Below are 86,293 nucleotides of genomic sequence, written 5' to 3'. Positions count from 1 at the left end.
TGGCGGGCCGGTCGCCGGGCTCGGTCGCCGCCGCCCGCTCGAGGAGCGCGCGCAGCGCCGTCGCCGGGCCCGGCGGCGCGGGAGCCTCCGCGAGGACGCCCTGCTCGCCGGTGGGCCGCCGGCCGGTCAGCATCTCCAGGCCCACGCGGCCCACCGCGTAGAGGTCCTGGCGGGGGTCGGGATCGGCGCCCTGCCACTGCTCGGGCGCCATGTAGCCGGGTGACCCGATGGCCATCGGACCCCGGGTGAGGCGGGGCTCGTCGACCGGCACGGCGACGCCGAAGTCGGTCAGGCGCAGGTGGGGGCGCCCGGCGCCCGTCGCCTCGAGCAGGAGGTTGGCGGGCTTCACGTCGCGGTGCACGACCCCGGCGGCGTGCACGGCCTCCAGCGCCGCCAGCAGCTGGTCGAGGAGGGTGCCGACGAAGGGGAGGGGCAGGGCGCCGCGCTCCCGCAGCAGGTCGGCCAGGGAGCCCCCGGCCACCAGGGGCATAGTGAAGAGGACGCGGTCGTCCATCCCGGCCCACGACTGCGGCGTCACCACGTGGTCGTGCGCGATGCGCACCGACTGCTCGCGCACGAAGCGCAGCAGCGAGGCGGCGTCGGACTGGCGCAGGATCTTGGCGGCCTTCACCCGGCCGTCCGCGCGGTCGAGCACGGTCCACACGGCCCCCATGCCCCCCATGCCGATCGGCTCGAGCAGCTCGTAGCGCCCCGCGAAGACCTCACCCACCCGGCCACCCTAGGGCGTGGCGGACCCGCGACCCCGCCGTGCCGCCGGATCCGCCACAATGACGGGCATGACGCAGCGACCGTTCTCCCGTCCCGGTGCCATCGACCTGTCGGTGCTGAAGCGGCCCGCCGGCGCTCCCGCCCCGGGCGGGCCGGGCGCCCCCGGAGCGCCCGGTGCCGCCGCTGCCCCCGGCGGTGGGGCCGGTGGTGCGGCTGGTGCTGCGGCCGGTGGCGGTACGGCGGGCGGCCCCGCCGGCGCGCCCTCGCCGTACGCGACGCTCGTGGACGAGCAGAGCTTCCAGGCGGTGCTCGAGGCGTCGCGCACCGCGGCCGTCCTCCTCGTCTTCTTCTCGCGCTCGCGGATGCCGGAGAGCGGCCAGCTCGCCGACGACGTGGCGGCCCTGTCGGCCGAGTTCGAGGGCCGGTTCCTCGTGGGCCTCGTCGACATCGACGCGACGCCGCAGATCGCCCAGGCCATGCAGATCCCCTCGATCCCGCTCGTGGTCGCCGTGCTGGACGGCCGGCCCATGCCCCTGTTCCAGGACGTGCTGCCGCTCGAGGAGCTGCGCGCCGCGCTCACCCAGGTCGTGCAGCAGCTCGCCGCCCAGGGCATCACGCAGCGCCACCAGCCGCTGGCCGCCGCGCCCGGCGCGGGCGCCGAGGACGAGGACGGTGGCGAGCCTGCCATCGACCCGCGCTACCTGCCCGCCCAGGAGGCCCTGGAGGCCGGCGACAACGACCGGGCGATCGCCGAGTACGAGAAGCTCCTGGCCGCGAACCCCGCCGACGCCGAGGCGGCGACCGGTCGGGCCCGCGCCCAGCTGCTGCGCCGCACCGCGACCGCCGACCTGCAGGCCGCCCGCGCCGCGGCGGCCGAGCGGGCCGACGACGTCGACGCGCAGATCCTCGTGGCCGACCTCGACGTGCTCGGCGGGCACGTCGACGACGCCTTCGCCCGTCTCGTCGAGGTCGTGCGCCGCGCCGCGGGCGACGACAAGGAGCGGGTGCGCCGACACCTCGTCGAGCTGTTCGGCGTGGTCGGCAACGCCGACCCGCGGGTCGCCCGCGCCCGCCAGCAGCTGGCCTCCGCGCTGTTCTGACCCCGGCTCCCGCTCACGCAGCGGTGCTCGGCGGCCTCAGCGCGCCGCCCACGCCGCGTCGAGCGCGGCGAGGGTCGCGGCGACGGCCGGCGACGACCCCTGGGTACGCCGGTGCAGCGCGAGCACGCTGCGCGTCGGCTCCGGGTCGCTCACCTCGAGGGTGGTGAGCCCGGGGCCGAGCGCCGCCCGGCCGAGCCGCGGGACCAGCGCGATGCCGAGCCCGGCGGCCACGAGGGCGAGGTGCGAGTCGAACTCGCGGGACTGGTGCGCGATGCGGGGCCGCGCCCCGGTGCCGTCGTGCATGCGCTCGAGCCACTCGCGGCAGATGGTGCCCGGCGGGGTCGCGATCCACGGCTCGCCGACCAGCGCGGCGGCCGTGACGGTCCCGCGGCCGGCCAGCGGGTGGTCGACCGGCAGCACGACGTCGGCGACGTCGCGCCCGACCTCGTGCGTGGCGACGTGCTCGGGCACCGCGAGCGGCACGTCGCCCCACGAGTGGGCGACGCCCACGTCCACCTGGCCCCGGGCCACGAGGTCGACGGTGTCCCACGGCTCCTCCTCGGTCAACGCCAGGACGAGGCCCGGGTGGGCGTCGAGCAGCGCCCGGGCCGCCGGCGCCACGATGCCCCGCACCGCGGTCGAGAACGCCGTGACCCGCAGCCGTCCGACCACCGCGCCCGAGCCGGCGTGCAGGTCGGCCTCGATGCGCTCCAGCTCGGCGAGCAGGGCCGCCCCGTCGGCCACGAGCTGGCGACCGGCGCGGGTGAGCACCACGCCCCGCCCGACGCGCTCCAGCAGGTCGAGGCCCGCCTGCCGCTCGAGCCGCTTGACCTGCTGGGACACCGCACTGGGGGTGTAGCCCAGGGCGTCGGCGGCCGCGACCACCGAGCCGTGGTGGTCCACGGCGCGCAGCGACGCCAGGGCGGCGAGATCGATCATGCAGCGACGCTACATGGTCGAGCCGTCGATCGTTCGCTGGTGCTTCACGGTCCTACGGCGGCAGGCTGGGGCCCGTGAGCCGCCGTGACACCCTCCTCGCCCTCGTCGTCGCCCTGGTGTGGGGCCTCAACTTCGTCGTCATCGAGTGGGGCATGGCCGGCGTGCCGCCCCTGGTGTTCCTCGCCGTGCGCTTCGTGGTGGTCGCGCTCCCCGCCGTCTTCCTCGTGCCGCGACCGGCGGCACCGTGGCGGACCGTCGCCCTCATCGGGGCGCTCATGTCGCTCGGCCAGTTCGGCCTCCTCTACGCCTCGCTGCACGCGGGGATGCCGCCCGGTCTCGCGGCCCTCGTGCTGCAGGCGCAGGTGCTGCTGACCATCGTCATCGCGGCGGGCGTGCTCGGCGAGCGGCCCGGGGTGCGGCAGCTCGGGGGCGTCCTGCTGGGGTGCGCCGGCCTGGGCGTGGTGGCGGTGGGCCGGGAGGCGACGACGCCGCTGCTCGCGCTCCTGCTGTGCCTCGGCGGCGCCCTGTCCTGGGCGCTGGGCAACGTGGCGGCCCGTGCCTCGGGGATCACCGGGGGCCTGGGCCTCACCGTGTGGTCGGGGCTCGTCGTACCGGTCCCGGCGCTCGGCCTGGCCCTCGTGCTCGACGGGCCCGGCGTCGTCGGCGCCGCGCTGACCGGGCTCGGCTGGGAGGCGGTCGTCTCCACGCTCTACACCGCGGGCCTGGCCTCGCTGGTCGGCTACGGCATCTTCAACTCGCTGCTCGGCCGGTACGCCGCCGCGCAGGTCGTGCCGTGGATCCTGCTGGTGCCGGTCGTCGCGATGGCGTCCGCGTGGGTCCTGCTGGGGGAGCGGCCCAACGGTGCGGAGGCGCTCGGGGGCCTCGTGCTGCTCGTCGGGGCCGGGATCGCGCTGGCCCCGCGGCGTCAGCGGCCGGACTCGGTGTACGCCGGCCCGTCGCCCGCGACGTTGACGAGCGCGGCTCGCACGCGGCGGGCCGTGAAGTCGGCACAGCGCTCCGCGACCTCCTCGGGGGTGCAGAAGGCCAGGCCGCGGATCTCCTTCTCCTGGCGCACGACCCGGGACACCAGTGCGTCGGCGTCGTGCACGCCGCCGTCGAACACGAGCGTCACGGCGTCGTCCCAGCCGCTCCACGGCGGCAGCCAGTCGGTCAGCAGCAGCCGGCCCGCGGGGATGTCGAGCGCCAGCTCCTCGAGCACCTCGCGCGACGTGGCCACCTGCGGCGACTCGTTGACCTCCACGACCCCGCCGGGCAGGTCCCAGTCGCGCTTGTAGGTCAGCTGGCACAGCAGCACCCGCCCGGCCGTGTCCCGCACCAGCATCTGGCCGATCGCGCGCTTGCGGGGCAGGAACGAGTTGAGCAGCGCCCGGAAGCCCTCGGGCTGGTCGGTCGGGGCGTCGGTGGCGAGGCGGGCGTAGAGCACGTGGTCCACCGGCCCCTCCGGCGACGGCAGGCCGCGCAGCACGCCCTCGCGGCGCATCCCCGACCAGGTGGCGACCCGCTGGCCCAGCGCGTCGTCGGCGCGCACCCGCGCCTCGACCCGGGCGTGGGTGGCGAGCGCCTCCTCGACCCCGGCACGGACGGTGGCGACGGCGTCGGCCCAGCCCTCGGTCACCGCCTCCGTGCCCCAGGTCACGTGGGCCACCCCGGGCGACAGCGTCGCGACGTGCACGGGTCCCCGGTCCTCACTCACGCTGTTCACCCTACCGACAGGTGCGGACCGTAGGCTCTCGCGCCGTGACCACGACGCGCCTGCTCCGCACGACCGTCCTCGCGGCGGTCCTCACCCTGTCCGCGACCGCCTGCTCCGGGGACGGGGGTGGTTCCGACGACACCGGCGACACCGGGGGCTCGGGGGAGGGCCGGCCCGACGCCCTGTCGAGTGCCACGGACAACGCCGCGTTCGAGGCGTCGGTCTGCGACGAGCCGCCCGCCGTGCTGGAGGAGCTGGTGGGCCCCTACGAGGTGCTGCCCCCGGAGCAGCTCACCCTGGGCGACCCCGACTCCGACCAGACGCAGTACGTCGCGTGCGGCTGGACCGACCAGGCCAGCGGCCTGACGTCCTTCGCCGTCGAGCTCTACCCGTCCGACCCGCCGACCGCGTTCTTCACCGAGGCGGTGCCCGGCGAGACGTGCACCGAGCTGAGCGTCGCGGGCTACGACCACGGCCACTCCTGCGTCCCGGCGGACGCGACCGCCCCGCCGCTGGCGAAGCTCGAGGTCCTCGCGGTCGACGGCGAGCAGTCGCTGCTGTGCCGCCTGCACGCGGGCTTCGACCGCACGACGACGCCGAGCGTCGACCTGGGCGAGCAGGTCGGCACGTTCACCGAGGCCTGCGAGGAGATGCTCTCCTCCGCCGGCGCCTGACGCGCCCCTGACGCGCCCCCGACGCGCCCTGAGGCGCCGGTCCCGCCGGGCCCTCAGGCCCGGCGGAACCAGACCGCGCCCAGCGGCGGCACGACGATGTCGGCGTGCGCCGGCTGGCCGAGGTGCTCGCCCTCGACGGCCTCGATCGAGCCGAGGTTGCCGACGCCGGAGCCCGTGTAGGCCTCCGCGTCGGTGTTGAGCACCTCGTCCCAGCGGCCGGCCGCGGGCAGGCCGAGGCGGTAGTCCTCGTGGGGCGTGGCGGCGAAGTTGACGACGCAGACCACGTCCGGGGCGCCGGGGGCGCGCCGTACGAAGGAGAGGGTGTTGCGGGTCGCGTCGTTGGCGTCGACCCACGCGAAGCCGGCGGGGTCGCCGTCGGCGCCGTGCAGGGCGGGGCTGTCGACGTACACCCGGTTGAGGTCGCGCACCAGCGCGTGGACCCCGCGGTGCTCGGGGTGGTCCAGCAGCCACCAGTCGAGCTCGCGGGACTCGGCCCACTCCGACTCCTGGCCGAACTCGCAGCCCATGAACAGCAGCTGCTTGCCGGGGTGCGCCCACATGTAGGCCAGGTAGGCGCGCAGGTTCGCGAGCTGACGCCAGCGGTCGCCCGGCATCTTGCGCAGCAGGGAGCCCTTGCCGTGCACGACCTCGTCGTGGCTGATCGGCAGCACGTAGTTCTCCGAGAACGCGTACACGAGCGAGAAGGTGAGCTCGCCGTGGTGGTACGCGCGGTGCACCGGGTCGTGCGCGACGTAGCCCAGCGAGTCGTGCATCCAGCCCATGTTCCACTTGAAGCCGAACCCGAGGCCGTCGACGTCGGTGGGGCGGGTGACGCCGGGCCACGACGTCGACTCCTCGGCGATCGTGACGATGCCGGGCACCCGCTTGTAGACGGTCGCGTTCATCTCCTGCAGGAAGTTGACCGCCTCGAGGTTCTCCCGGCCGCCGTGGACGTTCGGCGTCCACTCACCCTCCTCGCGGGAGTAGTCGAGGTAGAGCATCGACGCGACGCCGTCGACGCGCAGCCCGTCGGCGTGGAACTCCTCCAGCCAGAACAGCGCGTTGGCGACCAGGAAGTTGCGCACCTCCCGCCGGCCGAAGTCGAAGATGTGGCTGCCCCACTCCTTGTGCCAGCCGCGCTGGGGGTTGGGGTCCTCGTAGAGCGCGGTGCCGTCGAAGCTCACCAGCGCCCACTCGTCGGTCGCGAAGTGGCCGGGCACCCAGTCGAGGATGACGCCGATGCCGGCCTGGTGGAGCCGGTCGACGAGCCGCTTGAAGCCGTCGGGGTCGCCGAAGCGTGAGTCCGTCGCGTAGTACGACGTCACGTGGTAGCCCCACGAGCCGCCGAACGGGTGCTGCATGACCGGCATCAGCTCGACGTGGGTGAACCCGAGGTCGGCGAGGTAGGGCACCAGCTCGTCGGCCAGCTCGTCGTACGACCGGCCGCGGCGCCACGAGGCGAGGTGCAGCTCGTAGATGCTCATGGCCTCGGCGACGGGCTGCTTCGTCGCGCGCTCGGCCATCCACGCGTCGTCGCCCCACTGGTGGGCCGACTCGTGGACGACGGACGCGGTGAGCGGCGCGACCTCGGTGTGGAAGGCCAGCGGGTCGGCCTTCTCGCGCCACGTGCCGTCGGCGCCGAGCACGTCGTACTTGTAGTGCGCGCCCGCCCCGACGCCGGGCAGGAAGATCTCCCACACGCCGGAGACGCCGAGCTGGCGCATCGGCAGCTCGCGGCCGTCCCAGGAGCTGAAGTCGCCCTTGACCCGCACGCCGCGGGCGCGGGGCGCCCAGACGGCGAACGAGGTGCCGCTGACGGGGCTGTCGGCGCCGGCGTAGTGCCGCACGTGGGCGCCGAGCACGGTCCACAGCTGCTCGTGGCGGCCCTCGTTGACCAGGTGCAGGTCGGTCTCGCCGAGGGTCGGCAGGTAGCGGTACGGGTCGTCGACCAGCACCGGCTCGCCCTCGCCGTAGCGCACCTGGACCCGGTAGTCGGGCACCTCGGCGACCGGCAGGACGCCCACCCACACGCCGGAGCGCTCGTGGGTCAGCGGCGTGCGGCGGCCGCCGTGCACCACCTCGACGGAGGAGGCCAGGTGGCGCAGGACGCGCACCGTGACGCCGCCGTCGTGGGGGTGGGGGCCGAGCACCGCGTGCGGCTGGCCGTGGCGGCCGTCGACGAGCAGGTCGAGCTCGGCGGGGTCGACCGGCCTCGGCTGCGGCGAGGCGGACGGGCCGGGGGAGCCGGGAGCGGGCGTGGCGGGGGTGTCGGCGGGGGTCATCGGGCTCCGATCCTGGCGATCGCGGCCAGGGGGATGCCCACCCAGCCGGGCCGGTTGCGGGTCTCGTAGACGGTCTCGTAGACGGCCTTGTCGGCCACGTAGGCGGTGAGCAGGGCGTCCTCCTCGGGGGTCAGGTCGCGGCCGGCGTACGCCGACAGGAAGGCCCGTCGGTTGTGCGCCGCCCATTCCTCGGCCCGGTACCCACGCTGCTCGGCGATCGCCTCGTCGGGGGCCTCGAGCGTGCGGGCGACGACCCGCGGGGCGTAGTCGAAGGAGCGCAGCATGCCGGCGACGTCGCGCCACACCGTGTCGGGCACGAGCCGCTCGTGCAGCGGCTTGGCCGGCTCGCCCTCGAAGTCGACGATCTTCCAGCCGCGCGTCGTGCGCAGGGTCTGGCCCAGGTGCAGGTCGCCGTGGACCCGCTGCACGGGCACCTCGTCGAGCTCGGCGACGCGGTCGAAGCGGGCGCGCAGCCCGTCCGCGTACGGCGCGAGGTCGGCCACGACCTCGAGGGCGGCGTCGAGGCGGCGGTGCATGGAGTCGGCGAGCGCGCGCACGTCGTCGCCGCGGCGCAGCTCGACCGGGAAGTGGTCGGCGAGCACGGCGTGGGTCTCGGCGAGCGCGACGCCCAGGCGGGCGGACTCGCCGGCGAAGTCGCCGCCGACCTCGTCCGCGTGCAGGTCGGCCTCCGCGAAGAGGTTGCGCACCGACGCCTGGGCGAGGTCCCACCCGTCGCTGGCGGTGCGGAGGAACTGCTGCAGCATCGCGAGCTGGATGACGGCGTCGGAGGTCTCGTCGACCACGTCGAGCCAGCCGTACAGGGCGGCGACGTGGTCGGAGCCCGCGCGGGTGAGGACGTCGTGCACCTGCACGTCCGGGTTCACGCCCGGCGTCACCTTGCGGAAGATCTTCATGAGGGCGTCCTCGCCGAACATCACCGACGAGTTCGACTGCTCGCCGCTGAACAGGCTGCCCTTGGCCGTCACGTCGAGCTCGTGGCCCGGCAGGCGGTGGAAGACCAGGCTGCTCGAGGCGTCCACGGCGTTGTCCCGGGCGCGCTCGAAGGCGGCCAGCCAGGCACGCATCGCGACGCGGTCGTGCGCCGCGTCGTACACGTGCGCCCAGCCGTGCTCGGTGCTCTCGGGGTCGTCCGCCGCCGGCGGCAGGCCCGGCACCTCCCACCAGCCGACGAACGCGTGGTCGAGGCGTTCCTGGCGGTCGCGGTAGCAGGCCACCGGCACCTGGTAGAGCTCGGTGGCGCCCTCCCCGTCCGCCGCCGCGTCCGCCTCCGCGTCCGCCTCCGCGTCGGTGTAGGTGACCTCGACGAGCTCGATCGCGACGAAGGGGTCGTCGTCGCTCCCGGTGCCGCGCAGGTCGCCGGCGCGGCGCACGCCGCTCACGTGGAAGGGACGGCCCTTGCCGCCGAACCACCGGGCGTGCGCCAGGTGCTCGGTGAGGCGCTCGGCCGGGGTGTGCTCGCTGTTGTCGGTCACGACGGACCTCCCTGGGCGGACTGCGTGGAGGACTCGACGGCGGTGTCGGAGCCCGTGTCGTCGGCGGGGGCGGTGATGCGGAACCAGTAGAAGCCGTAGCCCCCGAGGGTCAGCAGGTAGGGCAGCTCGCCGATCGCGGGGAACGGCACGCCGCCCAGCAGCTCGACCATCCCGTGTCCCTCGAAGCGGCGCAGGTCCAGCTCGACCGGCTGCGGGAAGCGCGAGAGGTTGTTGACGCAGAGGATCACGTCCCGCTTGCCGTTCTCGTCCGTGTGCTCGCGCACGTAGGACAGCACGCTCGGGTTCGAGCCGCCGAGGTCGTGGAACGTGCCGAGCCCGAAGGCGTGGTGGCCGCGGCGCACCTGCAGCAGGCGCCGGGTCCAGTGCAGCAGCGAGGAGGAGTTCTCCAGCTGCGACTCCACGTTGACGCTCTGGTAGCCGTAGACCGGGTCCTGCACGAGCGGCAGGTAGAGCTTGCCGGGGTTGGCCACCGAGAACCCGGCGTTGCGGTCGGGCGTCCACTGCATCGGGGTGCGGACGCCGTCGCGGTCGCCGAGCCAGATGTTGTCGCCCATCCCGATCTCGTCGCCGTAGTAGAGCACCGGCGAGCCCGGCAGGGAGAGCAGCAGCGCGTTGAACAGCTCGAGGCGGTTGATGTCGTTGTCGAGCAGGGGCGCCAGCCGGCGGCGGATGCCGATGTTGGCCTTCATCCGCGGGTCCTGGGCGTACTCCGACCACATGTAGTCGCGGTCCTCGTCCGTCACCATCTCGAGCGTCAGCTCGTCGTGGTTGCGCAGGAAGATGCCCCACTGGCAGTTCGACGGGATCTCGGGGGTCTGCTCGAGGATCTCCGAGATCGGGAAGCGCGACTCGCGGCGCACCGCCATGAAGATGCGCGGCATCACCGGGAAGTGGAACGCCATGTGGCACTCGTCGCCGCCCGACTCGAAGTCGCCGAAGTACTCCACCACGTCGGCGGGCCACTGGTTGGCCTCGCACAGCAGGACGCGGCCCGGGTAGTTGTCGTCGACGAACTTGCGGACCCGCTTGAGCATCTCGTGGGTCTCGGGCAGGTTCTCGCCGTTGGTGCCCGGGCGCTCGTAGAGGTAGGGGACGGCGTCGAGGCGGAAGCCGTCCATGCCCATGTCGAGCCAGAACGCCATCGCCTCGAGCATCGCCTCCTGGACCTTCGGGTTGTCGAAGTTCAGGTCCGGCTGGTGGCTGAAGAACCGGTGCCAGAAGTACTGCTGGCGCACCGGGTCCCACGTCCAGTTGGACGGCTCGGTGTCGACGAAGATGATGCGGGCGTCCTCGTAGAGGTCGTCGTTGTCCGACCACACGTAGAAGTCGCCGTACGGGCCCTCGGGGTCGGACCGGCTCGCCTGGAACCACGGGTGCGCGTCGCTCGTGTGGTTCATGACGAAGTCGATGATCACGCGGATGCCGCGCTTGTGGGCCTCGTCGAGGAAGAGCCGGAAGTCGTCGATCGTGCCGATCTCCGGGTGCACGCCGGTGTAGTCGGCGACGTCGTACCCGCCGTCGCGCAGCGGAGAGGGGAAGAACGGCGGGATCCACAGGCAGTCGACGCCGAGCCACTGCAGGTAGTCGAGCTTCTCGACCAGGCCGCGGAAGTCGCCGGTGCCGTCCCCGTTGGAGTCGCGGAACGAGCGGACCAGCACCTCGTAGAACACCGCGGTCTTGAACCACTCCGGCTCGATCTTCGCGATCGGCTCGGCCGGCTCGACCTCGGGCGTCGGGGGCACCTCGGGCACGCCGGGCCCTCCGTCGACCAGGGGTCCGTGGGCCACGGGGTCGGTGGCGGTCATCGCAGGCTCCTGACGGTCAGCACGTGCGCAGGCTCGTGCGAGGGGTCCAGACGGACGTAGTCGTGCTCGCGCCACGTCCACGTCTCGCCGGTGAAGGCGTCGGTGACCTCGAAGGCCTCGGCCCAGTCCAGGCCCAGGGAGGGCATGTCGAGGTGGACGGTGGTCTCGCGGGTGGCGTGCGGGTCCAGGTTGATGACCACGATGACGACGTCGTCGGTGCCGTCCGGGCCCGCGCCGGGCGCCCGCTTGGAGTACACGATGACGTTCTCGTCGTCGCTGTGGTGGATCGTGATGTTGCGCAGCAGCTGCAGCGCGCGGTGGTCGCGACGCAGCTCGTTGAGCCGCGTCAGGTACGGCGTGAGCGTGCGCCCCTCGGCCTCCGCGCGGTCCCAGTCGCGGATGCGGACCTGGTACTTCTCCGAGTCCAGGTACTCCTCGCTGCCCGGCTTCACCGCGACGTGCTCGAAGAGCTCGTAGCCGGCGTACACCCCCCAGGTCGGCGAGCTGGTCGCCGCCAGCGCCGCGCGGATCTTGAAGGCCGCGGGTCCGCCGTACTGCAGGAAGGCGTGGAGGATGTCGGGGGTGTTGACGAAGAAGTTGGGCCGCATCACGTGGTCGGTCTCGGTGGAGAGCTCGCGCAGGTAGTCCTCGATCTCCCACTTCGCCGTGCGCCACGTGAAGTACGTGTACGACTGGTGGAAGCCCACGGCGCCGAGCCCGCGCATCATGGCCGGCTTGGTGAACGCCTCCGCCAGGAAGAGCACGTCGGGATCGGTGCGGCGCACCTCGGCCAGCAGCCACTCCCAGAACGCCACCGGCTTCGTGTGCGGGTTGTCGACGCGGAAGATCCGCACGCCGTGGCGCATCCAGTGCTTGACGACGCGGAGCACCTCGCGGCAGATGCCCGTCGGGTCGTTGTCGAAGTTGATCGGGTAGATGTCCTGGTACTTCTTCGGCGGGTTCTCGGCGTACGCGATCGTGCCGTCGGCGCGCGTGGTGAAGAACTCCGGGTTGGTCGTCACCCAGGGGTGGTCGGGCGCCGCCTGCAGGGCGAGGTCGAGCGCGACCTCCAGGCCCAGCTCGCGGGCCCGGGCGACGAACGCGTCGAGGTCCTCGACCGTCCCGAGGTCGGGGTGCACCGCGTCGTGGCCGCCGTGGCGCGAGCCGATGGCCCACGGCGAGCCCGGGTCGTCCGGACCGGGGGTGAGCGTGTTGTTCGGGCCCTTGCGGTTGACCTCGCCGATCGGGTGGATCGGCGGCAGGTAGATCACGTCGAACCCGGCCGCGGCGACGGCGTCGAGCCGCTGCGCGGCGGTGCGCAGCGTCCCGCTCACGACCTTGCCGTCGTCGTCGACGTACGCGCCCTCGGAGCGCGGGAAGAACTCGTACCAGCTGCCGAACAGCGCGCGGGTGCGGTCGGCGAAGAACGGGAACGGCCCCTCGAGGGTGACGAGCTCGCGCAGCGGGTGCGCGGCCAGCACGGCCCGCACCTCGGGCGCCTCGAGCTGGGAGAGGCGCTGGGTGGCGGGGGAGGAGTCGTCGGTGGTGACGGCGAGGGCGCCCTGCAGCACCTCGGTCTCCGCGGCCGTGAGCCCGCCCTCGGCCAGCACCCGCTCGAGGAGCAGCCGCCCCTCGGTGAACATCAGGTCGACGTCCACCTCGGCGGGGATCTTCACCCCCGCGGCGTGCTGCCACGTCGCGATCGGGTGCGACCACGCCTGGATCGTGAACGTCCAGGGTCCCTCGGTGTCGGGGGTGACCCACGCGGCGTACTCGTTGGGCTCGACGGGGTGGGGCTCGAGCGGGACCGGGGGCCTGCGCACGCCCGCGGGGTCGGTGAGGACCACCTCGGCGCCGAGGCGGTCGTGCCCCTCGCGGAACACGGTGGCGGTCACGGGGAAGGGTTCGCCGACGGTCGCCTTGGCCGGTTGACGGCCGAGGTCGACGACGGGCGCGACGTTCATGACGGGGATGCGTCCGACCATGGGCCCGACCCTAGGGGGTGGCGGGAAGTGCGCGCGAGCGGCTCAGAGCTCGGGGCCCCGGCCGAGCTCGCGGCGGGCCTCCCGGGCGCTGAGCAGCGCCATCACCCGGGCGATCACCAGCGCGATGTAGAGCATCCCGGCGATCTGCTCGATCATCACGACCGAGCGGGCGTGGGGCAGCACGGGCACGACGTCGGACAGGCCCGTGCTCGTCAGCGTGGTGACCGACAGGAAGAGCAGCTCGACCCAGGTGCGGTCGGCCTCGGGGTCCACCGCGGCGGTGAACGAGCCGGGCCACACGACCTGGACCGCGGCGTACAGGTAGGCGAAGCCCCACGCCACGACGGTGAAGGTGGCTCCCGTCGCCCAGATCTCGTCGGTGGTCACGTGGTCGTCGTGGAACATGTAGCGGATCAGCGCGTACGCCGTGTAGAGGTAGAACGCGGCGTGCAGCACCGAGGACGCCACGACGATGCCGTCCTCGGGGCGCACCGCCTCGAGCACGGTCAGCACCACCACCGGCACGCCCAGCACCACGGACACCCACGTCAGGGCCTGCGTGGCCCGCACCGCGAAGACCGCGAGCACGAGCACGAGCAGGCCGATGGTGCTGAACAGCCCGCGCCCCGTCGGGGAGTCGCCGAGGAACGGGTAGGCGAGGATCCCGCCCAGCTGGACGAGCATGAGGACCGCGGAGGGCCGCGCCCGCAGCCAGGCCCAGGTGCGGGAGAGCGAGGGATCGTCCGTGGTCGACACGCGACGATGCTGCCACGCCCCGCCGTCAGGTGGCGCGGATGACGACGACCGAGCGGCTGCGCACGTCGATCCCGTCGCCGGCCTTCAGCGGCGTCCCGACCCCGATCTCGTCGCTGGTGGACAGCACCACCTCGCCGGACTGCACCCAGTCGTTCTCCGGCAGCAGCACCTTCACGGACTCGTGCGCGGCGTTGAACCACAGCACGAACGACGAGTCGACCTGCTGCTCGCCCCGCGGGCCGGGGGAGCGCAGCGGGGCGCCCGAGACGAACATGCCGACCGCACGCTGCGCCCCGTCGTGCCAGTCCTCGGCCCGCATCTCGCGACCGCTGGGGTGCAGCCAGGCGAGGTCGCGCGGACCGCCGCGGATGGTGGGCCGGCCCTCGAACCAGTGCCGCTGCCGCAGCGCCGGGTGCTCGCGCCGCAGCCGCAGCGCGGTCTTGACCACGTCGTACACGTCGAGCCACGCGTCGTCGGGGCGCCAGTCGATCCACGAGGTGGGGTTGTCCTGGCAGTAGGCGTTGTTGTTGCCGCCCTGGGTGCGGCCCCGCTCGTCGCCCGCGGTGATCATCGGGACCCCGTTCGACAGGCACAGGGTCGCCATCAGGTTCGCGGCCTGGCGCCGCCGCCGGGCGAGGATCCGCTCGTCGTCGGTCTCGCCCTCCACGCCGTGGTTCCAGGAGCGGTTGCCGTCGGTGCCGTCCCGGTTGTCCTCGCCGTTGGCCTCGTTGTGCTTGCGGTCGTAGGAGACGAGGTCGCGCACCGTGAACCCGTCGTGGGCGGTGACGAAGTTGACCGAGTTGTACGCCGAGCGGCCGTCGTCGGCGTACAGGTCGCTGCTGCCGGCCAGGCGGGTGGCGACGGCGTGCAGGCCCGGGGTCTGGCCGCGCCAGAAGTCGCGGACCGTGTCGCGGTACTGGTCGTTCCACTCCACCCACGGCGGCGGCATGGCGCCGACGAGGTAGCCGTCCATCGAGGCGTCCCACGGCTCGGCGATCAGCTTCACGTGGCGCAGCACCGGGTCCTGGCCGATGGCGACGAGCAGGTCGCTCGTCATGTCGACGCGGTGGCCGGTGCGGGTCAGCGCCGACATGAGGTCGAAGCGGAACCCGTCCACGTGCATCTCGGTGACCCAGTAGCGCAGCGAGTCCAGGATCATCCGCAGGGCCAGGGGGTCCTCGCTGTTGACCGTGTTGCCGCAGCCGGTGACGTCCCAGTAGGTGTCGTCGAAGGGACCGAGGGGGCCGGGCGCCGCGTCGCTCGTGGGGGCGGAGGGCGCCACCCGCCGGTAGAAGCCGCGGTCGTCGAGGCCGCGGAAGGACAGCGTCGGGCCCATCGGCCCGGCCTCGGCGGTGTGGTTGTAGACGACGTCGAGGATGACCTCGATGCCGGCCCGGTGCAGGTCCTTGACCATCTGCTTGAACTCGGTGACCTGCTCGCCGCGGTCGCCGGACGCGCTGTAGGCGTTGTGCGGGGCGAAGTAGCCGATGGAGTTGTAGCCCCAGTAGTTCGCTGCCCCGCGCGCCGTCAGCCCCGGCTCGGAGAAGAACTGGTGCACGGGCAGGAGCTCGACGGCCGTCACCCCGAGGTCGTTCAGGTAGTCGGTCACGGCCGGCGTGCCGAGCCCGGCGTAGGTGCCGCGCAGCTCCTCGGGCACGCGGTCGTGGAGCTGGGTGAAGCCCTTGACGTGCAGCTCGTAGACGACCGTGTCGCGCCAGCGGCGCTGCATCGGCCGCTCGCCCTCCCAGTCGAAGGAGGGATCGACCACGACGCTGCGGGCCGTGCACGGCGCCGAGTCGTCGTCGTTGCGCCGCGTGGGGTCGTCGAACCGGTAGCCGAAGAGCGGCTGGCCCGGGTCGATCGTGCCGCTCACCGCCTGGCCGTAGGGGTCGAGCAGCAGCTTGGCGGGGTTGAACCGCATCCCCTGGGCGGGGTCCCACGGGCCGTCGACCCGGTAGCCGTAGCGGGTGCCGGGGGGCAGGTCGGGCAGCGCCCCGTGCCAGATGCCCAGCGAGCGCTCCGTGAGGGCGTGGCGCACCTCGGCGCCGTCCTCGTCGAAGACGCAGACCCAGCAGGCGGTCGCGTGGGGGGAGTAGACGGCGAAGTTGGTGGACTCGGGCGACCACGTCGCGCCGAGCGGCCAGTTGCGTCCCGGCCACACCGGCGCGACCTGTCCCGCATAGCTCCACAGGCCCGGACTCATGCCTCCCATCATGGGCGACGCGAGCCGCCCGCGTCCGCCGACCCGGCCGACCGGCCGGGATCCCTCGCCGTGGTCCGGGTCACGCCCGCCCGCGCCGCGCACGGCATGATGCGCGGGGCAGCACGCACACGACCGCACGCACACGACGAGGTGGGAACCGATGGGTGAGTTCGTACGACTGGAGGTGGCCGACGGCGTCGCCACGCTGCGCCTGGACCGGCCGAAGATGAACGCGATCAGCTTCGCCGTGCAGGCCGAGCTGCGCGCGGCCGCGGCCGAGGCCACCGAGCGCGCCGACGTGCGCGCCGTCGTGATCTGGGGCGGGGAGCGCGTCTTCGCCGCGGGCAACGACGTCAAGGAGATGGCCGAGGTCTCCTACGCCGAGATGGTCGAGCTGTCCCACTCGGTGCAGTCGGCCGTGACGGCCGTCGCGGCCATCCCCAAGCCCGTCGTGGCGGCGGTGAACGGCTACGCCCTGGGCGGCGGGTGCGAGCTCGCGCTCGCGGCCGACGTGCGGTTCGCCGCCGAGGACGCGGTGCTGGGCCAGCCCGAGGTGCTCCTCGGCATCATCCCCGGCGCCGGCGGGACCCAGCGCCTCGCGCGCCTCGTGGGCCCGTCGCGGGCGAAGGACATCATGTTCACGGGCCGCTTCGTGAAGGCCGACGAGGCGCTGCGCATCGGCCTCGTCGACCGGGTGGTCCCGGCCGGCGACGTGTACGACGAGGCCCTGGCGTGGGCGCGGCAGCTCGCCACCGCCGCGCCGTACGCCCTGCGGGCGGTCAAGGAGTCGGTCGACCAGGGCCTGGAGGTCGACCTCCCGACGGGACTGGCGATCGAGCGGGCTCAGTTCGCCGGCCTGTTCGCGACCGAGGACGCCCGGGTCGGTCTGCGCTCGTTCGTCGAGAACGGTCCCGGCAAGGCGCGGTTCACCGGTCGCTGACCCCCGGGGGAGGCGCGGGGGAAGGCGCGGGGGAGGCGTGGGGGAGGCGTGGGGGACGACGGCCCGTGGGACGGCGGCCCGCGCAGGTGGGACGCCGTCCGGGGTCCTGGAGACCTGTGCCACACTGACCCCCGTCCCGTAGGCGAGGTCGAGGATGGAGCCCGTGGTCGGTCCTGAGAAGCCAGCAGCTGGAGAGACGTCGACCGCGACGACCGGGTCGTCGGCGGCGGAGGGGTCGAGCGCGTCGAAGCCGCGCCGTCGGCCGTCGTTCTCCGTCGGCCGGGCGCGCACCGTGGTGGCCCAGGTGGTCTGGATCGTGTGCCTCGTCGCCGCGACCTCGCTCGCCGTCGCCGCGCTCTGCATCGCCGTCGACGCCAACCAGGGCAACGGGCTCGTGGGCCTGGTGCTCGACCTGGCCGGGTTCTTCGACCTCGGCGTCTTCACCCTGGACGACGGGATCATGGCCTTCACCGGCGACAACGCCGACACGAAGAACGCGCTGGTGAACTACGGCCTCGGTGCTGCCTTCTGGCTCGTGCTGGGACGCGTGCTCGAGCGCCTGATCCGCCCGTGACGCACGCCACGTCGCAAGCTCGTTACCTGCTAGTAGCCTCAGCTACACACCCGAGTGCACAGGAGGGGCCGCGAGGCCACACACCATGAACATCATCGTCTGTGTGAAGCACGTCCCGGACGCCACGGCGGACCGGAAGTTCGAGTCCGACAACACGGTCGACCGCGAGGGCGTCGACGGCCTGCTCTCCGAGCTGGACGAGTACGCCGTGGAGCAGGCCCTGCAGCTGCGCGAGAAGCGCGACGGTGAGGACATCACCATCACCGCGCTGACCGTCGGCCCCGCCAAGGCGGTCGACGCGGTCCGCAAGGCGCTGCAGATGGGTGCCGACAAGGGTGTCCACGTGAGCGACGACGCCATCGCCGGCTCCGACTACGTCGGCACCTCGCTGGTGCTGGCCAAGGCCGTCGAGAAGCTGGGCGCCGAGTCGAAGGTCGACCTCGTCGTCTTCGGCATGGCCTCCACCGACGGCTCCGGCGGCGTCGTGCCGGCCATGGTCGCCGAGCGCCTGGGCCTGCCCCAGGTCACGCTGGCGTCCGTCGTCGAGACGCAGGGCGACCAGGTGCGCATCAAGCGCGACGGCGACACCGCGACCGAGGTCGTCGGCGCCACGCTGCCCATCGTGCTCAGCGTGACCGACCAGTCGGGCGAGGCGCGCTACCCCTCCTTCAAGGGGATCATGGCCGCGAAGAAGAAGCCGCTCGAGACGCTCACGCTGGCCGACATCGGCGTGGAGTCCTCCGAGGTCGGCGCCGCTGCGGCGTGGACCGCGGTGGAGGACACCACCGCCCGGCCGCCGCGCACCGCCGGCGAGATCGTCACCGACGAGGACGGGTCCGGCGCCGAGGCGCTCGCCGGGTTCCTCGCCTCGAAGAAGTTCATCTGAGAAGGGGCTGCAGCTGATGTCCGAGGTTCTGGTTCTGGTCGACCACGTCGACGGTGCGGTGCGCAAGCCCACCAACGAGCTGCTCGCGATCGCGAAGAAGCTGGGCTCGCCCTCCGCGGTCTTCATCGGCAGCGCGGACGCCGCGTCCGGCGTCGTGGAGACGGTGAAGAAGTACGGCGCGGAGAAGGTCTACGTCGTCGACGACGCCGAGGTGCGGGGCTACCTGGTCGCGCCCAAGGCCGAGGTGCTCGCGCAGCTCGTGGAGAAGACGTCCCCGGCCGCGGTGCTCCTGGTGTCGGGCTCGGAGGGCAAGGAGGTGGCCGCGCGCCTGGCCATCAAGACGTCGTCGGGGATCATCACCGACGCCGTCGACGTGGCCGAGGACGGCACGGCGACCCAGTCGGTCTTCGCCGGCAACTACACGCTGACCGGCAAGGTCACCCACGGCACGCCGATCATCACGGTCAAGCCGAACTCCGCCACGCCGGAGGACGCCGCGGGCGCCGGTGAGGTCGAGCAGTTCTCCCCGACCATCTCCGACGCCGCGAAGGGCGCGCAGGTCGTGGCCTCGCAGCCGCGTCAGTCGACCGGTCGCCCCGAGCTCACCGAGGCCGCGATCGTGGTCTCCGGTGGCCGTGGCACCGGCGGCGACTTCGCCCCCGTCGAGAAGCTGGCGGACGCCCTGGGTGCGGCCGTCGGCGCGTCCCGCGCGGCCGTCGACTCCGGCTGGATCCCCCACACCTTCCAGGTGGGCCAGACGGGCAAGACGGTCTCCCCGCAGCTGTACGTCGCGAACGGCATCTCCGGCGCCATCCAGCACCGGGCCGGCATGCAGACGTCCAAGACGATCGTCGCGGTCAACAAGGACGAGGAGGCGCCGATCTTCGAGCTCGTCGACTTCGGCGTCGTGGGCGACCTGCACTCGGTCCTGCCCGCCCTGGCCGACGCGGTCGAGGCCCGCAAGAACTGAGCGTGGCGGCCTCCGCGCCGCCACCGCACGCACGGCCCGGGTCCCTCGTGGACCCGGGCCGTTCGTGCGTCCGGGCGTGCGTCCGGGCGCGCGTCCGGACCCACGCGGGCGGGGCCCCGGGGACCTTCCCGACCCGTGGGAACGGGTGCGCGGGGGCGGGGCACCCGCCGTACCCTCGGCGCATGAGCACCGAGGACGTCCACGCCGCGGCCGCGCGTGCGAAGGAGGCGGGCTACGAGCTCGCCACGGCGACGCGGGCGGTCAAGGACGCCGCGCTCGAGGCGATGGCAGCGGCGCTGGGGGCCCACGAGGCGGCGATCCTGGCGGCCAACGCCGAGGACGTGGAGCGGGCCGAGGCCGGTGGCACGCCGCCGAACATCGTCGACCGGCTGCGGCTGACCCCTGAGCGGCTCGCCGCGATGGCCGCCGGGCTGCGTGACGTGGCGGCGCTGCCCGACCCGGTGGGCGAGGTCGTGCGCGGCGGCACCCTGCCGAACGGGCTGGAGCTGCGCCAGGTGCGCGTGCCCTTCGGCGTGGTCGGGATGATCTACGAGGCCCGCCCGAACGTCACGGCCGACGCCGCCGGGATCTGCCTCAAGTCGGGCAACGCGGTGCTGCTGCGCGGCAGCTCGAGCGCCCGGTCGAGCAACGCCGCGATCGTGACCGCGCTGCGCGAGGCCGTCGTCACCGCGGGCCTGCCCGCCGACGTCGTCCAGCTCGTGCCGGGGGACACCCACGAGAGCGTCAAGGCGCTGATGCGCGCCCGCGGCCTCGTCGACGTGCTCATCCCGCGCGGCGGGGCGGGGCTCATCCGCTCGGTCGTCGAGGAGTCGACCGTGCCCGTCATCGAGACGGGCGTGGGCAACTGCCACGTGTACGTCGACGCCTCCGCCGACCTCGACAAGGCGCTCGCCATCGTGGTCAACGCGAAGACCCACCGCACCTCGGTGTGCAACGCCGCGGAGTCGGTGCTGGTGCACGCGGACGTCGCCGACGACTTCCTGCCGCTCCTCATCGACGCGCTGGCCGAGCGGGGCGTGACGGTGCACGGCGACGACCGCTTCGGCGAGTACGACGGGGTCGTCGCCGCCACCGACGACGACTGGGGCCAGGAGTACCTCTCGCTCGACATCGCGGCCGCCGTCGTCGACGACCTCGAGGGCGCGATCGCGCACGTGCGCCGCTGGTCGAGCGGGCACTCCGACGCGATCGTCACCGAGTCGCAGGCCGCCGCGCGCCGCTTCGTCGCGGCCGTCGACTCGGCCGCGGTGCTCGTCAACGCCTCCACCCGCTTCACCGACGGCGGCGAGTTCGGCTTCGGCGCGGAGATCGGCATCAGCACGCAGAAGCTGCACGCCCGGGGCCCGATGGGCCTGCCGGAGATGACGTCGACCAAGTACGTCGTCACCGGTGACGGGCACGTGCGCTGAGGTCGAGCGCCGCCCGGTAGGATCCCCGCCATGTCGATGAGCGAGTTCGCTGTCCTGGCGTCCGAGGCGGGCGGCGAGGAGCACACCATCTGGCCCTACGTCATCGGTGGCGTGGTGCTGCTGATCTTCCTGCTCCTCATGGCGGGCCTCCTCGCGTTCGCCGGCGGTCGCGAGCACAGCTGAGGTGACCACCCCCGGGCGGCGCATCGGCGTGATGGGCGGGACGTTCGACCCGATCCACCACGGGCACCTCGTCGCCGCCTCGGAGGTCCAGTCCTCCTTCGACCTCGACGAGGTCGTCTTCGTGCCCACGGGCGACCCCTGGCAGAAGTCCGCGCGCCAGGTCTCCCCGGCGGAGCACCGCTACCTCATGACCGTCGTCGCGACGGCCTCGAACCCGCGCTTCCGGGTGTCCCGGGTCGACATCGACCGCGCGGGTCCGACGTACACGGTCGACACCCTGCGCGACCTGCGGGCCCAGCTGCCCGGGGCGGAGCTGTTCTTCATCACCGGCGCCGACGCCCTCGCCAACATCTTCACGTGGCGCGACACGGGGGAGATGTTCGACCTCGCCCACTTCGTCGGCGTGACCCGCCCCGGCTACGCGATGGACCCCGCCGTGCTCGAGACCATCCCGAGCGACCGCGTGACGGTGCTCGAGATCCCCGCCCTGGCCATCTCGTCGACCGACTGCCGCGAGCGCACCGGGCGGGGCGAGCCGGTCTGGTACCTCGTGCCGGACGGCGTCGTGCAGTACATCGGCAAGCACCACCTCTACGAGAGCACCAGCTCCTCCAGCAGTCCCTCCAGCAGCCCCGTGAAAGGCCCTGCATGACCGCCACCGACCACGCCGTGGAGCTGGTGCACGCCGCCGCCCGCGCCGCCTCCGACAAGCTCGCGACCGACATCCTGGCCTTCGACGTGAGCGAGCAGCTCGCGATCACCGACGCCTTCGTGCTGGCCAGCGCGAGCAACGACCGCCAGGTCAAGGCCATCGTCGACGAGGTCGAGGACAAGCTGCGCGAGATCGGCGCCAAGCCGATCCGCCGCGAGGGCGAGCGCGACGGGCGCTGGGTGCTCATCGACTACGGCGAGATCGTCGTGCACGTGCAGCACGAGGAGGAGCGCCGCTTCTACGCCCTCGAGCGGCTCTGGCGCGACTGCCCCGTGCTGCCGCTCCCGGCGGAGGTCACCCCCGGCGGTGAGTGAGTCCCGCACCGAGCCGCCCGGCGCCGCGCGCACCCTCGTGCTGCTGCGCCACGGCGAGACCACCTGGAACGCGGCGCACCGCATCCAGGGCCAGGTCGACTCCGAGCTGAGCCCGACGGGGCTGGCCCAGGCCGCCGCGGTGGCCCCCGGGCTCGCCGCGCTGCGCCCCGTCGCCGTGTGGACCTCGGACCTGCAGCGTGCGGCGGTCACGGCGAGGCACGTCGCCGGTGCGGCGGGGCTCGAGGTCCGCACCGACCCCCGCCTGCGCGAGTTCGGGCTGGGGGAGCGCGAGGGGGTCACGCACGAGGACTACGCCGAGCGGTGGCCCCAGGAGTACGTCGACTTTGTGACCGGCCGCTGGAGCTCGGTGCCGGGCGCCGAGACGCTCCAGGAGGTCCGCGCCCGCGTCGAGGCGTGCCTGACCGAGCTGGCCGACACGCTCCCGGCCGACGGGCTGGCGGTCGCCGTCGCCCACGGGGCCGCCCTGCGGGTCGCCGTCGAGGCCCTCGTCGCGGGCACGGCGAGCGAGCCCTCGGCGTACTCGGGCATGACGAACTGCGGGTACGCCGTGCTCCGCGAGCGCCCCCTGCGCCGCTCCGGCGAGCCCCGCTGGCGGCTCGTGGCCTACAACCGGACGGCCGACGCCGGCGCCTGAGGCGCACCCCGACCCCCGATTCGCGTCCGTCCGGGGGAGGCGCTAATGTTCTCCGAGTCGATCGGCGGGTGACCGCCGCGAGACGGATGGGGCTGTGGCGCAGCTGGTAGCGCATCTGCATGGCATGCAGAGGGTCAGGGGTTCGAGTCCCCTCAGCTCCACCATCCATGAAGACCCCTCCACCGACCGCGGTGGAGGGGTCTTCTGCGTCGTGGGCGGCGGCCGCGACGTGGCGTCCCCGACACCGCCTTTTCTTGACTCCTTCAAGAAAAGGCGCCAAGGTTGTCCCCGTGACCACCGAAGCCGCCGACCTCGACGCCCCGGGCGTCCCCGGCGCCGCGGGCACGGCCGGCGTCGACCTCCCGCAGCTGCTGCGGGCCGCGACGCTGCGGGTGACCCGCCCCCGGGTCGCGGTGCTGGGCGCCGTGCACGCGCACCCGCACGCCGACACCGAGACCATCATCGGCGCGGTCCGCACCGAGCTGCCGGCCGTGTCCCACCAGGCCGTCTACGACTCCCTCCACGCCCTCACCGGCGCGGGCCTGCTGCGGCGCATCCAGCCCGCCGGCTCGGTGGCCCGCTACGAGACCCGCATCGCCGACAACCACCACCACCTGGTGTGCCGCTCCTGCGGCGCGGTCGTCGACGTCGACTGCGCGATCGGCCAGGCACCGTGCCTGACCGCCTCCGACGACCACGGCTTCGTCATCGACGAGGCCGAGGTGACCTACTGGGGCACCTGCCCCGCCTGCACGGCCGCGGCGCACGGCGCCTGACGCGCGCCGTACCCCTCCTCGCTGCTCCTGCTCCGCCCCTCATCCGCCCCCACGGAAGGAACCCGATGTCCACCGAGCCCACTCCCGGCAACGAGCACGGCCAGATCACCACGGACGACCCGGTACCGGCACCCGGCGAGGCGTCCGGCTGCCCGGTCGCCCACGGCAGCACGCTGCCGCACCCCACGCAGGGCGAGCCCAACCGCGTGTGGTGGCCGAACAAGCTCAACGTCGACATCCTGGCCAAGCACGCCCCGGCCAAGGACCCGATGGACCCCGACTTCGACTACGCCGCGGAGTTCTCCTCGCTCGACCTCGCCGCGGTGAAGCGCGACATCGCCGAGGTGCTCACCACCTCGCAGCCGTGGTGGCCGGCCGACTTCGGCAACTACGCCCCCTTCATGATCCGCATGGCGTGGCACAGCGCCGGCACCTACCGCGTGTTCGACGGCCGCGGCGGCGCGGGCGCCGGCATGCAGCGCTTCGCGCCGCTCAACAGCTGGCCCGACAACGTCAACCTCGACAAGGCCCGCCGCCTGATCTGGCCGATCAAGAAGAAGTACGGCAAGAAGATCTCGTGGGCCGACCTCATGATCCTCACGGGCAACGTGGCGCTCGAGTCCATGGGCTTCGAGACCTTCGGCTTCGCCGGCGGCCGCGCCGACGTGTGGGAGCCGGACGACGACGTCTACTGGGGCCCCGAGACCGAGTGGCTCGGCACCGACAAGCGCTTCTCGGGCGACCGCGAGCTGGAGAAGCCGCTGGGCGCCACGACCATGGGCCTCATCTACGTCAACCCCGAGGGCCCCGAGGGCGTGCCGGACCCGGTCGCCGCGGCCCGCGACATCCGCGAGACCTTCGGCCGGATGGCCATGAACGACGAGGAGACCGTCGCGCTCATCGCCGGCGGCCACACCTTCGGCAAGACCCACGGCGCCCACCAGGACGACCGCCTCGGGCCCGACCCCGAGGCCGCGCCGCTGGAGAACCAGGGCTTCGGCTGGAAGAACGGGTACGGCGAGGGCCACGGCGCCGACACCGTCACCAGCGGTCTCGAGGTCACCTGGACCTACCACCCGACCCGCTGGGACAACGAGTTCTTCCACATCCTCTTCGCCTACGAGTGGGAGCTGATGGAGTCGGCCGCGGGCGCGAAGCAGTGGCGCCCGAAGAACGGCTCGGGCGCCGACATGGTGCCGGACGCCCACGGCGACGGCCGTCGCGAGCCCCGCATGCTCACCACCGACCTGGCGCTGCGCTTCGACCCGGTCTACGAGCAGATCTCGCGCCGCTTCCGCGACGAGCCCGAGGCGTTCGCCGACGCGTTCGCCCGCGCCTGGTTCAAGCTCGCGCACCGCGACATGGGCCCGATCCAGCGCTACCTCGGTCCCGAGGTGCCCTCCGAGGTGCTGATCTGGCAGGACCCGGTGCCGGCGGCGACGTACGAGGCCATCGACGGCGAGGACATCGCCGTGCTCAAGAGCCAGGTGCTCAGCTCCGGCCTCACCACCGCCCAGCTCGTCACCACCGCGTGGGCGTCGGCCTCGACGTACCGCAGCAGCGACAAGCGCGGCGGCGCCAACGGTGCCCGCATCCGCCTCGAGCCGCAGAGCGGCTGGGAGGTCAACAACCCCGACGAGCTGGCGCGGGTCCTGCAGGTGCTCGAAGGCATCCAGGAGAACTTCAACGCCAACGCGGGCGCCAAGCAGGTGTCGCTGGCCGACCTCATCGTGCTGGCCGGCTCCGCGGCCGTCGAGCACGCGGCGAAGGAGGGCGGCGTCGACGTCGAGGTGCCCTTCACGCCCGGCCGCACCGACGCGAGCGCCGAGCAGACGGACGTCGAGTCCTTCAGCTACCTCGAGCCCGCCGCCGACGGCTTCCGCAACTGGGTGGGCAAGGGCAACCGCCTCCCGGCGGAGTTCCTGCTCGTCGACCGCGCCAACCTGCTGGGGCTGACCGCGCCCGAGATGACCGTCCTCGTGGGCGGCATGCGGGTGCTCGGCGCCAACCAGGACGGCTCCGCCACCGGCGTCCTCACCGACCGCCCGGGCGTGCTGACGAACGACTTCTTCGTCAACCTGCTCGAGCTCGGCACCACGTGGACGGCGACCGACGACACCAAGGAGACCTACACGGGCGTCACGGCCACCGGCGAGACGGTCGTCGGCAGCCGGGTCGACCTGCTGTTCGGTGCGAACTCCGAGCTGCGCGCCATCGCCGAGGTCTACGCCAGCGACGACGCGGGCGAGAAGTTCGTGCGCGACTTCGTCGCCGCGTGGACGAAGGTCATGGAGGCCGACCGCTTCGACCTGGTCTGAGCACGACCCGGCGCACGCGCCGGGAGCACGACGTACGACGAGGCCCGCGGCACCCGCCGCGGGCCTCGTCCCGTCTGCGGGTCCCGTCCGCCCCTCCGCGAGCCGCCCGCTCAGAGGGTGAGGGGCTGGCGGTGCGGGCCCGGCGCGGCGCCGCGGGCGGTGCGGCGCAGGTGGGTGACGTCGCGGTGCAGGTCGTCCCACACCTCCCGCAGCACCGCGACGCCCGCGGCGATGACCTCGGGCGCGGCCGTGAACGGCACGCGCAGGAACCGCTCGTGGGTGCCGTCGATGCAGAACTTCGGCCCGGCGGTCACCCGCAGCCCGCGGGCCTGGGCCGCCGAGGCGAGAGCCGAGCTGACCGGCACCCCGAGGTCGACCCACAGGCACAGCCCGCCCGCGACGTCGGGCACCTGCCAGGCCGGCAGGTCGCGACGCAGCAGCCCGACGAGCAGGTCGCGCCGCTCCCGCAGCTCCTCGCTGCGGGCGCGCACCATGGCGTCGTACCGGTCGAGCACGACGCCCGCCACCCGCTGCTCGAACGCCGGGGTGCCGAGGTCGCCCGCCGGGCGGCGGTGGGCCAGCTGGTGCACGGTCCGGGCGTCCGCGCGGACCCAGCCGATCCGCAGCCCGCCCCACGCGACCTTGCCGAGCGAGCCCAGCGTGACGGCGCTCGCGAGGCGGTCGGTGCACAGGGCCGCGAACGGCTCCCCGGCGGGCCGGCCGTCCAGGTCGAGGTCCACGGTCGTCTCGTCCACCACGAGCACCGTGCCGCTGCGCCGGGCGGCGGCCGCCACCCGCCGGCGGTCCTCGGCGCCGAGGGTCGCGCCCGTCGGGTTGTGGAAGTCGGGCAGGAGGTACGCCAGGGCCGGGCGCACCCGGTCGAGCACGTCGACGAGGTGGTCGACGTCCCAGCCGTCGGACCCGACCGGCGTCGGCACCAGGCGGGCGCCGGCCTCGCGCAGCGCCTCGTAGCCGTGGGGGTACGTCGGGGACTCCACCACCACGCGGTCACCGGGCCGCAGCAGCGTGCGGGCCACCAGCGCCAGCCCGTGCTGGGCGCCGAGGGTCACCATGACCTCCTCGGGCGTGGTGGGCAGGCCGCGGCGGGTGTAGCGGTCGGCGATGCGGGCCCGCAGGGCCGGGTCGCCCAGCACGTCGAAGCCGCCGAGCGCTAGCACGCCCTCGGCGTCGGCGGCCACCTCGCGCAGGACGTCCGCCAGGCCGACGACGGGGCCGGGCACGGCGTGGGCGAAGTCGACGGCCGCCCGCTCGCCGTCCCGCGGCGCCGGGAGCACCGTCACGCTGCCGGAGCCCCGCACGCTCACGAGGTGGCCGGTCTCGCGGAGCCGCGCGTAGGCCGAGACGATCGTCGTGCGGCTGCGGCCCAGCTCCTCGGCCAGCTCACGCTCCGCGGGCAGGCGGGTCTGCGGGGCGAGGCGTCCGTCCTCGACGAGGAGTCGCACGCGGTCGGCGAGGGCGACGTACGCCGCGCCGCGCCCGGCGTCCCAGTCCGGCCCCAGGAGGGTGGCGAGGCGCCGTGCCCCCACGTGCGCCCGCACGGCCGGGCGCGCGACGAGGGGCAGGGGAGCGGGGGCGGCGGTGGTGTCGGGGACAGGACGAGACGGGGGCACGGGGCCATTCCACCAGTCCGCCCGGCCCCGGCGCAGGTCCAACCGCGCGCGGGTGGACCTCGAACCGCCCGCAGCGGACCAGTCCGCGTGCACTGGACCGCGCGCGCACCACGCCGCGACCGGTCCACTCGCACCGTGGCCCCACCCGGGGCCGGACGAGGAGAAGGGCCATGACGGTGGAGCTGACGGAGCTGGTGGGTGCGGTGGCGGCCGGGGGAGCGCTGCTGGCGCTGGGCGCCCGGACCCTGTGGGTGGTCGGCGCGGACCGTGCGCGACCGCAGCGGACGGACGCGGCGTACGACACCCGCCGACCCCGGCCCTAGGGCGTCGGGAGCGGCGGGTGCCGGGAGGTGCGGGTGCGTCAGGCGGCGACGACCTCGAGGCGCTGGCGGGGCAGGGCCTCGGGGTTGTGCTCCTGCACCCAGGCGACGAGGCGCTCGCGCACGAGGCACCGCAGGTCGAACAGGGTGCCGGGGTCGTCGGCGGTGACGCTGGCGCGCACCTGCACGAAGCCCTGCGTGGCCCCGGTGACCACGAGACCGCTGTCCCGGCCGTTGAACAGCTCGGTGTCGGCGAGCACCCTCTCGAACTCGCTGCGCAGGCCGTCGAGGTCGATGTGCCAGTCGAGGTCGAGCTCGACGGTGCCCATCATCTCGGAGTCCTTGCGCGTCCAGTTCTCGAACGGGTTGCTCGTGAAGTAGGTGCAGGGGAGCACGAGGCGGCGGTCGTCCCAGATCTTCACGACGACGTAGGAGAGCGTGATCTCCTCGATGGTCCCGTACTCCTCCTCGACGATCACCACGTCGTCGATGCGGATGGCGTCGCTGAAGGCGAGCTGCAGACCGGCGAAGAGGTTGCCGAGGGTGGACTGGGCGGCGAGGGCGGCCACGACGGAGACGAGGCCCGCGGAGGCCAGGAGGCTGGCGCCGACGGCGCGCACGCCGGGGAACGACAGCAGGATGGCACCGAGCGCGACGACCACGATGCCGACCACGACGAGCCGGCGCGCGACCTGCACCTGGGTGCGCACGCGCTTCGCGTTGCGGGGGTCCAGCTCGAGGTCCGCGCGGCGCAGCGCGGCGTCGACGACGAAGAGCACGACGACCGCGAGCAGCCACGCCCCGTTGACGATGCCGAGGATGCGCAGGCCCAGCGCCACCGTGTCCCACAGCTCCGCCCCGTCGCCGCGGGGTCTGTTGGCGGCGACCACGGCGTTGAGGCCGATGACCAGCACGAGCACGCGGAACGGGAAGCGGGCCGTGCGGACGAGGTCCTCGGCGGGCGGCCAGCGGTGACCGACCCGTCGTACGGCGGCGGGGACGACCGCGCCGATCGCGACGGAGACGGCCACCACGACGCCCGTGGACCAGAGCAGCTGCAGGAGCTCGGGAGGCATCACTCCACCATGGGGGAACGGCGCCGCTGCCTCAAGTCGCTGCGCCGGAGGTGCGCGTGAGGCGCGCCACGGCCCGGTCAGCGTCGCGTCAAGACGGGCCCGCGGGGCGTCAGGGAACCGTCAAGGACGTCGGTGCGGCGCGGCGGGCGGCGCCACGATCCCGGGCGTGACTGATCTCCTCCTCGTGGCGCTGACGCTCGTCGTGTTCGCGCTCCTCACGCTGCTGGTCGGCCGGCTCGACCGGGACCGACCGGGTACGGCGGCTCGCGACGCGGGTGCCGACCGGTGAGCGCCGTCGTCCCCGCCGTCGGCCAGGTGCTGGTCCTCGTGGCCGTCCTCGCCCTCGCCGTGCCCCTGCTGGGCCGCCACCTGGCCCGCACCTACACCTCCGCGGACCACCTCGGGATCGAGCGGGTGGCCTACCGCGCGCTGCGCCTGGACCCCGACGCCGACCAGCACTGGCGCACGTACGCCCTGTCGGTGCTCGGCTTCTCGCTCGTCGGCATCCTCGCGCTGCAGGCGCTCGGCCGGCTGCAGCAGCACCTGCCGTTCTCGCTCGGGTTCGGGGCGCTGCCCGCGGACGGCGCCTGGAACACCGCGGTCAGCTTCGTGACCAACACGAACTGGCAGTGGTACTCCGGCGAGGCGGCGCTGGGCCACCTCGCGCAGGCCTCCGGTCTCACGGTGCAGAACTTCGTCTCGGCGGCCTCCGGCATGGCGGTGGCGGCCGCCTTCGCCCGCGCGCTGGCGCGCAGCGAGGCCGGTGGGCGGATCGGCAACTTCTGGACCGACCTGGTGCGCGGCGTCGTCCGCGTGCTGCTGCCCGTCGCCCTCGTCTCCGCCGTGCTGCTCGTGCTGCTCGGCGTCGTGCAGAACCTGCACGCCCCGCGCGTCGTCTCGACGCTCACGGGCGGCGAGCAGAGCGTCACCGGCGGTCCGGTGGCCAGCCAGGAGGCGATCAAGGAGCTCGGCACGAACGGCGGCGGCTTCTACAACGCGAACTCGGCGCACCCGTTCGAGAACCCGACGCCGCTGTCGAACCTCCTCGAGATCGGCCTGATGTTGCTGGTGCCCCTCGCGATGGCGTGGGCGTTCGGCCTCATCGTCGGCGACCGGCGCCAGGGCGCGGCCGTCCTCGGCGCGATGGGCGGGCTGTTCCTCGTCGGCGTGACCCTGCTGACCTGGGCCGAGATGGCAGGGCCCGGCACGGTGCCCGAGGCGGCCGGCGGGGCGCTGGAGGGCAAGGAGCTGCGGTTCGGCACGGCCGGTTCGGCGCTCTTCGCGGCGGCCACGACCGGCACGTCGACCGGGGCGGTCAACGCGATGCACGACTCCCTGACGGCGCCCGGTGGCGGCGTGGCGATGTTCGGCATGCTGCTCGGCGAGGTGTCGCCCGGCGGCGTCGGGTCCGGGCTCTACGGCATGCTCGTGCTCGCGGTGGTCACGGTGTTCGTCGCCGGGCTGATGGTCGGCCGCACGCCGGAGTACCTCGGCAAGAAGATCGGCCAGCGCGAGATCGTGCTCGTCGCCGGCTACGTGCTGACTACGCCGTTCCTCGTGCTCGTCGGCACCGCGGTCGCCCTGTCGGTCCCCGCCGGTCTGGCCGGGCTGCAGGAGGACGGGCCGCACGGCCTCTCCGAGGCGCTCTACGCGGTGGCCTCGGCCTCCAACAACAACGGCAGCGCCTTCGGCGGCCTGACCTCGGGCACCCCGTTCTGGAACACGCTGCTCGGCGTCTGCATGCTGCTCGGCCGGTTCCTGCCGATGGTGCTCGTCCTCGCCCTCGCGGGGCGCTTCGCCACCGCCAAGCGGCTGCCTGCCGGCGCCGGCACCCTGCCGACCCACCGCCCCCTGTTCGTGGTCCTCCTCGTCGGCGTCGCGCTCGTCGTGGTCGGCCTGACCTTCGTCCCCGTGCTCGTCCTCGGCCCGATCGTGGAGTCCCTCTCGTGAACCGCACCGCACTGCTCGACCCCGCCCAGCTCGCCACCGCCCTGCCCGGCGCCCTCGCGAAGCTCGACCCCCGGGCGCTCGTCGCCACCCCCGTGATGCTCGTCGTCGAGGTGGGGGCCGTGCTGACCACGGTGCTCGCCGTCCTCGACCCGAGCTTCTTCGCCTGGTCCGTCACCGTCTGGCTCTGGCTGACCGTGCTGTTCGGCAACCTCGCCGAGTCGGTCGCGGAGGGGCGCGGCAAGGCCCAGGCGGCCAGCCTGCGGGCGCTGCAGACCGAGACGACGGCGCGGCGTCGTACCCCCGCGGGCACGCTCGAGGACGTGCCGAGCACCGCGCTGCGGGCCGGCGACCTCGTCGTCGTCGAGGCGGGGGAGCGCATCCCCGGCGACGGCGACGTCGTCGAGGGCGTGGCGTCGGTCGACGAGTCGGCCGTGACGGGCGAGTCGGCCCCGGTCATCCGCGAGTCGGGCGGCGACCGCTGCGCCGTCACCGGTGGTACGACGGTGCTGTCGGACCGCATCGTCGTGCGGATCACCTCCGACCCGGGCCGCTCGTTCGTCGACCGGATGATCGGTCTCGTCGAGGGCTCGGAGCGCCAGCGCACGCCCAACGAGATCGCGCTCGACGTGCTGCTCGGGGCGCTGACCGCCGTCTTCGTCGTGGTCTGCGCGACCCTGTGGGTCGTCGCCGACCACAGCGGCGCCCGCGTGCCCGTCCTCGTGCTCGCCGCGCTGCTGGTGTGCCTCATCCCCACGACGATCGGCGCGCTGCTCTCGGCGATCGGCATCGCGGGCATGGACCGCCTGGTGCGCCGCAACGTGCTCGCCATGTCGGGCCGCGCCGTCGAGGCCGCGGGCGACGTCGACGTGCTGCTGCTCGACAAGACCGGCACCATCACGCACGGCAACCGTCGGGCGCACGAGGTGCTGACCACGCCGGGCGTGCCCCGCGAGGAGCTCGTCGAGGCGGCCCTGCTGTCCTCGCTCGCCGACGAGACCCCGGAGGGGCGCAGCATCGTGGAGCTGCTCGCCGGGCCGGGCGAGCACGCCGTACCGGCCGGGGCGGTGCTCGTGCCCTTCTCGGCCACGACCCGCACCAGCGGCGTGGACCTGGCGGACCGCTCGGTGCGCAAGGGGGCCGCGTCCGCGGTGTGCGCCTGGGCCCGGGAGACCGGGGGAGCGGAGCCCGCCGAGGTGCTCGCGGCCGTCGAGCAGGTGAGCGCCGCGGGCGGCACGCCCCTGGTGGTCGCCGAGCGGCGCGGCCAGGAGCCGGTGCGGCTGCTCGGCGTCGTGCACCTCAAGGACGTCGTCAAGGACGGCATGCGGGAGCGCTTCGCCGAGCTGCGGGCCATGGGCATCCGCACGGTGATGATCACCGGCGACAACGCGATCACCGCCGCCGCCATCGCCCACGAGGCCGGCGTGGACGACTTCCTCGCCGAGGCCACGCCCGAGGACAAGCTGGACCTCATCCGCGAGGAGCAGGCGGGCGGGCGCATGGTCGCGATGTGCGGCGACGGCACCAACGACGCGCCGGCGCTGGCCCAGGCCGACGTGGGGGTCGCGATGAACACGGGCACGACCGCGGCCAAGGAGGCCGGCAACATGGTCGACCTCGACTCCGACCCGACGAAGCTCATCGACGTCGTGGAGATCGGCAAGCAGCTGCTCATCACCCGCGGGGCGCTGACGACCTTCTCGGTGGCGAACGACGTGGCGAAGTACTTCGCGATCCTGCCGGCGATGTTCGTCGTGGCCTTCCCGCAGCTCGACGTCCTCAACGTCATGCGGCTCTCCAGCCCGGAGTCGGCCATCCTCTCCGCGGTCGTCTTCAACGCGCTCGTCATCGTCGCGCTGATCCCGCTCGCCCTGCGCGGCGTGCGCTACCGGCCCGACTCCGCGGACCGGCTGCTGCGCCGCAACCTCCTGGTCTACGGCGTCGGCGGCCTCGTGACCCCGTTCGTCGGGATCAAGCTCATCGACCTCGTCGTCTCCCTCCTGCCCGGTCTGTGACCCGGCCGTCCCCCGAGAGGAACCACCCGTGAGAGACCTCCTCACCCTGCTGCGCCAGTCCCTGGCCGGGCTGCGCGTCCTGCTCGCCGCCACGCTGCTCGTCGGCGTCGCCTACCCGCTCGCCGTCACCGGCATCGCCCAGGCCGTCTCCCCGTGGCGCGCGAACGGCTCGCTCGTCACCGCGGACGGGGACCGCACCACCGACCCCGGCGAGGCCGTCGGCTCGGCCCTGCTGGGCCAGGGAGTCGACGACGCCGGGCTCTTCCAGCCCCGCCCCTCGGCGGCCGGTGACGGCTGGGACCCGCTGGCGACGGCCGGCTCCAACCTCGGCCCCGAGAGCCCGGAGCTGCTCGCGCTGGTCGAGGAGCGCCGTACCGAGGTCGCGGCCCGCGAGGGCGTCGACCCCGCCGACGTCCCCCCGGACGCGCTGACCGCGTCGGCCTCGGGCCTGGACCCGCACGTCTCGCAGGAGTACGCCGCGCTGCAGGTCCCGCGGGTCGCGGCCGCCCAGGGCCTGGCCGAGGACGAGGTGCGCGCGCTCGTCGCCGAGCACACGTCCGGTCGCACGCTCGGCGTCCTCGGCGAGCCGCACGTCGACGTGCTGGGGCTCAACATCGCGGTGCTCGGGGCCGCGGGCGAGGGCGACTAGATTGGCGCGCATGACGCCGTCGGACCAGGGGAGGCGCGGTCGGCTGACCGTGTACCTCGGGGCCGCCCCGGGGGTGGGCAAGACCTACGCGATGCTCGGTGAGGCCCACCGCCGGGCGGCGCGGGGCACCGACGTCGTCGTCGGGTACGTCGAGACCCACGACCGCGTCCACACCGTCGGGCAGGTGGAGGGCCTGGAGGTCGTGCCGCGGCGCACCGTGACCTACCGCGGCGCCACCTTCACCGAGATGGACACCGAGGCGGTCATCGCCCGGCGCCCGGCGGTGGTGCTGGTCGACGAGCTCGCGCACACCAACGTGCCGGGCTCGCGCCACGAGAAGCGCGCGCAGGACGTGGAGGAGATCCGCGCGGCCGGCATCGACGTCATCACCACGGTCAACATCCAGCACCTGGAGTCGCTCAACGACGAGGTGGAGCGCATCACGGGCGTCCGGCAGCGCGAGACGGTGCCCGACGAGGTGGTGCGCACCGCCGAGCAGATCCAGCTCGTCGACATGTCCCCGGACGCGCTGCGGCGCCGGATGGCCCACGGCAACATCTACCGGGCGGAGAACGTCGACGCGTCGCTCGCGTCGTACTTCCGGGTGGGCAACCTGACCGCGCTGCGGGAGCTGGCGCTGCTGTGGCTGGCCGACCGGGTGGACGCGGCGCTGGGGGACTACCGCCGCGCCCACCGCATCGCCGAGCCGTGGCCCGCCAAGGAGCGGATCGTCGTCGCCGTCACCGGCGGACCCGAGAGCGAGACGCTGCTGCGCCGCGGCGCCCGCCTCGCGCAGCGGGCGGCGGGGGCGGAGCTGCTCGCGGTGCACGTCATCGCCACCGACGGCCTGCGCGGCACCGACGAGCGCCGCCTGGCCCGGTCGCAGCAGCTCGTCGCCACCCTGGGCGGCACCTTCCACGCCGTGGCCGCCGACGACGTGCCCGCCGCGGTGGTCGACTTCGCGACGGGCGTCAACGCGACGATGGTCGTGGTCGGCGTCTCGCGCCACGGCCGGGTACGCCGGCTCTTCGCCGGCACGACCGGTGACCGCATCGCCTCGCTCGCCGGCGCGATCGACGTGCACCTCGTGACCCACGACCACGTGGCGCGGCTGACGCGCACCCGCTCGACGCTGAGCCCCCTGAGCCCGCTGCGGCAGGGGATCGGGTGGGCCCTGGCCGTGCTGCTCCCGGTGGCGCTCGGGGCGGCGCTGCACGAGGTGGCTGCCACCGACGACCTGCCGCTGGCGACCCTCCTGCTGCTCGCCGCGACCGTGCTGGTGGCGCTCGTCGGCGGGCTGATGCCGGCGCTGCTGGCGGCGCTGGTGGCGTTCGTGACGCTCAACGTCTGGTTCACGCCGCCCTTCGACAGCCTCACCATCGCCGAGCCGCGCAACGCGGTGACGCTGGCGGTGTTCCTCGCCGTGGCGGCGGCCGTCGCGACGGTCGTCGACCGGGCCTCGCGACGGGCCGCGGAGTCGGTGCGGACCCGCACGGAGGCCGCGACCATGGGGGCGCTGTCGCGCTCGGTGCTGACCGGGCAGGACACCGCGGAGGCCATCGTCGCCAAGGTGCGGGAGGTGTTCGGGCAGGACGCCGTCGCCCTGCTGGAGCGCTCGGGCGCCGGGTGGGCGACGGTCGCGCGCTCCGGCGAGGGCGACGCGGGGTCGCCCGAGGCCGGCCGCACGCGCGCCGAGGTCGACGCCGACCACGTGCTCGTGCTCTGCGGCGAGCCCCTGCGGGCCAGCGACCGGCGGGTGCTCGAGGCGTTCGCCGTGCAGACGAGCCTGGTGCTGGAGTACCGCCGCCTGCGCGCCCGCGAGGAGCGCGCCGCCGCCCTCGAGAGCGCCGAGTCGACGACGACCGCGATCCTGCGGGCCGTCTCGCACGACCTCCGCACCCCGCTCGCCACGATGCGCGCCAGCGTCGACGGGCTGCTGGTCGGCGGGCTCGACGCCGAGGACCGGGCCGCGCTCGTCGAGTCGGTCGACGACGCGACCGACCAGCTGGAGCGTCTCATCAACAACCTGCTCGACCTGTCCCGGTTGCAGACCGGCGTGCTGCGCCCGGTGCTGCGCGACCTCAGCCTCGTCGAGGTGCTGCCGCTGGCGGTGGCGGGGCACCCGCCGGGCGCGGTGCGGCTGGAGCTGGACGAGGCGACGCCGCTGGTGCGCACCGATCCCGGGCTCGTCGAGCGCGTGGTGGCGAACGTGCTGGGCAACGCCGTGCGCGTCTCGCGCGGCGCCCCGGTGCGGGTGCTCGTGCACGCCGGCCCGACCAACGTCGACGTGCTCGTCGTCGACCAGGGGCCTGGCGTGCCCGCCGCCGAGCGGGAGCGCATGTTCGAGCCGTTCCAGCGGCTCTCCGACACCGGTGGTGGCGGCCTCGGGCTCGGCCTCGCCGTCGCCCGCGGGCTGACCGAGGCCGTCGGCGGGGCGCTGTCCGCCGAGGACACGCCCGGCGGGGGACTGACCCTCGTGCTGACCCTGCCGCGCGCCGTACCGGGCGGTGCGGAGGCGGGTGCGGAGGCGGAGGCGGGCGCCGGTCTTGCGTCCCCGACGGCGGCCGAGGTCGCGCGGTGAGCCCGAGGGTGCTGGTCGTCGACGACGAGCCGGCCCTCGCGCGGGCGCTGGCGATCAACCTGCGGGCGCACGGCTGGGAGGTCGTGACCGCCGCGGACGGGCGCGGGGCGCTCGAGGCCGCGGCCTCGACCCGGCTGGACGTCGTGCTGCTCGACCTCGGCCTGCCCGACATGGACGGCACGGAGGTGCTGGCCGGCCTGCGCGGCTGGACGAGCGTGCCCGTGGTCGTGCTCTCCGCGCGCCAGCACGGCGAGGACAAGGTCGAGGCCCTCGACCTCGGGGCCGACGACTACGTGACGAAGCCCTTCGCGATGAACGAGCTGATGGCGCGCCTGCGCGCGGCCGTACGGCGCGGCGCCACCGCCGCCCCCTCCGTCGACCCCGTCGTGGAGGTCGGTGACCTGATGATCGACCTGGCCCGCAAGAAGGTCGCCCGGGGAGGTGTGGACGTGCGGCTCACCCCCACGGAGTGGGGGTTCCTCGAGCTGCTGGCGCGCAACGTCGGCCGGCTCGTGACCCGCGAGCAGGTGCTGCGCGAGGTGTGGGGCCCGGGCTACGAGCACGAGATGCACTACCTGCGCGTCTACGCCGCCCAGCTGCGCGGCAAGCTCGAGGCCGACCCGGCCCACCCCCGCCACCTCGTCACCTCCGCCGGGCTCGGGTACACGCTCGAGCCGTAGGCCCGGCGGCCGCCTGGCCCGCGCGGTGCCCCGTCCGGTGGTTGAGGTGGCCGCCCCGGCGGCCCTCGAAACCAGGTCGGGCATGCCGGTGGCCCCGTCCGGTGGTTGAGGTGTGGCCGCCCCGGCGGCGCTCGAAACCAGGTCGGGCATGCCGGTGGCCCCGTCCCGTGGTTGAGGTGGCCGCCCTGGCGGCGCTCGAAACCACGCCTGGACATGCCGGTGGCCCCGCCACGGTGGTGCTCGGTGGCGGGGTCGGCGGTGCGCTGCTGCCTGGCTCAGTCGAACGGCGTCGTGCCGGTGGAGTCGACGGCGTAGCGGAGCCCGTGCGGGCTGGTCCAGATGTAGGTGCCGAGTGGATCGCGGTAGTAGTGCCATCGCCGGTCAGGCGGCGGGTGCACGTCGGGTGGGTCGCTGCTGGGTGGACCGAAGTCGAGTGGGCTGGCCCCGGTCGGGGAGGGGTGTGTCTTGATCCGGTGTTCGCCCCGACACAGTGGCGCCAGGTTGCTGGTCGAGGTCTGCCCGGCGCCGGGTGCTGCTTCTCGCCGGTAGGCCTCGGTGTGGTCGAGGTCGAGGTCTCGTGCTGGTCGTCCGCAGTAGGGGAACGCGCAGGTGGGTCGGTCGAGCCGGACCCTCTCGGCGATGCGGTCGGGGATCTCGTAGGCGTCGACGGCGACGTGCTCGGCGAGGTCGATGACGGGCATGACGGTGACCTTGGTGCCGGGCGTGCGGCACCAGTCGCGGACCTGGTCGGCGGTGACGAGGCCGCGGGTGTTCTCGAGGCGGGCCAGGTCGATTCCGACGCTGCCGGTGGCGGGGTCGATGCTGGGTCCTGCGTCCATTCCGTCGCCGCTGCGGTGCGAGGCAGTCGCGGCGTCGCTGAGGTGGACGTAGAGCACGACCTGCCGCGCAGGTGTCCGGGTCGAGCCGACCGGCGTGTCCCGGTCTGGGTCGGCGCCGTCCAGGTCGAGCGCGGTCTGTCGCCGGGCGAGCTCGCCCACCGCCATGGAGCGGCGGACGTCGAGGTCGGCGTCCCATCCGGCGGCGGCGAGGTCGGCCGCCACTCGCTGCACGGCGTTGTTCAGGTCGAGGGCGTCGGCGACGTCGAGGGATCCGTGCACGGCGACAACTCCGGTCCACGGCGACGCGCTGTCGGCGGGGGTCGTCTCGATCGCGAAGTACCGACCCGCGTCGGCGTCCGCCCGGTCCAGCTCGGCGTTCTCGGGGTCGAACCGGGCTACCGCTTCGGCGACGAGGCGCTCGACGGTCGGCATCGTGGCGCGGTGCGCGAGGGGGGCGAGGTTGCGGTCGACGAAGTCCGCGGCCTCGGGGGTGAGGGTGCGGGTGAGGGCGGCGATCTTCCTCGCGCGCCACACTGGCAGCGCCTGCTTCTGCGTCAGGGGGTCGGCCCCGGCGAGGACACGGTCCCAGAGGCGGGGGAGGCGGTGGCGCAGCTCGATCGCGTCACCGACGAGCGGTCGGCCGGAGGCGACGGAGCGGCCGAGGGCTGCGGAGATCTCGTACAAGCAGAACTCTGAGACCAGCGGCGCGCCCGGACCGCCGAGCTCGAGGAACCGATCCCCGCCGGGGACCGAGGTGGGGTCTTCCGACCAGAGCCCGAGCGGGCCGATCGGGTCGCCCACGGTGCCGTCGGTGTGGGCGTCGGCCCAGTCCGCGACCGCGACGAACGCCGCCACCTCCGCCGCGCGCTGAGCCGCTGCAGCGGCTCGGGCGGCTGCGAGCAGCGCCGTCGAGTCGATGGCCGGAGGGGCCTCGACGACGGCGGTGCTCGGGTGGTTCATACGGACAACGCTAGGGGCGACCACCGACAGTTCCGGGTCCGAGAGCGGGGGCTGGGGAAAGAAGATCTAGGAGTCTGAGCGTCGCCAGAGCCCCTCGGCCGGCGACCGTTCTCGAGGTGGTTTCGAGGGCCGCTGGGGCGGCCGCCTCAACCACCGGTTCGGCCGCTGGGGCGGCCACCTCAACCACCGGGTCGAGCGCGGCCGCCACAACCACCGGGAAGGGCACAGCCGCGTCGAACCCCGTGGTTTCGAGGGCCGCTGGGGCGGCCACCTCAACCACCGACCGGAGCCACCTCGACCACCGGACCGAGGACCGCCCCCGACCCCGGACCGCCCCCCGTCACCCGCCGACGCGGTCGCCGCCGGCGTACACGGTGAGGCGATCGCCGCGGGAGAACCCCACGACGGTCAGGCCGGTGCGCTGGGCGAGCTCGACGGCGAGCGACGAGGGCGCGCCGACGGCGGCGAGGACGGGGATGCCGGCCATGACCGCCTTCTGCGCCAGCTCGAAGGACGCCCGTCCGCTCACCTGCAGCACGGTGCCGCGGAGGGGGAGGCGCTGCTCGCGGTGCGCCCAGCCGACCACCTTGTCGACGGCGTTGTGGCGTCCGACGTCCTCCCGCACGACGAGCCGGTCGCCGGCGGCGGTGAACAGGCCGGCGGCGTGCACCCCGCCGGTGCGCTCGAAGTCGCCCTGCTGCTCCCGCAGGCCGTCGGGCAGGGCGGCCAGCACGGACGCGTCGACGACGGTGGGGTCGTCGCCCAGGTCGTGGCTCGAGGTGGTGGCGACCGCGTCGATCGACTCCAGCCCGCAGACGCCGCAGGCGCTGGTGCCCTCCACCCGCCGCCCGCGGGTCGCGGCGACGGCGGCCGCGACGGGGGACACGGCGGCGTCCACCACGTTGTAGGTCTGCAGCCCGTCGGGGCCCACGCCCGCGCAGTAGCGCAGCTCCACCAGGTCGGTCGGCGCGCGCAGCACGCCGTCGCCGACCAGGAACCCGGCGACGAGGTCGAAGTCGTCGCCGGGGGTGCGCATGGTGACGGCGTACGGCGCGCCCGCGACGCGCACCTCCAGCGGTTCCTCGACCGCCAGGTGCTCCTCGCGGGTACGGCGGGCCAGCACGGCCGTACCTCCCGGCCCGCCCGAGCCGCCCGGCGCTCCCGGCCCGGTCGCCTCGGGCAGGCGCAGCACGGTGGCGCGCACGCGTCGTACCCGCTTGCCGGCCACGCAGGGCCCCCTTCACGAGGAGTAGGTTGGCCGCCAGCCTAGCCAGCAGGGGAGGACGTCGTGGTGCGTCGCAGCTCGGTCGACCGCGCGGTCGAGAACATCGACGAGTCGGCGCTGGAGGTGGGCCCGCCGAAGGAGCGCGCCGTCGGCGTGCCGGCCGTCGCCCGCGCCACGCAGATGGCGGTCGAGCAGATGGGCGCGGCCCGCACCGCGCGCACGCTCGCCCTGGTCAACCAGACCCACGGGTTCGACTGCCCCGGCTGCGCGTGGCCGGAGGCGAAGCACCGCAGCCGCGCCGAGTTCTGCGAGAACGGCGCCAAGGCGGTGGCCGAGGAGGCGACGAAGCGGCGGGTGCCGCCGGAGTTCTTCGCCGCCCACCCAGTGGCCGAGCTGGCCACCTGGGACGACTACTCGCTGGGCCAGCAGGGCCGACTCACCCAGCCGATGCTGCTCGACGAGGGCGCGACGCACTACCGGCCCGTCAGCTGGGAGGAGGCGTACGACGTGGTGGCGCAGGAGGTCGCGCGCCTGTCGAGCCCCGACGAGCTGGTGTTCTACACGTCGGGCCGCACGTCGAACGAGGCCGCGTTCTGCTGGCAGCTGCTGGCGCGCGGCCTCGGCACGAACAACCTCCCGGACTGCTCCAACATGTGCCACGAGTCCAGCGGCTCGGCGCTCACCGAGACCATCGGCATCGGCAAGGGCAGCGTCTCGCTGCTCGACGTCGAGACCGCCGAGCTCGTCGTCGTGGCGGGCCAGAACCCCGGCACCAACCACCCCCGCATGCTCTCCGCCCTGGAGAAGACGAAGCGGGCGGGCGGGCGCATCGTGGCGATCAACCCGCTGCGCGAGGCCGGGCTCCTGCGCTTCGACAACCCGCAGAAGGTCCGCGGGGTCGTGGGCAGCGGGACCGACCTCGCCGACGTCTACCTCCAGGTGCGCCTCGGCGGCGACCAGGCGCTCTTCCAGGCCCTCGGGGCCCTGCTGCTCGAGGCCGAGGACGCCGCCCCCGGCACGGTGCTCGACCACGAGTTCCTCGCCGACCACACCCACGGCTTCGAGGAGTACGCCGCCCACCTGCGGGCCCTGGACTGGTCCGAGGTCGAGACCGCCACGGGCCTGCCCCGCGCGCAGATCGCGGAGGTCGCGGACCTGCTGCGCGAGTCCCGCTCGACCGTCCTGTGCTGGGCCATGGGCCTCACCCAGCACAAGCACTCGGTGCCCACGCTGCGCGACGCCGTCAACCTGCTGCTGCTCCAGGGGAACATCGGCAAGCCCGGTGCGGGTGTGTGCCCGGTGCGGGGCCACTCCAACGTCCAGGGCGACCGCACGATGGGCATCTTCGAGCGGATGCCGGACGAGTTCCACGACGCGCTCGACGCCGAGTTCTCCTTCGCGTCCCCCCGCGCCCACGGCCACGACACGGTCGCCGCCATCGAGGCCATGCGCGACGGCACGGCGAAGGTCTTCCTCGGGATGGGCGGCAACTTCGCCCGGGCGACCCCCGACACCGCGGTGACCGAGGCGGCGCTGGCCTCGCTCGAGCTGACCGTGCAGGTCTCCACGAAGCTCAACCGCTCCCACGTCGTGCACGGGCGCCGCGCCCTCATCCTGCCGACGCTGGGCCGCACCGACCGCGACGTGCAGGCGACCGGCCCCCAGCGCGTCACGGTCGAGGACTCGATGAGCGCGGTGCACGCCTCCGAGGGTCGGCTCGAGCCCCCGAGCGAGCACCTGCGCAGCGAGGTCGCGATCATCACCGAGCTCGCGGAGCGGCTGCTCGCCGGCCGCCCGGGTGCCCCCGTCGCCGACTGGCGGGCCTTCCGGGAGGACTACGCCACCATCCGCGCGGCGGTGGAGCGCGTCGTACCCGGGTTCGAGGACTTCGAGCGGCGCATCGACTCCCCGGGTGGCTTCGTGCTGCCGAACAAGCCACGCGACGAGCGGGGCTTCGCGACGGCGTCGGGCCGGGCCGAGCTCACGGTGAACGCCCTGGAGTACCCCCGCGTGCCGCCCGGGCGCCTGCTCCTGCAGACGATCCGCTCGCACGACCAGTACAACACCACGATCTACGGCCGCGACGACCGCTACCGGGGCATCAGCGGCGGGCGTCGGGTGGTGTTCGTGCACCCCGAGGACGTGCGCGCGCTGGGCCTGGCCGACGGCGACCTCGTCGACCTCGTCTCGGAGTGGGCGGACGGCGATCGCCGCGCACCGGACTTCCGCGTGGTCCCGTACGCGACCCCGCGGGGCTGCGTGGCGGCGTACTACCCGGAGACGAACGTGCTCGTCCCCCTGGGCTCCTACGCCGACACGAGCCGCACGCCCACGTCGAAGTCGGTCGTCGTGCGGCTCGAGCCCGTCACGGGCGGTGACCGGTGAGCGCCGAGCACGCCCGCACGCACGCCGCCGCGGTCGCGAACCTCTCCGCGATCGTCGACGGCGTCACCGACTGGGCCGCGCCCACGCCCGTCGCCGAGTGGCGCGCGCGGGACGTCGTCGGACACCTCGTCGAGTGGCTGCCGGGGTTCCTCGGCGGGTCCGGCGTCGAGCTGCCCGGCGGGCCCGGGGCCGCCACCGACCCGGTCGCCGCCTGGCGTCACCACGCCGTCGCCGTGCAGGAGCTGCTCGACGACCCGGCCACCGACGGGCTCGTCCTCGCGAACCCGCACGTCGGCGAGCTGCCGGTGCCGGACGCCGTCGACCGCTTCTACACGACCGACGTGTTCCTGCACGCCTGGGACCTCGCCCGGTCCTCCGGCCAGCCCCACGGCCTCGACCCGCAGTGGTGCGCGGCCGTGCTCGCCGGCATGGAGCCGGCCGAGGCGGTGCTGCGGGCCAGCGGGCAGTTCGGCGAGCGGGTCGCCGTACCCGACGACGCCCCGGCGCCGGACCGGCTCATGGCCTTCCTGGGCCGCGACCCCGCCTGGCGTCCCTGAGGCCGCGGACCGACCTCAGGCGCCGAAGCGCATCGCGAACCCGTCGACCCGCACGCTGGCCAGGGGACGGGCACCGGTCAGCCACGCGAGCGGCCCGTCGGCCGGTGACTCCCAGGTGGCGCGGGCGAGCCGCACGGACCGCGCGCTCGCCCGCACCGGCGTCCACACGGTCGCGGCGCCGGGCGCGTCCGGCGGCCCCACGGGCAGGGTCTGCGCGATGTGGGCGGTGGCCGGGAACGGCAGGGGTACGCCGGGCAGGCGGCCCGGCCGGAAGGTCGCGCGGGCCAGCGGGGTGCCGTCCCGGCGCGCCTCCAGCGCGCCGTCGCCGAGGGCGGGGAACGACGCCAGGTTCTTCGGCACCCCCCACAGCGCGCGCCCGCCGTCGCGGGAGGCGGGGGAGTCGACCCAGATGTCGGTGATCGCCAGCCCCACCCGGGCGCCCGAGCGCACGAGGACGCCGGCGAGGAGCTCGCCGTACGTCATCTGCCCGGGCGGGCGGTAGTCGACGAACATCGTGAGCGCCACCCGGCCGACCGGCCGCACCCCCGCGGGCAGCGGCGGCAGCGACCCGCGCACGCGCCACGCGCTGATCCAGCCGCGGCCCGTCAGGTCCCACGGCTGCGGCGGGTACCCGCTCATGCCGGCTCCCTCGTGACGGTCGGGCCCAGCCGCAGGGCGGCGGGGGCGGACGTCGGCACCACCGGGTGCCGGGGTGCGACCGGCGCGATCCGCTGGTACGGCGTACCCAGCGGCGGGCGGGGGTCCGCCTCGCCCTTGTTCGGCCACAGCGAGACCGCGCGCTCGGACAGCGCGGTGATCGACAACGACGGGTTGACCCCGAGGTTGGCGCACAGCGCGGAGCCGTCGACGACGTGGAGCCCGGGGTGGCCGTGGACGCGGTGGTAGGGGTCGATGACGCCCTCCTCGGCGCTGGCCCCCATCCGGCAGCCGCCGGTGAAGTGGCCGGTGGTCGGCACGTCGACCAGGTCGTTCCAGGCGCCGGCGGGCTCGCCGTCCACCTGCTCGGCGATGCGGCGGGCGAGGGCGTGGCCGGCGGGGATCCACACGGGGTTCGGCTCGCCCTCGCCCGGACGGGCCGTCAGGCGGCGCCCCGGACGACCGGTGAGCCGCCGCTTGCGCAGGCCCGTCGTCAGCGAGTTGTCGAGCGACTGCATGACGAGCAGCACGATGGTGCGCTCCGACCAGTCCCGCGGGTCGTGGAACGCCAGCAGCGAGCGCCGCTTGCGCCACATCTCGCGCAGGCCGACGCGCCAGCGCAGCACGCCCTCCTCGGGGTCGGCGAGCGTCGCCATCAGCAGCGCCATCGCGTTCGACCCGGGGCCGTAGCGCACCGGCTCCACGTGCGTCGACTCGTCGAGGTGGATCGAGGAGGTGATCGCCACGCCCTCGCTGAAGTCGGTCGTGCCGTGCCGGCCCGAGCGCTTCGCGCGCACCCCGAGGATCGCCTCGGAGTTGGTGCGCGACAGCTCGCCGAGCCGCGGCGAGATGCCCGGCAGCGAGCCCGAGGCGCGCAGCCGGTGCAGCAGCCGCTGCGTGCCGAGCGCGGCCGCCGAGAACACGACCTGCTCCGCGGTGAACGTGCGGCCCGTCCGGAGCGAGCCCGACGGGCGGGTCGTGACGGCGTACCCGCCCCCGGGGAGCGGTCGGACGTCGGTGACGGTGGTCATCGGGTGGACCTCCGCGCCGGCCTGCTCGGCGAGGTGGAGGTAGTTCTTCACCAGCGTGTTCTTGGCCCCGACCCGGCACCCGGTCATGCACGAGCCGCAGTCGGTGCAGGCCGTGCGCTCCGGACCGACCCCGCCGAAGTAGGGGTCGGCCACGCGCTCGCCGGGCGCGACGCCGTGGTCCTCGGGCCGCAGCACGCCGACGGGCGTCGGCACGAACGAGTCGGCGACCCCGAGGTCCTCGGCCGCCCGCCGCATCACGTCGTCCGAGGGGGTGCGGCGGGGGTACGTCGTGACGCCCAGCATCCGCTTGGCCTGGTCGTACGGGCCGCGCAGCTCGTCGCGCCAGTCGGTGAACCGCGCCCACGAGGGGTCGCGGTAGAAGGTCTCGCCCGGCTCGTAGAGCGTGTTGGCGTAGACGAGCGAGCCGCCGCCGACGCCCGCCCCCGACAGCACGAGCACGTCGCCGAGCAGCGTCATCCGCTGGATGCCGGACAGGCCCATGCGGGGCGCGAAGACGTAGTCGCGCAGGCGCCACGAGGACGTCGCGAACTCGTCGTCGGCGAAGCGGCGCCCCGCCTCGAGCACGCCGACCCGGTAGCCCTTCTCGACCAGGCGCAGCGCCGTGACGCTGCCGCCGAAGCCGGAGCCGATCACGAGGACGTCGTGGTCGTGTGCGGGGTCGTGCGGCATGCCCTCACCTCCTCGTAGTCGTCGAGCGCGAGCTCGGCGGTGCGGCGCTGGTACTCCGCCACCGTGCCCGGCCAGTTCGTCGTGATGCGGCCGGTGACGGTGCGGTACCAGCTCGCGCACCCCGCCCACACGCTGCGCGAGAGCCGCTCCTGCACCTCGCGGTCGTAGGCCTCGAACGCCTCCCGCCGCACCTCGAGACCCACCGCCCCGCGGGCGCGGGCCGCAGCCGTGGCGCGGGCCAGCTGCGCGACGTACGCCGCCTGGGGCTCGATCATCCCGAGGATGCTGGAGCCGCCGAGGTTCGTGTTGGGGCCGTACATGAGCGCCAGTCCCGGGAAGCCGGGGACCGTGACGCCGAGGTGGGCGCTCGCGCCGTGGCGCCACGTCTCGTGCAGCCGCTCGCCGTCGCGGCCGGTGACCTCGAGGTGGCGCAGGAAGTCGGTGGCGGCGAAGCCGGTGCCCCAGACGACCACGTCCACCTCGTGGCGTCGGCCGTCCGCGTCGACGACGGCGTCGGGCTCGACGCGGGCGACGGGCGCGGTGACGACGTCGACGTGCGGGCGGTCGAGGGTGCGGTACCAGTCGTTGGAGAAGAGCAGCCGCTTGCAGCCCAGCGGGTCGCTCGGCACGAGACGGGCGCGGAGGGCGGGGTCGCGCACCTGTCGACGCAGGTGCAGCCGCCACGCGCGGTGCAGCACGCGGGGGAGCGCCGAGCGGGGCAGTGCGCCGGTGAGCGCGCCGTTGAGCCACTCCGACAGGTGCCACACCGCTCGCCGCTCGAGACGGCGCAGCACCGCCGAGCGGGCCAGCAGGCGGCGCAGCCACCCGGGGTAGGCGCCGTCGGGCTTCATCACGACGTAGGGCGCCGAACGCTGGAAGACCGTGATGGAGCCCGCCCGGTCCGCGATGCCCGGCACGAGCTGGATCGCGCTCGCGCCGGTGCCGACGACCGCCACGCGCCTCCCGGCGAGGTCGACGTCGTGGCGCCAGGTGGCGGAGTGGAAGACGGGCCCGGCGAAGGACTCGAGCCCCGGCAGGGCCGGTACGACGGGCTCGCTCAGCTGCCCCACCGCACTGACGACCAGGTCGGTCTCGAGCGTCTCGCCCGAGGCGAGCGTGACCGTCCAGCGGCCGGTCGTGTCGTCGTACGTCGCGGCCACGGCCCGCACGCCGGTGCGCACGAGGGGGCGCAGGCCACGCCGGTCGGCGACCCGCTCGAGGTAGGCCAGGATGTCCGGCTGCTCGGAGTAGACCCGCCGCCAGCCGGGGTTGGAGTCGAACGAGAACGAGTAGAGCGAGGACGGGACGTCGCACGCGGCGCCGGGGTAGGTGTTGTCGCGCCAGACCCCACCGACGCCGTCGGCGCGCTCGAGGACGACGACGTCGACGCCCTCTGCGCGCAGGGTGTCCGCCGCGGCGAGGCCGGCGAAGCCGGCGCCGATGACGACGGCCGAGAGCCGGACGGGGGCCTCCGGGAGGGGGCGGGTGGTCGACATGGTGGTGACGCTAGGAGGAGCGGGGTGTGAGCCACGAGACATTCGCGGCCAGGTGATCCATGATTCCGGCCATGGTTGGTCTCCCCGTCGACGCCGCGTCCCCGGCGTCGTTCCCCGACCCGGTGCCGCGGGACTGGCACTTCCCGCGCTCGGTGGCCGGGGTGGCGGTGCTGCTCGACTGGGCGCGCTCGCGTGGGCTCGACGCGGCCGAGCTGCTGCGCGGCACCGGGCTGGCCGTCGCCGACGTGCACGTCGGTCCGGCGGGGGAGCGGGAGGTCACGGCCGACCAGGAGCTCACCGTCGTGCGGGCGCTGCTGCGCCACCTGCGTGCGGGTGCACCCGGCGGGGCGGGTGGGACGGCCGGCACGGGCGAGGACGCCCGGCTCGGTGCCGAGGTCGGCGGTGCCTACCACCTCAGCTCGTTCGGGATCTTCGGGTTCGCCCTGCTGGCGAGCCCGACGCTGGCCGACGCCGTCACGATGGCCACGCGCTACCTCGACCTCAGCTTCACCTTCGCGCTGCCGCGCGCCGAGCTGGTGCCGGCCGCGGGGACGGCGGACGCGGCGGTGCGGGTCGTCGTCGACGGCACGACCCTGCCCGCGGACGTGCGCGCGTTCCTCGTCGCCCGTGACGCCGTGGCCATCGCGACCGCGCTCGTCGAGCTGCTGCCCGACATGCCCGTGCGCGCCGAGCACTCCGCGGAGCGCGCCGAGATCACCTTCGCCGCCCGCCACCTCGGCCGCAGCCTGCCGCAGGGCAACCCGCAGACGGTCGCGGTCTGCGAGGGCCTGTGCGCCGACCTGGTGTCCCGGCGCCGGGCGCGGACCGGGGTCGCCCAGGAGGTGCGGGTGCTCGTCGCGCAGGAGCTCTCCCACGGCGCCCCCGCGGCGGCGGTGGCCGCGCGGCTCGGGCTGAGCGAGCGCACGCTGCGCCGACGGCTGGCGGGGGAGGGCACGTCGTACTCGGAGCTGCTCGACGAGGTGCGCAGCACGCTCGCGGTCGAGCTGCTGGCCACCACCCTGAGCCTCGACGACGTGGCGCTGCGGCTGGGGTACGCCGAGGCGTCCAGCTTCATCCACGCGCACCGGCGGTGGACCGGGCGGACGCCGCGCCAGCGGGGGTGACTCACCGGGGCCCGGGCAGGATGGGGTGCATGGAATTCCGTCACCTCGGCCGCTCCGGCATGCAGATCTCCGCCATCACCTACGGCAACTGGCTGACCCACGGGTCCCAGGTGGAGAACGACATCGCGACCCAGTGCGTCCACAAGGCGCTCGACCTGGGCATCACCTCCTTCGACACCGCCGACGTCTACGCCAACGGCAAGGCGGAGACGGTGCTCGGCGAGGCCCTGAAGGGCCAGCGCCGCGAGTCGCTGGAGATCTTCACGAAGGTCTACTGGCCCGTCGGGCCCGACCCCAAGGGCAAGAACGACACGGGCCTGTCGCGCAAGCACGTCATGGAGTCGATCGACGCCTCGCTGCGCCGCCTCCAGACCGACTACGTGGACCTGTACCAGGCCCACCGCTTCGACTCCTTCACGCCGCTCGAGGAGACGATGCAGGCGTTCGCCGACATCGTGCACGCGGGCAAGGCCCACTACATCGGCGTCAGCGAGTGGACGCCGGAGCAGATCCGCGCCGCCCACGACCTCGCGCAGGAGCTGCGGATCCCGCTCGTCTCCAGCCAGCCGCAGTACTCGATGCTGTGGCGCATCATCGAGGACGAGGTCGTCCCGACCTGCGCCGAGCTGGGGATCGGCCAGATCGTCTGGTCGCCCATCGCCCAGGGCGTGCTCACCGGCAAGTACGTGCCGGGCCAGCCGCTGCCCGAGGGCTCGCGCGCCACCGACGAGTCGGGCGGCGCCAACATGATCAAGCGGTTCATGAACGACGAGACCCTCACCGCGGTGCAGGAGCTCAAGCCGGTGGCCGACGACCTCGGCCTCACCATGGCGGCCCTCGCCATCGCCTGGGTGCTGCAGAACGACAACGTCTCCGCCGCCATCGTGGGCGCCTCGCGGCCCGAGCAGCTCGAGGACAACGTCAAGGCCGCGGGCGTCACCATCCCCGAGGACGCCCTGGCCCGGATCGACGAGGTGCTCGGCGGTGTCGTCACCCGTGACGCCGCGCTCGTGGCCGAGTCGACGCCGAAGCAGCGCGTCGTCTGACGGTGCCCCTGCTGCCGACCGCCCCGACGCGCCGCGGCCTCCTCCTCGCAGGAGCCGTCGGCGCCGTCGGGGCGCTCGGCGCCACCGGTGTCGCCGTCTCGCGCTCCCGCGCGCCCGGCTGGGCGGACGCGGCCGGGCGGCTACGGATCGCGACCGGCAACACCGGCGCGGTCTTCGACCGCTACGGCCGCGCGCTGGCCGCCGAGGTCGAGCGCGCGATGCCGCGGGTCACGTCGGGCGTGGTGCCCACCGGCGGCTCGTTCGGCAACCTCCGCGCCGTGCTCGACGGTGACGCGGAGGTCGCGTTCTCCCTGGGCGACAGCGCGGCCCAGGCCATCGCCGGCACCGCACCGCTGGGTCCGCCGGCGGACCTCGTCGCCCTGACCCGGCTCTACGACAGCTTCCTGCAGGTGCTGGTCCGCGCCGACGCGGACATCGCCGTGCCCGCGGACCTCGTGGGACGACGCGTCACCGCCGGCGAGGCCGACTCGGGCACCCGGGTCGTCGCCACCCGCACGCTGGAGGCCCTCGGTGTCGCACCCGACGACGTGGAGCTGGTCGACCTGGCGCTGGAGGACGGGGTGGCACGGCTCGCCTCCGGCCAGGTCGACGCCCTCGCGTTCGTCAGCGGCTTCCCGATCCCGGCGCTGGTCGAGGCCGGTCGTCGCGTCCCGCTCCGCGCCCTCGACGTCGGCGACGCGGTCGGCGACCTGGTGGGGCGCTGGGGCCCTCAGTACGTCGCGGGCCCGCTCCCGGCGGGGCCCTACGGGCTGCCGGCGCCGGTCGCGACCGTGAGCGTGAAGACGTACCTCGTGGCCCGGCCGGACCTCGCCGACGACCTGGCCCACGGGTTCACGGCCGTCGTCTTCGAGCGGCAGGCCGCCCTGGGCAGCGCCGTCCCGGACGTGCGGCAACCGACGGCCGCCGCCGGCATCTTCACCCAGCCGGTGCCGCTCCACCCGGGCTCGCTGCAGTGGTTCCGCGAACGGGACCGACGGGCAACCTGAGCCGCACCCGCAGGCCGGGGTGGGCCGCCTCGACGTCCGCGCGGCCGCCCGCGTCCTGCGCCCGCAGCAGCACGATCGCCAGGCCGAGACCGGTCCCCTCGACGTCCGCGTGCCGCTCCAGGCGGCGGAAGCGGTGCCCCAGGGCGGCGGCCTCCGCGTCGTCGACGCCGGGGCCGTGGTCGCGGACGACGAGCACCACGTGCCCGGGGTCCCGGTGGAGGTCCACCTCGACCGCCGCGTCCGCGGCGTACTTCAGCGCGTTGTCCAGCAGCGCGTCGAGCACGGTCGCGAGGAGGTCCTCCTCCAGCACCGCGGGCAGCGGTCCGTCGGGCACCCGCGCCACCAGGCGGTCGCCGAACAGGGGCGCCCACAGCTCGATCCGCTCGCGCACCTGGGCCGCGGCGTCGACGCGCACCGCGACGCGGTCGAACCCGCCCGCACGACTGACCTCGATCACCGCGTCGAGGGCGCGGGCGAGGCGGTCGGTCTCGGCCAGCACCGCCTCCACCGCCGGGTCGTCCGTTCCGATGCCCTCGAGCCGCAGCCGCAGCGCGGTGAGGGGGTTCGCCAGCTGGTGGGAGACGTCGGCGACGAGCTCGCGCTGCTGGCGCTGGGAGTGCTCGACGCTCGCCGCCATCGCGTTGAACGACTCCACGAGGCGGCGCAGCTCGGGTGGCCCCTCGATCCGGCCCGCCGGGGGAGTGCGGCCGCGGGCGAGGTCGCGGGCGCGCTCGTCGAGCTCCTCGACGGGGCGCACGACCCAGCCGACGAGCGGCACGCCGACGAGCCACGCGAGCGCCGCCACGAAGAGGGCGCCGGCGCCGGCCGCCAGGGCCATCCGGGTCGCCACGGCGCGCCGCTGGTCGTCGGTCTGCTCCACGAGCAGCACCGCGCCGAGCACCTGGGCGTCCCGCCCGATCGGCGTGGCCACGACCACGGGGTCGTCGTTCCAGGGCCACAGGGGCTCCGGGGGCGAGGTCGGGGTGCCGGCCAGCGCGTCGCGCACGGCGTCGTCCAGCCCGGCCACGTCCGCCGGGAGGGTGGTGCCGGCGGGCGCCAGGACGGAGCCGTCGGCGTCGAGGACGAAGGTGCGGGTGGTGGTCGTGACCGCGTCGTACCGCTCGAGGTCGGCCGCGAGCAGCGCCGGGTCGCTGTCGATGCCGGGCGCGCCCGCGAGGGTGGCGAAGCGGGTGGCGGCGGCGAGCCGCTCCTCGTGCAGGCGCACGGCGCGCTGCTCCGCGTAGGCCGCCACCAGCGGCACGACCAGCGCGGCGAGCACGGCGACCGTCACGCTGAGGCTCAGAGCGAGCAGACGCCGCCTCACGCGCCGTCGTCCCGCGGGGGTGCCCCGTCCCGCGGCGCCAGCCGGTAGCCGATCCCGCGGACCGTCTCGATCGGCACCGCGGGCCCGAGCTTGGCGCGCAGCGCGGCGACGTGGACGTCGAGCGTGCGCGAGGCGCCGACCCAGGTCGTGTCCCAGACCTCCTCCATGAGGGCCGCCCGGGTGACGGGGTCGCCCGGCGTGCGGGCCAGCGCCCCGAGGAGCTCCGACTCCTTGGCGGTCAGCGCCACGCGGGTGCCGTCGGGCAGCCGCACCGCGCGGGCGGCGCGGTCGTGGGCGAAGCCGAGGTCGGCGACGGGCTCCTCGCCGGCGCGCCCCCGGCTGCGACGCAGCACCGCCTCCATGCGGGCCAGCAGGACGGCCAGGCTGTAGGGCTTCGTCACGTAGTCGTCGACGCCGGCGCGCAGGGCGCCGACCACGGCCGCCTCGCTGCGGCGGGCGGTGACGGCGACGATGGGTACGCCGGAGCGCGCCCGCACCTGCTGGCAGACCCACAGCCCGTCGTGGTCGGGCAGGCCCATGTCGAGCAGCACGAGGTCGACTGCGTCGTCGGGCCCGCCGCCGAGCGCGGCGTCGAGGTGCTCGAGCGCCGAGCGACCGGTGGCGGCGTGCAGCACCCGCCAGCCCTGCGCACGCAGCGCCTGGACGAGGGCCGCGGCCAGACCGGTGTCGTCCTCGACGAGGAGGGCACGCACGGGCGCCTCCTCTCCTGCGGCTCGCCCTGACGGCGGCACAGCGTCGCACACGGCGGGTGCGCGCGGCACCCGCCGTGCGCGACGGACCGGGGGAACGGGTCACCGCCCGGCGGGGGCGGCCTCCCGCTCGGCGCCGGGCCGCGTCGACGGCCCGGCGCCGGCCTGCTCGCGGTCGAGGAACGTGGGCGCCCGGTTCTTCAGCACGAAGACGTAGACCACGAGCGAGACGCCGATCGCGACGGTGACGTAGACGCCGAACGCGTCGAGCACGTCGCGGGCCTTCGCGGCCTCGTAGATCAGCGGCGCGGTGCCGCCGAACATCGAGTTCGCCACGGCGTACCCGACGCCCACGCCGAGCGCCCGCACGTGCGCGGGGAACAGCTCGGCCTTCACCACGGCGTTGATCGAGGTGTAGCCGGTGAGGATCACGTAGGTGCCGGCCAGCAGCAGGAACGACGCGATCGGGGTGGTGACCTGCGGCAGCAGGTGCAGGAACGTCCAGGTCCACAGCACGCCGGCGACGCCGAAGCCCACGAGCAGCGGCTTGCGGCCGACGCGGTCGCTCAGCAGGCCGCCGAGCGGCTGGATGAGCATCAGCAGGACGAGCGCGGCGAGGTTGATCCAGGTGGCCGTCCTCGGGTCGTCGGCGTAGGTGCTCTTGACGATGAGCGGGCCGTTGACGCTGTAGGTGTAGAAGGCGACCGTGCCGCCGAGGGTGACGAGGAAGCACACGAGCAGCTGGCGCGGGTACGCCGTGAGCAGCTCGACCATCGAGCCCGACCTCCGGGCGACGCCGTCGTCGTGCAGCGACTCGTCCATGCTGCGGCGCAGGACGAGCACGACGACCGCGCTGACGGCGCCGATGCCGAACGCGATGCGCCAGCCGAACGCGGAGATCTGCGCGTCGGACAGGAACGTCTGCTGCACGAGGAGGGTCACCTGCGCGAGCACGTGGCCGCCGACCAGCGTGACGTACTGGAACGACGAGAAGAAGCCGCGCAGGCCCGGCGTCGCGGCCTCCGACATGTACGTCGCGGACGTGCCGTACTCGCCGCCGGTGGCGAAGCCCTGCAGCAGCCGGCAGAGGATCAGGACCACGACGGCCGCGCCGCCGATCGTCTCCGCCGTCGGGGTGAGCGCGATGACGAGCGAGGCGCCCGCCATCAGCGAGATGGAGAAGACGAGCGCCGGGCGGCGGCCGTGGCGGTCCGCGTAGCGGCCGAAGAACCACGAGCCGACCGGACGCATCAGGAACGTCACGGCGAAGATCGCCATCGTGTAGATGCCCGCGTTGGGCTCGCCCTCGGCGAAGAAGCTCGAGGAGAGGTAGCTGGCGAAGACCGTGTAGACGTAGACGTCGTACCACTCGACGAGGTTGCCGAGCGAGCCCCGCACGGTGTTCAGGACGGCGCGGCGGATCCCGGGCTGGTCCGCGGGAGCCGCGGGCGGGGCCGATGGTGCTGTGGTCATGCGTCTCACCTCTCCGGCCGGTCGATCGCCGTGGACGAGGGGCCGGTCGCCTCGCTCACGGGGGTCGACGCTAGGTGTGACCGCGGTCATAGCACGGGCTCGTCCCGGGTTGCTTTACACAGACTTTGCAGAGCGGGTCGCCGCGCCCGCCGGGCGGCGCCCGCGGCACGCCGGCACCGGCCGCAGGCGCTAGGATGCCGCTCGTGGCGACGTACCCCCTGCTCCTCCTGCCGCCGCGCTGACCCCCCGGTCGCGCGGCAACCCCTCCGTGAGCGAGGGGTTTTTTCATGTCGGCAGTCGGACGAGCAGGGACACCGAGGAGAGCGAGAGATGAGCGAGACGCACGCGGACGAGCGCGAGACCTACGACCCGGCGGCACTGCAGGCCAAGTGGCTGCCGGTGTGGGAGGCCCTCGACCCCTTCCGTGCCGACGACGCGCTGGTCGACGCGGGCGAGCGGGAGAAGCGCTACGCCCTGACCATGTTCCCCTACCCCTCGGGCGACCTGCACATGGGCCACGCCGAGGTCACGGCGCTCCACGACGTGCTGGCCCGCTACTGGTGGCAGCGGGGGTACGAGGTGCTCAACCCCATCGGCTGGGACTCGTTCGGCCTGCCGGCGGAGAACGCGGCCATCAAGCGCGACGAGCACCCCGCGACGTACACCTACGCCAACATCGAGACCCAGGCCGGCTCGTTCCGCACGTACGGCCTCAGCTTCGACTGGTCGCGGCGCCTGCACACCTCCGACCCGGAGTACTACCGCTGGACGCAGTGGCTGTTCCTGCGCTTCCGCGAGCGCGGCCTGGCCTACCGCAAGGCCAGCCCCGTCAACTGGTGCCCCAACGACCAGACCGTGCTGGCCAACGAGCAGGTCGTCGACGGCGCCTGCGAGCGCTGCGGCGCCGTCGTGACCAAGCGCGAGCTGACGCAGTGGTACTTCCGGGTCACCGAGTACGCGCAGCGCCTGCTCGACGACATGACCCAGCTGGAGGGCCGCTGGCCCGAGCGGGTGCTGACCCTGCAGCGCAACTGGATCGGACGCTCCGAGGGCGCGCACGTCGACTTCGACCTGCACCTCGCGGACGGCACGACGCGCGTCGTCACCGTCTACACGACCCGGCCCGACACGCTGTTCGGCGCGACGTTCATGGTCGTCGCGGCCGACGCGAAGCTGGCCGCCGAGGTCGTCGCCCCGGAGCAGGCGGACGCGCTCGCGGCGTACCTGGAGGAGACCCGCAAGGCCTCCGACATCGACCGGCTCGCCACCGACCGCCCCAAGACGGGCGTGCCGCTGGGCATCACCGTGACCAACCCGGTCAACGGCGAGCAGCTCGACGTCTGGGCCTCGGACTACGTGCTGGCCGACTACGGCACGGGCGCGGTCATGGGCGTGCCGGCCCACGACCAGCGCGACCTCGACTTCGCGAAGGCGATGGGCCTGCCCGTGCGCCGCGTCATCGACACCGGGGCCGACGACCCGGCGGAGACCTTCGTGGCCACCACCGGCGACGGCACCTACGTCAGCTCCGGGCCGCTCGACGGGCTGAGCGACAAGGCGGCCGGCATCCGCACCATCCTCGAGCGGCTGGAGGCCGACGGCACCGGTCGCGGTGCCGTCAACTTCCGCCTGCGCGACTGGCTGCTCAGCCGCCAGCGGTTCTGGGGCGCGCCCATCCCGATCGTGCACTGCCCCGACTGCGGCGAGGTGCCGGTGCCGGACGACCAGCTGCCGGTCGTGCTGCCCGACCTCAAGGGAGCCGACCTCAAGCCGAAGGGCTCCTCGCCGCTGGCGGCGGCCCGCGACTGGGTCGAGGTGCCCTGCCCGGCCTGCGGCGGCCCGGGCGAGCGGGACACCGACACGATGGACACGTTCGTCGACTCGTCCTGGTACTACCTGCGCTACTGCTCGCCGGGCTTCACCGACGGCGCCTTCGACCCCGCGGACCTGAAGCGCTGGGGCCCGGTGGACCAGTACGTCGGCGGCGTCGAGCACGCGGTGCTGCACCTGCTCTACAGCCGGTTCTTCACGAAGGTCCTGCACGACATGGGCCTGCTCGACTTCACCGAGCCCTTCACCTCGCTGCTCAACCAGGGCGTGGTCATCAACCAGGGCAAGAAGATGAGCAAGTCGCTCGGCAACGGCGTCAACCTGGGCGAGCAGCTCGACGAGTTCGGCGTCGACGCCGTGCGCCTGACGCTGGTCTTCGCCGGCCCGCCGGAGGACAACATCGACTGGGCCGACGTCTCGCCGTCGGGCTCGCTGAAGTTCCTGGCGCGCGCCTGGCGCCTGGCCGGCGACGTGACCTCGGAGCCGGGCACCGACCCCGCTCGGGGCGACGTCGCGCTGCGCCGCGTCACCCACCGCACGCTGCACGAGACGGAGGCGCTGCTGGAGGGCATGCGCTTCAACGTCGTCGTGGCCCGCACGATGGAGCTCGTCAACGCCACCCGCAAGGCGATCGACTCCGGCTGCGGCCCGGCCGACCCCGCCGTGCGCGAAGCCGCCGAGGCCGTGGCGGTCCTGCTGTCGCTCGTCGCGCCGTACACGGCCGAGGAGATGTGGGAGCGCCTGGGTCACGAGCCCACCGTGGCCCGCGCCGGCTGGCCCGCGGTCGACGAGGCGCTGCTCGTCGAGGAGTCGGTCACCGCGGTCGTGCAGGTGCAGGGCAAGGTCAAGGCCCGCCTGGAGGTCGCGCCCGACGTCAGCGAGGCCGACCTGGAGGCCGCGGCGCTCGCGGACCCTGCGGTCGTGGCCGCGATCGGCGACAAGTCGGTGCGCAAGGTGATCGTGCGGGCCCCGAAGCTCGTCAACCTGGTCGTCGGCTGAGGCCGTGGCGATGAGCGACGCGGAGGAGCGGAGCGGCGGGTCGACCGGTGGGCCGGCCGGTGGCCCGCGGGTCGCGGTCGTCACCGACTCCACCGCCCAGCTCGACCTGGCCACGGCGCGCGAGCTGGACGTGACCGTCGTACCGCTGCAGGTGGTGGTCGACGACGAGGTGCACGACGAGGGCGCGGAGGGCTACGACGCCGGCCGCGTCGCGGAGGCGCTGCGGGCGCGGGCGTCGGTCAGCACGTCGCGCCCCGGCCCCGCGGTGCTGGCGCAGGTCTACCGCGACCTCGCCGCGCAGGGGTACGACGCCGTGCTGTCCGTCCACCTCTCCGGCGCCGTGAGCGGCACCCACGAGTCGGCGGTGCTGGCCGGTCGTCAGGTCGACCTGCGGGTCGTCACCGTCGACACCCGCCAGGTGGGACCGGCGACGGGGTACGCCGTGGAGACCGCCGTCGCGCGCCTCCGGGCCGGCGCGAGCATCGAGCAGGCCGCCGCGGCGGCCCGCGAGCGCGCGGACGCGGCGACGTCGCTGTTCTACGTGCACACGCTGGAGTTCCTGCGCCGCGGCGGCCGGGTCGGCGCCGCCGCCGCCCTGCTCGGCGGGGTGCTGGCCGTCAAGCCGATCCTCACGATCGCCGACGGCACCGTGGCGAGCCGGGAGAAGGTGCGCACCGCCTCGAAGGCGCTGGCCCGCCTGGCGGACCTGGCGGTCGAGGCGGCCGGTGACCGCCCGGTGGACGTCGGCGTCGCCCACCTCGCGAACCCCGAGCCGGCGGGCAGCCTGGCCGAGCAACTGGCGGAGCGCCTGGCGGAGCAGCTCGAGGACCGGCCCGTGCGGTGCGGCGAGCTGAGCGCCGTGCTGGGCGTGCACGCCGGGCCGGGCACGGTCGCGGTCTGCGTGGCCCCTCGCACCGACCCCGCCTGAGCCACCGTTCGTCCCCAGGGCGCCGCACGGGCTCGCTCCTCCCCAGATCGGCGTCGCCCCGCTGCGCCAGGTCGGGCCGCTTCCTAGCGTCGCCCCATGCGCGTGCGACGACCCGAGCTCGACCCCGAGGTGCTGCGGTCCCGGCTCCAGCCGGTGGCGCTGCTCGACGACCACACCCGGATCAGCGCCGGCCGCTGGGACCGGATGGGCGCCGTGGTGGTGCCCGACGAGGAGGACCCGGAGCCCGGTGACGCCGGGCCCCCGGCGTTGCCCGTGCCCGGGCGGCACGCGGCGCGGGCGGGTGCCTCGGTGCCCGTCGTGGGCGTGCCGCGGGTCCTCGCCGTGCCCGACGGGCTGCGGGGACGGGTGGCGGTGGGTCCGGCGCAGGTGGCGGTGCTCGCCGTCGTCGCGGCCGTGGCGCTCGCCGTCCTGGCCTGGTGGGTGCTCGCCTCGCGTCCGACCGAGGTGGCCGCGCCGCGGGCCGCGACCACCGAGGTGGCCGGCACCCCGATGGCGCCGGCCGAGGGTGCCGCGGCGACAGCGCCCGCGGGCACGGCCTCCGGTGGCGCCGGCACGGCGGACCCCACCGCCCCCGGTACGACGGGCGCGGCGACGGGCGAGCTGGTGGTGCACGTCGCCGGCCGGGTCGCGCGCCCGGGGATCGTGGTGCTGCCGGTGGGTTCCCGCGTCGCCGACGCCGTCGAGGCGGCCGGAGGGGCCCCGCCCGACGTCGACCTCACCGGGGTGAACCTGGCGCGGCTCCTCGTCGACGGCGAGCAGGTGCTGGTCGGGGTGGAGGGCGTCCCCGCCCCCACCGGCGCGCAGCCGGGTGGCGGGGCAGCCGGGGGAGCCGGGGGAGCGCCCGGCGCGCCGGGCGCGGGCGGGCTGGTGAACCTCAACACCGCCGACGAGGCGGCCCTCGACACGCTGCCCGGCGTCGGGCCGGTCACCGCGCAGGCGATCGTCGAGTGGCGCGCGAGCAACGGCGGCTTCACCTCCGTCGACGAGCTCGTCGAGGTCGACGGGATCGGAGAGGCCACCTTGGCCCGCCTCGCCCCACTCGTCACGGTCTAGGGGGTGGACCCCCGCGACGGCCACGGTGTCCACGGCGGTCACGGTGCGCCGGACGGCCACGGCGGCGCGGCGCCGGCGCCGCCCGACTTGCGGGCCCCCGCGCTGGGCCTCGCCGCGTGGGTGGGGGCGTTGGTCGGCCTGCTCCTCCCCGGCGGGCGCACCGTGCTCGCCCTGGCGGCCCTCGGCCTGCTGGTCGCGCTGACGACGGCCCTGCTGGCACGACGCGGGTCCCGGCGCGGGGCCGACCGCGGGGCCGACCGCGGGGCCGCCGTCCGCACCGCCGGAGCGCTGCTCGGCGTCGCGGTGGTGGCGTGCGTCGTGGCGACCGTCCACCGGGTCGACGCCGGGACGGGCCCGGTGGCCGACCTGGCGGCCGAGCGCGCCAGCGTCCGCGGCGAGCTGGTGGTGACGGGCGACCCCCGGCTGCGCCAGGGGCGGTTCAGCGACTACGTCGTGCTGCGGGGCCGTCTGGACGAGGTGACCGGCCGGGGCCGCACCCACGCGGTGGCCGCGTCCGTGCTCGTCATCGCCCCGCCCGCGTGGGAACGGGTCGAGCTGGGCTCGCGACTCGCGGTGGCCGGTCGTCTCGCGGAGCCGGACGGCGGTGACCTCGCCGCCGTGCTGCAGGCCCGCGGCGACCCGGAGGTGCGCCGGGCGCCCGACGCGTGGTGGGACGGTGCGGCTGCCGTCCGGCGGGCCCTACGTGCCAGCGTCGCGCACCGGCCGCCGGAGCAGGCGGTGCTGGTGCCGTCGCTGGTGGTGGGCGACGACGCCGGCCTGGATCCTGCGCTGGCGGACGACTTCGCCACGACCGGTCTCACCCACCTGCTCGCGGTCTCGGGCACCAACCTGACCCTCATCGTCGGCTTCCTGCTGGTGCTCGGCCGCTGGGTGGGGGTGCGCGGCCGGGGCCAGGTGGTCGTGGCCGTGCTCGGCATCGTCGGCTTCGCGCTGCTGGCGCGCACGGAGCCGAGCGTCGTGCGGGCGGCGGCGATGGGCACGGTCGCCCTCATCGGCCTGGGGCGCAACGGCCTGCAGCGCGGCACCCGCAGCCTGGGGGTCGCCGTGGTCGCGCTCCTGCTCGTGCAGCCGTGGCTGGCGCTGACGGCGGGGTTCGCGCTGTCGGTGCTCGCCACCGCGGGCATCCTCCTCCTGGCCCCCGCGTGGCGTGACGCCCTCGCGACCTGGCTGCCGCGCTGGGTGGCCGAGGCCGTCGCCGTGCCCGCCGCCGCCCAGCTCGCCTGCACGCCGCTGGTGGCGGGCATCTCGGGCGAGGTCAGCCTCGTGGCGGTGCTCGCCAACGTGCTCGTCGCCCCCGTCGTCGGGCCCGCGACGGTGCTCGGCCTGGCCGGCGGCCTGGTGGGCCTCGTCGCCCCGCCCCTCGCCCGGGTGCCGGGCACCGTCGCGGCCTGGTGCGTCGGGTGGGTCATCGCGGTCGCGCGCGCCGGCGCCGACCTACCCGCCGCCGCGGTGCCGTGGGGCAGCTCGGCCGGCGCGGTCGTGCTGCTGGCCGCGCTCTGCGTGGCTGCGGTGCCCGTGGTCCCGCACGCCCTGCGCCGACGCCGGGTGGTCGCCGCGACCTGCGCGGTGGTCGGCCTCGTGGTGCTGGTGCGCCCGCCGACGCCGGGCTGGCCGCCCGGCGAATGGGTGGTGGTCGCCTGCGACGTCGGCCAGGGCGACGCTCTCGCGCTGCGATCGGGCCCGGCGGAGGCGGTGGTGGTCGACGCCGGCGGCGACGCCGCGGCGGTCGACGCCTGCCTCGACGACCTCGGGGTGAGGGCCGTGCCGCTCCTCGTCGTCACCCACTTCCACGACGACCACGCCGGCGGGGTCGCGGGCGTGCTCGCCGACCGTGCGGTGGGCGCGGTCGACGTCAGCCCCCTGGCGTCGCCCGCAGCGGGGGCCGACGAGGTACGCCGGCTCGCCGCCGCCCGGGGCGCCGCGGTCGCCGTACCGGCCCACGGCAGCGTGCGGACCGTCGGCGACGTGCGCCTGGAGGTGCTGTGGCCCGCGCCGGGCGCGGTGCGGACCGACGGCGGGGACGGGCCGGGGGAGGGGGAGGAGGGCGACGGGGTCAACGACGCGAGCCTCGTGCTGCTCGCGGAGGTCCGAGGGGTGCGCGTGCTGCTCACCGGGGACGTCGAGCCGCCCGCCCAACGGCGGCTGCTACGTCTGCTGGAGGCGCGCGACGGGGGTCGCGGACTCGACGTGGACGTGCTGAAGGTGCCGCACCACGGCAGCCCCCACCAGCACCTGGGGCTGCTGACGTCGGTGCGCCCGGAGGTTGCCCTGGTGAGCGTCGGCGCCGACAACACCTACGGCCACCCGGCCCCGGCGGTCCTGCACGCGCTGGAGGGCGCGGGGGCCCGCGTGCTGCGCACGGACCTGCTCGGCGACCTCGCCGTGACCCTCGACGGCGCGGGCCTCGCGACGACGTCCCGGCGGGGGTGACGGGTGCGGTGAGGACGGTTCCGGGACCGTCGGCGCGCTGTGGCAGGCTGCCGCCATGCCCCCGCGGTCCCGGTCCTCCGCCCCTGCCTCGACCTCGGCGCCCTCGGCCGCCGACGTGCTCGGGCGCATCGTGCTGGTCACGGGCAAGGAGGAGTTCCTCAACGAGCGCACGGTCGTCGCCGTGCGGGCCGCGGTGCGCGGTCACGACGCGGAGGCGGAGCTGTCGGAGTGCGCGGCCTCCGAGCTGACGATGGGCACGCTCGGCGAGCTCGCCGCGCCCTCGCTGTTCTCCACCACCCGCTGCGTCGTCGTGCGGGCGCTGGAGAACCTGCCCGACGAGTCCGTCGACGGGCTGCTGTCCTACGCGGCGTCCCCGGCCGAGGACGTGGCCATCGTGCTCGTGCACTCCGGCGGGCCGAAGGGCAGCGGCACGCTGACGAAGCTGCGCAAGCTCGCGACGGTCACCGAGGTGAAGTCGGCCGAGCTGCGCGCCCACGAGCTGCCGCGCTACGTCGCCGGCGAGGTGCGCGCCGCGGGGGGCTCCATCGACGAGCCGGCGGCCGAGGCGCTGGTGCAGGCGGTCGGCAACGACCTGCGGGCGCTCAGCGCCGCCGCCGGCCAGCTCGTCAGCGACTTCGCGGGCCAGCGCATCGACGCGGAGAAGGTGGGCCGCTACTTCGGCGGCCGGGCCGAGGCCACCTCGTTCGCGGTGGCCGACCACGCGTACGGCGGGCGCCGCGCCAAGGCGCTGGAGGAGCTGCGCTGGGCGATGGACACGGGCACCGCGCCGGTGCTCGTCACGTCGGCGTTCGCGGCCGGCGCGCGCGGGCTGGCCCGCTTCCGCTCCGCGCCCCGCGGCCTGCGCGAGGCGGACCTCGCGCGCGAGGTCGGCGTGCCGCCGTGGAAGCTGCGCACGCTGCGCGAGCAGGCCCGCGGCTGGGACGACGAGGCGCTGCGCGCCGCGATCCGCGCCGTGGCCTCGGCCGACGCCGACGTGAAGGGCGCCGGGGGCGACGCGTCGTACACGCTCGAGCGGCTCGTGCTCACCGTCGCCGACCTGCGTGGTCGCTAGGTTCGCCGGGGCGTCCGGGCCGGGCACGCCGAAGGGCGCCGACCCCCGGAGGGGTCGACGCCCTGTGCGTACGACGACGTCGAGCGGCGCGGTGCGCCGGCTCGCAGCAGGTCAGAGGGAGGCGGAGCGCTTCGCGATGGCCGACTTGCGGTTCGCGGCCTGGTTGGCGTGGATGACGCCCTTGGACGCGGCCTTGTCGAGCTTGCGGGCGGCGTCGCGGCCCAGCTGGACGGCCTGGTCCTTGTCGCCGGCGTCGGCCGCCTCGCGGAACTTGCGGACCGCGGTCTTCAGGGCGGACTTGACCGACTTGTTGCGCTCGTGGCGCAGCTCGTTCTGTCGGTTACGCTTGATCTGGGACTTGATGTTGGCCACTGTGCGCCTCTGCCTTCGGTGCTCGTCGTCGGGTGCGTCGTACGGGGGCGGCCGGCGCTCACCCCCTGAGGGCAGGAGCAGCCAGACACGCGAGGGGAGAAACTACCAGCGCGACGGCGGCCGCCTCAAATCGGTGACCCGGGCGCCGGCCCCGAGCGCCGGTTGTGCCGCCACCGCTGCGGGATGGGAGGATCGGTCGGTGCCTGCTACGCCTGCGTCCGCCGTGCCCCAGCCGGGGCGCACCGACCCCGCGATCATCCGCAACTTCTGCATCATCGCGCACATCGACCACGGCAAGTCGACCCTCGCCGACCGGATGCTGCAGCTGACCGGTGTCGTCGGCGAGCGCGAGGCCAAGGCGCAGTACCTCGACCGGATGGACATCGAGCGCGAGCGCGGCATCACCATCAAGTCGCAGGCCGTGCGCATGCCCTGGACGGTCACCGAGGAGGCGGCGCAGGAGCACGGCATCGACGCCGGGCCCGGCACCTACGTGCTCAACATGATCGACACCCCTGGGCACGTCGACTTCACCTACGAGGTCTCCCGCTCGCTGGAGGCCTGCGAAGCGGCGATCCTGCTGGTCGACGCGGCGCAGGGGATCGAGGCGCAGACCCTCGCGAACCTCTACCTGGCCATGGGCGCCGACCTGCAGATCATCCCGGTGCTCAACAAGATCGACCTGCCGTCGGCCAACGTCGAGAAGTACGCCCTCGAGCTGGCGAACCTCGTCGGGTGCGAGCCGGAGGACGTGCTGCTGACCTCCGCCAAGACCGGTGTGGGCGTGGAGGCGCTGCTCAACGAGATCGTCCGCCAGGTCCCTGCCCCCGTCGGCGACGCCGACGCGCCGGCCCGGGCGCTCATCTTCGACTCCGTCTACGACACCTACCGCGGCGTCGTCACCTACGTGCGGGTGGTCGACGGCTCGCTGAAGCACCGGGACCGCATCAAGATGATGTCGAGCGGCGCCGTGCACGAGATGCTCGAGGTCGGCGTGATCAGCCCCGAGCCGCTCAAGGCCGGCGAGCTCGGCGTCGGCGAGACCGGCTACCTCATCACCGGCGTGAAGGACGTCCGCCAGTCCCGCGTCGGCGACACCGTCACCAGCCAGCACCACGGGGCCAGCGACCCGCTCGGCGGCTACGCACACCCCACCCCGATGGTCTACGCCGGGCTCTACCCGATCGACGGCGACCAGTACCCCGAGCTGCGCGACGCGCTGGAGAAGCTGCAGCTGAACGACGCCTCGCTGACCTACGAGCCGGAGACGTCCGGGGCGCTCGGCTTCGGCTTCCGCTGCGGCTTCCTGGGCCTGCTCCACATGGAGATCACCCGCGAGCGGCTCGAGCGGGAGTTCAACCTCGACCTCATCTCGACCGCGCCCAACGTGGTCTACGAGGTCGTGATGGAGGACGGCACGCAGCTGACGGTCACCAACCCCAGCGAGTACCCCGACGGCAAGATCCACGAGGTCCGCGAGCCCGTCGTGTCCGCCACGATCCTCGCCCCGGCCGACTACATCGGCACGATCATGGAGCTCTGCCAGGCCAAGCGCGGCACCCTCCTCGGCATGGACTACCTGTCCGAGGACCGCGTGGAGATGCGCTACACGCTGCCGATGGGCGAGATCGCCTTCGACTTCTTCGACCAGCTGAAGTCGAAGACCAAGGGCTACGCCTCGCTGAACTACGAGCGCTCCGGCGACCAGACCGCCGACCTCGTCAAGGTCGACATCCTGCTGCAGGGTGAGCCGGTCGACGCCTTCTCCGCCATCGTGCACCGCGACGCGGCGTACGGGTACGGCGTGATGATGGCCGGCAAGCTCAAGGAGCTCATCCCGCGCCAGCAGTTCGAGGTGCCCATCCAGGCCGCCATCGGCGCCCGGGTGATCGCCCGCGAGAACATCCGCGCGATCCGCAAGGACGTGCTCGCCAAGTGCTACGGCGGCGACATCAGCCGCAAGCGCAAGCTGCTGGAGAAGCAGAAGGAGGGCAAGAAGCGCATGAAGATGGTCGGTCGCGTGGAGGTCCCCCAGGAGGCGTTCGTGGCGGCCCTGTCGACCACCCAGGCGGCGGAGAAGCCGAAGAAGTGAGCACGGTCGTCCCGACCCGCGCCCGGGTCGAGGAGGCCGCGGCGGCGATCGCGCCGTACGTGCGGCGCACCCCCGTCCTCGACGTGGACGTCGACGGGCAGCTCGTGACGCTCAAGCTCGAGCTGCTGCAGCACGCGGGCTCGTTCAAGCCACGCGGTGCCTTCGCGAGCGTCCTCGCCGCCCCGGAGCCGCCCGCACGGCTCGTCGCGGCCTCCGGCGGGAACCACGGTCTCGCCGTCGCCCACGTCGGCGCCACCCTCGGCATCCCGGCCGAGGTGTTCGTGCCCGCCACCGACCCGGCCGTCAAGGTCGCGGGCCTGCGGGCCCGTGGGGCGCACGTCCACCTCGTCGGCACGACGTACGCCGAGGCCTACGCCGCCAGCCTCGAGGCCGCGTCGGCCCCCGGCGCCCTCGCCCTCCACGCGTACGACGCGCCCCTCACCGTGACCGGGCAGGGGACGCTGGCCCGCGAGCTGGAGCAGCAGGTGGCCGACGGCGCCGTCGGCGACCGCCTCGACACGGTGCTCGTGGCCGTCGGTGGCGGCGGGCTGGCCGGCGGCGTCGCCGCCTGGTTCGCCGGTACGACGACCCGCGTCGTCGCCGTCGAGCCCGTCGGCTGCCCGACCCTGCACGCCGCGCTCGCCGCCGGCGAGCCGGTCGACGTGACCCCCTCCGGTCTCGGCGCGGACTCGCTCGGCGCCTCGCGCATCGGCGAGATCGGGTTCGCGGCCCTGCGGGACGCCACGTCGGTGCTCGTCACCGAGGACGCGATCCGCGAGGCGCGCTCGTGGCTGTGGGCCGAGACCCGGCTGGCCGCCGAGCCCGGTGGCGCCGCGGCCCTGGCGGCACTGCGCTCGGGCGCCTACGTGCCGGCCTCGGACGAGCGGGTGGCGGTCGTCGTGTGCGGCGGCAACGGCGACCCCGCCGAGCTCTGAGGACGCGCTCCACGGCGGGCCCGGGAGCCGGTCCCGCTCAGGGCGCCGTCCAGTACGGGTTGCGGCCCAGCCGCGCCAGCAGGCGCTCGGCCTCGCTGGCGTCGTCGCCGACGGCCACGGGCCCCGCGCAGACGCCGGGGGAGTAGAGCGCGTCGCCCCACCCGTCGGCCCGGGCGCCCACCTCGCGGGCCTCGGCGTCGCTGATCGGGTAGTCCTGCCCGGTGGCCCGCGCCACGTCCCACCCGTGGACGACCAAGTCCCACGCGTAGAAGTCGCGGAGCGTCTCCCCGATGGTCGTCGGCCCGAAGTACCCGTCGAAGGGCCGCTGGGCGACCCCGTCCGCGGTCAGCACGCCGAGCACCGCGGCCGACCAGGTGCGCCACGCGGCGGCCGGGTCACCCGTCCCGTCACCGGCCCCGTCACCCGGGACGGCGACCGCGGGCAGGTCGCCCGCCAGGTCGTGGCGCTCGAGGAACTCCCGCTCCGTGTCGACGACGTGGGCGACGACGTCGCGCACCGTCCAGCCCTCGCAGGGGGTGGGCGCGTCCCAGCGCCCGCCGGCGGCGGCGACGCCGTCGAGCACGGCGGCGAAGCGGGCGGACTGGTCGCGGTAGTAGGCGGCGGTGGGGTGCAGGGCGGCGGTCGGGGAGCTCATGGGCGCGACGCTAGGGCCCGCCGCGCGGCGTCGCTTGTGATAATCGGACACGTGGACGGCGGCGCCGGCGGGGTCGGGAGTGGCGGGGAGCACGTGACGCCCATCGACCGCGCCCACCTGACGGGCGTGAGCCGGCCGACGCCGCCCATCCACCGCTACCTGCCCTCGCCCGACCTCGTCGACCTGGTGGACCGGTACTGGATCCCCGTCTGGTCGCTGCGCGAGCCGTCGACGCAGAGCACGCTGCAGCACCCCGTGTGCCTGCTCGTGGTCAGCGGCACCTACGCCCGGTGCTACGGCGTCTCCCGCGGCCTGTCGACGGTGGTGCTGGAGGGGGACGGGTACGCCGTCGGCGTGATGCTGCGGCCCGCCGCCGGTCGGCTCGTGCTGGGCCGCCCGGTCGGCGAGCTCGTCGACGGGTGGTGCGACCTCGCGCAGCTCGCCACCCTCGACGGTGCGGCGCTGACCGCGGAGGTCCGGGCGGCCGTCGAGCCCGACCCCACCGCCGAGGGCGGCCACCGGGCGGCGATCGCGGCGTACGAGCGCCGGCTGCGCACCCTCCTGCCCGTCGACCCGCAGGGTCTCCTCATCAACGACGTCGTGGCCTGGCTGCAGGCCCACCCGGAGGTCACCCGCGTCAGCGAGGTGGCGGCCGCGCACGGCCTGGGGGAGCGGGCGCTGCACCGGCTCGTCGAGCAGCGGGTCGGGCTGTCGCCCAAGTGGCTGGTGCAGCGCCGGCGGCTGCACGACGCCGTCGTGGCGCTCAAGGCGGGCACGACCTCGCTGGCGGCGGTGGCCGCCGACCTGGGCTACACCGACCAGGCGCACTTCACCCGCGACTTCCGGTCGGTGACGGGCACGACCCCGGGGCGCTACCTCGCCGACCAGCCGGGCGCCCGGTGACCCCGGTCGCGCTGCCCGCCGGGCTCGCGGCGCAGCGCGCCGCCGGGGAGGAGCGCGCCGCGTGGCTCGACCTCCTCCCGCGCCGCGCGGCGGAGGTGCTGGAGGCCTGGGAGCTCGTCGTCGACGGGCCCGCGACGCACGGCGCGGACGCGCTGGTCGTGCCCGCGCGCACGACGCGCCGGGAGCCGGCCGTCCTCAAGCTCGGGTTCCCCGACGACGCGTCCGAGCACGAGCACCTGGTGCTGCAGCGCTGGGCCGGGCGCGGGGCCGTGCGGCTGCTGCGGGCCGACCCCGGGCGGCGGGCCCTGCTGCTGGAGCGGGCCGGCCCCGACGTGCTCACCGACCTGTGGGACGTGGAGGCCTGCGAGGTGCTCGGCGGCCTCTACGGACAGCTGCACCGGCCCGCGCCGCCGCAGCTGCGCACGCTCGCGTCGTACGTCGGGGAGCGCGCCGCGGCGCTCGCCCGCGACGCCCGCTCGGTCCCGGTCCCGCGCCGGCTGGTCGAGCAGTGCCTGGCGCTGGCCCGCGACCTGGGCGCCGACCCGGCGAGCACGGGCACCACCCTCCACGGCGACCTCCACCCCGGCAACGTCCTGCGCTCGGCCGACCGCGGCTGGCTGGCCATCGACCCCGAGCCGCTGTCGGGGGACCCGCACTTCGAGCCGGAGCCCGCGCTGCGCCACGACTTCGAGCAGTACGGCGCGGTGCCCGGCGACTCGGTGCGCGACGGGATCCGGCGGCGCTTCCACACCCTCGTCGACGTCGCCGGGCTCGACGAGCACCGGGCCCGCGACTGGGCGGTGGTGCGCAGCGTCCTCGACGCGCACCGCCACGCGGGCGACCGCGAGCGGGTCACGCGCGCCGTGACCATCGCCAAGGCGGTGCAGGACTAGTCCGCCCCCGGGGCCGTCCCGTCCTCGCCCAGCAGCGCCCGGAGCGCCGCCCGGTGGCGCCGGTAGGCGGCGCGACCGTCCCGGGTGAGGGCGTACGTCGTGCTCGACCCGCGCCCGCGGCCGGTCTTGTGGACCTTCACGTAGCCCGCCGCCTCGAGCGCGGACATCTGCTTGGACAGGTCGGCGTCGGCGACGCCGAGGTGCTCCTTGAGGAACTGGAAGCTCACCTGGTCGGAGGAGAACAGCACCGCCACGGCGGCCAGGCGCTTGGGCGCGTGGATGACGGGGTCGAGGTCGCCGAGGGCACCGGGGCTCACGCGAGGCGCTCCCGCGCCGCCGCGGCGGCGCGCGAGTAGGCGACCTCGTAGATCCCGATCCCCGCGCCCACGGCGACGAACGCGACGGCCGCGCTGCCCCACCAGGGGAGGGTCGCGACCGCGACGCCGATCGCGAGGAGCACGAGGACGGCACCCATGGCGTACTGCCGGTAGGCCGTCCGGATCTCCCGGGGCTTGCTGCCCCGCAGCGACGGGACCGCGCCGTGGTAGCGGCCGTACCAGCCCACGAACGCGCCCACGAGCAGGGCCAGGGCGACCAGTGCGAGCGTGAGCCACCAGCTCGAGACGTCCTCGACGAGGGCGAGGTGCACGGCGGTGGTCATCGCCGCCGCCCAGGCGGGGACGGCGAGGAAGTACCACCACGGGGTGGGCGGGAAGTCGACGTAGGGGGCGGCCTCCGCGCGCTCGAGGTCGCGCAGGCTGGTGCGGAGCTCGTTGCTTTCCATGCTGGAAACCATAGGCATCACTTTCCGGTTGTGCAAGTGGAAAGTGGTGGTCGGGTCGGGGGTTCGGCTACCGCGGGGTAGTGACGTGATCTAGGTTACGGAGGCAACCCCTCCGGGCCCGCGACCGAGGGCACGGCCCCGAGAAAGCAGGTACGCACGCAATGCCGATCAACCACGACGCCTCCTTCATCGAGCGCATGCCGCGCAACGTGGCGGTCCAGTTCCTCGACCGCGTCGAGCAGTCCGGTGACCGCGAGGCCTACCGCTTCCCGAACGCCGGCGACGACGGCTGGGACTCCGTCACGTGGCGCCAGGTGGGCGACCGCGTCAACCGCATGGCCGCCGGCCTGCTCTCGCTCGGGCTCGGGGCCGAGGAGCGGGTGGGCATCGCGTCGGCGACCCGCTACGAGTGGGTGCTCGCCGACCTCGCCGTCATGTGTGCCGGCGGCGCCACCACCACCGTCTACCCGACCACCAACGCGGACGACACGGCGTACATCGTGGCCGACGCCGAGTGCCAGGTCGTCTTCGCCGAGGACGACGAGCAGGTCGCGAAGCTGCGGGCCCACCGCGAGCAGATCCCCAGCGTCTCCAAGGTCGTCACCTTCGCGGGCACGACGGACGGCGACTGGGTCATCGGGCTGGACGACCTGGCCGTGCTCGGCGACGCCCTGCTGGCCGAGACGCCCGACGCCGTGCGGAAGGTCGCGGACTCGATCGAGCCCGAGGCCCTCGCCACCCTCATCTACACCTCCGGCACCACGGGCCGCCCCAAGGGCGTGCGCCTGCAGCACCGGGCGTGGGTCTACGAGGGCGAGGCGATCCGCAGCCAGGGCATCCTCGACGAGACCGACCTGCAGTTCCTGTGGCTGCCCATGGCGCACTCGTTCGGCAAGGTGCTGCTGAGCACGCAGCTGGCCTGCGGCTTCGCCACCGCGATCGACGGCCGCGTGGAGCGCATCGTCGACAACCTGGGCGTCGTCAAGCCGACGTTCATGGGCGCCGCGCCGCGCATCTTCGAGAAGGCGCACGGCAAGATCGTCACCATGCAGGCCGCCGAGGGCGGGGCCAAGGAGAAGATCTTCAAGAAGGCGTTCGAGGTCGGCCTCGAGGTCGAGCGCCGCAAGCGCGACGGTCGCTCCGTGCCGGTGGGCATGAAGGTGCAGCACCGCCTGTTCGACCGGCTCGTCTTCTCGAAGGTGCGGGACCGCTTCGGCGGCCGGGTGCGCTTCTTCATCTCGGGCTCGGCCGCGCTCAACAGCGAGGTGGCGGAGTGGTTCAACGCCGCCGGCATCCTCGTGCTCGAGGGCTACGGCCTCACCGAGACCGCGGCGGGCGCGTTCGTCAACCACCCCGAGCAGAACAAGTTCGGCACCGTGGGCCACGTCTTCCCGGGCGGCGAGGTCAAGATCGCCGAGGACGGCGAGGTCCTGATCAAGGGCCCGAACGTCATGCAGGGCTACCACAACCTGCCCGACAAGACGGCCGAGGCGCTGGACGCCGACGGCTGGCTGCACACCGGCGACATCGGCGAGCTCGACCAAGACGGGTTCCTCAAGATCACCGACCGCAAGAAGGACCTGTTCAAGACCTCCGGCGGCAAGTACATCGCGCCGTCGGCGATCGAGTCGCAGTTCAAGGCGCTGTGCCCCTACGCCAGCCAGTTCCTCGTCGTCGGCAACAACCGCAACTACGTGGTCGCCCTCATCACCCTCGACCCCGACCAGGTCGACGGCTGGGCCGCGCAGAACGGGATGGAGGGCAAGCCGTACGCCGAGGTGGTCCGCTCCGAGGGGATGCAGCAGCTGGTCGCGGGGTACGTCGAGCAGCTCAACGCCCGCCTCAACCGCTGGGAGACGGTCAAGCGCTACGAGGTGCTCGACCACGACCTGACGATCGAGGCCGGCGAGCTCACGCCGTCGCTCAAGGTCAAGCGCCCGGTCGTGGAGGCCAACAACAAGAGCGTCATCGAGGGTCTCTACACCTCCTGACGTCCAGGACAGGGCGTCCACAGGGCGCCCACAGCACCGCGGGATCGGATGGGTGTCGGCGAACGCGCCGGCACCCATCCGCCTTTCCCGAGGAGCCCCGATGACCCCCGCCCCGCACGGCCCCCACGACCACGACGAGCACCGCGAGGGCCTCGCCCACGACCTGCCCGTCATGCAGGACGCCGGCATGGTCGGGCGTCGGATGGCCCGCCGCGGCGTGCTTGGCCTGCTCGGCGGCATCAGCGCCGTCGCCCTCGTCGGGTGCGGGGGCGAGGCGGCGACCTCGGGCTCGTCCGCGTCGGGCGCCGCGAGCAGCGCTGCCGGCGCCGGTACGGCGGGTGGCCCCGGCGGCGCCCCGCCGGCGGGCGGGGCGGGTGGCGGGGGAGGAGGCGTCAGCCAGGAGGGCCTGGACGACGGCGACATCCCCGAGGAGACGAACGGTCCCTACCCGGCGGACGGCAGCAACGGGGTGAACGTGCTCACCGCGTCGGGCATCGTGCGCGAGGACATCACCACGAGCTTCGGCGACGCCTCCGGGGTGGCCGAGGGCGTGCCGCTGCGCATCGAGCTGACGGTCTACGACAACGGCGCCGACGGCATCACGCCGTACGAGGGGGCAGCCGTCTACCTGTGGCACTGCGACCGTGACGGGAACTACTCGCTCTACTCCTCGGGCATCGAGGGCGAGAACTACCTGCGCGGGGTGCAGGTCGCGGCGGCCGACGGCTCGCTCGCCTTCACCAGCATCTTCCCGGCGACGTACGCCGGTCGGTGGCCCCACCTGCACTTCGAGGTCTACCCGACCGTCGACGACGCCACGAGCGCGAGCGGCAAGCTGCGCACCTCCCAGATCGCCTTCCCGGCGGACGTCTGCGAGGAGGTGTACGGCACCGCGGAGGGCTACGAGTCCAGCGTGCGCAACTTCGCCGAGGTCAGCCTCGACACCGACAACGTGTTCTCCGACGGCCACTCGCTGCAGATGGCCACGCTGACCGGTTCCGTCGACGAGGGCTACGTGCTGCGCCTCAACGTGCCCGTCTGAGCACGCTCTGGGACACTGGGCGGATGCCCTCCACCCCTCCGCCCGGCGACCCGGTCCCCGCCGACGGCGCCCTGCCGGCGTCGGCGCTCGCGGGCCTGGGGGAGCGCAGCCTCGCGTTCTACGTCCACGTCCCGTTCTGCCGGGTGCGGTGCGGCTACTGCGACTTCAACACCTACACCGCGACCGAGCTCGGCGGCCCCTCCGCCCCGCCCGGGGCGTCGCGCACGACGTACGCCGACGCGGCCGTCGCCGAGGTGCGCCTGGCCCGGCGGGTGCTCGGGGACGTCGATCGTCCGGTCGACACCGTCTTCTTCGGCGGCGGGACGCCGACGCTGCTGCCGCCCGAGCACCTGGTGCGGGTGCTGCGCGCGGTCGAGGACGAGTTCGGGCTGGCGCCGGGCGCCGAGGTGACCACGGAGGCCAACCCCGACTCGGTCTCGCGGGCCGACCTCGACGTGCTGCGGGCCGGCGGCTTCACCCGGCTGTCCTTCGGTGTGCAGTCGGTCGTGCCCCACGTGCTCCAGGTGCTGGAGCGCACCCACGACCCCGCCCGTGTCCCCGGCGTGGTGGCGGACGCCCGCGCCGCGGGCTTCGACGAGATCAGCCTCGACCTCATCTACGGCACGGCGGGGGAGTCGCTCGCCGACTGGCGCGCCAGCCTCGACGCGGCGCTGGCGTGCTCGCCGGACCACGTGTCGGCGTACTCGCTCATCGTGGAGGAGGGCACGGCGCTGGCCCGCCGCGTGCGGCGCGGCGAGGTCGCAGCGCCCGACGAGGACGACCTGGCCGACAAGTACCACCTCGCCGACGAGGTGCTCACCGCCGGCGGGCTCGGCTGGTACGAGGTGTCGAACTGGTCGCGCCCCGGCAGCGAGTGCCGCCACAACCTGGCCTACTGGCGCAGCGACGACTGGTGGGGCGTGGGCCCCGGGGCGCACTCCCACGTCGGGGGCGTGCGCTGGTGGAACGTGCGCCACCCCGCGCCGTACGCCGAGCTGCTGGCCGCGGGCCGCTCGCCCGGCCACGAGCGCGAGCTGCTCGACGACGAGGTACGACGCGTCGAGCGCGTGCTGCTCGAGACCCGGCTGCGCGAGGGCCTGACGCTCGACGTGCTCGACGACGACGGCCGCGCGGCGCTGCCCGACCTCGTGCGGCGCGGGCTGGTCGAGGCGGGTCCGCTCGACGGCGGTGCCGCGGGTCGGGTGGTGCTCACCCGCGAGGGCCGGCTGCTGGCCGACGGCGTCGTGCGCGACCTGCTCGGCTGAGCCAGCGCGACGGTGCGCCTCAGCGGATGAGGCGCAGGGTGAGCGGGTAGCGGTACTGCTCGCCGGCCCCGGCGCGCACCGACGCCATGATGACGACGACCAGGACGGCGAGCAGCGCGACGAAGTAGAGCGGGACCAGCAGCAGGGCCCCGAGTCCGAGGGTCACGACGACGAAGACGAACCCCACGACCGTCGCGGCCACGCTGTAGAGGAGCAGCGACAACTGGAAGTTCAGCGACTCCACCGCGTGCTGGCGCGTGAAGGGCGAGCGGCCGCGCACCAGCAGCACGATCAGCGGCGCGATGAACCCGAACGCGAACCACGCCGTGACGAGCGCGCCGAGGTGGGCCGTGACGGCCCACGCGCGGTCCTCCGACGACGAGGGCGGCTGGCCCGGTCCGTACCCGCCCGGCTGGCCGTACCCCTGGCCGTACCCCTGGCCGTACCCCTGGCCGTAGCCCTGGCCGTGGGGCGCCTGCCCCCAGCCCTGCTGGCCCTGGTCGGGCTGCCCCGGCTGCCACGGCTGGCCGGGGGCGCCCCATCCCGGGGACGGGTCCTGGCCGTAGGGGCCGCCGGGCTGGTCGCCGTAGGTGCTCACGGGGGTCTCCTGGTGCTACGCGTCGGGGGCGGTCACGAAGTCGATCAGCTCCTCGACCCGGCCCAGCAGGGCCGGCTCGAGGTCGGCGTAGGACTCCACCCGCCCGAGGATGTGCTTCCAGGCCCGCGCGATGTCGGTCTGGTTGCGGTGGGGCCACCCCAGATGCTGGCACACCCCGTGCTTCCACTCCACCGACCGCGGGATGGTCGGCCAGGCGGTGAGGCCGACGCGCTCGGGCTTGACGGCCTGCCAGACGTCGACGAAGGGGTGGCCGACGATGAGCACGTGCTTCCCGACGGCCGAGCGGGCGATGCCGTCGGCGATGCGGCTCTCCTTCGAGCCGCGCACGAGGTGGTCGACGAGCACGCCCACGCGGCGGCCCGGGCCCGGCTCGAACCCGACGAGGTGGTCGGCGAGGTCGTCGACGCCCCCCAGGTACTCCACCACCACGCCCTCGACGCGCAGGTCGTCACCCCACACCTTCTCGACGAGCTCCGCGTCGTGGCGGCCCTCGACGAAGATGCGGGAGGCGCGGGCGACCCGGGCCGGCGCGTCCGGCACCGCGATCGAGCCCGACGCCGTGCGGCTGGGGCGGCGCGGCGCCGCGACCCGGACCGGGGCGGTGAGGATGACCGGGCGGCCCTCGAGGAGGAAGCCGGGACCGAGCGGGAAGGTGCGCCGCTTGCCGCGCCGGTCCTCCAGCGTGACGGTGTCGAGGTCGCGGTCGACGGTCACGATCTCGCCGCACCAGTCGGTCGTGACCTCCTCGACGACCAGGCCGACGTCGGCGGGGTGCTCCGTGGCCCGGCCGCGCTTGGGCGCGCGCCAGTCGCCGGAGAGGACGTCGGATCCGTAGCGGTCGTGCGGGGTCACGTCCCCACGCTAGGGCGCGGGACCGACCGTCCTCGCCAGGCACGCCGCCGGAGCACGCCGCCGGAGCACGCCGCGGGGGTCAGACCAGCGGCAGCCGTCGTGCCCCGGGCGGCAGGTGGGCGTAGCCGAGGCGCACGGCCGCGACGAGCGCGTCGGCGGGGAAGGGCCAGCGCCCCTCTGCGAGCGCCCGGTCGGCCGGGACGCCGGCGGCCGCGAGGTCGCTCACCTGGCCGGCCACCTCCGCGACGGCCGCCTGCTGGGCGTGCACGAACGCGCGGTCCACGACCGGGCCGTGGCCGGCGACCACGGTGCTGGCCGGGGTGAGGAGCCCGATCACGAGCTCCAGGCTGCCCGGCCACTCCAGCGGCCAGGAGTCGTCGCCGTACGCCGGCACCGCGTCGGCCGGGTCGTCGGCGGCCTCGACGACGTCGCCCGCGACGAGGACGTCGACGTCGGGCACCCGCACGCAGAGGTCCCCGCCGGTGTGGCCGCGACCGGGGTGGACGACCTCGAGGACCCGGTCCCCGAGGTCGAGCGCCCGCGCGCCGGAGAGCGTGAGGGTGGGGAGCACGAGGCGGCTGCTCGTCACGGCGCTGCGCAGGGCCGGGGGAGCGTCGTACGCCGCCACCTGCGCGGGGACGCTGGTCGCCATGCGGGCCGCTGCGTCCTCGTGGGCGACGACGTCCGCGTCGGGCCAGGCGTCCAGCAGCGGCGCGGTGCCGAGCACGTGGTCGAGGTGGTCGTGGGTGGCGACGACGGCGAGGAGCGGCAGGGCGGGGGCGAGCCGGCGCACGGCGTCGCGCAGCTGCTCGCCGACGGTCTCCGCGGCGTGGGTGTCGACGACCACGACGCCGCGCTCGCCGGCGACGACGGTGACGATGGCGTCGAACCAGGGGTGGCGGGCGACCCAGACCCGGTCGGCGACCTCGGTCGGGTCGGGCAGGACGGTGTCGCGGGCCATGCCCGTGAGGTTAGGCCAGCGGGCGGGTCGGCGGGCGGGTCGGCGGGCGGGTCGGCGGGCGGGTCGGCGGGCGAGTCAGCAGAGGCCGGCGTGCAGGTGGGTGCGCAGCGCCTCGGCGAGGTCGTCCGGGGTGCGGGCGGGAGTGTCGAAGGTGACCGGGCGGCGGTGCGCCCCGTCGGCGTCGACCCACCGGACCTCCACGCCGGTGGGCGAGAGGTCGGCGAGGGCGGCGCCGGCCAGGTACGGCGCGGGCGTGCCGGTGCACAGGGAGACGGCCTGGCGCAGCTCGGCGTCGTGGCACTCGTTGACGTGCTCGGTGCACCGGCGCAGGTAGCCGCGGTTGAGCGCGTGGGTGGGGCTGCGGAAGAGGGCGGTGGGCACCCGGTACTGCCGCGTGGAGCCGTCCGCGTGCGTGCGGATGAGCATGATGATGGTGGGGTCGATGGCGACGGCCTGCAGCGACGGGTCGCAGCAGGGCCGCGGGCTCGCCAGCTTGCCGGCCAGCACGACCGACTCGGTGGTGCCGTCGTCCTCGACCACGCCGGAGATGATGCGCAGCAGCGCCTTCTGGTGGGCGGTCGCGGCGCGCTCGACGACCGAGCCGGTGCGGCACACCAGGGTGGGGACGCCGCCCCGGTCCTGCAGGCCCAGGTCGTCACCGCCGAAGAGGTGCTCGGTGCCCTTGATGACCATGCTGGCCGCCGCCGGGCAGGACAGGGCGCTGCGGGCGCGCGCGGCGAGCTGGTCGGGATCGGCCGAGGCGAGCAAGGGGAGCACAGGACCTCCTGGATGACTAAGGCAAGCCTAACCTACCGCTCACCGGCCCCGGGTCAAGTGGTTCCCGTGGAGTGGGACGGGGCGGAGTACCATTGGCACTCGCGCCGGTGGAGTGCCAGGACCCCGAGGGTCTCGGCCACCGGTGGACGCCACGCGGGAGGAGCAGGGATGGTCGAGGAGCGTCGGCTCGCCGTGCTGCGGGCCATCGTGGAGGACTACGTGTCGACCGAGGAGCCGGTCGGCTCGAAGGCCCTCGTCGAACGGCACGGGCTGGGGGTCTCCCCGGCGACCGTGCGCAACGACATGGCCGTGCTGGAGGAGGAGGGGCTGATCCACCAGCCTCACACGAGCGCCGGCCGCATCCCCACCGACAAGGGCTACCGCCTGTTCGTGGACCGGCTCGGCACGGTCAAGCCGCTCACGGCGGCCGAGAAGCGGGCCATCTCCACCTTCCTCGAGGGTGCGGTGGACGTGGACGACGTCGTGCGCCGCAGCGTGCGGCTGCTGGCCCAGCTGACCCGCCAGGTGGCCGTGGTGCAGTACCCGATCCTCAGCCAGAGCACCGTGCGGCACGTCGAGGTGGTCGCCCTGGCGCCGCACCGCCTGCTCGTCGTCCTCATCCTGTCGAGCGGGCGGGTGGAGCAGCGCCTCGTCGAGCTCGACCGGGACCTCGACGAGGCCCAGGTCGGTGACCTGCGTTCCCAGGTCAACCGCGCGGTCGTGGGCCAGCGGCTCGGTGTCGCCGCCGACGCGCTGGCCCGGCTGCGCACCGACGAGGCCCCGGCCGACGGCCCGACGAGCGAGGTCGTCGGGGTGCTCGTCGACGCGCTGTCGGACCACTCGTCCGACCAGCGCGTCGTGGTGGGCGGCACGGCCAACCTGGCGCGCTTCGGCGACGGCTTCGACACCGTGCTGCGCCCCATGCTCGAGGCGCTGGAGGAGCAGGTCGTGCTCCTGCGGCTGCTGGGCGAGGCCACGACCGGCGGCGCCGTGACGGTGCGCATCGGCGCGGAGGGCCCCGTGGAGGAGCTCGCGGGCACGAGCGTCGTCACGACGGGGTACGGCGCGGGTGCCGACATGCTCTCCGCGCTCGGCATCGTGGGCCCCACCCGCATGGACTACCCGGGCACCATGGCCGCCGTGCGCGCGGTCGCCCGCTACATGTCGCGCATCCTCGACGAGAACAACAACGCCTGACCGGGGCGCCGATCGACGGCGCCCCCACCCGCCCGACCCGCCCGACCTGCCCCACCTGCACGGAAGCGATGGATAGGACACACGTGAGCCAGGACCTGTACGAGCTGCTCGGCGTCGACCGCGACGCCGACGCCGACGCCATCAAGAAGGCGTACCGGCGTCTGGCCCGCCAGCTGCACCCGGACGTCAACCCCGACCCCGAGACCCAGGAGCGGTTCAAGGAGGTCAGCGCGGCCTACGAGGTGCTGTCGGACCCGCAGAAGCGGGCGGCCTACGACCGCGGCGGCGACCCGTTCGGCGGCGCCGGGTTCGGCGGCGCGGGCCAGGGCTTCTCGTTCACCGACATCATGGACGCCTTCTTCGGCGGCGGGGGCCCGGGCCAGCCCGGCGGGGGCGGGGCGGGCCGCGGCCCGCGACCGCGGATGCGGCGCGGCCAGGACGCGCTCATCCGCCTCGACGTCGAGCTCGCCGAGGCCGCCTTCGGCGTCACCCGCGAGCTCAAGGTCGACACCGCGGTGGTCTGCGAGACCTGCCACGGCGACGGCGCGGCCCCCGGCAGCAGCCCGCAGACCTGCACGACGTGCCGCGGTGCGGGGGAGGTCGCGCACGTGCAGCGCTCGTTCCTCGGCGAGATCCGCACCCTGCGTCCCTGCGCCGCGTGCCGCGGCTTCGGCTCGGTCATCCCCGACCCCTGCCGCACCTGCTCGGGCGAGGGCCGGGTGCGCTCGCGCCGCGACCTCACCGTCAAGATCCCCGCGGGCGTCGACAACGGCACCCGCGTGCAGCTGGCCGAGCAGGGCGAGGTCGGCCCGGGAGGCGGTCCCGCCGGTGACCTGTACGTCGAGATCCGGGTCGCCGAGCACGAGCTGTTCCTGCGCCAGGGCAACGACCTGCACTGCACCGTGACCGTCCCGATGACCGCCGCCGCGCTCGGCGCCGACGTCACCCTGCCGCTGCTCGAGGCCGACCTCGTGGAGGACGGCGCGGAGACCGAGCTGGAGACCGAGCTGCGCCTGGAGATCAAGCCGGGCACGCAGTCGGGCACCGAGCAGGTGCTGCGCGGGCGGGGCGTCCCCGGCCTGCGGGGTGCCGGGCGCGGGGACCTCGTGGTCACCATCGCGGTCGCGACGCCGCAGAAGCTCGACGGGCGCCAGGAGGCGCTGCTGCGCGAGCTCGCCGAGCTGCGGGGCGAGGAGGCGACCGACGGCCAGGTCCAGGTGCACCGCCGCGGGGGCGTCTTCGGCCGCTTCCGCGACAAGTTCCACACCCACTGAGGCCCGCGGTGTCGCTGCCGGTCCACCTGCACCCCGACCTGGGCGGGGCCCGACCCGGGTCCCTCGTCCGCGTCGAGGGCGACGAGGCCCACCACGCCGTCGCGGTGCGCCGGCTCGCCGTGGGGGAGCAGGTGCGTCTCGTCGACGGGGCCGGGCGGGCCGTGACCGGCGTCGTCACGGCGACGGCGAAGCGCGCGCTGGAGGTCGAGGTCGCCGACGTCGCCGACGTACCCGCCCCCGTGCCCGCCGTGACGGTCGTGCAGGCGCTGCCCAAGGGTGACCGGGGCGAGCTGGCCGTCGAGGTGCTCACCGAGGTGGGCGTCGAGCGGATCGTCCCGTGGGCGGCGGCGCGCAGCGTGGCCGTCTGGCGCGGCGAGCGCGCGACCAAGGCGCACGCGCGGTGGTCGGCCACGGCGCGGGAGGCCGCCAAGCAGTCCCGGCGCGCGTGGTTCCCCGAGGTCGCGCCGCTGGCGTCGACCGCCGAGGCGGCGGCGTTCCTCGCCGGCCTCGACGTGGTGCTGGTGCTCCACGAGGCGGCGACCACGCCGCTGGCCTCGGTCCCGCTGTCGGGCGAGGTGCGCTCGCTGGGCCTCGTCGTCGGTCCCGAGGGCGGGCTCACCGACGAGGAGGTCGCGGCGTTCGAGGCGGCCGGCGCCACGACCGTGCGGCTGGGTGACGAGGTGCTGCGCACCTCGACCGCCGGGGTCGTGGCGGTCGCGGCGCTCCTGGCCCGCACCGCCCGCTGGGCCTGACCGCCCGCCGGGCCTGCCCCGCGGGGTCAGCCGACGACGATGGTGCGCGTGTCGGTGGCCGGGCCGGAGCCCTCCTCGCCGCCGCTCGCGTCGTCGGTCATCGCGACGAACGTGTAGGTGCCGGGGGCCAGCGTGCTGAGGTCGACCTCGACGGTCCACGGGTCCAGGCGCTCGTCGGTGGACGAGCCCTCGTGCGTGGTGAAGCCCTCCAGCACCACCTCGGAGCCGGAGCGGACCTCCCACCGGACGTTGTTCTCGGGCGAGCTCGCACGCCCGGTCGCGGTCATCGACCCCGACACGGTGGTGCCCTCGGCGGGGTCGGTGATGTTGACGAGCGCGAGCGTCTCGAGCTCGGGCGAGGTGCTGACGGGGTTGGTGCCGGGCAGTCCGACGGCGTCCCCGCCCGACTCGCCGAGGAAGCGCACGGGCAGCACCCGGCCGGCCGCCGCCTGCAGCGTGTAGACGACCTGCTGCACCGCCAGCTCGGCGTCGTCGCCGGGCACCGGGCCGCTGACGGTGGCGACGATCTCGCCGTCCGCCTCCTGCGCCGCGGTGACCCACCCGTCGACGTACGACGTGTAGTCCGGGTCCGAGGGCGGGCTGGAGAGCAGCGTGACCGCCGAGGCGAGGGCGTCGTCGCCCTGGCCGGCGTGGAACTCGCGCACCAGGCCCGCGCGGTCCCCCTCGAGCACGTAGTAGACCGGCACGGCCCCGGTGCCCGCCCCGCCCGTGCCGCCGCCCGTGCCGCCCTCGTCGTCGCTCGGCGTGGTCGTCGCCGTCGCCGAGCTGGTGGGGGTCGACGGGCTCGCTCCCGGGTCGGTGGCGCCGTCGTCCGCGCCGTCGTCGCCGCAGGCGGCCAGCGTCAGGGCCAGCACCGCGCCGACGGCGAGCGGGGCGGTCGTGCGGCGGGCGGGGGTGCGGCGAGCGGTCATGCGATTCCTCCCAGGGTCGGGCGCCGACGGTCGTCCTCGCGAGGCGGCCGGGTGCAGTTGCTCCTGTGACGGTAGTGGCTCCTGCGACGAGGGGCGAGCAGCCCGGCCGGCGCTAGGTTGGCGTCATGAGCGCCGACTGCCTGTTCTGCAAGATCGTCGCCGGCGACGTGCCGGCCACCGTGGTGCACGAGACGCCGACGACGCTGGCGTTCCGGGACATCGCCCCGGTCGCCCCGACCCACGTGCTCGTCGTGCCCCGCAGCCACCACCCGGACGCGGCGTCGCTCGCGGCGGCCGAGCCGCGCACCGCCGCTGACCTGCTCACCAGCGCGGCCGCCGTGGCGCAGGCCGACGACCTCGACGGCTACCGCCTCGTGTTCAACACGGGCGCCGACGCGGGCCAGACCGTCTTCCACGCGCACCTGCACGTGCTCGGCGGGGAGCGGATGGGCTGGCCCTCCTGAGCCCGTCCGGCGCCGGAAACGGCTCGCCGGGGGGTGGGGGCGGCGGCGTACGATGGAGGGGTTCGTCCCGCCGTCCCGCCGCACCAGAAGGGGAGCCCTCCCGGGCATCCATGACTGACTCCGACAGCGCACCGCAGCTCGCATCGCCGACCGCCGCCAAGCACACGGTCACGGTGCCCAACAGCATCGACATGGTGAGCCTCCTGGGCGCCGGCGACGAGCACCTCGGTGCGATCGAGCAGGCCTTCGGGGCCCGCGTCCACGTGCGGGGCAACCGCATCACGCTGATGGGGGAGCCGGCCGAGATCGCCCTCGCCGAGCGCCTCCTGGGCGAGCTGGTGGCGCTCATCCGCACCGGTCAGGGCGTCAGCAGCGAGACGGTCGAGCGGGTCATCGGCATGCTGCGCACCGAGACCGAGGAGCGGCCGGCCGACGTGCTGAGCCTCAACATCCTCTCCAACCGCGGCCGCACGATCCGCCCGAAGACGCTCAACCAGAAGCGCTACGTCGACGCGATCGACACCCACACCATCACCTTCGGGATCGGCCCCGCCGGCACCGGCAAGACCTACCTGGCGATGGCCAAGGCCGTGCAGGCGCTGCAGGCCAAGGAGGTCACCCGCATCATCCTGACCCGCCCGGCCGTCGAGGCCGGCGAGCGCCTGGGCTACCTGCCGGGCACGCTGAGCGAGAAGATCGACCCCTACCTGCGCCCGCTGTACGACGCGCTGCACGACATGATGGACCCGGAGTCGATCCCCAAGCTGATGGCGGCCGGCACGATCGAGGTCGCCCCGCTCGCGTTCATGCGCGGACGCACCCTCAACGACGCGTTCATCATCCTCGACGAGGCGCAGAACACGACGCCCGAGCAGATGAAGATGTTCCTCACCCGCCTCGGGTTCGGCTCGCGCATCGTCGTCACCGGCGACACCAGCCAGACCGACCTGCCGGGTGGCACGCGCTCCGGCCTGCGGGTGGTCGAGGGCATCCTCGAAGGCGTCGAGGACGTCTCGTTCAACCGCCTGACCAGCAGCGACGTGGTGCGCCACCGCCTGGTGGCCCGCATCGTCGCCGCCTACGACGCGTACGACGCCGGCGAGGCCTCCGGCACCCCGGAGCCCACCGGCCCCCGCCGCACCACGCGGGGAGGACGTCCCTCGTGACGATCGAGATCATCGACGAGTCCGGCACCGACCTCGTCGAGCCGGAGCACCTCGCCCGGCTGGCCCGCTTCGTCATGGACGAGATGCGGGTGCACCCGGAGGCGGAGCTCTGCCTGAAGGCCGTCGACGAGGACACCATCGCCGAGCTCAACGAGCAGTGGATGGGCAAGGAGGGGCCGACCGACGTCCTCGCCTTCCCCATGGACGAGCTGCGCCCCGGGCTCGCGGACGAGGAGCCCGAGGAGGGCGTGCTCGGCGACCTCGTGCTGAGCCCCGCCGTCGCGGCGGCCCAGGGCGCCACGGCGGGCCACGGCACGCTGGCGGAGATCGAGCTGCTGACGGTGCACGGGATCCTCCACCTGCTCGGCTACGACCACGCCGAGCCGGAGGAGCACGCGGAGATGTTCGGGCTGCAGGACACCCTGCTGGCCCGCTGGCGCAGCCGGTCCTGAGAGGATCGGCGCCCATGAGCGACCTCTGGGTGCTGGTCTCGGCCGGCGGCCTCGTCGTCGTGGCCGGCCTGATCGCCGCGGCCGACGCGGCACTGTCCGGTTTCTCCCGCGCGCGCGCCGAGGAGCTGGCCGCCGAGGGGCGCACCGGCGCGACGTACCTGCTGCGGGTGCTCGACGACCCGCCGCGCTACCTCAACTCCCTCATCCTGCTGCGCCTGCTCGCCGAGGTCGCCGCCATCGTGCTCGTCACGCTGCAGGTCGACGAGGCGGTGCGCAGCTGGTGGGGGAGCGTGCTGCTGACCGTCGCGATCATGCTGGTGGTGTCGTTCGTCGCCATCGGCGTCGCGCCGCGGACGCTGGGCCGCCAGCACCCCGACCGGGTGGCGCTCGGCTCGGCGGCGCCGGTGTGGGCGCTCACCCGCCTGCTCGGCCCGCTGCCCCGCCTGCTGATCCTGGTCGGCAACGCCCTGACCCCGGGCCGGGGGTTCCGCGAGGGCCCGTTCTCGTCCGAGACCGAGCTGCGCGAGCTCGTCGACCTGGCGGAGGCCAGCGCCGTCATCGAGTCGGGCGAGCGCAAGATGATCCACTCGGTCTTCGAGTTCGGCGACACCATCGCCCGCGAGGTCATGGTGCCCCGCCCCGACGTGGTGTTCGTCGAGCGGCACCGCAACCTGCGCCAGACCATGTCGCTGTTCCTGCGCAGCGGCTACTCCCGCATGCCGGTGGTCGGCGAGAACCTCGACGAGGTGCTGGGCTTCGCCTACCTCAAGGACGTCGCGCGCCTCGACTTCGAGGACCGCGAGGGCGACGCCGACATCACCGAGCGCATCGAGACCCACATGCGTCCCGCGCACCACGTGCCCGACTCCAAGTCGGTCGCGTCGCTGCTGGCGGAGATGCAGGCCTCGCGCCAGCACATCGCGGTCGTCGTGGACGAGTACGGCGGCACCGCCGGCATCGTCACCATCGAGGACGTCCTCGAGGAGATCGTGGGCGAGATCGCCGACGAGCACGACGTGGACGAGGTCGACGTCGAGCGGATCGGGGACGACGCCTGGCGCGTCTCCTCCCGCTTCCCCGTCGACCACCTCGACGACCTGTTCCCGGGCTTCGACGTGGAGGAGGAGGACGTCGACAGCGTCGGCGGCCTCATGGCCAAGCACCTGGGGCTCGTGCCCATCCCCGGCTCGACCGTCGAGGCGCACGGCCTCGGGTTCCGTGCCGAGGGCGTGCGCGGGCGGCGCAACAAGATCAGCACCGTGGTCGTCACCCGCCTGGGGGCCGACGGCGACGAGGAGGAGGCACCGTGAGCGACCCCGTGAGCGACCCCGTGAGCGACCTGTCCGCGGAGGACCGCAAGCTCGTCACCCTGGCCCGCGCGACGCGGGCCCGCACCGGGGCCCGCGAGGGTGCCGCGGTGCGCGACCAGGACGGCCGCACCTACGCCGCCGCCACGGTCGACCTGCCGTCGTTGCGCGTCAGCGCGCTCGGCGTGTGCGTCGCCATGGCCGTCGCGTCGGGGGCCCGCTCGCTCGAGGCCGCCGTCGTGCTCGGCGACGCCGGTGCGGTGGCCGACGCCGACCTGGCGGCCGTCCGCGACCTCGCGGGCACCGGCGTACCCGTGCACGTGGGGGACCCCCGCGGCACCGTCGCGACCACCGTCGCGACCTGAGCCGACCCGCGGGGGTGCGGCGCGTGGCGGAGGCCACGCCGAACTGGTTGTAGATCACAACATCATCGACCAAAGTCGGTACGCCGCCGCCCGGAGCCGGGTCTAGGGTCGACCGGGTGAACACGGTCGGCACGCAGGCGCACGAGGCGGCCACCCGGGCGCTGCTGGCGTCGTACGCCGCGATCCCCGCCGGGTCCCCGGTGCGGCTGGCGAAGCGCACCTCGAACCTCTTCCGCACCCGCACGGCGACCACCGCGCCCGGTCTCGACGTCGCCGGCCTCGACGGCGTGGTCGCGGTCGACCCCGTCGCCCGGACGGCCGACGTGCAGGGCATGTGCACCTACGAGGACCTCGTGGACGCCACCCTCGCCCACGGTCTCGTGCCCCTGGTGGTGCCGCAGCTGCGCACCATCACCCTGGGCGGCGCGGTCACGGGCCTGGGCATCGAGTCGACGTCGTTCCGCAACGGCCTGCCGCACGAGAGCGTGCTCGAGATGGACGTGCTGACCGGCGCCGGCGAGATCGTCACCGCCCGCCCCACGGGCGAGCACGCCGACCTGTTCGACGCCTTCCCCAACTCCTACGGCTCGCTGGGCTACGCCACCCGACTGCGCATCGAGCTGGAGCCCGTGCCGGCGTACGTCGCGCTGCGGCACGTGCGGTTCGACGACGCGGCCGCGCTGGTCGGCGCCGTCGCGACGATCGTGGCCGACGGCGCCTGGGAGGGGGAGCGGGTCGACGGCCTCGACGGCACCGCGTTCAGCCCCGACGAGCTCTACCTGACGCTGGCCCGCTGGACCGACGACGCCGCGGGGCAGCGCCCCTCGACGTACGTCGACGAGGTCTACTACCGCTCGGTCCAGCAGCGCACCAGCGACCTGCTGACGGTCGAGGACTACCTCTGGCGCTGGGACACCGACTGGTTCTGGTGCTCCGGCGCGTTCGGGCTGCAGGACCCGCGGGTGCGCCGCCTCTGGCCGCGCTCGAAGCGCCGCTCGGACGTCTACCACCGCCTGGTCGGCCTCGACACCCGCTTCGGCATCGTCGCCACGCTCGACCGGCTGCAGCGTCGCCCGCAGCGCGAGCGCGTCGTGCAGGACGTCGAGGTACCGCTCGAGCGGCTCGGTGAGTTCCTCACCTGGTTCGACGAGCACGTCGGCATGCGCCCCGTGTGGCTGTGCCCCCTGCGGCTGCGCGAGCCGGACGGTCCGGGCAGCGCCCGCACGTGGTCGTCGTACCCCCTCGAGCCGGGCACGACCTACGTCAACGCCGGGTTCTGGGGCACCGTCGCGGTCGGGCCGCAGGCGCCGGACGCGCCGACGAACCGGGCCATCGAGGCGCGGGTGCACGAGCTCGACGGCCACAAGTCCCTCTACTCCGAGGCGTTCTACGACCCCGAGACGTTCGACCGGCTCTACGACGGCGCCAACCTGGCGCGCGTCAAGGAGCGCTACGACCCGCAGCAGCGGCTGTCGACCCTCTACGAGAAAGCGGTGCGGAGGCAGTGACCCAGGACATCGGCAAGGACGGCAACAACGGCAGGACCATCACGATCGGCGACGCCATCGGCACGCTGATGAAGCACGGCATGCCCGTGCGGTTCACGGCGTACGACGGCTCCTCGGCCGGCCCGGCGGACGCGGCGGTGGGGCTCCACCTGCGCAACGAGCGCGGCCTGTCCTACATCCTCACCGCGCCCGGCGACCTCGGCATCGCCCGCGCGTACGTGATGGGCGACCTCGAGGTCTCCGGCGTGCACCCCGGCAACCCGTACGACGGGCTCGTGCTGCTGCTGAGCCAGCTGTCGTTCCGCCGGCCGAGCGCGGGCGAGGCCCTCCGCCTGCTGCGCGGTCTCGGGCTGGGCCACCTCAAGCCGCCGCCGGTGCCGCCGCAGGAACACCTGCCCCGCTGGCGCCGGGCGGTCGAGGGCCTGCGGCACTCGCTGACCCGCGACGCCGAGGTCATCGGCCACCACTACGACGTGTCGAACCGGTTCTACGAGCTCGTGCTCGGCCCGTCGATGGCCTACACGTGCGCGCTGTTCGAGACCGAGGACGCGACGCTCGAGCAGGCGCAGGCCGCCAAGTTCGACCTCGTGGCCCGCAAGCTCGACCTGCAGCCCGGTCAGCGGCTCCTCGACGTCGGCTGCGGCTGGGGCGGCATGGTCATGCACGCCGCGCGGGAGTACGGCGTGAAGGCGCTCGGCGTCACCCTCAGCCTCGAGCAGGCGTCGTGGGCGAAGGCGGCGATCGACGCCGCGGGGCTCTCCGACCTGGCCGAGGTGCGCCACCTCGACTACCGCGACGTGATGGACGACGGGTTCGACGCCGTCAGCTCCATCGGGCTGACCGAGCACATCGGGGTGCGCAACTACCCGGCGTACTTCGCGTTCCTGCGCGACCGCCTGCGGCCCGAGGGCCGCCTGCTCAACCACTCGATCACCCGCGCCCACAACCTGCCGACGCGCACGGGGGCGTTCATCGACCGCTACGTGTTCCCCGACGGCGAGCTGACCGGCTCGGGTCGCATGGTGATGGACGCCCAGGACGCCGGTCTCGAGGTGCAGCACACGGAGAACCTGCGGATGCACTACGCGCGCACCCTGCAGGGCTGGTCGGAGAACCTGGAGCGCAACTGGGACGACGCCGTCGCCGAGGTCGGCGAGGGCACCGCGAAGGTGTGGGGCATCTACATGACCGGCTCCCGCATCGCCTTCGAGCGCAACGAGATCCAGCTCCACCAGGTGCTGGCGACCCGCACCGACGACCGCGGCGTCAGCGGGTACCCGCTGCGGCACACGTTCGGCGCGTGAGGTGAGCGCAGCCGGGACGACCGGGACAGCCGGGACAGCCGGGGCGGCCGGGGCGGTGCACGTCGAGCGCGGCGGCCCCGGCACCCTGCGGGCCGCGGCGGAGGTGCTCGCCGCGGCGTTCGCCGACGACCCCGCGGTCGCGCGGCTCGTGCCGCCCGACGCCCGTCGGCGCCACGCCCGGTTGGTGGCGCTGTT

The 86,293-nt window shown here is 74.5% G+C and carries 76 protein-coding genes, 1 tRNA gene and 1 pseudogene; 50 read left to right on the top strand and 28 right to left on the bottom strand.

The features are described 5' to 3' along the window. The coding region (locus KK617_RS05355; protein ID WP_277498573.1) for a serine/threonine-protein kinase at window positions 1-730 on the bottom strand (730 nt) is incomplete at its 3' end. Window positions 731-797: 67 nt separating this feature from the next. On the opposite strand from KK617_RS05355, the gene KK617_RS05350 reads away from it, so the two are divergent. Beyond that, entirely contained in the window at window positions 798-1,829 is a 1,032-nt protein-coding gene (locus KK617_RS05350) for a tetratricopeptide repeat protein (protein ID WP_277498572.1), read from the top strand. 36 nt (window positions 1,830-1,865) lie between these two features. Here the strand turns inward: KK617_RS05350 and KK617_RS05345 are convergent, their stop codons facing one another. Then, window positions 1,866-2,768: a LysR family transcriptional regulator gene (locus KK617_RS05345; protein ID WP_277498571.1), complete on the bottom strand. Its 903-nt coding sequence runs from the start codon at window positions 2,766-2,768 to the stop codon at window positions 1,866-1,868. A 74-nt stretch (window positions 2,769-2,842) separates the two neighbouring features. On the opposite strand from KK617_RS05345, the pseudogene KK617_RS05340 reads away from it, so the two are divergent. Beyond that, window positions 2,843-3,664: pseudogene (locus KK617_RS05340) on the top strand (EamA family transporter); the annotation flags it as partial. Window positions 3,665-3,693: 29 nt separating this feature from the next. Here KK617_RS05340 and KK617_RS05335 read toward each other — a convergent pair. Then, window positions 3,694-4,482: an NUDIX hydrolase gene (locus KK617_RS05335; RefSeq protein WP_277498570.1), complete on the bottom strand. Its 789-nt coding sequence runs from the start codon at window positions 4,480-4,482 to the stop codon at window positions 3,694-3,696. A 44-nt stretch (window positions 4,483-4,526) separates the two neighbouring features. Between KK617_RS05335 and KK617_RS05330 the strand changes: the two genes are divergently transcribed. Continuing rightward, window positions 4,527-5,156 (top strand): hypothetical protein, encoded by a 630-nt coding sequence (locus tag KK617_RS05330; protein WP_277498569.1) that lies wholly within the window; start codon window positions 4,527-4,529, stop codon window positions 5,154-5,156. A gap of 53 nt (window positions 5,157-5,209) precedes the next feature. Here KK617_RS05330 and glgB read toward each other — a convergent pair whose 3' ends face one another. The 6 genes from glgB to glgX are packed head-to-tail and all read right to left on the bottom strand — an operon-like array spanning window position 5,210 to window position 15,701. Then, entirely contained in the window at window positions 5,210-7,438 is a 2,229-nt protein-coding gene (gene glgB, locus KK617_RS05325) for a 1,4-alpha-glucan branching protein GlgB (protein ID WP_277498568.1), read from the bottom strand. Continuing rightward, a complete protein-coding gene (locus KK617_RS05320; RefSeq protein ID WP_277498567.1) occupies window positions 7,435-8,931 on the bottom strand; it encodes a hypothetical protein in 1,497 nt (498 codons plus the stop codon). Before KK617_RS05320 ends, glgB begins: the two co-directional genes overlap by 4 nt. Next, window positions 8,928-10,757 (bottom strand): maltose alpha-D-glucosyltransferase, encoded by a 1,830-nt coding sequence (treS, locus tag KK617_RS05315; protein WP_277498566.1) that lies wholly within the window; start codon window positions 10,755-10,757, stop codon window positions 8,928-8,930. Before treS ends, KK617_RS05320 begins: the two co-directional genes overlap by 4 nt. Next, on the bottom strand, window positions 10,754-12,742 hold the full coding sequence (locus KK617_RS05310; RefSeq protein ID WP_277498565.1) for an alpha-1,4-glucan--maltose-1-phosphate maltosyltransferase: 1,989 nt from the start codon (window positions 12,740-12,742) through the stop codon (window positions 10,754-10,756). Before KK617_RS05310 ends, treS begins: the two co-directional genes overlap by 4 nt. A gap of 42 nt (window positions 12,743-12,784) precedes the next feature. Beyond that, the gene (locus tag KK617_RS05305; protein ID WP_277498564.1) at window positions 12,785-13,498 is read right to left on the bottom strand and encodes an ion channel; all 714 of its coding nucleotides are present in this window, start codon (window positions 13,496-13,498) and stop codon (window positions 12,785-12,787) included. A 25-nt stretch (window positions 13,499-13,523) separates the two neighbouring features. Beyond that, window positions 13,524-15,701 (bottom strand): glycogen debranching protein GlgX, encoded by a 2,178-nt coding sequence (gene glgX, locus KK617_RS05300; RefSeq protein ID WP_277498563.1) that lies wholly within the window; start codon window positions 15,699-15,701, stop codon window positions 13,524-13,526. A 160-nt stretch (window positions 15,702-15,861) separates the two neighbouring features. Here glgX and KK617_RS05295 point away from each other — a divergent pair, with 160 nt between their 5' ends. The 12 genes from KK617_RS05295 to katG all read left to right on the top strand — a co-directional run bounded on the left by KK617_RS05295 (window position 15,862) and on the right by katG (window position 25,459). After that, on the top strand, window positions 15,862-16,641 hold the full coding sequence (locus KK617_RS05295; RefSeq protein WP_277498562.1) for an enoyl-CoA hydratase-related protein: 780 nt from the start codon (window positions 15,862-15,864) through the stop codon (window positions 16,639-16,641). A gap of 163 nt (window positions 16,642-16,804) precedes the next feature. Then, a complete protein-coding gene (locus KK617_RS05290; RefSeq protein ID WP_277498561.1) occupies window positions 16,805-17,215 on the top strand; it encodes a hypothetical protein in 411 nt (136 codons plus the stop codon). An 85-nt stretch (window positions 17,216-17,300) separates the two neighbouring features. Next, window positions 17,301-18,101 (top strand): electron transfer flavoprotein subunit beta/FixA family protein, encoded by an 801-nt coding sequence (locus tag KK617_RS05285; protein ID WP_301799770.1) that lies wholly within the window; start codon window positions 17,301-17,303, stop codon window positions 18,099-18,101. Window positions 18,102-18,117: 16 nt separating this feature from the next. Beyond that, window positions 18,118-19,071 carry an electron transfer flavoprotein subunit alpha/FixB family protein gene (locus KK617_RS05280; protein ID WP_277498559.1) on the top strand — a complete coding sequence of 318 codons (954 nt, stop codon included), beginning with the start codon at window positions 18,118-18,120 and terminating at the stop codon, window positions 19,069-19,071. 182 nt (window positions 19,072-19,253) lie between these two features. Next, window positions 19,254-20,501, top strand: a complete 1,248-nt coding sequence (locus KK617_RS05275; RefSeq protein WP_277498558.1) for a glutamate-5-semialdehyde dehydrogenase — start codon at window positions 19,254-19,256, stop codon at window positions 20,499-20,501. 36 nt (window positions 20,502-20,537) lie between these two features. Then, entirely contained in the window at window positions 20,538-20,684 is a 147-nt protein-coding gene (locus KK617_RS05270) for a hypothetical protein (protein ID WP_277498557.1), read from the top strand. Window position 20,685: 1 nt separating this feature from the next. Continuing rightward, a complete protein-coding gene (gene nadD, locus KK617_RS05265; RefSeq protein ID WP_277498556.1) occupies window positions 20,686-21,336 on the top strand; it encodes a nicotinate-nucleotide adenylyltransferase in 651 nt (216 codons plus the stop codon). Beyond that, complete coding sequence (gene rsfS, locus KK617_RS05260; protein WP_277498554.1) at window positions 21,333-21,710, top strand: ribosome silencing factor; 378 nt, start codon at window positions 21,333-21,335, stop codon at window positions 21,708-21,710. The genes nadD and rsfS overlap by 4 nt, the downstream gene beginning before the upstream one ends. Beyond that, entirely contained in the window at window positions 21,703-22,365 is a 663-nt protein-coding gene (locus KK617_RS05255; RefSeq protein ID WP_277498553.1) for a histidine phosphatase family protein, read from the top strand. The genes rsfS and KK617_RS05255 overlap by 8 nt, the downstream gene beginning before the upstream one ends. An 88-nt stretch (window positions 22,366-22,453) precedes the next feature. Then, window positions 22,454-22,529, top strand: a tRNA-Ala gene (locus KK617_RS05250). A 204-nt stretch (window positions 22,530-22,733) separates the two neighbouring features. After that, window positions 22,734-23,141 (top strand): Fur family transcriptional regulator, encoded by a 408-nt coding sequence (locus KK617_RS05245; protein WP_277498575.1) that lies wholly within the window; start codon window positions 22,734-22,736, stop codon window positions 23,139-23,141. Window positions 23,142-23,206: 65 nt separating this feature from the next. Further along, window positions 23,207-25,459, top strand: coding sequence for a catalase/peroxidase HPI (gene katG / locus KK617_RS05240; protein ID WP_277498552.1), 2,253 nt, complete (start codon window positions 23,207-23,209; stop codon window positions 25,457-25,459). Window positions 25,460-25,569: 110 nt separating this feature from the next. Here katG and KK617_RS05235 read toward each other — a convergent pair whose 3' ends face one another. Beyond that, complete coding sequence (locus KK617_RS05235; protein WP_277498551.1) at window positions 25,570-27,090, bottom strand: PLP-dependent aminotransferase family protein; 1,521 nt, start codon at window positions 27,088-27,090, stop codon at window positions 25,570-25,572. A 170-nt stretch (window positions 27,091-27,260) separates the two neighbouring features. On the opposite strand from KK617_RS05235, the gene KK617_RS05230 reads away from it, so the two are divergent. Then, window positions 27,261-27,413, top strand: coding sequence for a hypothetical protein (locus KK617_RS05230; protein ID WP_277498550.1), 153 nt, complete (start codon window positions 27,261-27,263; stop codon window positions 27,411-27,413). A gap of 38 nt (window positions 27,414-27,451) precedes the next feature. Here KK617_RS05230 and KK617_RS05225 read toward each other — a convergent pair whose 3' ends face one another. After that, on the bottom strand, window positions 27,452-28,486 hold the full coding sequence (locus tag KK617_RS05225; RefSeq protein WP_277498549.1) for a mechanosensitive ion channel domain-containing protein: 1,035 nt from the start codon (window positions 28,484-28,486) through the stop codon (window positions 27,452-27,454). A gap of 166 nt (window positions 28,487-28,652) precedes the next feature. On the opposite strand from KK617_RS05225, the gene KK617_RS05220 reads away from it, so the two are divergent. From KK617_RS05220 to KK617_RS05195, 6 genes are read left to right on the top strand one after another with little or no spacing between them, the layout of a single operon-like run. Then, entirely contained in the window at window positions 28,653-28,775 is a 123-nt protein-coding gene (locus KK617_RS05220) for a hypothetical protein (protein WP_277498548.1), read from the top strand. Further along, window positions 28,772-30,436 carry a potassium-transporting ATPase subunit KdpA gene (kdpA, locus tag KK617_RS05215; RefSeq protein WP_277498547.1) on the top strand — a complete coding sequence of 555 codons (1,665 nt, stop codon included), beginning with the start codon at window positions 28,772-28,774 and terminating at the stop codon, window positions 30,434-30,436. Before KK617_RS05220 ends, kdpA begins: the two co-directional genes overlap by 4 nt. Beyond that, window positions 30,433-32,448, top strand: coding sequence for a potassium-transporting ATPase subunit KdpB (gene kdpB / locus KK617_RS05210; protein WP_277498546.1), 2,016 nt, complete (start codon window positions 30,433-30,435; stop codon window positions 32,446-32,448). The genes kdpA and kdpB overlap by 4 nt, the downstream gene beginning before the upstream one ends. Before the next feature lie 28 nt (window positions 32,449-32,476). Further along, complete coding sequence (kdpC, locus tag KK617_RS05205) at window positions 32,477-33,097, top strand: potassium-transporting ATPase subunit KdpC (RefSeq protein ID WP_277498545.1); 621 nt, start codon at window positions 32,477-32,479, stop codon at window positions 33,095-33,097. Window positions 33,098-33,107: 10 nt separating this feature from the next. After that, complete coding sequence (locus KK617_RS05200; protein ID WP_277498544.1) at window positions 33,108-35,678, top strand: ATP-binding protein; 2,571 nt, start codon at window positions 33,108-33,110, stop codon at window positions 35,676-35,678. After that, window positions 35,675-36,358, top strand: coding sequence for a response regulator transcription factor (locus KK617_RS05195; protein WP_277498543.1), 684 nt, complete (start codon window positions 35,675-35,677; stop codon window positions 36,356-36,358). Before KK617_RS05200 ends, KK617_RS05195 begins: the two co-directional genes overlap by 4 nt. Window positions 36,359-36,633: 275 nt before the next feature. Here KK617_RS05195 and KK617_RS05190 read toward each other — a convergent pair whose 3' ends face one another. Together KK617_RS05190 and fdhD are read right to left on the bottom strand one after the other, a co-directional pair. Beyond that, on the bottom strand, window positions 36,634-38,157 hold the full coding sequence (locus KK617_RS05190) for an HNH endonuclease signature motif containing protein (RefSeq protein WP_277498542.1): 1,524 nt from the start codon (window positions 38,155-38,157) through the stop codon (window positions 36,634-36,636). 340 nt (window positions 38,158-38,497) lie between these two features. After that, window positions 38,498-39,385 carry a formate dehydrogenase accessory sulfurtransferase FdhD gene (gene fdhD / locus KK617_RS05185; protein WP_277498541.1) on the bottom strand — a complete coding sequence of 296 codons (888 nt, stop codon included), beginning with the start codon at window positions 39,383-39,385 and terminating at the stop codon, window positions 38,498-38,500. 63 nt (window positions 39,386-39,448) lie between these two features. On the opposite strand from fdhD, the gene KK617_RS05180 reads away from it, so the two are divergent. Together KK617_RS05180 and KK617_RS05175 are read left to right on the top strand one after the other, a co-directional pair. Further along, on the top strand, window positions 39,449-41,767 hold the full coding sequence (locus KK617_RS05180) for an FdhF/YdeP family oxidoreductase (protein WP_277498540.1): 2,319 nt from the start codon (window positions 39,449-39,451) through the stop codon (window positions 41,765-41,767). Next, window positions 41,764-42,324 (top strand): TIGR03086 family metal-binding protein, encoded by a 561-nt coding sequence (locus KK617_RS05175; protein WP_277498539.1) that lies wholly within the window; start codon window positions 41,764-41,766, stop codon window positions 42,322-42,324. The genes KK617_RS05180 and KK617_RS05175 overlap by 4 nt, the downstream gene beginning before the upstream one ends. Before the next feature lie 15 nt (window positions 42,325-42,339). Here KK617_RS05175 and KK617_RS05170 read toward each other — a convergent pair whose 3' ends face one another. Genes KK617_RS05170 through KK617_RS05160 form a run of 3 tightly spaced genes read right to left on the bottom strand, consistent with a single transcriptional unit; the run spans window position 42,340 to window position 46,198 of the window. After that, a complete protein-coding gene (locus KK617_RS05170) occupies window positions 42,340-42,963 on the bottom strand; it encodes an acetoacetate decarboxylase family protein (RefSeq protein WP_277498538.1) in 624 nt (207 codons plus the stop codon). Next, window positions 42,960-44,702: a GMC family oxidoreductase gene (locus tag KK617_RS05165; protein ID WP_277498537.1), complete on the bottom strand. Its 1,743-nt coding sequence runs from the start codon at window positions 44,700-44,702 to the stop codon at window positions 42,960-42,962. Before KK617_RS05165 ends, KK617_RS05170 begins: the two co-directional genes overlap by 4 nt. Further along, on the bottom strand, window positions 44,663-46,198 hold the full coding sequence (locus KK617_RS05160) for an NAD(P)/FAD-dependent oxidoreductase (protein ID WP_277498536.1): 1,536 nt from the start codon (window positions 46,196-46,198) through the stop codon (window positions 44,663-44,665). Before KK617_RS05160 ends, KK617_RS05165 begins: the two co-directional genes overlap by 40 nt. A gap of 71 nt (window positions 46,199-46,269) precedes the next feature. On the opposite strand from KK617_RS05160, the gene KK617_RS05155 reads away from it, so the two are divergent. Genes KK617_RS05155 through KK617_RS05145 form a run of 3 tightly spaced genes read left to right on the top strand, consistent with a single transcriptional unit; the run spans window position 46,270 to window position 49,375 of the window. After that, the gene (locus KK617_RS05155) at window positions 46,270-47,322 is read left to right on the top strand and encodes an AraC family transcriptional regulator (protein ID WP_277498535.1); all 1,053 of its coding nucleotides are present in this window, start codon (window positions 46,270-46,272) and stop codon (window positions 47,320-47,322) included. Between the two features lie 29 nt (window positions 47,323-47,351). Continuing rightward, window positions 47,352-48,368: an aldo/keto reductase family protein gene (locus tag KK617_RS05150; protein WP_277498534.1), complete on the top strand. Its 1,017-nt coding sequence runs from the start codon at window positions 47,352-47,354 to the stop codon at window positions 48,366-48,368. A gap of 2 nt (window positions 48,369-48,370) precedes the next feature. After that, window positions 48,371-49,375, top strand: a complete 1,005-nt coding sequence (locus KK617_RS05145) for a TAXI family TRAP transporter solute-binding subunit (RefSeq protein ID WP_277498533.1) — start codon at window positions 48,371-48,373, stop codon at window positions 49,373-49,375. Here KK617_RS05145 and KK617_RS05140 read toward each other — a convergent pair. From KK617_RS05140 to KK617_RS05130, 3 genes are all read right to left on the bottom strand, one after another. Next, window positions 49,305-50,699: a HAMP domain-containing sensor histidine kinase gene (locus KK617_RS05140; protein ID WP_277498532.1), complete on the bottom strand. Its 1,395-nt coding sequence runs from the start codon at window positions 50,697-50,699 to the stop codon at window positions 49,305-49,307. The two genes, KK617_RS05145 and KK617_RS05140, sit on opposite strands and share 71 nt — an antisense overlap. Beyond that, the gene (locus KK617_RS05135) at window positions 50,696-51,412 is read right to left on the bottom strand and encodes a response regulator transcription factor (RefSeq protein ID WP_277498529.1); all 717 of its coding nucleotides are present in this window, start codon (window positions 51,410-51,412) and stop codon (window positions 50,696-50,698) included. Before KK617_RS05135 ends, KK617_RS05140 begins: the two co-directional genes overlap by 4 nt. 99 nt (window positions 51,413-51,511) lie before the next feature. After that, complete coding sequence (locus tag KK617_RS05130) at window positions 51,512-52,882, bottom strand: MFS transporter (protein WP_277498528.1); 1,371 nt, start codon at window positions 52,880-52,882, stop codon at window positions 51,512-51,514. Window positions 52,883-53,212: 330 nt separating this feature from the next. On the opposite strand from KK617_RS05130, the gene leuS reads away from it, so the two are divergent. The 5 genes from leuS to holA all read left to right on the top strand — a co-directional run bounded on the left by leuS (window position 53,213) and on the right by holA (window position 61,236). Then, window positions 53,213-55,711: a leucine--tRNA ligase gene (gene leuS / locus KK617_RS05125; RefSeq protein ID WP_277498526.1), complete on the top strand. Its 2,499-nt coding sequence runs from the start codon at window positions 53,213-53,215 to the stop codon at window positions 55,709-55,711. 10 nt (window positions 55,712-55,721) lie between these two features. Next, window positions 55,722-56,639, top strand: a complete 918-nt coding sequence (locus KK617_RS05120) for a DegV family protein (RefSeq protein ID WP_277498524.1) — start codon at window positions 55,722-55,724, stop codon at window positions 56,637-56,639. 96 nt (window positions 56,640-56,735) lie between these two features. Continuing rightward, on the top strand, window positions 56,736-57,713 hold the full coding sequence (locus KK617_RS05115; RefSeq protein WP_277498523.1) for a ComEA family DNA-binding protein: 978 nt from the start codon (window positions 56,736-56,738) through the stop codon (window positions 57,711-57,713). 3 nt (window positions 57,714-57,716) lie between these two features. Further along, the gene (locus KK617_RS05110) at window positions 57,717-60,164 is read left to right on the top strand and encodes a ComEC/Rec2 family competence protein (protein ID WP_277498521.1); all 2,448 of its coding nucleotides are present in this window, start codon (window positions 57,717-57,719) and stop codon (window positions 60,162-60,164) included. Between the two features lie 55 nt (window positions 60,165-60,219). Continuing rightward, a complete protein-coding gene (gene holA / locus KK617_RS05105; RefSeq protein WP_277498519.1) occupies window positions 60,220-61,236 on the top strand; it encodes a DNA polymerase III subunit delta in 1,017 nt (338 codons plus the stop codon). Window positions 61,237-61,347: 111 nt separating this feature from the next. Here holA and rpsT read toward each other — a convergent pair whose 3' ends face one another. Continuing rightward, a complete protein-coding gene (gene rpsT / locus KK617_RS05100) occupies window positions 61,348-61,608 on the bottom strand; it encodes a 30S ribosomal protein S20 (protein WP_277498517.1) in 261 nt (86 codons plus the stop codon). A 199-nt stretch (window positions 61,609-61,807) separates the two neighbouring features. On the opposite strand from rpsT, the gene lepA reads away from it, so the two are divergent. Both lepA and KK617_RS05090 read left to right on the top strand, forming a co-directional pair. Beyond that, on the top strand, window positions 61,808-63,700 hold the full coding sequence (gene lepA / locus KK617_RS05095) for a translation elongation factor 4 (protein ID WP_277498515.1): 1,893 nt from the start codon (window positions 61,808-61,810) through the stop codon (window positions 63,698-63,700). After that, the gene (locus tag KK617_RS05090) at window positions 63,697-64,635 is read left to right on the top strand and encodes a serine/threonine dehydratase (protein WP_277498513.1); all 939 of its coding nucleotides are present in this window, start codon (window positions 63,697-63,699) and stop codon (window positions 64,633-64,635) included. The genes lepA and KK617_RS05090 overlap by 4 nt, the downstream gene beginning before the upstream one ends. A gap of 37 nt (window positions 64,636-64,672) precedes the next feature. On the opposite strand, the gene KK617_RS05085 is transcribed toward KK617_RS05090, so the two are convergent. Then, entirely contained in the window at window positions 64,673-65,290 is a 618-nt protein-coding gene (locus KK617_RS05085) for a TIGR03086 family metal-binding protein (protein ID WP_277498511.1), read from the bottom strand. 51 nt (window positions 65,291-65,341) lie between these two features. Here KK617_RS05085 and KK617_RS05080 point away from each other — a divergent pair, with 51 nt between their 5' ends. Together KK617_RS05080 and KK617_RS05075 are read left to right on the top strand one after the other, a co-directional pair. Continuing rightward, window positions 65,342-66,193 carry an AraC family transcriptional regulator gene (locus KK617_RS05080; RefSeq protein ID WP_277498509.1) on the top strand — a complete coding sequence of 284 codons (852 nt, stop codon included), beginning with the start codon at window positions 65,342-65,344 and terminating at the stop codon, window positions 66,191-66,193. Beyond that, window positions 66,190-67,086, top strand: coding sequence for an aminoglycoside phosphotransferase family protein (locus KK617_RS05075; RefSeq protein WP_277498508.1), 897 nt, complete (start codon window positions 66,190-66,192; stop codon window positions 67,084-67,086). Before KK617_RS05080 ends, KK617_RS05075 begins: the two co-directional genes overlap by 4 nt. Here the strand turns inward: KK617_RS05075 and KK617_RS05070 are convergent. Next, window positions 67,083-67,403, bottom strand: coding sequence for a transcriptional regulator (locus tag KK617_RS05070; protein WP_277498506.1), 321 nt, complete (start codon window positions 67,401-67,403; stop codon window positions 67,083-67,085). The genes KK617_RS05075 and KK617_RS05070 overlap by 4 nt on opposite strands. Further along, window positions 67,400-67,870, bottom strand: coding sequence for a hypothetical protein (locus KK617_RS05065; RefSeq protein WP_277498505.1), 471 nt, complete (start codon window positions 67,868-67,870; stop codon window positions 67,400-67,402). Before KK617_RS05065 ends, KK617_RS05070 begins: the two co-directional genes overlap by 4 nt. Before the next feature lie 161 nt (window positions 67,871-68,031). Between KK617_RS05065 and KK617_RS05060 the strand changes: the two genes are divergently transcribed. From KK617_RS05060 to hemW, 3 genes are all read left to right on the top strand, one after another. Beyond that, a complete protein-coding gene (locus KK617_RS05060) occupies window positions 68,032-69,861 on the top strand; it encodes an AMP-dependent synthetase/ligase (protein WP_277498504.1) in 1,830 nt (609 codons plus the stop codon). 100 nt (window positions 69,862-69,961) lie between these two features. After that, window positions 69,962-70,903 (top strand): 3,4-dioxygenase subunit beta, encoded by a 942-nt coding sequence (locus KK617_RS05055; RefSeq protein ID WP_277498503.1) that lies wholly within the window; start codon window positions 69,962-69,964, stop codon window positions 70,901-70,903. 23 nt (window positions 70,904-70,926) lie between these two features. Beyond that, the gene (gene hemW, locus KK617_RS05050) at window positions 70,927-72,168 is read left to right on the top strand and encodes a radical SAM family heme chaperone HemW (RefSeq protein WP_277498502.1); all 1,242 of its coding nucleotides are present in this window, start codon (window positions 70,927-70,929) and stop codon (window positions 72,166-72,168) included. Between the two features lie 19 nt (window positions 72,169-72,187). Here the strand turns inward: hemW and KK617_RS05045 are convergent, their stop codons facing one another. The 4 genes from KK617_RS05045 to KK617_RS05030 all read right to left on the bottom strand — a co-directional run bounded on the left by KK617_RS05045 (window position 72,188) and on the right by KK617_RS05030 (window position 75,377). Continuing rightward, the gene (locus KK617_RS05045; RefSeq protein WP_277498501.1) at window positions 72,188-72,766 is read right to left on the bottom strand and encodes a DUF4870 domain-containing protein; all 579 of its coding nucleotides are present in this window, start codon (window positions 72,764-72,766) and stop codon (window positions 72,188-72,190) included. A gap of 15 nt (window positions 72,767-72,781) precedes the next feature. Further along, entirely contained in the window at window positions 72,782-73,639 is an 858-nt protein-coding gene (locus KK617_RS05040) for a DUF3097 domain-containing protein (protein WP_277498499.1), read from the bottom strand. A gap of 79 nt (window positions 73,640-73,718) precedes the next feature. Further along, complete coding sequence (locus KK617_RS05035; protein ID WP_277498497.1) at window positions 73,719-74,600, bottom strand: MBL fold metallo-hydrolase; 882 nt, start codon at window positions 74,598-74,600, stop codon at window positions 73,719-73,721. A 75-nt stretch (window positions 74,601-74,675) separates the two neighbouring features. Further along, window positions 74,676-75,377, bottom strand: coding sequence for a hypothetical protein (locus KK617_RS05030; protein WP_277498495.1), 702 nt, complete (start codon window positions 75,375-75,377; stop codon window positions 74,676-74,678). A 168-nt stretch (window positions 75,378-75,545) separates the two neighbouring features. Between KK617_RS05030 and hrcA the strand changes: the two genes are divergently transcribed. The 3 genes from hrcA (at window position 75,546) to KK617_RS05015 (ending at window position 78,600) form a co-directional block, all read left to right on the top strand. Further along, window positions 75,546-76,574, top strand: coding sequence for a heat-inducible transcriptional repressor HrcA (gene hrcA / locus KK617_RS05025; RefSeq protein WP_277498492.1), 1,029 nt, complete (start codon window positions 75,546-75,548; stop codon window positions 76,572-76,574). Window positions 76,575-76,657: 83 nt separating this feature from the next. Continuing rightward, window positions 76,658-77,848 (top strand): molecular chaperone DnaJ, encoded by a 1,191-nt coding sequence (gene dnaJ, locus KK617_RS05020; RefSeq protein WP_277498490.1) that lies wholly within the window; start codon window positions 76,658-76,660, stop codon window positions 77,846-77,848. An 8-nt stretch (window positions 77,849-77,856) separates the two neighbouring features. Then, complete coding sequence (locus KK617_RS05015; RefSeq protein WP_277498489.1) at window positions 77,857-78,600, top strand: 16S rRNA (uracil(1498)-N(3))-methyltransferase; 744 nt, start codon at window positions 77,857-77,859, stop codon at window positions 78,598-78,600. Between the two features lie 26 nt (window positions 78,601-78,626). Here KK617_RS05015 and KK617_RS05010 read toward each other — a convergent pair whose 3' ends face one another. Continuing rightward, the gene (locus KK617_RS05010) at window positions 78,627-79,532 is read right to left on the bottom strand and encodes a Gmad2 immunoglobulin-like domain-containing protein (protein ID WP_277498488.1); all 906 of its coding nucleotides are present in this window, start codon (window positions 79,530-79,532) and stop codon (window positions 78,627-78,629) included. Between the two features lie 125 nt (window positions 79,533-79,657). Between KK617_RS05010 and KK617_RS05005 the strand changes: the two genes are divergently transcribed. The 8 genes from KK617_RS05005 to KK617_RS04970 form a co-directional block, all read left to right on the top strand. After that, a complete protein-coding gene (locus KK617_RS05005) occupies window positions 79,658-79,996 on the top strand; it encodes a histidine triad nucleotide-binding protein (RefSeq protein ID WP_277498487.1) in 339 nt (112 codons plus the stop codon). 110 nt (window positions 79,997-80,106) lie between these two features. Continuing rightward, entirely contained in the window at window positions 80,107-81,162 is a 1,056-nt protein-coding gene (locus KK617_RS05000) for a PhoH family protein (RefSeq protein ID WP_277498486.1), read from the top strand. Continuing rightward, window positions 81,159-81,614 (top strand): rRNA maturation RNase YbeY, encoded by a 456-nt coding sequence (ybeY, locus tag KK617_RS04995; protein ID WP_277498485.1) that lies wholly within the window; start codon window positions 81,159-81,161, stop codon window positions 81,612-81,614. Before KK617_RS05000 ends, ybeY begins: the two co-directional genes overlap by 4 nt. Window positions 81,615-81,628: 14 nt before the next feature. Next, window positions 81,629-82,924: a hemolysin family protein gene (locus tag KK617_RS04990; protein ID WP_277498484.1), complete on the top strand. Its 1,296-nt coding sequence runs from the start codon at window positions 81,629-81,631 to the stop codon at window positions 82,922-82,924. Then, complete coding sequence (locus tag KK617_RS04985; protein ID WP_277498483.1) at window positions 82,921-83,286, top strand: cytidine deaminase; 366 nt, start codon at window positions 82,921-82,923, stop codon at window positions 83,284-83,286. Before KK617_RS04990 ends, KK617_RS04985 begins: the two co-directional genes overlap by 4 nt. Before the next feature lie 116 nt (window positions 83,287-83,402). Beyond that, complete coding sequence (locus KK617_RS04980; RefSeq protein ID WP_277498482.1) at window positions 83,403-84,794, top strand: FAD-binding oxidoreductase; 1,392 nt, start codon at window positions 83,403-83,405, stop codon at window positions 84,792-84,794. Then, the gene (locus KK617_RS04975; protein ID WP_346812815.1) at window positions 84,791-86,098 is read left to right on the top strand and encodes a class I SAM-dependent methyltransferase; all 1,308 of its coding nucleotides are present in this window, start codon (window positions 84,791-84,793) and stop codon (window positions 86,096-86,098) included. Before KK617_RS04980 ends, KK617_RS04975 begins: the two co-directional genes overlap by 4 nt. A gap of 1 nt (window position 86,099) precedes the next feature. Further along, window positions 86,100-86,293 (top strand): hypothetical protein (locus KK617_RS04970; RefSeq protein ID WP_277498481.1); only part of this gene is annotated, 194 nt, incomplete at its 3' end.

It is taken from the genome of Nocardioides sp. ChNu-99, assembly GCF_029493445.1.
Taxonomy (GTDB): domain Bacteria; phylum Actinomycetota; class Actinomycetes; order Propionibacteriales; family Nocardioidaceae; genus Nocardioides.
This window is presented reverse-complemented; position numbering and strand designations above follow the sequence as displayed.

Coding starts and splice junctions, on each gene's coding strand:
- KK617_RS05035 (WP_277498497.1), bottom strand. CDS start 74,600: ATGGCCCGCGACACCGTCCTGCCCGACCCGACCGAGGTCGCCGACCGG.
- KK617_RS05155 (WP_277498535.1), top strand. CDS start 46,270: ATGGTTGGTCTCCCCGTCGACGCCGCGTCCCCGGCGTCGTTCCCCGAC.
- KK617_RS05065 (WP_277498505.1), bottom strand. CDS start 67,870: ATGGAAAGCAACGAGCTCCGCACCAGCCTGCGCGACCTCGAGCGCGCG.
- KK617_RS05310 (WP_277498565.1), bottom strand. CDS start 12,742: ATGGTCGGACGCATCCCCGTCATGAACGTCGCGCCCGTCGTCGACCTC.
- KK617_RS05275 (WP_277498558.1), top strand. CDS start 19,254: ATGAGCACCGAGGACGTCCACGCCGCGGCCGCGCGTGCGAAGGAGGCG.
- KK617_RS05060 (WP_277498504.1), top strand. CDS start 68,032: ATGCCGATCAACCACGACGCCTCCTTCATCGAGCGCATGCCGCGCAAC.
- KK617_RS05190 (WP_277498542.1), bottom strand. CDS start 38,157: ATGAACCACCCGAGCACCGCCGTCGTCGAGGCCCCTCCGGCCATCGAC.
- KK617_RS05270 (WP_277498557.1), top strand. CDS start 20,538: ATGAGCGAGTTCGCTGTCCTGGCGTCCGAGGCGGGCGGCGAGGAGCAC.
- KK617_RS05085 (WP_277498511.1), bottom strand. CDS start 65,290: ATGAGCTCCCCGACCGCCGCCCTGCACCCCACCGCCGCCTACTACCGC.
- katG (WP_277498552.1), top strand. CDS start 23,207: ATGTCCACCGAGCCCACTCCCGGCAACGAGCACGGCCAGATCACCACG.
- KK617_RS05000 (WP_277498486.1), top strand. CDS start 80,107: ATGACTGACTCCGACAGCGCACCGCAGCTCGCATCGCCGACCGCCGCC.
- KK617_RS05165 (WP_277498537.1), bottom strand. CDS start 44,702: ATGCCGCACGACCCCGCACACGACCACGACGTCCTCGTGATCGGCTCC.
- KK617_RS05350 (WP_277498572.1), top strand. CDS start 798: ATGACGCAGCGACCGTTCTCCCGTCCCGGTGCCATCGACCTGTCGGTG.
- KK617_RS05120 (WP_277498524.1), top strand. CDS start 55,722: ATGAGCGACGCGGAGGAGCGGAGCGGCGGGTCGACCGGTGGGCCGGCC.
- treS (WP_277498566.1), bottom strand. CDS start 10,757: ATGACCGCCACCGACCCCGTGGCCCACGGACCCCTGGTCGACGGAGGG.
- hemW (WP_277498502.1), top strand. CDS start 70,927: ATGCCCTCCACCCCTCCGCCCGGCGACCCGGTCCCCGCCGACGGCGCC.
- KK617_RS05130 (WP_277498528.1), bottom strand. CDS start 52,882: ATGACCACAGCACCATCGGCCCCGCCCGCGGCTCCCGCGGACCAGCCC.
- KK617_RS05285 (WP_301799770.1), top strand. CDS start 17,301: ATGAACATCATCGTCTGTGTGAAGCACGTCCCGGACGCCACGGCGGAC.
- KK617_RS04990 (WP_277498484.1), top strand. CDS start 81,629: ATGAGCGACCTCTGGGTGCTGGTCTCGGCCGGCGGCCTCGTCGTCGTG.
- hrcA (WP_277498492.1), top strand. CDS start 75,546: ATGGTCGAGGAGCGTCGGCTCGCCGTGCTGCGGGCCATCGTGGAGGAC.
- KK617_RS05280 (WP_277498559.1), top strand. CDS start 18,118: ATGTCCGAGGTTCTGGTTCTGGTCGACCACGTCGACGGTGCGGTGCGC.
- KK617_RS05230 (WP_277498550.1), top strand. CDS start 27,261: ATGACGGTGGAGCTGACGGAGCTGGTGGGTGCGGTGGCGGCCGGGGGA.
- KK617_RS05345 (WP_277498571.1), bottom strand. CDS start 2,768: ATGATCGATCTCGCCGCCCTGGCGTCGCTGCGCGCCGTGGACCACCAC.
- glgX (WP_277498563.1), bottom strand. CDS start 15,701: ATGAGTCCGGGCCTGTGGAGCTATGCGGGACAGGTCGCGCCGGTGTGG.
- glgB (WP_277498568.1), bottom strand. CDS start 7,438: ATGACCCCCGCCGACACCCCCGCCACGCCCGCTCCCGGCTCCCCCGGC.
- KK617_RS05225 (WP_277498549.1), bottom strand. CDS start 28,486: ATGCCTCCCGAGCTCCTGCAGCTGCTCTGGTCCACGGGCGTCGTGGTG.
- KK617_RS05010 (WP_277498488.1), bottom strand. CDS start 79,532: ATGACCGCTCGCCGCACCCCCGCCCGCCGCACGACCGCCCCGCTCGCC.
- KK617_RS05115 (WP_277498523.1), top strand. CDS start 56,736: ATGCGCGTGCGACGACCCGAGCTCGACCCCGAGGTGCTGCGGTCCCGG.
- KK617_RS05005 (WP_277498487.1), top strand. CDS start 79,658: ATGAGCGCCGACTGCCTGTTCTGCAAGATCGTCGCCGGCGACGTGCCG.
- leuS (WP_277498526.1), top strand. CDS start 53,213: ATGAGCGAGACGCACGCGGACGAGCGCGAGACCTACGACCCGGCGGCA.
- KK617_RS05200 (WP_277498544.1), top strand. CDS start 33,108: ATGACGCCGTCGGACCAGGGGAGGCGCGGTCGGCTGACCGTGTACCTC.
- KK617_RS05170 (WP_277498538.1), bottom strand. CDS start 42,963: ATGAGCGGGTACCCGCCGCAGCCGTGGGACCTGACGGGCCGCGGCTGG.
- KK617_RS05295 (WP_277498562.1), top strand. CDS start 15,862: ATGGGTGAGTTCGTACGACTGGAGGTGGCCGACGGCGTCGCCACGCTG.
- KK617_RS05150 (WP_277498534.1), top strand. CDS start 47,352: ATGGAATTCCGTCACCTCGGCCGCTCCGGCATGCAGATCTCCGCCATC.
- KK617_RS05055 (WP_277498503.1), top strand. CDS start 69,962: ATGACCCCCGCCCCGCACGGCCCCCACGACCACGACGAGCACCGCGAG.
- KK617_RS05160 (WP_277498536.1), bottom strand. CDS start 46,198: ATGTCGACCACCCGCCCCCTCCCGGAGGCCCCCGTCCGGCTCTCGGCC.
- rsfS (WP_277498554.1), top strand. CDS start 21,333: ATGACCGCCACCGACCACGCCGTGGAGCTGGTGCACGCCGCCGCCCGC.
- holA (WP_277498519.1), top strand. CDS start 60,220: ATGCCCCCGCGGTCCCGGTCCTCCGCCCCTGCCTCGACCTCGGCGCCC.